The organism is Trinickia sp. Z7 (genome assembly GCF_056498045.1).
In genome coordinates, this window is sequence record NZ_JAUEQW010000001.1 from 1 (window position 1) to 115,343 (window position 115,343).

General features: G+C 63.7%; 98 protein-coding genes and 3 pseudogenes (1 of these 101 running past the window's edge). 51 read left to right on the forward strand and 50 right to left on the reverse strand.

Annotated elements, in window-relative coordinates; translation table 11 throughout:
* The first annotated feature begins 134 nt into the window (after positions 1 to 134).
* Positions 135 to 785 (forward strand): glutathione S-transferase family protein, encoded by a 651-nt coding sequence (locus QQS38_RS00005; protein ID WP_479643333.1) that lies wholly within the window; start codon positions 135 to 137, stop codon positions 783 to 785.
* Between the two features lie 18 nt (positions 786 to 803).
* Here the strand turns inward: QQS38_RS00005 and QQS38_RS00010 are convergent, their stop codons facing one another.
* Positions 804 to 1,541, reverse strand: a complete 738-nt coding sequence (locus tag QQS38_RS00010; RefSeq protein ID WP_479643334.1) for an ArsR/SmtB family transcription factor — start codon at positions 1,539 to 1,541, stop codon at positions 804 to 806.
* A gap of 142 nt (positions 1,542 to 1,683) precedes the next feature.
* Here QQS38_RS00010 and QQS38_RS00015 point away from each other — a divergent pair, with 142 nt between their 5' ends.
* Both QQS38_RS00015 and QQS38_RS00020 read left to right on the forward strand, forming a co-directional pair.
* Positions 1,684 to 3,057, forward strand: coding sequence for an MFS transporter (locus QQS38_RS00015; protein ID WP_479643335.1), 1,374 nt, complete (start codon positions 1,684 to 1,686; stop codon positions 3,055 to 3,057).
* Between the two features lie 93 nt (positions 3,058 to 3,150).
* On the forward strand, positions 3,151 to 3,975 hold the full coding sequence (locus tag QQS38_RS00020) for a SidA/IucD/PvdA family monooxygenase (protein WP_479643336.1): 825 nt from the start codon (positions 3,151 to 3,153) through the stop codon (positions 3,973 to 3,975).
* Positions 3,976 to 4,065: 90 nt separating this feature from the next.
* Here the strand turns inward: QQS38_RS00020 and QQS38_RS00025 are convergent, their stop codons facing one another.
* A complete protein-coding gene (locus QQS38_RS00025; RefSeq protein ID WP_479643337.1) occupies positions 4,066 to 5,127 on the reverse strand; it encodes a DMT family transporter in 1,062 nt (353 codons plus the stop codon).
* A 225-nt stretch (positions 5,128 to 5,352) separates the two neighbouring features.
* Here QQS38_RS00025 and QQS38_RS00030 point away from each other — a divergent pair, with 225 nt between their 5' ends.
* Positions 5,353 to 6,993, forward strand: a complete 1,641-nt coding sequence (locus QQS38_RS00030; protein ID WP_479643338.1) for a carboxylesterase/lipase family protein — start codon at positions 5,353 to 5,355, stop codon at positions 6,991 to 6,993.
* Positions 6,994 to 7,069: 76 nt separating this feature from the next.
* Here the strand turns inward: QQS38_RS00030 and QQS38_RS00035 are convergent, their stop codons facing one another.
* From QQS38_RS00035 to QQS38_RS00050, 4 genes are all read right to left on the reverse strand, one after another.
* A complete protein-coding gene (locus QQS38_RS00035) occupies positions 7,070 to 7,318 on the reverse strand; it encodes a hypothetical protein (RefSeq protein ID WP_479643339.1) in 249 nt (82 codons plus the stop codon).
* Positions 7,319 to 7,407: 89 nt separating this feature from the next.
* On the reverse strand, positions 7,408 to 8,163 hold the full coding sequence (locus QQS38_RS00040) for a PP2C family protein-serine/threonine phosphatase (RefSeq protein WP_479643340.1): 756 nt from the start codon (positions 8,161 to 8,163) through the stop codon (positions 7,408 to 7,410).
* 2 nt (positions 8,164 to 8,165) lie between these two features.
* Positions 8,166 to 9,419, reverse strand: coding sequence for a type VI secretion system-associated FHA domain protein TagH (gene tagH, locus QQS38_RS00045; RefSeq protein ID WP_479643341.1), 1,254 nt, complete (start codon positions 9,417 to 9,419; stop codon positions 8,166 to 8,168).
* Between the two features lie 46 nt (positions 9,420 to 9,465).
* Positions 9,466 to 9,852: a TssQ family T6SS-associated lipoprotein gene (locus QQS38_RS00050; RefSeq protein WP_479643342.1), complete on the reverse strand. Its 387-nt coding sequence runs from the start codon at positions 9,850 to 9,852 to the stop codon at positions 9,466 to 9,468.
* 325 nt (positions 9,853 to 10,177) lie between these two features.
* On the opposite strand from QQS38_RS00050, the gene tssJ reads away from it, so the two are divergent.
* From tssJ to QQS38_RS00135, 17 genes and pseudogenes are all read left to right on the forward strand, one after another.
* Entirely contained in the window at positions 10,178 to 10,714 is a 537-nt protein-coding gene (gene tssJ, locus QQS38_RS00055) for a type VI secretion system lipoprotein TssJ (RefSeq protein ID WP_479643343.1), read from the forward strand.
* A 3-nt stretch (positions 10,715 to 10,717) separates the two neighbouring features.
* Positions 10,718 to 12,088, forward strand: coding sequence for a type VI secretion system baseplate subunit TssK (tssK, locus tag QQS38_RS00060; protein WP_479644060.1), 1,371 nt, complete (start codon positions 10,718 to 10,720; stop codon positions 12,086 to 12,088).
* A gap of 12 nt (positions 12,089 to 12,100) precedes the next feature.
* Complete coding sequence (locus QQS38_RS00065) at positions 12,101 to 13,462, forward strand: DotU family type VI secretion system protein (protein WP_479643344.1); 1,362 nt, start codon at positions 12,101 to 12,103, stop codon at positions 13,460 to 13,462.
* Complete coding sequence (gene tssM / locus QQS38_RS00070) at positions 13,459 to 17,079, forward strand: type VI secretion system membrane subunit TssM (RefSeq protein ID WP_479643345.1); 3,621 nt, start codon at positions 13,459 to 13,461, stop codon at positions 17,077 to 17,079. The genes QQS38_RS00065 and tssM overlap by 4 nt, the downstream gene beginning before the upstream one ends.
* On the forward strand, positions 17,061 to 17,741 hold the full coding sequence (gene tagF / locus QQS38_RS00075; protein WP_479643346.1) for a type VI secretion system-associated protein TagF: 681 nt from the start codon (positions 17,061 to 17,063) through the stop codon (positions 17,739 to 17,741). The genes tssM and tagF overlap by 19 nt, the downstream gene beginning before the upstream one ends.
* Positions 17,742 to 17,786: 45 nt before the next feature.
* Positions 17,787 to 18,749 (forward strand): annotated as a pseudogene (locus QQS38_RS00080) (serine/threonine-protein kinase); the annotation flags it as partial.
* Between the two features lie 961 nt (positions 18,750 to 19,710).
* Positions 19,711 to 20,724, forward strand: coding sequence for a type VI secretion system protein TssA (gene tssA / locus QQS38_RS00085; RefSeq protein ID WP_479643347.1), 1,014 nt, complete (start codon positions 19,711 to 19,713; stop codon positions 20,722 to 20,724).
* A 37-nt stretch (positions 20,725 to 20,761) separates the two neighbouring features.
* Positions 20,762 to 21,322 carry a type VI secretion system contractile sheath small subunit gene (gene tssB, locus QQS38_RS00090; protein ID WP_479643348.1) on the forward strand — a complete coding sequence of 187 codons (561 nt, stop codon included), beginning with the start codon at positions 20,762 to 20,764 and terminating at the stop codon, positions 21,320 to 21,322.
* On the forward strand, positions 21,315 to 22,823 hold the full coding sequence (tssC, locus tag QQS38_RS00095; RefSeq protein ID WP_479643349.1) for a type VI secretion system contractile sheath large subunit: 1,509 nt from the start codon (positions 21,315 to 21,317) through the stop codon (positions 22,821 to 22,823). Before tssB ends, tssC begins: the two co-directional genes overlap by 8 nt.
* Positions 22,824 to 22,852: 29 nt before the next feature.
* Positions 22,853 to 23,344 (forward strand): Hcp family type VI secretion system effector, encoded by a 492-nt coding sequence (locus QQS38_RS00100; protein WP_479643350.1) that lies wholly within the window; start codon positions 22,853 to 22,855, stop codon positions 23,342 to 23,344.
* A gap of 24 nt (positions 23,345 to 23,368) precedes the next feature.
* The gene (tssE, locus tag QQS38_RS00105; protein ID WP_479643351.1) at positions 23,369 to 23,899 is read left to right on the forward strand and encodes a type VI secretion system baseplate subunit TssE; all 531 of its coding nucleotides are present in this window, start codon (positions 23,369 to 23,371) and stop codon (positions 23,897 to 23,899) included.
* A gap of 4 nt (positions 23,900 to 23,903) precedes the next feature.
* Positions 23,904 to 25,772, forward strand: coding sequence for a type VI secretion system baseplate subunit TssF (gene tssF, locus QQS38_RS00110; protein ID WP_479643352.1), 1,869 nt, complete (start codon positions 23,904 to 23,906; stop codon positions 25,770 to 25,772).
* Positions 25,769 to 26,887, forward strand: coding sequence for a type VI secretion system baseplate subunit TssG (tssG, locus tag QQS38_RS00115; protein WP_479643353.1), 1,119 nt, complete (start codon positions 25,769 to 25,771; stop codon positions 26,885 to 26,887). Before tssF ends, tssG begins: the two co-directional genes overlap by 4 nt.
* 9 nt (positions 26,888 to 26,896) lie before the next feature.
* Complete coding sequence (locus tag QQS38_RS00120) at positions 26,897 to 29,170, forward strand: type VI secretion system Vgr family protein (RefSeq protein ID WP_479643354.1); 2,274 nt, start codon at positions 26,897 to 26,899, stop codon at positions 29,168 to 29,170.
* Positions 29,171 to 29,228: 58 nt separating this feature from the next.
* A complete protein-coding gene (locus QQS38_RS00125; RefSeq protein ID WP_479643355.1) occupies positions 29,229 to 29,852 on the forward strand; it encodes a hypothetical protein in 624 nt (207 codons plus the stop codon).
* 16 nt (positions 29,853 to 29,868) lie between these two features.
* Positions 29,869 to 31,146 carry a tetratricopeptide repeat protein gene (locus tag QQS38_RS00130; protein ID WP_479643356.1) on the forward strand — a complete coding sequence of 426 codons (1,278 nt, stop codon included), beginning with the start codon at positions 29,869 to 29,871 and terminating at the stop codon, positions 31,144 to 31,146.
* A gap of 315 nt (positions 31,147 to 31,461) precedes the next feature.
* Positions 31,462 to 36,060, forward strand: coding sequence for an RHS repeat-associated core domain-containing protein (locus QQS38_RS00135; protein WP_479643357.1), 4,599 nt, complete (start codon positions 31,462 to 31,464; stop codon positions 36,058 to 36,060).
* A 185-nt stretch (positions 36,061 to 36,245) separates the two neighbouring features.
* On the opposite strand, the gene QQS38_RS00140 is transcribed toward QQS38_RS00135, so the two are convergent.
* Both QQS38_RS00140 and QQS38_RS00145 read right to left on the reverse strand, forming a co-directional pair.
* Positions 36,246 to 36,563 (reverse strand): chaperone modulator CbpM, encoded by a 318-nt coding sequence (locus QQS38_RS00140; RefSeq protein WP_479643358.1) that lies wholly within the window; start codon positions 36,561 to 36,563, stop codon positions 36,246 to 36,248.
* Positions 36,560 to 37,585 (reverse strand): DnaJ C-terminal domain-containing protein, encoded by a 1,026-nt coding sequence (locus QQS38_RS00145; protein WP_479643359.1) that lies wholly within the window; start codon positions 37,583 to 37,585, stop codon positions 36,560 to 36,562. Before QQS38_RS00145 ends, QQS38_RS00140 begins: the two co-directional genes overlap by 4 nt.
* 323 nt (positions 37,586 to 37,908) lie before the next feature.
* Between QQS38_RS00145 and QQS38_RS00150 the strand changes: the two genes are divergently transcribed.
* Positions 37,909 to 38,124 (forward strand): copper chaperone, encoded by a 216-nt coding sequence (locus QQS38_RS00150; RefSeq protein WP_479643360.1) that lies wholly within the window; start codon positions 37,909 to 37,911, stop codon positions 38,122 to 38,124.
* Between the two features lie 140 nt (positions 38,125 to 38,264).
* Positions 38,265 to 38,804 (forward strand): DUF488 domain-containing protein, encoded by a 540-nt coding sequence (locus QQS38_RS00155; RefSeq protein WP_479643361.1) that lies wholly within the window; start codon positions 38,265 to 38,267, stop codon positions 38,802 to 38,804.
* A gap of 515 nt (positions 38,805 to 39,319) precedes the next feature.
* Here QQS38_RS00155 and QQS38_RS00160 read toward each other — a convergent pair.
* The 5 genes from QQS38_RS00160 to QQS38_RS00180 all read right to left on the reverse strand — a co-directional run bounded on the left by QQS38_RS00160 (position 39,320) and on the right by QQS38_RS00180 (position 44,184).
* Complete coding sequence (locus QQS38_RS00160) at positions 39,320 to 41,473, reverse strand: copper-transporting P-type ATPase (protein WP_479643362.1); 2,154 nt, start codon at positions 41,471 to 41,473, stop codon at positions 39,320 to 39,322.
* Positions 41,474 to 41,568: 95 nt separating this feature from the next.
* Positions 41,569 to 41,928, reverse strand: coding sequence for a cupredoxin domain-containing protein (locus QQS38_RS00165; protein WP_479643363.1), 360 nt, complete (start codon positions 41,926 to 41,928; stop codon positions 41,569 to 41,571).
* A 257-nt stretch (positions 41,929 to 42,185) separates the two neighbouring features.
* Positions 42,186 to 42,683, reverse strand: a complete 498-nt coding sequence (locus tag QQS38_RS00170; RefSeq protein ID WP_479643364.1) for a TPM domain-containing protein — start codon at positions 42,681 to 42,683, stop codon at positions 42,186 to 42,188.
* Positions 42,684 to 42,685: 2 nt separating this feature from the next.
* Positions 42,686 to 43,555 (reverse strand): TPM domain-containing protein, encoded by an 870-nt coding sequence (locus tag QQS38_RS00175; protein WP_479643365.1) that lies wholly within the window; start codon positions 43,553 to 43,555, stop codon positions 42,686 to 42,688.
* Positions 43,556 to 43,557: 2 nt separating this feature from the next.
* Positions 43,558 to 44,184 (reverse strand): LemA family protein, encoded by a 627-nt coding sequence (locus QQS38_RS00180; RefSeq protein ID WP_479643366.1) that lies wholly within the window; start codon positions 44,182 to 44,184, stop codon positions 43,558 to 43,560.
* Positions 44,185 to 44,520: 336 nt separating this feature from the next.
* On the opposite strand from QQS38_RS00180, the gene QQS38_RS00185 reads away from it, so the two are divergent.
* The 4 genes from QQS38_RS00185 (at position 44,521) to QQS38_RS00200 (ending at position 49,823) form a co-directional block, all read left to right on the forward strand.
* Positions 44,521 to 46,329, forward strand: coding sequence for a SulP family inorganic anion transporter (locus tag QQS38_RS00185; RefSeq protein WP_479643367.1), 1,809 nt, complete (start codon positions 44,521 to 44,523; stop codon positions 46,327 to 46,329).
* Between the two features lie 118 nt (positions 46,330 to 46,447).
* Entirely contained in the window at positions 46,448 to 47,470 is a 1,023-nt protein-coding gene (locus QQS38_RS00190) for an Acg family FMN-binding oxidoreductase (RefSeq protein WP_479644061.1), read from the forward strand.
* A 47-nt stretch (positions 47,471 to 47,517) separates the two neighbouring features.
* On the forward strand, positions 47,518 to 48,438 hold the full coding sequence (locus QQS38_RS00195) for an LOG family protein (protein ID WP_479643368.1): 921 nt from the start codon (positions 47,518 to 47,520) through the stop codon (positions 48,436 to 48,438).
* The gene (locus QQS38_RS00200) at positions 48,435 to 49,823 is read left to right on the forward strand and encodes an MBL fold metallo-hydrolase RNA specificity domain-containing protein (protein ID WP_479643369.1); all 1,389 of its coding nucleotides are present in this window, start codon (positions 48,435 to 48,437) and stop codon (positions 49,821 to 49,823) included. The genes QQS38_RS00195 and QQS38_RS00200 overlap by 4 nt, the downstream gene beginning before the upstream one ends.
* Positions 49,824 to 49,890: 67 nt before the next feature.
* Here QQS38_RS00200 and QQS38_RS00205 read toward each other — a convergent pair whose 3' ends face one another.
* The 3 genes from QQS38_RS00205 to QQS38_RS00215 all read right to left on the reverse strand — a co-directional run bounded on the left by QQS38_RS00205 (position 49,891) and on the right by QQS38_RS00215 (position 51,731).
* Complete coding sequence (locus tag QQS38_RS00205; RefSeq protein WP_479643370.1) at positions 49,891 to 50,166, reverse strand: UDP-glucose 4-epimerase; 276 nt, start codon at positions 50,164 to 50,166, stop codon at positions 49,891 to 49,893.
* A 117-nt stretch (positions 50,167 to 50,283) separates the two neighbouring features.
* Positions 50,284 to 50,718 (reverse strand): Hsp20/alpha crystallin family protein, encoded by a 435-nt coding sequence (locus QQS38_RS00210; RefSeq protein ID WP_479643371.1) that lies wholly within the window; start codon positions 50,716 to 50,718, stop codon positions 50,284 to 50,286.
* A 266-nt stretch (positions 50,719 to 50,984) separates the two neighbouring features.
* The gene (locus tag QQS38_RS00215; protein ID WP_479643372.1) at positions 50,985 to 51,731 is read right to left on the reverse strand and encodes a beta-ketoacyl-ACP reductase; all 747 of its coding nucleotides are present in this window, start codon (positions 51,729 to 51,731) and stop codon (positions 50,985 to 50,987) included.
* 304 nt (positions 51,732 to 52,035) lie between these two features.
* On the opposite strand from QQS38_RS00215, the gene QQS38_RS00220 reads away from it, so the two are divergent.
* The 3 genes from QQS38_RS00220 to QQS38_RS00230 all read left to right on the forward strand — a co-directional run bounded on the left by QQS38_RS00220 (position 52,036) and on the right by QQS38_RS00230 (position 54,267).
* On the forward strand, positions 52,036 to 52,875 hold the full coding sequence (locus tag QQS38_RS00220) for a universal stress protein (protein ID WP_479643373.1): 840 nt from the start codon (positions 52,036 to 52,038) through the stop codon (positions 52,873 to 52,875).
* Between the two features lie 61 nt (positions 52,876 to 52,936).
* Positions 52,937 to 53,443 carry a universal stress protein gene (locus QQS38_RS00225; protein WP_479643374.1) on the forward strand — a complete coding sequence of 169 codons (507 nt, stop codon included), beginning with the start codon at positions 52,937 to 52,939 and terminating at the stop codon, positions 53,441 to 53,443.
* Positions 53,440 to 54,267, forward strand: coding sequence for a universal stress protein (locus QQS38_RS00230; protein ID WP_479643375.1), 828 nt, complete (start codon positions 53,440 to 53,442; stop codon positions 54,265 to 54,267). The genes QQS38_RS00225 and QQS38_RS00230 overlap by 4 nt, the downstream gene beginning before the upstream one ends.
* 116 nt (positions 54,268 to 54,383) lie before the next feature.
* On the opposite strand, the gene QQS38_RS00235 is transcribed toward QQS38_RS00230, so the two are convergent.
* Positions 54,384 to 54,659, reverse strand: coding sequence for a DUF1488 family protein (locus tag QQS38_RS00235; protein WP_479643376.1), 276 nt, complete (start codon positions 54,657 to 54,659; stop codon positions 54,384 to 54,386).
* Between the two features lie 104 nt (positions 54,660 to 54,763).
* Here QQS38_RS00235 and QQS38_RS00240 point away from each other — a divergent pair, with 104 nt between their 5' ends.
* Positions 54,764 to 55,081: a c-type cytochrome gene (locus QQS38_RS00240; protein WP_479644062.1), complete on the forward strand. Its 318-nt coding sequence runs from the start codon at positions 54,764 to 54,766 to the stop codon at positions 55,079 to 55,081.
* A 15-nt stretch (positions 55,082 to 55,096) separates the two neighbouring features.
* On the opposite strand, the gene QQS38_RS00245 is transcribed toward QQS38_RS00240, so the two are convergent.
* Positions 55,097 to 55,312: a DUF2964 family protein gene (locus QQS38_RS00245; protein WP_479643377.1), complete on the reverse strand. Its 216-nt coding sequence runs from the start codon at positions 55,310 to 55,312 to the stop codon at positions 55,097 to 55,099.
* 297 nt (positions 55,313 to 55,609) lie between these two features.
* On the opposite strand from QQS38_RS00245, the gene QQS38_RS00250 reads away from it, so the two are divergent.
* The 5 genes and pseudogenes from QQS38_RS00250 (at position 55,610) to QQS38_RS00270 (ending at position 61,324) form a co-directional block, all read left to right on the forward strand.
* On the forward strand, positions 55,610 to 57,373 hold the full coding sequence (locus tag QQS38_RS00250) for a PHA/PHB synthase family protein (RefSeq protein ID WP_479643378.1): 1,764 nt from the start codon (positions 55,610 to 55,612) through the stop codon (positions 57,371 to 57,373).
* Between the two features lie 46 nt (positions 57,374 to 57,419).
* Positions 57,420 to 58,343: pseudogene (locus tag QQS38_RS00255) on the forward strand (bifunctional enoyl-CoA hydratase/phosphate acetyltransferase); the annotation flags it as partial.
* Positions 58,340 to 59,533, forward strand: a complete 1,194-nt coding sequence (locus tag QQS38_RS00260) for an acetate/propionate family kinase (RefSeq protein ID WP_479643379.1) — start codon at positions 58,340 to 58,342, stop codon at positions 59,531 to 59,533. The pseudogene QQS38_RS00255 and the gene QQS38_RS00260, both read left to right, overlap by 4 nt.
* A gap of 306 nt (positions 59,534 to 59,839) precedes the next feature.
* Positions 59,840 to 60,529: a 2OG-Fe(II) oxygenase gene (locus tag QQS38_RS00265; RefSeq protein WP_479644063.1), complete on the forward strand. Its 690-nt coding sequence runs from the start codon at positions 59,840 to 59,842 to the stop codon at positions 60,527 to 60,529.
* A gap of 132 nt (positions 60,530 to 60,661) precedes the next feature.
* Positions 60,662 to 61,324 (forward strand): phosphoribosyltransferase, encoded by a 663-nt coding sequence (locus QQS38_RS00270; RefSeq protein WP_479643380.1) that lies wholly within the window; start codon positions 60,662 to 60,664, stop codon positions 61,322 to 61,324.
* A gap of 100 nt (positions 61,325 to 61,424) precedes the next feature.
* Here QQS38_RS00270 and QQS38_RS00275 read toward each other — a convergent pair whose 3' ends face one another.
* From QQS38_RS00275 to QQS38_RS00320, 10 genes are all read right to left on the reverse strand, one after another.
* Positions 61,425 to 63,125, reverse strand: coding sequence for a SpoVR family protein (locus QQS38_RS00275; protein ID WP_479643381.1), 1,701 nt, complete (start codon positions 63,123 to 63,125; stop codon positions 61,425 to 61,427).
* Positions 63,122 to 64,390: a YeaH/YhbH family protein gene (locus QQS38_RS00280; RefSeq protein WP_479643382.1), complete on the reverse strand. Its 1,269-nt coding sequence runs from the start codon at positions 64,388 to 64,390 to the stop codon at positions 63,122 to 63,124. Before QQS38_RS00280 ends, QQS38_RS00275 begins: the two co-directional genes overlap by 4 nt.
* Before the next feature lie 189 nt (positions 64,391 to 64,579).
* A complete protein-coding gene (locus tag QQS38_RS00285; protein WP_479643383.1) occupies positions 64,580 to 66,502 on the reverse strand; it encodes a PrkA family serine protein kinase in 1,923 nt (640 codons plus the stop codon).
* 907 nt (positions 66,503 to 67,409) lie between these two features.
* A complete protein-coding gene (locus QQS38_RS00290) occupies positions 67,410 to 69,302 on the reverse strand; it encodes a methyl-accepting chemotaxis protein (RefSeq protein WP_479643384.1) in 1,893 nt (630 codons plus the stop codon).
* A 175-nt stretch (positions 69,303 to 69,477) separates the two neighbouring features.
* On the reverse strand, positions 69,478 to 70,422 hold the full coding sequence (gene rbsK, locus QQS38_RS00295; RefSeq protein WP_479643385.1) for a ribokinase: 945 nt from the start codon (positions 70,420 to 70,422) through the stop codon (positions 69,478 to 69,480).
* Between the two features lie 49 nt (positions 70,423 to 70,471).
* A complete protein-coding gene (locus tag QQS38_RS00300) occupies positions 70,472 to 71,500 on the reverse strand; it encodes a LacI family DNA-binding transcriptional regulator (RefSeq protein ID WP_479643386.1) in 1,029 nt (342 codons plus the stop codon).
* 132 nt (positions 71,501 to 71,632) lie between these two features.
* Positions 71,633 to 72,643: an ABC transporter permease gene (locus QQS38_RS00305; protein ID WP_479643387.1), complete on the reverse strand. Its 1,011-nt coding sequence runs from the start codon at positions 72,641 to 72,643 to the stop codon at positions 71,633 to 71,635.
* The gene (locus QQS38_RS00310; RefSeq protein ID WP_479643388.1) at positions 72,640 to 74,223 is read right to left on the reverse strand and encodes a sugar ABC transporter ATP-binding protein; all 1,584 of its coding nucleotides are present in this window, start codon (positions 74,221 to 74,223) and stop codon (positions 72,640 to 72,642) included. Before QQS38_RS00310 ends, QQS38_RS00305 begins: the two co-directional genes overlap by 4 nt.
* A gap of 189 nt (positions 74,224 to 74,412) precedes the next feature.
* Positions 74,413 to 75,384 carry a substrate-binding domain-containing protein gene (locus QQS38_RS00315; RefSeq protein ID WP_479643389.1) on the reverse strand — a complete coding sequence of 324 codons (972 nt, stop codon included), beginning with the start codon at positions 75,382 to 75,384 and terminating at the stop codon, positions 74,413 to 74,415.
* A gap of 301 nt (positions 75,385 to 75,685) precedes the next feature.
* Positions 75,686 to 75,967 (reverse strand): hypothetical protein, encoded by a 282-nt coding sequence (locus tag QQS38_RS00320; RefSeq protein ID WP_479643390.1) that lies wholly within the window; start codon positions 75,965 to 75,967, stop codon positions 75,686 to 75,688.
* Between the two features lie 405 nt (positions 75,968 to 76,372).
* Between QQS38_RS00320 and QQS38_RS00325 the strand changes: the two genes are divergently transcribed.
* Both QQS38_RS00325 and QQS38_RS00330 read left to right on the forward strand, forming a co-directional pair.
* Positions 76,373 to 76,816, forward strand: a complete 444-nt coding sequence (locus tag QQS38_RS00325; RefSeq protein ID WP_479643391.1) for a hypothetical protein — start codon at positions 76,373 to 76,375, stop codon at positions 76,814 to 76,816.
* A 150-nt stretch (positions 76,817 to 76,966) separates the two neighbouring features.
* Positions 76,967 to 77,566 (forward strand): BPSL1445 family SYLF domain-containing lipoprotein, encoded by a 600-nt coding sequence (locus tag QQS38_RS00330; RefSeq protein ID WP_479643392.1) that lies wholly within the window; start codon positions 76,967 to 76,969, stop codon positions 77,564 to 77,566.
* Between the two features lie 176 nt (positions 77,567 to 77,742).
* On the opposite strand, the gene QQS38_RS00335 is transcribed toward QQS38_RS00330, so the two are convergent.
* From QQS38_RS00335 to mltG, 8 genes are all read right to left on the reverse strand, one after another.
* Positions 77,743 to 78,828 carry a glycosyltransferase family 4 protein gene (locus QQS38_RS00335; RefSeq protein WP_479643393.1) on the reverse strand — a complete coding sequence of 362 codons (1,086 nt, stop codon included), beginning with the start codon at positions 78,826 to 78,828 and terminating at the stop codon, positions 77,743 to 77,745.
* Between the two features lie 306 nt (positions 78,829 to 79,134).
* The gene (gene otsA / locus QQS38_RS00340; protein WP_479643394.1) at positions 79,135 to 80,511 is read right to left on the reverse strand and encodes an alpha,alpha-trehalose-phosphate synthase (UDP-forming); all 1,377 of its coding nucleotides are present in this window, start codon (positions 80,509 to 80,511) and stop codon (positions 79,135 to 79,137) included.
* Between the two features lie 22 nt (positions 80,512 to 80,533).
* Entirely contained in the window at positions 80,534 to 80,920 is a 387-nt protein-coding gene (locus QQS38_RS00345; protein WP_479643395.1) for a Rap1a/Tai family immunity protein, read from the reverse strand.
* Between the two features lie 73 nt (positions 80,921 to 80,993).
* Positions 80,994 to 81,731 carry an ankyrin repeat domain-containing protein gene (locus QQS38_RS00350; RefSeq protein ID WP_479644064.1) on the reverse strand — a complete coding sequence of 246 codons (738 nt, stop codon included), beginning with the start codon at positions 81,729 to 81,731 and terminating at the stop codon, positions 80,994 to 80,996.
* Positions 81,732 to 81,790: 59 nt separating this feature from the next.
* Positions 81,791 to 82,582 carry a TatD family hydrolase gene (locus tag QQS38_RS00355; protein ID WP_479643396.1) on the reverse strand — a complete coding sequence of 264 codons (792 nt, stop codon included), beginning with the start codon at positions 82,580 to 82,582 and terminating at the stop codon, positions 81,791 to 81,793.
* 18 nt (positions 82,583 to 82,600) lie between these two features.
* On the reverse strand, positions 82,601 to 83,632 hold the full coding sequence (locus QQS38_RS00360) for a DNA polymerase III subunit delta' (RefSeq protein ID WP_479643397.1): 1,032 nt from the start codon (positions 83,630 to 83,632) through the stop codon (positions 82,601 to 82,603).
* A gap of 51 nt (positions 83,633 to 83,683) precedes the next feature.
* The gene (gene tmk, locus QQS38_RS00365) at positions 83,684 to 84,304 is read right to left on the reverse strand and encodes a dTMP kinase (protein WP_479643398.1); all 621 of its coding nucleotides are present in this window, start codon (positions 84,302 to 84,304) and stop codon (positions 83,684 to 83,686) included.
* The gene (gene mltG, locus QQS38_RS00370; protein WP_479644065.1) at positions 84,305 to 85,417 is read right to left on the reverse strand and encodes an endolytic transglycosylase MltG; all 1,113 of its coding nucleotides are present in this window, start codon (positions 85,415 to 85,417) and stop codon (positions 84,305 to 84,307) included. It lies immediately after the preceding gene.
* 78 nt (positions 85,418 to 85,495) lie between these two features.
* Between mltG and ygfZ the strand changes: the two genes are divergently transcribed.
* Together ygfZ and QQS38_RS00380 are read left to right on the forward strand one after the other, a co-directional pair.
* Positions 85,496 to 86,545: a CAF17-like 4Fe-4S cluster assembly/insertion protein YgfZ gene (gene ygfZ, locus QQS38_RS00375; protein WP_479643399.1), complete on the forward strand. Its 1,050-nt coding sequence runs from the start codon at positions 85,496 to 85,498 to the stop codon at positions 86,543 to 86,545.
* A 33-nt stretch (positions 86,546 to 86,578) separates the two neighbouring features.
* Complete coding sequence (locus tag QQS38_RS00380) at positions 86,579 to 87,400, forward strand: NRDE family protein (protein WP_479643400.1); 822 nt, start codon at positions 86,579 to 86,581, stop codon at positions 87,398 to 87,400.
* 43 nt (positions 87,401 to 87,443) lie between these two features.
* On the opposite strand, the gene QQS38_RS00385 is transcribed toward QQS38_RS00380, so the two are convergent.
* The 10 genes and pseudogenes from QQS38_RS00385 to QQS38_RS00430 form a co-directional block, all read right to left on the reverse strand.
* Positions 87,444 to 87,887 carry a GNAT family N-acetyltransferase gene (locus QQS38_RS00385; protein ID WP_479643401.1) on the reverse strand — a complete coding sequence of 148 codons (444 nt, stop codon included), beginning with the start codon at positions 87,885 to 87,887 and terminating at the stop codon, positions 87,444 to 87,446.
* A 60-nt stretch (positions 87,888 to 87,947) separates the two neighbouring features.
* Positions 87,948 to 88,808 carry an SDR family oxidoreductase gene (locus QQS38_RS00390; protein WP_479643402.1) on the reverse strand — a complete coding sequence of 287 codons (861 nt, stop codon included), beginning with the start codon at positions 88,806 to 88,808 and terminating at the stop codon, positions 87,948 to 87,950.
* 161 nt (positions 88,809 to 88,969) lie between these two features.
* Positions 88,970 to 89,968 (reverse strand): NADP-dependent oxidoreductase, encoded by a 999-nt coding sequence (locus QQS38_RS00395; protein ID WP_479643403.1) that lies wholly within the window; start codon positions 89,966 to 89,968, stop codon positions 88,970 to 88,972.
* A 68-nt stretch (positions 89,969 to 90,036) separates the two neighbouring features.
* Entirely contained in the window at positions 90,037 to 90,498 is a 462-nt protein-coding gene (locus QQS38_RS00400) for a PaaI family thioesterase (RefSeq protein ID WP_479644066.1), read from the reverse strand.
* A 73-nt stretch (positions 90,499 to 90,571) separates the two neighbouring features.
* Entirely contained in the window at positions 90,572 to 90,874 is a 303-nt protein-coding gene (locus tag QQS38_RS00405) for a Dabb family protein (RefSeq protein WP_479643404.1), read from the reverse strand.
* A 117-nt stretch (positions 90,875 to 90,991) separates the two neighbouring features.
* Positions 90,992 to 91,402 carry a TolC family protein gene (locus QQS38_RS00410; RefSeq protein ID WP_479643405.1) on the reverse strand — a complete coding sequence of 137 codons (411 nt, stop codon included), beginning with the start codon at positions 91,400 to 91,402 and terminating at the stop codon, positions 90,992 to 90,994.
* A gap of 30 nt (positions 91,403 to 91,432) precedes the next feature.
* Positions 91,433 to 91,762, reverse strand: a pseudogene (locus QQS38_RS00415) (permuted SH3 domain-containing protein); the annotation flags it as partial.
* A gap of 156 nt (positions 91,763 to 91,918) precedes the next feature.
* Positions 91,919 to 92,521 (reverse strand): hypothetical protein, encoded by a 603-nt coding sequence (locus tag QQS38_RS00420; RefSeq protein WP_479643406.1) that lies wholly within the window; start codon positions 92,519 to 92,521, stop codon positions 91,919 to 91,921.
* A gap of 55 nt (positions 92,522 to 92,576) precedes the next feature.
* The gene (gene pncA / locus QQS38_RS00425) at positions 92,577 to 93,209 is read right to left on the reverse strand and encodes a bifunctional nicotinamidase/pyrazinamidase (RefSeq protein ID WP_479643407.1); all 633 of its coding nucleotides are present in this window, start codon (positions 93,207 to 93,209) and stop codon (positions 92,577 to 92,579) included.
* Positions 93,210 to 93,266: 57 nt separating this feature from the next.
* Positions 93,267 to 94,916, reverse strand: coding sequence for a 3-(methylthio)propionyl-CoA ligase (locus QQS38_RS00430; RefSeq protein ID WP_479643408.1), 1,650 nt, complete (start codon positions 94,914 to 94,916; stop codon positions 93,267 to 93,269).
* Positions 94,917 to 95,074: 158 nt separating this feature from the next.
* Between QQS38_RS00430 and QQS38_RS00435 the strand changes: the two genes are divergently transcribed.
* The 5 genes from QQS38_RS00435 (at position 95,075) to QQS38_RS00455 (ending at position 98,985) form a co-directional block, all read left to right on the forward strand.
* Entirely contained in the window at positions 95,075 to 96,631 is a 1,557-nt protein-coding gene (locus tag QQS38_RS00435) for a protein adenylyltransferase SelO (protein ID WP_479643409.1), read from the forward strand.
* 63 nt (positions 96,632 to 96,694) lie between these two features.
* Positions 96,695 to 97,138 carry a peptide-methionine (R)-S-oxide reductase MsrB gene (gene msrB, locus QQS38_RS00440; protein WP_479643410.1) on the forward strand — a complete coding sequence of 148 codons (444 nt, stop codon included), beginning with the start codon at positions 96,695 to 96,697 and terminating at the stop codon, positions 97,136 to 97,138.
* 102 nt (positions 97,139 to 97,240) lie between these two features.
* Entirely contained in the window at positions 97,241 to 97,777 is a 537-nt protein-coding gene (locus tag QQS38_RS00445) for a septation protein A (protein WP_479643411.1), read from the forward strand.
* A complete protein-coding gene (locus QQS38_RS00450; protein WP_479643412.1) occupies positions 97,774 to 98,091 on the forward strand; it encodes a BolA family protein in 318 nt (105 codons plus the stop codon). Before QQS38_RS00445 ends, QQS38_RS00450 begins: the two co-directional genes overlap by 4 nt.
* 114 nt (positions 98,092 to 98,205) lie before the next feature.
* Complete coding sequence (locus QQS38_RS00455; protein ID WP_479643413.1) at positions 98,206 to 98,985, forward strand: peptidylprolyl isomerase; 780 nt, start codon at positions 98,206 to 98,208, stop codon at positions 98,983 to 98,985.
* Positions 98,986 to 99,090: 105 nt separating this feature from the next.
* On the opposite strand, the gene purL is transcribed toward QQS38_RS00455, so the two are convergent.
* Positions 99,091 to 103,170 (reverse strand): phosphoribosylformylglycinamidine synthase, encoded by a 4,080-nt coding sequence (purL, locus tag QQS38_RS00460; protein ID WP_479643414.1) that lies wholly within the window; start codon positions 103,168 to 103,170, stop codon positions 99,091 to 99,093.
* Between the two features lie 310 nt (positions 103,171 to 103,480).
* Between purL and QQS38_RS00465 the strand changes: the two genes are divergently transcribed.
* Together QQS38_RS00465 and QQS38_RS00470 are read left to right on the forward strand one after the other, a co-directional pair.
* Complete coding sequence (locus tag QQS38_RS00465; RefSeq protein WP_479643415.1) at positions 103,481 to 104,782, forward strand: FAD-dependent oxidoreductase; 1,302 nt, start codon at positions 103,481 to 103,483, stop codon at positions 104,780 to 104,782.
* 102 nt (positions 104,783 to 104,884) lie between these two features.
* Positions 104,885 to 106,486, forward strand: a complete 1,602-nt coding sequence (locus QQS38_RS00470) for an NAD(P)H-hydrate dehydratase (protein ID WP_479643416.1) — start codon at positions 104,885 to 104,887, stop codon at positions 106,484 to 106,486.
* 58 nt (positions 106,487 to 106,544) lie between these two features.
* Here the strand turns inward: QQS38_RS00470 and QQS38_RS00475 are convergent, their stop codons facing one another.
* The gene (locus QQS38_RS00475; RefSeq protein WP_479643417.1) at positions 106,545 to 107,393 is read right to left on the reverse strand and encodes a lysozyme inhibitor LprI family protein; all 849 of its coding nucleotides are present in this window, start codon (positions 107,391 to 107,393) and stop codon (positions 106,545 to 106,547) included.
* Between the two features lie 303 nt (positions 107,394 to 107,696).
* On the opposite strand from QQS38_RS00475, the gene pgi reads away from it, so the two are divergent.
* On the forward strand, positions 107,697 to 109,328 hold the full coding sequence (gene pgi, locus QQS38_RS00480) for a glucose-6-phosphate isomerase (RefSeq protein WP_479643418.1): 1,632 nt from the start codon (positions 107,697 to 107,699) through the stop codon (positions 109,326 to 109,328).
* Between the two features lie 37 nt (positions 109,329 to 109,365).
* Here the strand turns inward: pgi and QQS38_RS00485 are convergent, their stop codons facing one another.
* A complete protein-coding gene (locus QQS38_RS00485; protein WP_479643419.1) occupies positions 109,366 to 110,073 on the reverse strand; it encodes an ABC transporter ATP-binding protein in 708 nt (235 codons plus the stop codon).
* Here QQS38_RS00485 and QQS38_RS00490 point away from each other — a divergent pair.
* The gene (locus QQS38_RS00490; RefSeq protein ID WP_479643420.1) at positions 110,072 to 110,755 is read left to right on the forward strand and encodes an arylesterase; all 684 of its coding nucleotides are present in this window, start codon (positions 110,072 to 110,074) and stop codon (positions 110,753 to 110,755) included. The two genes, QQS38_RS00485 and QQS38_RS00490, sit on opposite strands and share 2 nt — an antisense overlap.
* Positions 110,756 to 110,959: 204 nt before the next feature.
* Here QQS38_RS00490 and QQS38_RS00495 read toward each other — a convergent pair whose 3' ends face one another.
* A complete protein-coding gene (locus tag QQS38_RS00495) occupies positions 110,960 to 112,891 on the reverse strand; it encodes a SurA N-terminal domain-containing protein (protein WP_479643421.1) in 1,932 nt (643 codons plus the stop codon).
* Between the two features lie 271 nt (positions 112,892 to 113,162).
* On the opposite strand from QQS38_RS00495, the gene phaZ reads away from it, so the two are divergent.
* Both phaZ and fnr read left to right on the forward strand, forming a co-directional pair.
* Positions 113,163 to 114,560, forward strand: a complete 1,398-nt coding sequence (gene phaZ, locus QQS38_RS00500) for a polyhydroxyalkanoate depolymerase (protein ID WP_479643422.1) — start codon at positions 113,163 to 113,165, stop codon at positions 114,558 to 114,560.
* Between the two features lie 241 nt (positions 114,561 to 114,801).
* A protein-coding gene (fnr, locus tag QQS38_RS00505; RefSeq protein WP_479643423.1) for a fumarate/nitrate reduction transcriptional regulator Fnr crosses the window boundary here: on the forward strand, positions 114,802 to 115,343 show its 5' portion. Its footprint extends 253 nt past the window's final position; 542 of the gene's 795 nt are visible here — the first part of the coding sequence; its start codon is at positions 114,802 to 114,804; its stop codon lies off the right edge, out of view.

Here is a 115,343-nt window from a genome sequence, read left to right on the forward strand (position 1 = left end):
GATGATCCTGCGCAAGCTGCGGCTTTTTTACGCCCTGATTCTCGTCGCTTTGCTTGGCTTCGAAACCGCTACGCCGTCGGCAGCGTGAACTCATTTGCCGAGCAAAATGAATTGTTCAGGGCCGACTACTGACGGTGATCTCTCACCTGAATTTGCACGTCGAATTCGAATTCGTGAACTTGTTCGTCGGAGAAAATCGCACGCCGGCCTATCTCGCGCTCAGTCCTAGCGGCACGATTCCGGCCTTCGTCGACGGCGACATCGCGTTGTTCGAAGCCTCGGCCATCATGATCTACCTGGCGGAGCGGGCTGGCTCGACGCTTTGGCCGGCGGGCGCTGCGCGTTTCGAGGTGCTCAAGTGGATGTTCTGGGCCGCCGAGCATTTCCGGCGCGGGCCGGCGGTGCTCATCGACGAGCGCTTTATTCATCGGCTCAAGGGGCAACCGGAGAGCCCGGCATTGGTTGCCGATGCGTTGAAATCGATTCATCGCTATGCGGCCGTGCTGGACAGGCATTTACGCGATCGCGCGTTCGTGGCCGGCGACACGCCGACGCTGGCCGACATCGATCTCGCCTCGCCCTTCAGCCACGTGCCGCGCACGCGTGCGCCGTTCGATGCATACCCCAACCTGTGTGCTTGGCACGCGAGATTGGCCGATGCGATACCGGCCTGGCGCGCAACCGGAGACGAATTGGAGCGGCGGATCGCCGAGATCGAAGCATCGTTCGCATGCGGCGACGCCTCACGCTTTGGCTTACCTGCCGCCGCCCTCACACCCGGTTGAGCTGGGGCAGTGCACGGGTCACGCGCTTTCGCGATACTCGTTGAAGCCGGCTCCCGAGTTTCGCAGCGCATCGAGTTCGATGCCGAAATGCTCGCGCAGCGCATTCGAACCGGCCGGCGTAATCGTGACCGCGCGCGTTTCCTGTCCGCGCTTGAGCCATGCCCAAGCGCAGAAAGCGTTCATCAGATGCGCGCCGAGCGGCCCGGCGATATGGTATTGCCGTTCCGTCCAATCGAGGCAACGGTGGGCGTGGCCGGTTTGGTTCGGGAACGGGCCGCCGACGTCCAGCCCGAGCCGCTGCAGCAGCGCATGTCCCACCGGCGTGAGTTCGTATTCGTAGTCGCTGCGCTCGGCGAGATACCCGCGGCCGATCATCGCTTGAGTGACGGCCACGCCGACCTGGCCCGCCAGATGGTCGTAGCAGCAGCGCGCAAAGCGCAGTTCGCGGGCGCAGCGATTGGGCGTCGAACGCCATTCGGGCGTGACCGGGCCGACCGAGGCCAGGCTTTCGAGCACGCGCGGCACATGCGGGCCTGCCAAGCTGTAATAGCGGTGTCGCCCCTTGCTCTCGACACGCAGCAAGCCGCCATCCAGCAGCTTCGATAAGTGGGAACTCGCCGTTTGCGCGGTCACGCCGGCTGCATCGGCGAGCGCACCCGCGGACCGGGCGAAGCCGTCCGCGAGCGTAATGAGGATGATCGCGCGCACCGGTTCAGCGATCAAATGCGCGACGGTGGAAATATTGTGCTGACTCACTGTTGCCCTCAGGTTCAAACAATCTATTTATCTTTTTTTCGTAGATTTTTTAAACATAGCGAAATGCTTCGATACGCTTCGAAGCATTCTCGATGAGTACGCGATTATAGTCAACAGACCATTCCGAACCGGACTCATTGCCGTGAATGAAACGAACGAATATAAGAAAAGCGTGATATTGGCGACGAGTTTGAGCTACGTCGTAGTAATTCTCGATACGACGATCGTCAATATCGCGCTCGCGAAAATCGCCGCCTCGCTGGGAGCGGACGTAGCCGGGTTGCAGTGGGTCGTCAATGCCTACACGCTGACTTTCGCAAGCCTATTGCTGACGGGCGGGCTGCTGGGCGACCGGCTCGGGGCCCGCAACGTCTACTTGACGGGCCTCATCGTCTTCGCGGCGGCGTCCGCGCTGTGCGGATTCGCACCGAGTTTGCCGGTCCTCGTGCTCGCGCGCGTCATGCAGGGCGTGGGCGCCGCGTTGCTCGTGCCCTGTTCGCTGACGCTGATCAGTGCGGCCTATACCGACGCGCAGCAGCGTGGGAGAGCCATCAGCGTCTGGGCCGGGTGCGGCGGCATTGCGATGGCCGCCGGCCCGCTCGTGGGTGGCTTGCTCGTTCACTGGCTCGGATGGCGCAGCATTTTCGTCGTCAACGTGCCGATCGCAGCGTGCGGCGCCGTGCTTACGCTGCGCATTCCGGCCACGCGCCGCGCTCGCGTCGAACACATGGACTTCGCCGGGCAAGCAGCGGCCATCGTCGCGCTTGCATGTTCGGTGGCGGTGTTGATCGAGGGCGCTAAGATAGGGTGGCGCTCCGCGCCCATCGTGGCCGGCATCGTCGCGGCCGTTGCGGGCTGGATCGGATTCGTCTTGATCGAGCGTAGGCGCGCGCGTCCGATGTTGCCACTCGCGCTCTTTCGGCATCCCGTGTTCTCGGCCTCCGTGTTCGTTTCGCTGATCTCGGCGCTCGTCTTTTACGGCCTGCTGTTTTTACTGAGCTTGTACTTTCAGGAAGGTCGCGGCTGGCAATCGTTGCAGACCGGTCTGGCGTTTCTGCCGTTGACGGTGATGGTGACGGCGGGCAGCTTTTCGGCCGGCCGGCTCGGCGCGGCGTACGGCACCGGTCGCGTGGTGATCGGCGGCTTCTTGCTCTATGCGATCGGGTTCGCGGGGTTGCTCGCGCTCGCGCACGATGCGCCGTATTGGCGTATCGCCTTGTGCTTCCCGGCCGTCGGTTTCGGCTCCGGGGTCATCACGCCGGCCGCCACGGCGACGCTGCTCGGCGCCGTCGACAAGACGCGCGCCGGCGTCGCCGCCGGCGTGCTCAACGCGAGCCGGCAGACCGGTTCCGCATTCGGCGTCGCAATCTTCGGCTTGCTGCTCGGCGCAGCGCAGCCGACCGGCTCTGGCCTGCTTGCCGCCGTGAGCCTCGCCATTGCGCTGTCGCTGCTGGCGGCCTTCTCTTGGCGCATCACGCTGTTGCTTGCCGCGCGGGCGCCGGGCGCCGTCGCCTGATTCCCGCTGCGCTTCATCGCGTCCGGGCGCGCCGCGCTCGGACATTTGCATGCCCGCTGTTTCTCTGTCGCTTCGCCCATACGAGGACTTGAAATGCGCTATTCATCAACCGACGGCCCGGTCGACCTGGTGGGAATCGGGATCGGGCCGGCCAACTTGAGCCTTGCCGCATTGCTCAAGCGCCACCCCCGCGTGCGCGCCCGCTTCTTCGAGCGCCGTGCGCAATTTCAATGGCACGCTGGCTTAATGCTGCCCAACGCGTCGTTGCAGGTCCCGTTTCTGAAGGACTTGGTCAGTCTCGTCGATCCGACGAGCGAACTGTCGTCTCTGCAATTCTTGGCGACGCATAAGCGCCTGCTGTGCTTTATCAATGCAAATTTCCCACAAGTGCTCAGGCGGGAATTCAATCAATACTACCGGTGGGCGTGCGAACAATTGGACAGCCTCGAGTTCGGCCGCGAAGTCGAGGCGGTCGAACTCGACGGCGAGACCTTGACCGTACGCGGCAACGGCTGGAGCCAGCCGACCCGCAGCATCGTCCTCGGCACCGGGCTGCAAGCGGCCGTCCCCGACTGCGCGAAGCCATGGCTTGGCGCCACCTTGCTACACGCGTCGCAGTACTTGATCAATAACAATCCGGTGGAAGGCAAGCGCGTCGTCGTGATCGGCGGGATGCCGTCCCCGTCGGCAGCCGCGTGTCCTTCTTCGACCATACCCCCGATGGAAATCCGTTGTTTGGGCCTGACCCGCGCGTGCAGGGCCTATTCGTGGCGGCGGGCCTGTCTGGACATGGCTTCAAGTTCGCCCCGCTGTTCGGTCGTGCGGTCGCTAGCTGGGTCGCGACGGGTACCGTGTGCCGGCGGATGTCCGCGTTCGACGTGGCGCGTGTGTTGGCGTGACGGCTGCGATCAATTTTGATCGAGATGCGCGGCGCAGCGGGCAACGATAGGTGGAGAATCACTGCCGCCATGATGAACCGTTCGGCGAATCGTGAACGGGCCTATGCCATTAATGCCGATGGCGGTGATGGATATCCGGGAAATGCGCATGCGAGTGCGTAATAGGCAAATGCACGTGCGGATGCGTATGCGGTTCGTCGCCCTCGTACGGAAAGGCGTGCGTGTGTTGATGATGCGCGTCGTGGCGGTGCCGGTGCGTGTGCTCGAGCCGGTCGTGCGTATGGGCGTGCTCATGGCGCTCGCGCACATGCAGCCATACTCCGAACGCCATCAATGCCGCGGCGACCCAAAACGTCACCGAAGGCAGTTCGGGCCACAGGACGAGCGACAGGCCGACGCCGAATAGCGGCGCAACGGAAAAGTAGGCGCCGGTGCGCGCGGTCCCTAGATGCCGCAGCGCGATCACGAAAAGAACAAGGCTGATGCCGTAGCCCGCGAGGCCGGTGAGCATGGCGCCGCCCACCGCGCCGATCGGGGGGAAGGTCGCCCCGATCGCAAAGGCGATCGCGAGGTTGACGGGACCGGCAATCAAACCCTTCAGGCAGGCGATCACCATTGCATCGTTGGCGGACACCTTGCGCGTCAGGTTGTTGTCGATCGCCCAGCACAGGCATGCGCCAAAGATCATCAGTGCGCCGACGGGAATGGCCATCTGACCGGGGTGCCACGATAGCAGCACGCCGCCCGCGACTATGGCAAGCATGCCGAGAAATATCTGGCTGTCCACGTTCTCGCGAAAGACGACCCAAGCGATCACCGCGGTCATCACGCTTTCCAGATTCAGCAGCAGCGCGCTAGTGGCTGCAGGTGTGCTCGTCAGGCCGAGCATGAGCAAGGCCGGCCCGGTGACGCCCCCGGCAAGGATCGCGCCGAGCAGCCACGGCCATTCGGCTTTTTGAATGCGATGTTCGTTCGAGGGCTGTGCGCGGGTGCGCTGCAGTCGCCGCGCAACGATCCCGAGGCCCAATCCGAGCCCGCTGCCCAGATAAAAGAGTCCGGCCACGAGAAAAGGCGACATCGAGCCCAACAGCGCTTTGGCAAGCGGCGTGGCCGCGCCGAACAAGGCGGCTGCGGTTAGGGCGGTAAGTATCGCGGTGGGGCGTGAATTCATGGGGTGGGGTGGGGTGGGGTGGGGCGCGGCGAGCGAGCAGCAAGCGACCGAGCGGTGAGCAATGCGCCAATGATCGCATAGCCGCTCATGCCTGCGGCGGCTCATGAAACAACGGCCGGCGATGACTCGGTTCGCAAACATGGGGTTGCGCTTCGCATTGCAACCGGCTGTTCGCGGCATCGGTTGATACATTCGGGTGCGACCTATCGGTCACTGGGGGTACACATGGCATCGCTCGTTCATCGCTTGCTCCGCGCTTCGGCTTCCCTCCGCTTGCGCCATCTCTTCAGCGCTGTCCTCCTGATATTCGCGTGCACCGCAGCAAGCGCATCGCGTGCGGCAGAGCAAAGCGATGATTCGCGAAATCCTGCCCTGGTAGTAAGGATTACTAAAGGATTGATCAAGGGTATTGAAATGAGCGGCGTCCGCGAATTCCTCGGCATCCCGTATGCCGCGCCGCCGGTCGGCCCGCTTCGCTGGCGCCCTCCACAGGAGGCCGCACCGTGGCAGGGAGTGCGGCCAGCCACCCAATTCGGCAATCGGTGTCCGCAGAATGCTCCCGGCGTGTTCGGTTCGCCGAGCACGACGGAAGATTGTCTTTATCTGAACGTGTTCGCCCCGCTCACAGGACATCGTGCTGCATTCCCGCGCCGGCCCGTGATGGTTTGGTTTCCCGGAGGAGGCCTCTTTAGCGGGGAGGGTAGCGATTACGATGGCAGTAAGCTGGTGAAGGACGGCGATACAGTCGTCGTTACGCTCAACTATCGGATCGGCGCATTGGGTTTTTTTTCCCACCCGTCGCTGAAAGCCGAAGGGCATGCTGTTTCGAACTACGGAATCATGGACGAGCAGGCCGCGCTTCGATGGGTGCGCGACAATATCGCCTCGTTCGGTGGCGATCCGGATAACGTGACCATCTTCGGTCAGTCGGCCGGGGCGACGGGCGTGCTCGCGAATCTCGTATCACCCGCATCCGCCGGGCTTTTTCATCGCGCAATCAATCAGAGCGGGACGCGCTACACACCGGTGCCGGCTACTATCGCCGTGACCGAGGCGGAAGAGTTCGCGCAGGCGGCCGGTTGTCCGGATCAGGCCGCGGCATGCCTGCGTTCGCTGTCGGTTGAACAGATCCTAGCAAACCAAGGCGCGCTCATTGCGACGCAGAAAGCCAGCTTTCCGACGATCGATGGGACGATCATCACGGGAGATCCGCTCGCGCTGATCGAGCGCGGCCAATTCAACCGAGTGCCCGTCATGACCGGTCTCGTAGCGGACGAACAGGCGTATTTCCTTCCTGAGGTTACGGGAGGCCCAATTCTCACAGCTAGCAGCTATGAGGCGTTTCTCGATTCCTTTGGCGCCCGGTACGCGGGCGCGCTCGCGGCCTCGTATCCGCTACGAAGCTACGCGAGTCCCAGCCTCGCGGAGATCGCCGCGGCACAGGGGATGAAGGTCTGCGTTGCCCGCGCACTCGACAGCCGGCTCGCGCGCCAGGTGCCGACCTACACATATCAATTCAACGACGAAGCGGCGCCCTCGTATCTGCCGCCGCTGAGCTATCCACCTCGCGCCTACCACACGGCGGAACTGCAATATCTGTTTCCGCTATTTCACGGCGGCCAGGGCACGCCGCACGCGCTCGATCAGCCGCAGTCGCAACTTTCCGACGCAATGGTTCGCATGTGGACGCGCTTTGCCAGAACCGGCAGACCCGGTACGAGCGCGTCGTTCGGCCCCCAGGCCTGGCCGCGCTACGACACCGCGCGCGATAACGTCCAAATTCTCGATATCCATGGCATCAGGACGGCCTACCATTACGGCGTCCAATACGACTGCGCTCTCTGGGACCCGATTCTCGGTTACTAACGCGGTGTAAGGAGTTTCGCACTGGCCAGCGTGGGGCCAAAATCGCCATAGAACGCGCGGATGATGGTCGAGGATCTCACCTCGCGCCGAGCGGCAACTGATGATTGCTGCGCCGACATCGCTTGCGCGATACCAGCCCGGCTGCACCTCGACACCGATAGCGGCTCACCCGCCGCTCCACTTGATGCCGACTGAGCTCGATCCGATCGGCCGAACGCCGCGGCATCAACCGCGCTTCGGCGACCGCTTCGGTCACTTTGGGCCGATCCAGTTCGTGCATGCTCATGCCGATCATCCCGCCATTGGCATTGGCGTTCTTGGCCACGATGGGCTCCCGGCAACGCGCTACGAGGGCGCCATGGCATGCGCCGATCAACCGCAGACTACGACATTGCCGAAGAGCCACGACATTGCCTACGCCAATGCGACCAAGGTCGCATGCTCGGGATGTCCGATCCACACTACGACGGCCGAGTAGTTGTCGGCGCGCGGCGCGATCCTCGCATGACGCGCCGCCTCATGCTCGAGCAGTCGAGCCCAGTCTTCGGCGGAATGCACGATACGCAGCGTGCGTTCGAGCGTGCGCTCCGAGACCAGTTGCCAAAAACCGTCCGTGCAGAGGATGAACGCGTCGCCATCGACGAGCGGTAGGATACCGCTGTCGCTTGTCGAGAGCGGGCCATGCATGCCGAGCGCTCGATGCAGCAGGCTCGGGTTCACGCCATCGACGGCGAATCCGGCGTCGCGCATTTGCTGCGCCACGCTGTGATCGGACGTGCGCTGCGCAAGCGCGCCATGCCTGAACCTGTACAGCCGGCTATCGCCGACATGCAGCCATTGCGCGCGCGCATGAAGTCGATCGATGAACAACGCGACGACGGTCGTGCTCATGTTCGCGTGCGACGGATCGCGCCGCTGCCCGGCGGCGATGGCTTCGCTCGCGGCTTGCACGCATGCGTGCGCCGTTTCTCGTGAGAAGGTATCGGCCTCGCTCCAATGCGCGATGATCGCCGCTACCGCTCGCTCGGCGGCGACATCGCCGCCAGGCATGCCGCCGATGCCGTCACTGACGACGAAGCAAGCCCGTTCGGCGTCGATTCGATATCCGACGACGTCTTGGTTGCTTTGTCTTGCGCCTGCGCACGAGAAGTGCGCGCAGGACACATGCATGCTCAACTGGCGCGGGCGTTTTCACGCCGCGCGTGATAGTTCTTCACTTCCTCGTCGTAGGCGTTCAAGAAGGCCTTGCCGAACACGGCGCCGAAATCGTCTTCCACCGCGAGGGTCATCTCGCGGTGCAGGCGCGTGTAATTGCGCCATAGCGAGGCCGCGCGCAGGACCGGCAGCGCGCGTTCGAGCCGGTTCGGCGCTCCCGCGCGCTGGGCCATCCGCTCAGGGGAAGCTCGGCCCAACAGATCGATGAGTGCCGCTCGCATGCCGGCCACGATCGCGATCTGATGTGCATGCAAGTCGTGGAAAGCGTCCTCTACGGCGCTGGCGGGCGTCATGAATCCTGGGAACGGCAAACCGAACATTTGCTTGAGCGCCGCGCTGCCGTCCGGGAGCAATTTGAGCGGATTGTTCTCGCGATCGAGCAGAATCGTCATATCGGCCTTGACCTCTCGCTTCAGAATGCTGCGCGAGGAAAGGAGTTCCACGGTGCCGTTAGCGAACAGCGACAGCAGTTGGCCCGCCGTTTTCAATTGATCCGTCGACCAATCGCAAGCGACTCTATCGAGCCCAGCACCGTGCAGGAACGCGGCAAGCAGTGCATCGGCTTCGCGCCCGGTTGCTTGAGCTTGCGGCATCGAGGCGTCCGGCGCGGCTACATGCCTTGCATGCGCTGCGTCAGCGCCTTTGCCGTCTGCAGCATGAGCGCAGGGCTGCGTCTGAGCCACGGGCGCGGGGGGTGCCGGCACTTGCGTGGGGGCGTCGAATTGGCCCGGTTCCGGCCCTCGAGCGGGCGTCAGATCGGCACGGTCAGGCGTATGGGCATCCTGCGCTGTCGCCGGCGTGAACAACGCGAGCGGATCGGTGGGGATCGTGCGCGGCGCATCCTCGTTCGCCGCACGAGCGCGCGACGCGCGGGCCGCAGGGTCCTTCTCCCGATGGGGCGAATCCCAATCGGCTCTCAACACGTACGGCCCGATACGGATTGCATCTCCGGGACGAACGACATGCTCTTGTGCGCAATCGAGCGAAACGTCGTTGATCTGCACGAGGGCGACGCTGCTCAGATTCTTCAGTTGGCAATGCGTGCCATCAGTTTGAAGCAGGGCTTGCAAGCGCGATATGCGGCGCGTCTCGTCAGGAAGCACCAGCTGATTGTCGGCGTTGCGGCCGATCGTGCCGCCCGGCGGCAGAAACTCGACGGAAGTCTTCGATTCGGCGGGTTTGCCGGCGTATTCGATGACGGTCAGTTGCATAAGTCGTCCCAAGAACGAAAGGTTCGGGGTGAGGGCGGCCGTTACGTCAGGAGCCTATGCGCTGGCGCGCGGCTTCGAATGCCGGCCCCCAAATCGGGTGTCCCTTTTCGGCATTCGATAGGTCGAATTTCGGATCGAGACGAAGGGCCTTCTCGAACTCCGAGCGACACATCGAGACACGTCCGGTAACGCAGTAGCTGAATGCCAGCAGCTTGTGCGCCGCGACTTGTGTTCGACGGTCCGAGTCCGTCACCGCATCGCTGTTGCGCAAGAGCCGGATCGTGCGCGAGTAGTCGCCCGACGCGAACGAGGCCTGCGCAGCCTGCAGTGTTTCGTCTGCGGCTCGCTGGGTAGGCGACGCACTCGAGCATGCGGCAATTCCGACGAGAAGGCATGCAACGCATATCAGCGCGGAGAGACGCCGCTCATTCACTACGAAATTCTCGTTATGCAGCATGGCGATATTAATCTTTACCTACCAATTTTGGTTGGTCGTATTTGAGGAAAGTTGCATATCTTCGAGTGTTGCTTCGGTTGATGCGAAATTTCAACTGAACTATAGTCTATTCACTTTTTGATCGAGGAAGAAATCAAACGCCGAACGAATTATGTAAGGGGCGGATCACGCTATTTTAGGTAAATACTGAATATGTCGGCGCACGAATGCCTGAAACAGGACATCGTCTCCGTCTGGGGCGCGTTCGTGTTCGCGCAGGGTATGTTGGATCTTCTCACCGCGATCGCAGCCGCGAATCGAAATGACTCAATTATTTGCTTGGAACGGCAAATGCAGGGATTTTGCTCTTTCTTTATTTGCCGTCGTATTGCTTCTATTGAACGGATGCGCCGAAACCGAAAAATCTATTCCGGTTCCATATTCAGTGACGTTCGAAGCGGCCAGCGATGTAAATGTCGATAGCCAGAGAAGACCTTCGCCCGTGGCGTTGCAGTTATTCCGGCTCAGGTCCGGCGATGCATTCGAGCGCGCTGGCTTTTTCTCGTTGCAAAACAAGCCGGCGGATGCGCTCGGCGGCGACCTCGTCGGCGCCGACAGGTTGATTCTGCGCCCCGGCGAATCGCGCACGCTCCGCTATACGGGAGACGAATCGGTGCGCGAGCTGGGGGTGGTCGCCGGTTTCCGCAACCTGGAACAGATGCGTTGGAAGGCGGTCATAGCGCTGCCGTCGCCGCGGCAAACGAACCTCTGGAAGTTTTGGCAACTGCCTCCACGCGAGATGCACTTCGTCGTTCTCCTGCGCAAGGATGGCGTCGACACGCAAACCGGGAATCGATAGATGCTGATGAGCCGAATCGCGAATTCTAGTCTTCTTGCCACCGCGGGAGATCGCGTCGTGTGGTCGGAGGGCATGTTCCTGCGCCCGCAGCACTTTCAGCAGTTGGAGCGTTTCTTCGAGCGTTATGTTCATCTCCGATGCGCACAGGGCCAGCCGTTCTATTGGGGGTTCTCCGCCCTCGAGATCGATCCCGAGGCACTGGCGCACGGCAAGGTCGTGCTCGAAAAAGCCGTCGGGGTCATGCCTGACGGCACGCCGTTCGAGTTTGCTCGCGCAGGCGAGGCGCCCGAACCGCTGGACGTCGGTGCGCAGGCCAAGGGCGCGACGGTCGTGCTCGCGGTGCCGCTTGCACGCGGCGATGGCGTGCAAATCGCGTTCGATGGCGATGGCGCGCACGCCGGAGCCCGCTTCGTGGCACACGAGCGCGAGCTTGCCGATATCAACGAGATCGCCCTCGAACCGGCGCTCGTTCAACTCGGGCGTTTGCAATTGCACTTGATGCTCGATTCCGACTTGGGCCCCAATTGGCACGCGCTCGGCGTACTTCGCGTCATCGAGCGTCGATCCGACCGCCAGCTCGTCGTGGACGACGGCTACATTCCACCGATGCTCGACGCTCATGCGGACGCGGTGCTGAGCGGCTACATACGAGAGTTGCATCGGCTTCTGTTGGCGCGCAGCGAGGCGCTTTCGAGCCGGCTCGCGGCCCCGGGCCGAACGGGCATATCGGAAGTCGCCGATTTTCTCCTGCTGCAGCTCGTCAATCGAGCGCTCGCTTTCGGCGCTCATGCCGAGAGCATGCCCCGCGTGCATCCCGAGCGGTTGTTTAGCGAATGGCTCGAACTTGCCTACGAATTTGCGACCTTCACGAGCGACACGCATCGGCCGCCGGCGTTGCCCGCGTATGAGCACGACGATTTGCGCAAATGTTTCGGCGAACTATTTGCGCAATTGAGGCGATCCCTGGCGACTGTATTGGAGCAACACGCGGTGCAGATCCCGTTGGAGGATCAAGGCAACCGCGTCAGCGTCGCTGTGATCGCCGATGACGACTTGCGCGAGCACGCCGGGTTCGTCCTGGCGGTGCATGCCGATCTGCGCGCCGAAGAGATCCGCCTGCGCGTACCCGCTCAAATCAAACTGGGGCCGGTCGAGCGAATCCGCGATCTCGTCCACTTGCAATTGCCGGGCATCGCGGTGCAGCCGTTGCCGGTGGCGCCGCGCGAGATTCCCTATCACGCGGGCCACGTTTATTTCGAGGTCGACAAGGGCGGCGACCTATGGCGGCAGCTCGAACGATCCGGCGCTTTGGCATTGCATTTGGCGGGCGAATTCCCCGGTCTTGCGATGGAATTTTGGGCCATAAGGGCGTAAGGCAGGCTCGCGATGAACGAATTGCACCCGTTGAACGATCCGTTTGCGGCCGCGCCCAGAGCCGGTCTGGCCCAGCCCGCCGGCAGGGACGCCCACGAGCATGGCGACGATGCGCGGCTCGGCGCCGGCGGGCACGAGGGTGAGCTATCGCCGACGTCGGCGCTAACCGGATTGGCCGATCCACGCAATCCGCTCGTCGGAGCGGCCGGACCGCTGCTCAATCTGGTGCCGCAGATTCGTAGCACCGTACATCATCCCAATCCGCGTTGGCTGCGAGAACATCTCGCTGCGGAGATCCGTGCATTCGAGATTCGCGCGCAGCACGCCGGTATTTTGCCGGAAGAGATCGGCGCCGCTCGCTATTGCCTTTGCACGGCGCTCGACGAAGCAGCCGCATCGACCCCGTGGGGCAGCGCGGCGAATTGGTCGGCCGACAGCCTTCTCGTCGCGTTTCACAACGAAACGTGGGGCGGCGAGAAATTCTTTCAGGTGCTCGAACGCGTGTCGAAACAGCCACGCGAGCACCTGCTTCTGCTCGAGTTGCTCTTTTACTGCTTGGCCTTGGGGTTCGAAGGGCGCTACCGCGTACTCGAGAACGGCCACACGCAGCTCGACGCTTTGCGGCGACAGCTTGCCTCGTCCATCAGAAGCCTACGGGGAGAGTTCGATCCGTCGCTCTCGCCGCATTGGCACGACGCACTCGCTAGCCATGATCCGCGGCGCGCGATCATCCCGCTCTGGGCGTGCTCGGCCCTGGTCGTGTTGCTCGGTTTTGGCATTTTCGTCGCGCTTTCGCTGACGTTGGCGGGCCGCTCCGACCGTGCTTTCTCGATGATCGCCCGGCTGCCGATCCCGAAGGTGCAACCGGTCCTTGCGCAAGCGCCGGCCGCGATCCCTGCGACGGGGCCGCGTCTAGGGGGTTTTCTCGCGCCCGAAGTGCGCGCAGGCCTGGTCGAGGTTCGCGACGAGGCCGATCGCAGCGTCGTCGTCTTGCGTGGCGACGGGCTGTTCGACTCGGGCTCGGCAACGATCATCGATCGCTACCAATCCACGCTCGCTCGCGTCGCCGATGCACTGGATCGAAGCCCGGGCGCAATCGTCGTCGCCGGATATAGCGACAACCAGCCCGTTCGCACCGCAAGATTCCCGTCCAACTGGAACTTGTCGCTGGCGCGCGCCCAAGCCGTCGCCCGGTTCCTGGCCGATCGCATGCGCGACACGGACCGCTTGCGGGCGGTAGGGCGAGCCGATGCCGATCCGATCGCGTCGAACGACACGGCCGCGGGCCGGGCTCGGAACCGTCGTGTGGAGATCACATTGCTCACCGCGCCGGTGTCGGCCGAGCGCGCGGCGTCGGCTGGGGTGTCGCGATGAATTCCTTGAGGGGGGTGTTGCCGAGAATGGCTCACGCATTCGCGAACCGCCGTGTTTGGGTGACGATGGGCCTCGTAGCCGTGGTCGTGGCCCTGTGGTTGGTTGGGCCGCTGATTGCGATCGGAGATTATCGACCGCTCGAGACCGTGTCGGATCGTGTTTGGGCGACGGTATCGATCGTTGCGATATGGGGAGCGCGTCGGGCTTGGCTGCGCTGGCGCGCCGCGCACGTCAATGCCGAGTTGCTGACCCGGCTGCACGAGCAAGCGCCGGCAACGTCGCATGGGAGCGAAGCCGAAGCGGCGCACGTGCGCGAGCTACGCAGCCGCTTCGACGAGGCGGCCGCGCTGCTGAAGTCGGCACGCCTAGGCGATGTCGAGACGCGCTCGAGCATGACCCGCTGGTTCGATTCGATGACGCGTCGCTATCTTTATCAGCTTCCCTGGTATGTGTTCATCGGCGCTCCCGGATCGGGCAAGACTACGGCGCTCGTGAATTCGGGTTTGACATTCCCGTTGGCGGAGCAGTTCGGCAGAGCGGCTATCCGCGGCGTGGGTGGAACGCGTCATTGCGATTGGTGGTTTACGAACGAAGCGGTGCTGATCGATACCGCAGGACGCTATACGACGCACGAAAGCAATCGGGCGCTCGACGAAGCCGAATGGACCGGGTTCGTCGGCCTGCTGAAGAAGTATCGTGGGCGGCAACCGCTCAATGGTGCGTTGCTGACGATCAGCGTGTCGGATTTGCTCGATGCCTCGGAGGTGCAACGCACGCAACATGCAATGGCGCTGCGCAAGCGCTTGCAAGAGCTGCGCGCGCAGCTGGGCATTCAGTTCCCTGTGTACGTGCTCGTCACCAAGGCGGACTTGCTGGCCGGATTCTCCGAGTATTTCTCGAACCTGGGCCGCTCCGAGCGCACGCAAGTCTGGGGATTCACCGTCGCGCTCGATGAATCGCCGCACGCTCCCCTCGATTTGAGAGCCGTTTTCGAACGCGAATACGCGATTTTGCATCAGCGGTTGAACGAAGCGTTGCCGGAGCTGCTGAGCGCCGAAGCCGATCCGTCCCGGCGCCACTTGATCTATTCGCTGCCGCAACAGTTTGCGGGGCTGAAGGACGTTCTCGGTCAATTCGTCGCGCAGGTATTTTCCCCTTCGAAGTTCGACTCGATGCCGCTATTGCGCGGTATTTATCTCACGAGCGGGACGCAGGAAGGGACGGTGTTCGATCGCGTGATGGGAGGGATAAAGCGATTTTTGAGGATCGATCCTGCGCCGCCCGCTGCGCAGGCCGTCGCGTCGGGGCGCAGTTTTTTTCTGAAGGTGCTGCTGCAGGATCTGATCTTCAAGGAAGCATCGCTCGCCGGCACCGATTTGCGTTGGCGCTTGCGTAGAAGGTTGCTGACGGTCGCAGGCTACGCCGCGGTAGCGCTCCTATCGTGCGTGTTGCTCGTTGCGTGGCTCGGCAGCTATTGGCGCAATCGCGCTTACGTCGACGAGGTGGCCGCACGGGTGCCCATAATCGACCGACAACTGCGGGATGCGCCGATCTCCGATCCCAACGATACGCGGCGTGTGGTTGCGGTACTGAATATGTTGCGCAACCTCGCGCTGACCGACGAGGTCGATCCCGAACATCCGGTAGCGCGCTATCGTTGGGGACTATTTCAAGGCCGCAAGCTCGAATCCGCCGCCGATGACGTTTATCACCGCGCGCTCGACGAGCTTCTGCTGCCGCTTGCCGTGCGGCGCATGCAAAGCGCGCTGCGCGATGCTCCCGCGAACGATCCGGCCTATGCCTATGCCGCGCTCAAGGCCTACTTGATGCTGTACGAGAGCGATCACTACGATCCCGTATTCATGCAGGCGGTGCTGGAACTCGAGGAAGCGTCCGCTGGCTCGGTGCCGATGAGCCCGCGTGAGCGCGATGCGCTGCGCCGGCATCTGTCCGCTTTGTTCGACGGCCGGGTCGTGCTCTCGCCCTTGCAGCGCGATGACGCGCTCGTCGCTCATGCGCGAGACGGCTTGCTGAGGCTGACGTTTGCGCAGCGCCTGTACGCACAGCTTGCCCGGACGTTGCGTCCAGCCGCGACCGTCTACGATGTGACCGCTGCGCGCATGGCTGGGCCCTCGGCGGCGCTCGCGTTTAGGCGGCAAAGCGGCGCTCGCTTGAACGAGGGCGTGCCGGGGCTGTATACGTATGGCGGCTACTGGAACGTGTTCGACAAACGCTTGACCGATGCCGTGGATAGATTCGGGCGAGAGGAGACCTGGGTGCTCGGACTCCCGTCGTCCGAAATCGCAACGCCTAGCGTGCGCGACACACAAGCGAGCGAGGTGCGATCGCTTTACTTCGACGATTTCATCAAGACGTGGGACGACTACCTCGGCGATTTGCGCCTGCAGCCGAGCGATTCGGTCGCTCAAACCGCACAGATGGCGCGGCTGCTGTCATCGCCCGATTCGCCGCTCGTGCACATGGCCAACGCCGTGGCAGCCGAGACCTCGCTCTCGCGCAGCGACAATCCGCAGGCGGATCTTGCGTCTCGCGCCGAGGATAAGGTGGATGCGGCGCGCCGATCGCTGTCGCAAATCTTTCAGCCGCAGCCAACGGCTAGCGATCCAGCGCCGGCGAATCGAGCCGAGCCGGAGTCGGTCGTCGACGCTCATTTCACCGATATCCGCGCGCTTCGGGGCGCGGCCGCAGGTGCGGCGCAAAATGCCGCGATGAGCGATACGCTGAAATCGATCGATGCGCTCTACGTCTATCTCGTCGGTGCCGATTCGGCATTGCGTAGCGGCGGCTCGCCGCCGCCATCGAACGCCTCGGCGCAGCTCAAAGCGCAAGCGGGGAGAATGCCGACGCCGTTCAGGCAAATGCTCACTGATCTAAGCGATTCGGCCGATGCCGATCTCGTCAAGGTCGCCGACGCCAACGTGGCGCGCAGCGCGGCATCGGAAGTCGGCGATTTTTGCCGGCAGGCCATTGCAGGGCGCTACCCGCTCGTGCGCGCATCGTCGCGTGACGCGACGCCAGACGACTTCGCGCGCCTGTTTGCCGCCGGTGGCTTGATGGACGCGTTCTTCCAAAAGAACTTGCAGGCCCGGGTCGATACGAGTTCGCATCCGTGGCGCTTGAATGGCGCCGCCAATGCGCCGTTCGTTGCTTCGTTCGAGAACGCCGCCATCATCAGAGATGCGTTCTTCAGCGGCGGAGAGCGGGTGCCGACGATCAAGCTCAACATCACGCCGCTGGATTTGGATCCGTCGATCTCCGAGTGGTCGCTCGATGTCGATGGTCAAGTCGTGCGCTATGCACATGGCCCGCAAGCGCCAATGACCGTGCAATGGCCCGGTCCCAACGGCACCAATCAGGTGCGCGTGCAGATCGTCGATCAATCGGGGGCAAGCGACGGCTTTGTCGCCTCGGGCCCGTGGGCGTTGTTGCGATTGTTCGATCACGCAGCGTTGATGCGCACGGGCACGGCCGAAAAAACGCGCGCTCGGTTCAGCGTCGGCGGCAAATCGTTCGCCGTAGAGGTCACGGCCAGCTCGGTGCACAACCCGCTGAATCTTCCTCAATTGGAGTCGTTCACGTGTCCGACACAAGGCTGAGCGTGGCTTGCTCGAATGCACTGCACTCGCTGCCCGGCTGGTACGGCAAGCTGCCCGGCTCCGGTGATTTCGCCGATCGCCGCATGCCGAGCACACTCGCGCATTCGTGGGAGCGGTGGTTCGCGCGCGGGATGGCATCGATGCGGGAACGCGCAGGGCGGACGTTTTTGGACGGCTATGCCCATGGGCCGATCTGGCGCTTCGCGATTCCGGCTGGCGCCGGCGCCGGGTGGGTGCAGTTCGGTTGCATCGCGCCAAGTTGCGATCGTGTGGGCCGCCGGTACCCGCTGCTCGTCGCCCATGCGCTCGACTTGGATGGGTTTTCGCGCGACTCGGCCGCATGGGCGAGCGCGAGTCTTTCGGCGATCGGCGAGGTGCTGGCCGAGGCGATTCGGTGCGCCCACGCGCCGGAACAGTTCGACTGCGAACTCGCGCAGCGGATGGCTTCGGTGTCGGGCGATGGGCTGGACGAGATGTCGCGCGCGAGCGGCTGGCCGAATTTGCTCGAGTATTTCGACCCCGACGGCATGACGAGCTTTTGGTGGACGAGCGCGGACGAGCGCGGATCGACCAGCACCGAAGCGCATACCGGCGTGCTCGATAGCGCGTTGTATGCGAAGTTGTTCGGCGGCGGCGAACGCTCGCCGCGCGTGAACGGTTGAGGCGCCCGGTTTGACAGCCGGACACGGACGTTGAAGGGGAGGTCTATGACGGAATCTCGATTCGCTGAGGCCGAGGTGAGTGCCGATCGCGGCGCCGGCGCCAAGGTGAAGCCGCTGCCGAGCGGCCACCGGCTTGGCGAGTTCGAGCTCGATTCGGTGCTCGGTGTCGGCGGCTTCGGCATCGTCTATCGTGCATTCGACCGGACACTGCAGCGAACCGTGGCGGTCAAGGAGTACATGCCGACGATGCTGGCGCGGCGAGCGGGCGACTACACGGTGGGCGTGCGCGCGTCGCGTTACGCGCACGCATTCGAAGCAGGGCGCACGGCTTTTCTCAACGAGGCGCGGCTGCTGGCTCAATTCGATCACCCCGGCTTGCTCAAGGTGCTCCACTTCTGGGAGAGCCACGGCACCGCGTACATGGTGATGCCCTTTTACGAAGGGCAAACACTCGCGCAGCGAAAGCGCCGAGTAGAGCGCACGAGCGAGCCGGAACTGCTCGATCTTTTCGGGCCTCTGCTCGGCGCGCTTCATACGCTGCATCGCGCGCAGTGCTTTCATCGCGACATCTCGCTCGAGAACATCCTGGTGCAGCCCGGAGGGCAGCCGGTTCTGCTCGACTTCGGGGCCGCGCGCAAGCTGATCGGCGACCTCGTCGACGAAACGGCGATGATTCTGAAGCCCGGATATGCACCCATCGAGCAATACACGGATGATCCCGCGTTCAAACAGGGTCCATGGACCGACATCTATGCGCTCGGAGCCGTCGCGCACGCGTTGATCGCTGGCGACTTGCCGCCGGCTGCCGTCGTGCGCAGCATCCAGGACCAATATCGTCCGCTCGCCGGCCGGCAGTGGGCCGATGACGGCACACACTACAGCGCGCGACTGTTGGCGGCGATCGACACGGCGCTCGCTTTGCGAATCGAGGATCGGCCCGCATCCGTGCCCGCGTTTGCGCAACGGTTGGGCTTGCGAGAGACGATGCCGGGCGTATTCGTGACGCCCGATCGCGCGGCTTTTACACCGCTTTCCATCGAGACCGAGCCTGCTTGGACCCACGCCGCCGCAAGTGTCGCGGTCGAATCGGAGCCGGGTTCGGCGATACCTGCGCCGGTCCAGAGCGAGGTGAGGGCCGCATCTCCCAGCACATCGACAGCCGATGTTCATGCCGACGACACGCTGGAGCCGACGGCGCTGGATGTGACGGCAGCAACGGGTCGCAATGATCGGCCCAACACTTCGCGTTGGCGTGCGCTAGGCGTACGGCGACATGCGGTGCGGGCACTCGCCCTACTCGTGATTGCGGCGGGCGGCGTGACGCTGCTGCGATTGGCCATGAGGCCGTCGTGGCAGACATCACCGGCGCCTGGCGCGACAACGACGGCGCAGTTAGCCGCGCCGCAAGCGCTTCCAGCGCCGCCGCACAGCGCGCCGCTGGCAACTGCCCAAACGCTCGCGGCTGTGCCTGACGCGCAGCAGAGCCTCTCCGGACCGGCGTTGGCCGCGGTGCAAACGGCGTCTTCCCCGGCAACGGCTGCCCGCGCGCCCGAGGCAAGCCCCTCCGCATCGGGTGACGCAGCGCAGCGCATGGCATCGGCCGCATTGCCGAGCGGAGCATCGAACTCGGCATCCATCGCGATGCAGGCGCCCGCCGCTCGCGACAAAGCCGAAACAGCACCCACGGCCAGTGAGCCCGGTGCGCCGCAGGAGGCAGGCCCGCTCGCGGCGGCAAGAAGCAAAGTGCTTCGGCCGGTTCTCGTGCGGCTCTATGTTTTTCCGTGGGGGGAGGTGTACGTGAATGGCGTGAGGCGAGGCATCAGCCCACCGTTTCGGGCGATGAATCTCACTCCCGGCACCTACCGCATCGAAGTGCGCAACGGCACGCTGCCGCCACTGGTGCGCACGATCACGCTCGACGCCGGCGAATCGCCCGTCGAGATCCGCTACTCGTTCGAGTGAGGCGCCGATGAACGACGCTTTGCTCGCGCCGATCGATGCGGACACGCCGTGCGGCCCCAACCTCGAATACGACGCCGATTTTTTGTTGCTGCAAGAGTATGCGAACGGCAAGTCCGAGCAGCAATACGGCGATACATTGATCGCTGCGCAGCCGCCCGATTGGTCTCGCATCGAGCAACTTGCCGCGTCGCTGCTCGCTCGCACGAAGGATCTGCGCGTGCTCGCACATCTGACGCGCGCCTGGATGCAGGCGGAGGGCCTCTCGGGATTGGCTCGCGGGCTGCACATGGCCGCGGGGCTGCTAGACAGGTATTGGGAAGCGGTGCATCCCGCGCTGACGGTCGATGGTCAGTGCGATCCGCTGCCGCGCGTCAATGTTCTACGCGAAATGACAGGCGACGGCGGCTGTCTGAACGCAATGCGCGATTGGCCGTTGTTCGGGGCCATGAATGTTCGATCGATCGCAAGCGCGCTCGCGCGCCGCGGAGTCGGCGCGCGCGAAGGTCCCGGCGACGCCGAGAGGATCGCAGGCGATCTGCGCGCCGCGCATGGAAGAGGCGAGGCTGCGCTTGCAACCGCACTCGATGCTCTGGATGCCTTGCGCACGCTTCGCGCAACGGTGCGTACGCGCCTCGGCCATGAATGGGCGCTCGATGAAAGCGCACTGGAGCGTGATCTATCGGTCATCGCGCAATGCTTGCGCGCGGCCAAAGGCGATGCGCTCGAGCAGGGGCCCAGCGCGGGGCAAGCACCACGCGAGCCCGAATCGCGACCGTCGTCGGCCATGGTGATCGATACGCGCGCAGACGCCGCCGTATGTTTGGACGCTCTGTGCAGCTATTTCGAGCGACACGAACCAAGTCATCCGGCTCCGTTGCTGCTACGTCGAGTGCAGCGCCTGCTCACCCTCGACTTCTACGAAATCATGCGGGACATCGCGCCGGAGGGGTTGGGCAAGCTCGAGTTGCTGAGCGGGCGCGGCGCCCATAACCGAGCGGACGGCGACAGCACGGGAACGTAACCGCAATCGCACTGAACTTCCGAGGAGAGACACTGCCATGCCAGCTTACAAATCGTCTACGAGCGGACAGAAATTCATTGCTCGCAACCGTGCGCCGCGCGTGCATATCGAATACGACGTCGAGCTATACGGCGCCGAGCGCAAGGTCGAACTGCCGTTCGTGATGGGCGTGCTTGCCGACTTGGCCGGAACGCGCTCAGACGAGCTGCCGGATCTGAGTGAACGCAATTTCGTCGACATCGATATTGATTCCTTCGACGAGCGCATGAAAGCGATCGGACCCGCGTTGTCGCTCGATGTCGCGAACACTTTGACCGGCGAAGGAAGACTGCACGTCGAGATGGCGCTGCAAAGCCTGGACGATTTCTCGCCGGGCGCCATCGCGCAACACGTCGAACCCCTGAGGCACCTTCTTCAAGCGCGTACGGAGCTATCGAATCTGCTTTCGTACATCGATGGCAAACGCGGCGCGGAAATGCTGGTGGCTCGCGCGCTGGCAGATCCCAAGCTGTTGGCTGAGTTGTCCTCGCCCACCACTATAGAACCGTCGCACAGCGATGGTCTCGACGACACCGCCCAGGGAGCCGATCATGCCTAGAGTCGAAATACAAGCGCAACAGGAGCAGCGCCCCCCGCTGGCCGTCATCGAAAGAAGCCAATTTACTGCGCTGCTCGATAAAGAGATCAATCCGAAAACGGAGCAAGCTCGCGTCGCCGTGCAAAACGCGATGCGCACGCTCGCTCATCAAGCGCTCGAGCATTCGCTGACTGTCTCGGACGACGCCTACGACGCGATCCGGCAACTGATTGCCCAACTCGACGCCAAACTGACGGGGCAAATCAACGAGATCTTGCACCACCCCGATTTTCAGCGGCTCGAATCGGCATGGCGAGGCTTGCACTATCTCGTCAGCAACACCGAAAGCGACGAATTGCTCAAGATCCGAGTGCTGCCCGCGACGAAACGCGAGCTGGCCCGCATGCTCAAGCGCCACAAGGGCGTGGGCTGGGATCAAAGCCCGCTGTTCAAGAAAGTGTACGAGCAGGAGTACGGGCAGTTGGGGGGCGAGCCGTTCGGCTGTCTCGTCGCCGACTATTATTTCGACCATAGCCCGCCCGACGTGGAAATGTTGCGCGAGATCTCGAAGATATCGGCAGCCGCGCACGCGCCGTTCATTGCCGGCGTGTCGTCATCCTTGATGCAGATGGACTCGTGGCAAGAGCTATCGAATCCGCGCGATCTCACGAAGATCTTTCAAAACACCGAGTACGCTGCGTGGCGAAACCTGCGGCAATCGGAGGATTCGCGCTATGTCGGGCTTGCCATGCCGCGCTTTCTCGGCCGGGTGCCCTATGGCGCGCGCACGAACCCCGTCGAAGCGTTCGACTTCGAAGAGGATATCGATTCGGCACGGCACGATCGCTACACGTGGGTGAATGCGGCGTTCGCCATGGCGGCGAACATCAACCGCTCGTTCAAGCTATACGGCTGGTGCTCCGCCATTCGGGGCGTCGAATCGGGCGGCGCGGTGGAGAATTTGCCGTGCCACGCGTTTCCCACCGACGACGGTGGCGTCGATTTGAAATGCCCGACGGAAATCGCGATCAGCGATCGTCGCGAAGCCGAGCTCGCAAAAAATGGGTTGATTCCGCTCGTGCATCGCAAGAATTCCGACGTGGCCGCTTTCATCGGCGCCCAATCGCTCTATCAGAGCGGGGAATACCACGACGCCGACGCAACGGCCAATGCACGGCTGTCGGGCCGGTTGCCCTATTTGTTCGCATGTAGCCGCTTCGCGCACTACTTGAAATGCATCGTGCGCGACAAGATAGGCGCCTTTCGCGAACGCAGCGACATGCAGCGCTGGCTGAACGATTGGATCATGAACTACGTCGACGGCGATCCGGCCAATTCGTCGCAAGAGACGAAGGCGCGCAAGCCGCTTGCGGCCGCCGAGGTGGTGGTCGAGGAGATCGAAGACAACCCCGGCTACTACGCGGCCAAGTTCTTTCTGCGGCCGCACTACCAGTTGGAGGGCCTCACCGTTTCGCTGCGACTGGTCACGAAGCTGCCGTCGGTCCGCGCATCGAACGAGTAATCCGATTGTGAATCCAGAGGGAGAACGCGATGGGCATGGCGATGTTCATGAAAGTAGAAGGGGCGACCGGAGAATCGGCGGACGGTCAACACAAAGGGTGGACCGACATTCAAATGTTTTCTTGGGCGGCGGCTCAGCCGGCGGCCATGGCTAGCGGCGGCGGGGGCAATGCGGGCAAGGCGAACTTCAGCGACCTCGTCGTGACCGCGTTCATGGATAAGGCTACGCCCGCCATCTTGAAGTACTGCGCTAGCGGCAAGCATGTGCCCAAGGTCGAGATTTCCGCCTGCAAAACGGGCGGAGACCAGATCGAGTTCTCGCGCCTGACGCTCGAGGAGGTCATCGTCACGCTCGCTCAGATCGCGGGCCCCGACGTCGAGGACGAGCCGAACCGGCTCATGATGCGCTACGGCTTCCAGGCGGCGCGCGTCAAGAAACAATATTGGGAGCAAACGCCCGAGGGTGGCAAAGGTGCGGAAGTCACGATGGGGTGGGACATCAAAAAGAACCAGGAAATGTAGGGGGATCGAATGAATGGAACGATCGTGCATTCGCGGTCAGCCTCAGGGCGAGGCGACTGCCCGCAGCCCACGTTGTTCGATCGGCTCGTCGAGGGCACGCTCGGCGATTTGATCGACCCTATGACGCCTCTCGATCGCGAGCATGGCAGCGACGATTCGGCATTGCGCGAGTGCGTACTGCGCCATATGGGGCGCCTGCTCAACGCAACGCGCCTGCTTGACCCCGACGAGGCGACAGCTTATCCGCAGGTGGCCAGCTCGGTGGTGAACTATGGTGTGCCGCCGTTGGCCGGTGCAATGATCTCCGAGATCGACGTGGGGCAGGTGGAGGAGGCGATTCGGCAGGCGTTGACGCACTACGAGCCACGGCTGCTGCCCGAGTCGATCGAAGTTCGGTATGCGGGCGGCGACGCGCGAGCGGGGAATCGGAACGTACTGCGGTTCGAGATTGCTGCAAAACTTTGGCACGTACCTCGACCCGTTCCCATGCTCGTCTATACCGATCTCGATCTCGAGTCGGGGACTGCATCGGTACGTTCGCTTGCCGAGCGTTGACGCGATGGACGCGCGCTTTCTCGACTACTACAACCGCGAGCTCACGTACATGCGCGAACTCGGGGCCGAGTTCGCGCGGACCCATCCCAAGGCAGCGTCGCGCCTGGGCATGCACGGCATGGAGGTGGCCGATCCCTACGTCGAGCGCTTGCTCGAAGGGTTTTGTTTTCTGACTGCGCGCGTGCAGCTGAAAATGGACGCCGAGTTCCCGCGTTTCTCCGAGCGTCTGCTCGATGTCGTCTTTCCGAACCACCTCGCGCCGATTCCGTCGATGGCGATCGCCAGACTGCATGTCGACCCGCGCGAAAGCAGGTTGATGCAAGGCTATGTCCTGCCGGCCGGTGCGAGTCTGTACCGTCGTGTGGGGGACGCCGGAGCGACCTGCGACTTTCGGACGGCGCACGCCCTGACGTTATGGCCGATCTCGCTCGATGAAGTTCGTATGACGGGCGTCCCATCCGATTTACCCGCAATGGACCAGGCCGTTCGCGCAAATGCGCGCGGCGCGGTTCGCATCGCCATCGGGTCGCAAACGCATGTGCCGCTCGATCAGCTTCCGCTCGATCGGCTCGATCTTCACCTCTGCGCGCCTGATGCTCAGGCCGTGCGCTTGCTGGAGCTGTTGACCATGCACGCGTTGGCCGTTGCATGTCGCGACCCAGGTTCGGGCGAATGCGTCGATTGGCTCGAACCGAACGCCATCGCGCACGAGGGGTTTGCTGCCGCACAGGCGATGCTGCCTTCCAATGCGAGGAGCTTCGAGGGGCATCGACTTCTGCATGAGTATTTCGCATTTCCCGCCCGGTTTCATTTCGTCTCGATTGGCGGGCTGCGGCGAGCGTTGTCGCGAACGCGCAGCCATCGCCTAGAGCTGATCGTGCTTCTCGATCAGGCCGATGGCGCACTCGAACGAACGATCGATGCAAGTCGCCTAGCGCTGCACTGCACGCCCATCGTCAATTTGTTCCCGAGGGTCACCGATCGGATCCCGATCGCGCCGCACAGCGCCGAATACCGGCTCGTTGCGGATCGCACGCGGCCGCTCGACTATGAGATCCACTCGGTTCGGCGCGTGACCGGGCATCGGCTCGGCCACGAGGCGAGCGCAAGCACCGTCTTTCTGCCGTTCTTCGCATCGAATGGCGCCGACCATGACGGCGAAACGTATTTCTCGGCGCGGCGAGAGCCGAGACTGGTCGGTGCACAATCGATGCGCAACGGGGCTCGCACGGGCTACGCCGGCACCGACACTTACGTATCGCTCGTGGATCGAAGGCATGCGCCGTTCGATGAGCGTATCGAATTGCTTTCGGCCGATGCGTTATGCACGAACTGCGATCTGCCTCTGTTGGTTTCGTCAGGCACGCGCTCCGATCTGACCGCGAAAGCATCGTTTCCGATCGACGGCATCGAAATAATTAGGGGTCCTACGCGACCGAGGCCTCCGCTGGCGCGCGACCAAGCGATCTGGCGCATGATCGACCAGCTTGGCATCGTTTATCAGCCGACAGCCGGAGTGGACGACGAAACCGGCGCGCGAGATTTGCGCGAGTGGTTGAGTCTCTATGCCGATCCGAGCGATTCATCGATGCTAAGGCAGGTGTCGGGGATACGCCGTCTTGCGTGTTCGCCGATCGTCGAACGCTTGCCCGAAGCGGGGCCGATCGCGTTCGGACGTGGCGTGCTGGTCGCCATGACGGTCGACGAGCAAGCTTTTTCCGGCGAGAGTCCTTATCTGCTCGGCGCTGTGCTAGAACAGTTTTTTGCGCGCTATGCATCGATCAACTCGTTCACGCGATTCGCGCTCCACTCGCTGCAGCGCGGTGCGCTCGCGACGTGGCGCGGGCGCATCGGCCGCCGACCAACGTTATGAATCCCCTCGATCCAACGCCCGACTATGGCGAGCGATATGCGGCGTATTGGCGGCAGTTGCGTGCGAGGCCGGCCGCGTACGATTTGTTCGGGACGCTGCGCTGGCTCGACGCGATCTGCGCGCAGCATGCACGAATAGGTCGTGCTGCGCATCCGCGCGACGAGCCGTTGCGACTCGGGCAGATCCCCTCGGTGTCGTTCGCGCCGGCGATGGTGGCGCACGCTGTCGACGGCGCCGCCGCGGCAGGAGTTGCGCCACGATTGCTCATTCATGGCTTTGGTTTGTTCGGGCCCAACGGCCCCATGCCGCTGCACGTGACGGAACGGGCGCGCGAGACCGTGCACGATACGAACGGCACTGCGTTGAGCGCGTTCGCCGATCTTTTTCATCATCGATCGATCGCGTTGTTCTATCGCGCGTGGGCCGATGCCCAGCCCGTCGTCGGACATGACCGTCCGGGCGCGGGACCATTCGATCGATATGTCGCCAGCCTCATCGGCCGAGCGCAGCGAGCCGATCGCCGGCACGGCGCGGCGCTGTCATTGAGCGAGATGTGCTTCCACGCGGGCCATTGGGTCCGGCATACACGCAACCCGGAGGGACTCGTTCGGATACTTTCGCACGACTTCCAAGTAGACGTACGTCTCGTCGAACACGTCGTGCGGTGGCTACCGATAGAGGAGGCGCAGCGTACGACCCTTCGGGCCAGGCAGCCCGAGCAGCGCCTCGGCGGCGGAGCCGTGCTCGGCCGTGCGGTGCGCGACGGCCAGTCGTGCTTTCGGCTCGTGTTGGGGCCAATGTCGCTCGAGCACTATCGAACGTTCTTGCCGGACGGCCGCAACGCGACGCGGCTTGCTCAGTGGGTACGCGAGTACATCGGCTCGGAGTTCAGTTGGGCAATGCAACTCGTGCTCGCCGCCGATCAGGTGCCACGTCACACGCTCGGCTCCAGAGAGGGGTTGGGCTATTCGACCTGGCTCGGGCGCCGCATCGACACGGCGGCGGCACCCGAGCTGACGATCGATTGGACGGCACGATCGGGGCGCGCTCGCCTTCCACGGCGGGCGGGTGTGCAAGCCTTGCAGCCCCTGCATGAAGTACCCACGAACGAATGAGGAGCGAGCTTGTCACGCATATTTACACTGAACACGGCCTTGGGCGAGGAGCTCAAGTTCTATCGTTTGGACGGCGAAGAAGCGCTTAGCCGATTGTTCGAAATCCGTATCGAAGCGCTCGCCGACGGATACGCATTGTCATTGCGCGAGCTGCTCGGAAAGTGCGTGTGCGTGCGTGTGCGGGCGCGCGAGGGCACGCAGCGTTACTTGCACGGGCTCGTCGCGCGCGCTTCGCTGGTCGGCCGCCAAGCGCAGCGGCACTATGCATACGAGCTCGTCCTGCGCCCGTGGCTATGGTTGGCCACGCGGCGGTCCGATTGTCGGATATTCCAGAACGAGAGCGTGCCCGAAATCGTCGACGAAGTGCTCGCGCCCTATGGTTTCCCGATGGAGAAGCGGCTCACCGAGCACTATGCGCCACGCGAGTACTGCGTTCAGTACAACGAAACGGATGCCGCGTTCGTGTCGCGGCTGATGGAAAGCGAGGGCATTTACTACTACTTCAAACACGCCGAGCAAGCGCATACGCTCGTGCTATGCGATGCGCACTCCTCGCATACGACCTTGCCGGGCTATGAAACGATCCCCTACATCGGCGCCGACCGCACGGCGATTGCCGATGAAGAGCACATCGATAGGTGGCAGCCTGCGCAGGAGGTCAGCATCGGTGGCTATGAAGCGCGCGATTACGACTATACGAAGCCACGCGCCGATCTCTCGGTCAAGCATGCAGACCCGCGTGGGCATGACCATGATCGATATGCGATGTTCGAATGGCCTGGCGGCTACGATGACGACGTCTTGGGCACGCGCTATGGACGAGTGCGTCTCGAGGCGCTGCAGTCCGAGCACGAGCGTGTCGAGGCGCACACCGACGTTCGAGCGATGGCGCCCGGGTGGTTGTTTACGCTCGAACGCTGTCCCCGATCGGAGCAAAACAGGGCGTACCTGGTCGTGCGCTGCCGCTACCGGTTTCAAGAGAACCCGTACGCGACCGATCGCTCCGACGAGCACGTGACACATGAAACGACGTTTCTCGCGCAGCCGACGCAGTTGCCTTATCGTCCGCCACGCGAGACGCCTACGCCGCGCACGAACGGTCCGCAAACGGCCGTCGTGGTGGGGGCACCCGGCGAGGAAATTTGGACAGACGAATACGGGCGCGTCAAGCTGCAGTTCCAATGGGATCGTTACGGCCAGCGCGACCAAAACGCCTCGTGTTGGGTGCGCGTTTCGAGCCCCTGGGCGGGTGGCGGTTTTGGCGGCGTGCAGATTCCGCGTGTCGGCGATGAAGTCATCGTCGATTTTCTCAATGGCGATCCGGACCGGCCGATCGTCACCGGCCGCGTATACAACGGCGAGCGCATGCCGCCGTGGGATTTGCCGATGAGTGCCACGCAAAGCGGATTGCTGTCGCGTTCGAGTCCGGGTGGAGCGGCATCGCACGCGAACGCCTTGCGCTTCGAGGATCGCAAAGGTGCGGAGCAGTTGTGGCTGCACGCGGAGCGCAATTTCGACGCGGAGACGGAGCTGGATCACTCTCTGTCCGTGGGAAACAACCACACGCATACGGTCGGCAACGACGAGACGATGCAGGTGACGAACAATCGGCAAAGGAGCGTGGGGCAGAACGAGACGGTGAGTATCGGGCGGCATCGGGTCGCGCAGATCGGGGGGAATGAGACGCATGCAGTGACGGGCAATCGCAGCGTGTCGGTCGATGGGGACAGTGCCCATACCGTTGCAAAAGGCAATCACAGCTTGGCGGTGGTGAGCGGCAAGCATGATGTTTTCGTCAAGGGAGACAGCACGCACGTGGTCGAAGCGGGCTCGTATGCGGCGCAAGTCCTCACGGGAAACTACGCGGTCGAGGTTGAGAAGGTCGCGTCGGTGGTTGCCAAGAATCACATCGAGATGGGTTCGGGGCAGAGCGGGATGGCGATCAACAAGGAAAACGTTGGGGTCGCTATTGGCGGAGTTGGCGGCGATCTGGGTGTCGGGGTCGCAGGCTATGGTGGCGGCGTGAGTATCGTCGGATACGACCAAGGCGTGGGAATCGCCGGCTATGCAGAGGGCGTCACGATCTATGGCGAAGACGATCTCAATCTTGCCGGCAAGGCGACGGCGAATCTTCAGGCGCCGACGGTGAACATCGACAACGGTAAGGGCGGCTGCAACGTCAACGTCAATGCGACGAAGATCGTCTTATCGACGGGGGGCGGCACGATCACGCTCGATAGCTCGGGAGTGACGATTCAAGGGACGATCGCTTACATCAATTGATGCGAATGGCGGCTTGATGGTATGGCTCGCGTTCGTCGAAAACATTGGGAGACATTCGATGGAAGATGAATTGGATCGGATGACGGTCGATAACTCGCTTGAAGACGATACCTTAACGGCTTTGCGGCGGCTCTTTGAAAGGGACCCGCCGCTGCATCCTTGCCCGGCGCACGACCGTGGGGATCCGATGACCCTGATCGGCGAGGTGACGGATACGCACCATCCCGATGCAATGGGACGAGTGCGCGTGAAATGGCCGATGCGGGACGCAAGCCCCTGCGAGCGTTGGCTTGAGTGTGTCGATGGCGTCAAGCCCCATATCGGCGATCGCGTGCTGCTGCAGTCGCCGTCGAACTGGCCCGAGTATGTAATCTCGGGCATGCTGCGTCGTGCTGACTGCGGCGAGCCGGTAGAACCCGTCGCCAAGGCCGCCTTCGAACTTGTGCTCGAACCGGACAAATGCGTGCAACTGTCCGATGCGTCAGGTTGCCCGCTGATGCAGGTACGTTCATCGCCGGACGGCCCGGTCGTGACGTTACTGAATCGGAACGTAAACATCGAAGTCCCTGGCAAACTTCGGCTCAGCGCACAGACCATCGAACTCGAAGGGGGCCACGGGGGAGTAGACATTCGGACTGAAGCGGACACCGTAATACGAAGCCGATATGTCCGTTTGAACTGACCCGAAGGCAGTCGCCATGCATCGCGAATTCGCAGCCGTCCAATTGTCGATCGAGACTTTCGTCGAGCAGCCCGACAATCCGACGCTGCTGATCGAAATGAGCAACAACGATGCAGTGCCCGTGCTGAAGATGCTGCAGGCACTCGATCAGCAGCAAGGCGATGCGATATTTTTGATCTTTCCGTTTGCATGCAATGCTGTCGCCACGTATGTGCAAGCGTGCATTGACGCGCTTGGGCATCAGGTCGAGGAGGTGAATCGGGCGCGCGCCAACCACGGCGAAGCGCTCTGGCCGTTGTTGCCGCTGGCATGCAGTGATCCAAGACGCACGCTGCAGGACCGATTACGCGAAGCCGTCATGCACATCCGCGCACTGGTACCGGAGCACGCGAAAGTCGTTTGGGCATGGGTACCGTCGCCGCTCGACGATGCCGCCGGCTTCGCCAACGTAATGATGCAATTGCTGGCACTGAGCGGTTTCGAAGACTGGATGGAGGGGCATCGCTTCTGCATCCGCGACGATCGATATCATCCGATCCTGATTCCCCTAGCGCGGGACAGAAAGGCGGAGCATGTATTGATCCTTGCGGTTGACTTTTCATCCGAAGATGCTGCGCGCAATCTGGTGGGTGTCGCAAACGATGAGGCGCAGCCGATCGCACAACGCATGCAGGCGTTGATGCAGATCGCTGCGATCGATCTTGCCCACGGTAGGCTACCTGATGCGCAGCGTAAGTATCGTGCGCTCTATGCGCTTCATGCCGAGGGACAGGATGCGACGGGCTGCGCGATGGCGTTGCACGGTTTGGGCGACATAGCATTGCGGCATGGATCTCAGCGCGAGGCGAAAGAGTGGTATCTGCGGGCGCTGCAGGCGGGACTAGATGGCCGCAATTTGGTGGTCGTAATCAATTCGCTGATGGCCGTCGGCAACTGCTGCAGCGCGCTCGGTGAACATGCGAGGTCGGCAGTTTATTTCGAACTGGCGAGCTGCGCTGCCGGCAGGTTGATGCTCGTACATACGAAGGTGGAGGCGATGGAGAAGGCTGGCGCCGCACTGCTCGCGTGCGGCAATGTAGCGCAAGCCGCAGAGAGCTGGATCGATGCAAAGGGATTGTGTGAGCAGTTTGGTTGCGAACTGCAGCACGATCGCATCGTCGATCGCCTCGTGTTGCTCTATACGAAGGCCGGTCTTAAAAACGAGGCTAGAGCCTACGAGCAGGATAAGAAACGTTTCAGGACGCCGCGCGAGCGGGATGCGGTGAACCCCGCTCGATACGAGAGCGGGTCATAAAGAGGCGCTGTAATGAGCGATTCTGCAACCCGGCTGACGCACGCATCCGATTCGACGCCGCATGGAGGTGCGAAATCGAACGCGAGCGTGAATACGGCCTGCGATTCGCTCCTCGAAACGGCCAAGTCGACTTACGACCCGTTCAAGCAAACGTTCTCATCCAAGGGGAACGCGATCCATCACGTCAGCGAGGCTGTGAATGCGCTTGTCTCGTTGCAGGGTGCGCCTTCACAGTTGCTCAATAGCGGCATTGCGCAGATACCGCTGCTCGACAAGATGCCAGGAATGCCGGCCGCGGTCATCGGCGCGGCGCATTTGGGCACGCCGCACGCGCACGATCATCCCCCGAGCGACGGCTTTCCGTTGCCGAGTATTGGATCGACGATCGGCAGCGGCTGCTTGAGCGTGTTGATCGGCGGGCTCCCGGCAGCTCGCGTGACCGACATCGGCATTGCGCCGACCTGCGGCGGCATGACGCCGTACTTCGACATCCAAACGGGGTCGAGCAATACATTCGTCGGTGGGATGCGTGCGGCGCGCATGGGCATCGATATGACGCGGCACTGCAATCCGATGGGGCATGCGGGGAAGTCCAACCAAGAAGCGGGAGGGGCTGCGGCGAACGGTAGAGAAATCGCGACCGAGGCGGCAGACGTATCGAACTGGGCGCGCTGGACGGGGCCGGCAGGTAAGGCGTGGAAGGCCGGCAACGTGGCGGTCGGGCCAGGGTCTGGGGTCGCGGGCGCCGCCGACGACCTGTCGCAAGGGGCGAGCGCGGCAGCTGCGATGATGGCTGTACAGACCGCCGCCGACATGGCGATGATGTTGCTTGGCAGTTTGATGGGCAAGGATCCGGGGATCGAGCCGAGCATGGGCATGCTGTTGAATGGCAACGAGACTGTTCTGATCGGTGGATTCCCCACGCCGGATTCGCAAATGATTTGGCATGGAGCGAAGCATGGGCTCGGGAAGAAAATCAAAGGCGGAAGAGCGCCCAGGCAGAAAGCGGCCGCGCCATGCCGAAATGGGCATCCTGTCGATGTCGTCCGAGGCACGGCAGAGAACGAATTCGTCGACTATGCACACGACGTTGCCCCAGTGTTCAGTTGGGAGCGCTATTACTGCAGCGGCTGGCGCGACCAGGACGGTGCCGTTGGCTTCGGCTTTCGCCACAACTTCCAGCACGAATTACATCTGTTTCGCACACGTGCGCTCTACGTCGACCCATTAAACCGCGAGTATCAGTTTCCGCGAAATGAAACCGGCCGCTACGAAGGTTCGTTTTCCGGCTACCGACTGGTGCAAGGGGACGACTGTCATTTCGTGCTGTGGCACGAAGTGGCCGGCAAGTTGGAGTTCCAACGTCGCGGCGAGAAGGACCCGATCGCCCGGCTGGTCCGCCAGCTCAAGGATGAAGTCGAAAGCGAATTCCAATATGACGCGGCGGATGCGCTGAGCGCCATCGTCCAGACAGATGAGCGCAGTTGTCTTCGGCATCGGATTCATTTCGCGTATAACAGTGTCGGGCGCATCGCCGAGGTCCTGATAACGCGCCGCGATGGCACGCGTCATAGCATTGCCCGCTACACCTACACCGATAGGGGGTGCTTAGCCAGATCAACTGACCCACTCAATGCGGCCATGTCCTATGGGTACGACGAGCGGAAAAGGATGATCCGGGAGACGGATCGTAACGGCTTTTCTTTTGGCTATCGGTACGACAGCGAAAACCGCTGTATCGAAACGGCGGCTCAGGACGGGATGTGGCGTGTCACATTTGATTATTGCCCCGGTCGTACGATCGCCACCCACGCGGATGGTGGGACTTGGACGTACTTCTATGACGAGTCGCAAACGGTCAACCGTATCGTCGATCCATACGGCAATGCGCTCGCGCGGGTCATAGGGGAGGACGGTAGCATCTTGATTGAAGTCGACGCCGTCGGCCGCGAACTGCAGTGGGTTTACGACGACAACGGCCGCAGCATAGGCCGCATCGATCGCTGGGGGAACTGCTGGCCACCGAACTCGCAAGCGCCGGTGTCGAGCCGCCCGAACCGACCCGCGTTGCCTGCGACGCCGCTCGAGCAACAATGGGGCAGGGTCGATCGCCACCTATTGTCGAAGTCACTGCTTTTGCCAACCGGCGTTGCGCGGTATGCGGCATCACTCTTCCGGCAGGAAACACCAGCACCGAAGCAGATGGAGGAACGAGATGCGGCCGGCCGGATCGTGGCGCGTAAAGATGCCGCAGGGCGAATCGAGCATCTAGTCCGCGATGCCGAGGGCAATGTGGTCTGCAAACGCGACCGCGAAGGCGGCGAATATCGCTACGCGATCACATCGTGGAATCTGTGCGAAAGCACGCGCGACCCGCTGGGCAATCTTATCCGATACCGCTATACAAACAAGGCGAGCATCTCCGCGATCATCGACCCCGCGGGCAACGAAAGTCGATACGACTACGATTTGAGGGGACGACTCGTTAGCGTCACGCGCCACGGCGTCGTGCGCGAAACCTACCAATACGATGGCGGCGATAGACTCGTCGAGAAGTGCGGCGCTGACGGCGAATGGCTGCTGCGCATCAAGATCGGCGACAACGGGTTGCCGAGCAAACGCGCGTTGAAGAGCGGTGAGACGCATCATTATCAGTACGACGCGCAGGGAAACTTTACAGACGCATCCACCGACCGGTTCCACGTGACACTCGATTGGGACGCGAACGGTCGAATCATTTCCGACAAACGCGATGGCCTAGGCGTCGAGCACCACTACGCAAACAAGAAGCGCTCTAAAACGACGTGGTTCGCGCGCTTCGCCGTCAGCTACGAGCCGAGCGGGCGAGGTGAAACCGTGATTCGCACTCAAGCGGGCGGCACGCACCGGGTCTCGCGCGCGTCGGATGGTAGCGTGCTGGTGCAACTGGGCAATGGCACGAACGTGTTACGTCGGTTCGATCCCGATGGAAGATGCGAAGGGCGCATCGTGTGGCGGGACGATCAGCCCGAAAACATGCAGGCGGCACAGTACATTTACAGCGCAACGGGCGAGTTGCGCGCCATCGCGAGCACGTCGGGCGGTGTGATCGAGTATCGGTACGATGCGGCGCACCGGTTGATCGGGGAGTGGCGGTGCGGGTTCCCGACACGCCAATTCGCCTATGACTGCGCGGGCAATCTGATATCGACGCCGCAATACGCTTCGATCCGCCATCTCGAAGGAAACCGCTTAGCAGTTGCATCGTCGGCGCGGTTTCGTTATGACAATCGCAATCATCTCGCCGAACAGCTCGACGGCGAAGGCCGTCGCACGACTTATTCATACAACAGCATGGGCTTGTTGACCGTTGTCGAGCGAAGCGACCGCGCGGATGTGTGGACCGCTGATTACGACGGGCTCTGCCGGCGAATCCACCAGGCCCTTGGAGCCGCGCGTACGCTTTACTACTGGGACCAAGACCGCCTGGCGGCGGAAATCTACCCGGACGGACGCGTTCGCCTTTATGTCTACGCAGATGAGTCGGCGCTTATTCCGTTCATGTTCATCGACTACGCGTCGATCGATGCGCAACCGCAAGACGGCAACGCGTATTTCGTGGTGACGAATCAAGTGGGCATGCCTGAGTGGATCGAAGGCGCCGATGGGGAAGTCGTATGGCGTGCGCAATGCATTGACCCTTATGGCTGGATCGAAGTTGCGCCCGGCAATACGATTACCTACGATCTGAGGTTTGCGGGCCATCATTTCGATCCGGCGACACAGTTGCATTACAACCGGTTCCGAACCTACTGCCCGGTCTTGCGGCGTTACCTTCAGTCCGACCCGGTGGGGCAATCTGGCGGCATCAATCTCTACGCCTACACCGCAAATCCTCTCGTGCAGGTCGATGTGCTTGGCCTGTCGACGTGTGAATCGACGGCTAGCAATGAGACGGGGGGACCGGAGGGACACGCCGTCGAGTCCGCGGGCGAACCGGAGGTCGTTGAAAAGGGCCCGGACGGAAAATACAGGCCGACGGGTGCACCTTACCCGAAACGTCTCATTCATGTACCGGATGCGGAGCGACCCGCATTCGAACAAGCGCGCGACGACGCAGACCGGATGCGGGTGGACTTCGTGAAAGCACTGAATGGCTTCCACCGAGTGACGGTGCTTCCGTTCGTGTTCAGGAAGAAAGACGGCTCATATCACGTGGGTGTGGCTGCGAGCAAAGACTGGGACGAGATAAAAACTGATCTGCCGAAGGTGGCGGCCGTTGCCGACGCCGCCAATATTCCTGACGGGTACAGGGTTGCCGGTGCGGACCAGATTCCTGCAGACACATCTTATTCCCGCGTTTCCGGCTACAACCACGAAAGGGCAACTGACCACCATGCGGAGCAACGGGCCCTACGCTGGGCGGACGCGCAGCCGGACATCGACGGATGTGCTTATTTGGCGCCGACAGAGCCGGTGTGCGAGGGATGCATGCTAGCCATCTATAACCGGATTCCCGCCGATTCGAATAGGAAAGCCAAGTTCGATCCAGACGAACCCGACACGCGCGTCATTGCGAAACTGGCGCGGGGGAAAGACTTCTACGAAAAGAAAAACCTGCCGCGAGGACGTATCGTGGGCGTTAAGGCCGGGGCCATCGACGATGCCTTTGCGGGGCAATCAGGCGACAAAAAGATGCCGAAAGACGCAAAGCTGCAACAAGTCGCAAGAAGATGGAAGGTCCCGAAGAAGATGGTGACGCGCTGGGTTCAACAGGAGGGGGCTGTCCAGGAGGCGGCCGCGAAACAGCCCGACCCGAACAAGATGCCTAGCGAACAGGCGCTGAAAGATACTGCGAAGAAGTGGGACGTCGAAGAAAAGGACTTGGCCTCATGGGTCAAGAAATTTCTTCGACAACAGAAGAAACAAAAATGACGTCGGTTCGTATCGGTTTGATGACAGCCGCGCTGATCGCGATGTTCGTTTTCATTGGAGCGGCCCGCTTGTCGCGCATCAACCGACTCGTCGGATTAGCCGGTCGGCCAACCGTGTCTTGGCCTTACATCCTGGACCTTGACGTACGGCTCGCCCTCGAGCCGCTGCCGAACGTGAAAATACACTCATCGGCCGGACGAGCGCCTGGAACGCGCCCGCAACGCGTTGATTTCATCGAGCAGATCGAGCGCGAGCGCAATGCCGGGGGCGTTGATCTCGAGATCCTGTGCGAGCCGGCGAGCGGTTCGCACGCGGCGCAATGCGGCGCCGCTGAAGCGCCATTCTCGCGGCGTGTTGCCTTGCGGCTCGACTGCGCCTTCTGCGATCCATAACGTCAGTTGTTCTTCCGACGCGCCGCTTGCCCGGCACAATTGAACGAGCGTGAGCTCGACGTCTTCCTCGACAATCTCCCCTTCCATGAAGACCGTCACTGATTCTTTCATGATCGAGCACCCGTAAAATGCGCGCGCGGATCGAAATGGAACGCCTGCCGCATCGCGTCGTAGGCCGTCCGTGCGCTATCGCTGTCGGCCGGCGGCAGCACGATCGTCAGGATCACATATAGGTCGCCCGGCGTCTTCCCCGGAATCCCCTTGCCCTTGAGCCGCAGCCGCCGACCGCCGGCCGATCCAGGCGGCACGGTCAGCTCGACCGCGCCATTGGGAGTAGGAATGGTTACCTGGGCACCCAGTGCAACCTCCCATGGGGCCACCGGTACATCAAGCGAAACATCGCGTCCGTCGACACGAAAAAGCGGATCCTCCCGGAAAGCGATTTCCAGGTACAGGTCACCGGCTGGTCCGTGTCCCAGTCCGGCGCCGCCCTGGCCGGCAAGACGCAGGTGCTGCCCGTCCCGCACGCCCTTCGGAATGCTGACGTTCAGCGTACGCGGTTGCAGGATGACATGACCATGTGCATCGAGCGCCGGCATTTGCAGTGAAATGGAGCGCTGCGCACCGTGATAGGCGTCCGCCAGATCGATCACGATTTTGGCGTGATGGTCCTGCCCGTGGATCGAGCGTTGCGTCCCACGATAGGCCTCTTCCAAATCGTCCGCTGTCGGGGCGCCACTGTCGGGTGCCGCGCCGTGCCTTTGCGTTTGCCGGGCGTGCCGCCCTGTGTGCGCACCGCCGAACATCGCTTCAAAAAATTCGCTGAAATCGGGACTTGCGCTGCGCTCGTTGCCTGCGCCGCTGAATTCGAAGCCTTCATCCCAATCGGGCGGCGGCTGAAAATCCTGGCCGTTCTGCCACTGGCGGCCCAAACGGTCATAGGCGGCGCGTTTCTCCGTGTCCTTGAGGACCTGGTAGGCCTCGCCCAATTCCTTGAAGCGGTCCTCGCCATCCGCCTGCTGGCTGACATCGGGATGATATTTGCGCGCGAGCTTGCGATACGCGCGCCGGACCTCATCCTGCGTCGCGGTGCGTGGCAGTCCGAGCACCTCGTAGTAATCCCTGTATTTCATGCGAGAGTCCGCCTCGATCCGAGTGGTGCGGCCAGTGCGGATTGCATCGGCCTATTGCCGTTCCTGTTGCGTTTCCCCCAGATCACGGGCCTGCGGCCACCGCGACGGGAACTACCTGCAGTTCGTTGAGGTCGGGGAGGGCGGCACTGTCGCGCATTCAACTGCTCGTTTCATGGTGCTCCTGTCCATCACACTATAGAGCATGTTGTGAGACGATTTAATTCAGTTGAATTGCCGAAGGCCAAGATGTACAAGAGAAGAGTCTAGAGGCCGCCGATAAATAACTGCCGGCAGGCTGAGGATCCGAACCCAAGGAGCACCGCATGGAACTCGAACATTTGGAATTCGAAGTCGAGAAGACTACCGGGGACGTCGACGCACAGACGCTTGCTCAGGCCATCGGCGCGGTCGACCCTGACGCGAAGGTCGCTGTCGATTTTGGTGCCAGAACCGTAAAGGTCGACTCGTGGATGATGGCCGAAGAATTCCTGGTTGCGTTCGAGGATGCGGGCTACAAGGCGAAGATCAGCAAGGGGTGATCCATAGTCGTCACCATCGTACTAGCCAGCCCGGATGAGTTGCGGGGAATCGCCGGCGAACGATGCAAACACCATGATACAGATCTGGAAATGACTGCACGTGGGCACATCCTTGAATTGGCAGCCCGCAAAGGCGAATCGTGACGCCTCCATTCTTTACCATTGGCCATTCGAACCGAACCCTTTCGGAATTTTTCGGGTTATTGAGCGACGCCGACATAGGCGCGCTCATGGACATTAGAAAGATCCCCAAGTCGAGATCGAACCCGCAGTTCAACGAGGAGACGTTCCCTGACGTCCTGGCAGCATTCAAGATTTCGTATGAACATGTGGCAGCACTCGGCGGCCTTCGCGGAAGAGACCGATCGTTGCCTCGTGATGTCAACGGATTCTGGACGAATGAGAGTTTTCACAATTACGCCGATTACGCACTTTCAGACACTTTTCGCGCCGGCCTTGATCACCTCATTAAAGTAGGGCGTGAGCGACGCTGCGTGATCATGTGTTCGGAAGCCGTATGGTGGCGTTGCCATCGACGCATCGTGGCCGACTACCTGATTGCATCGGGGAAAACCGTCGTCCATATCATGGGACGCGGGCGCCAAGAGACAGCGCAGCTTACTTCCGGCGCGGTGATTCGATTCGGCGGAACGGTCGTCTATCCGGAAGCGCATCCATAGGAAATCATGGGGGCAGGCACGGTTTGCGTTTTGTCGTCATCCGTGTAACGAGGGTCGAGATCGTTCCCGCCACGCCGGCGGCCTCATAGCGCAGCACCAGCCGTTCAGCCGCTCGCAACGGCTGGAATGCTCATGGTGATCAGTCCTGAACGCGTCACGGCGATCTCCGGCAGGTCGAAACCTCGCCAGAATGCGCTCAAACAGCTCGGCACTACGACATTTGAACTTTGCCCAGATACGACATTAGAACTTTGCTCCTACAACTGAAACGGTGATAATTCATGTTATGTCAAATTGCATTTAGCCACGCAACGTCGCTGGCTGTGAACGGCCAAGGTACTGCTTACGGGATTCCCTCGACCGGCGGCAAGCTAGCAGGCCTAGCACTTTCAGCCCCGAGCGTCGTTCAGGCTTGCCAACCCCCACGTCGAGTTCGGTCCGCGCTGGACTCGCGATGCCCGAGCCGAAACACAGAGGTTGAAAGCGCTTTCATGCCGAGCATGGCGAGTCGCAGCTCACACCGACACGGTTCTAAGACGCAACGCATTGCCGATCACCGACAACGAACTCAGCGTCATGGCGGCCACCGCGATCATCGGCGATAGTAATAAGCCGAACGGCGGAAACAACACGCCCGCGGCAATCGGAATGCCGAGCACGTTATAGGCGAACGCCCAAACAAGGTTTTCGTGCATGTTGCGCATCGTGGCCACGCTTAAACGCCGCGCACGCACAATGCCGTGCAAGTCGCCTTTCACCAGCGTGACGCCGGCGCTCTCCATTGCGACGTCGGTACCCGTGCCCATCGCAATGCCCACTTGCGCTTGCGCAAGCGCAGGTGCGTCGTTGATGCCATCGCCCGCCATCGCGACGAAACGGCCCTCCGACTGAAGGCGCTTTACGATCTGCGCTTTCTGATCCGGCAACACGCCCGCGACGACCTCATCGATGCCAAGGCGGCCCGCTACAGCCCGCGCCGTCGTCTCGTTGTCGCCAGTCAGCATCACGATGCGCATGCCTGCATCATGCAGTGCCTCGATCGCTGCCGGCGCCGTTTCCTTGATCGGATCGGCAACCGCGATCAGTCCCGCCAGCGCCTCGTCGACTACGACGAACATCACCGTCTTGCCTTCGGCGCGCAGTTTTTCTGTCCATGGCTTGCTGGCGGCGACACTAAGCCCGAGCGCATCCATCTGCGCCTCGTTACCAAGCACGACCCGCTGCGCCCCGACACTTCCCTTCACGCCCTTGCCCGGAGTCGCTTCGAATTGCTCCGCGTCGAACAACGTGACTCCCCTCGCCTCTGCCGCCTTGACAATAGCCGCCGCTAGGGGATGCTCGCTGCCGCGTTCGAGCGATGCCGCCAATTGCAGGATGTGCGCTTGGTCGTGCGCGCTGAAAGAGACGATATCCTGTACGCACGGATGCCCTTCGGTCAGCGTGCCGGTCTTATCGGTGACGAGCGTATCCACTTTGCGCAGCGTCTCGATCGCCTCGGCATTTCTGAACAGCACGCCGAACGTCGCGCCTTTGCCCGAGGCGACCATAATCGACATGGGGGTAGCGAGTCCCAGCGCGCACGGACAAGCGATGATCAACACGCCGATCGCGTTGAGAATCGCATAAGCGAATGCCGGCGCCGGGCCAAAGCGATACCAGACGAGAAACGTTACGACCGCGGCCAGGATCACCGCGGGAACGAACCAAGCCGAAACGGCATCGGCAAGCCGCTGGATCGGCGCCCGGCTGCGGCTCGCGTCGCTCACCATGCGGACGATCTGTGCAAGCAGCGTACTGCTGCCCACTTTGCGCGCCTCCATGATCAACGACCCGGTTCCGTTGACCGTCGCACCGATCACGGATTGCCCCGCAGCTTTCTCGACTGGAATCGGCTCGCCAGTGATCATCGATTCGTCGATGGACGAGTGGCCCTCGGCGACGACGCCGTCGACCGGCACCTTCTCGCCCGGGCGGACTCGCAGCCGGTCGCCCGGCTGGACATCGGCGAGCGGCACATCCACTTCCGAGCCGTCCGCTTCTACGCGACGCGCGGTCTTGGGCGCGAGGGCTAGCAGCGTTCGAATCGCGGCATTGGTCGAACTGCGCGCACGCAACTCGAGCACCTGCCCGAGCAAAACGAGCACCGTGATCACCGCGGCAACCTCGAAATACACAGGGGGCAAGCCGCGATCGCCAAGGAACGCAGGGGGAAAGATGCTAGGGGCAAGCACGGCGACGACGCTGTATGCGTACGCGATCCCGATCCCAAGGCCCGTGAGTGTGAACATGTTAAGGCTGCGCACAACGAGCGAGTTCCACAGGCGCAGGAACACCGGCCAACCGCCCCAAAGCACAGCCGGGGTGCTCAAGACCAACTGGACCCAGGCCGAAGTCGCGGGCGAGGCATAGCTACTCATGCCAAGCACGACTACAGGCACGCTGAAGGCGCCGCTTATGAGGCAGCGCCGGGTCATGTCGGACAGTTCCTCGTCGTCTTGCGCGGCGCCCTCGCCGACTTCGCGCAGTTCGAGCGCCATGCCGCATTTCGGGCAAGCACCTGGCGTCGGGCTCTCCACCTCAGGGTGCATCGGACACGTGTAAATCGCCCCTTTCGCGCGCGCACCCATGGATGCTCTCCTTAACTTGGACCAATTGCCACCCGAGCGCACGCGGTGTGCGCTCGGGCCGATGCCCCTGATCGAAGCGATGCAGACGATATTTGCCCGAGATTTGCCCGAGGCCCGCGTGTCAGTCGCCCGGGTGATTACCGCGGAATCTCATAGCGGCGATACATGCCCGCTTCATAATGGCCCGGCACATAGCAAGCGAAAAGAATGGAGCGAGTGCGCAATCGATCGAATCGCCAGATGAGCGTCTTGGTTTGTCTCGGCTTCAGGCTCACGACATTCGCATCGTCATGTTCCATACCGGCCATCGCCGACATCGGTTGCGCCATCTCTCGCTGATGTTCGAGGCGGAACGCGGAATCCCCAATCGAAAACTCGTGCGGCGCCCGCCCGACGTTCTCGACCACGAACTTCACCACATCGCCACGCTGGATATTCGTCGAGTCGAAGATGAGCCGCATTTGATCGGAAGCCTGGACATGGATGATTTTGGTCACATCCGCCTCAGTCGCCGGCCGGCCAAACGCGAAGGTTTGGTCCATGTCCATCTGCGGCATCCGCGCCCACGCGGCAACGCTCGGCATTAGGCCGGCTAGGCCGGCGCCTATAACGGCATAGAAAAACGCCCTAATCTTCATTTCCCTCTTTTCCTCGTAGTCGATATCGAGAAGCCGTTCGCGGCCAAGCCGATCGAAACGTATCAAGTTGCGAACGAGCCCTGCCGAACGATGCATTTGGTGCGGCAGGGGGCTGTTCAAAGCACCACGGCCGCAGCGGACGGTGGATCCCTGCCGGGTTCGAGCGCAGGATAGTGGCGCCTAAGGTGTTGCGCGACCGCTCGAATACCCGACAAGGCGCCCTCCCGATATGCGCGGCGGCCGAACGCCGCCTCCATCGTCCGGCAAATGGCCTGCCATTCGTCAGTCCCGACCTTCGCATGCACGCCGCGATCGGCGACGATTTCCACCGCGCGGTCGGCCAATAGCACGTAGATCAGCACGCCGTTGTTGTGTTCGGTGTCCCACAGCCGCAGTTGCGAGAACACTTCGATCGCACGCTCGCGCGCGCACTGGCCTCGAAACAGCATGCCGGCGTGCAGCGCCCCCTCTACGGCAAAGCACACCTCTCCTATATGTTCGGCGTTGCAGGCAGCAATCGCGGTTTCGATCTCGAGCAAGGTAGCATGGCCGAACGCCCGCCCGAGCTCCCAGCGCGTGGTACACAAATGCCGAATAGCGCGTGAGGCGTTCATCGTCACCATCTACCCGAGGCGCCGCCGCCTCCAAAAGTCCCACCGCCGCCGCCAAACCCGCCGCGCCCTGCTCCGCCGGAACCGCCGCGCCGTCCGGCGCCGTAGCCCCCGACGTAACCACCCATGCCCGCCCCGACCAGTGTGAAGATAAACACGATCGCGCCGGCGGCCACGACGGCCAGTATCCCGGCGGCCGTCAACCAAGCAATCAGCGCCGCGCCGCCCCCGGCGATCAACGCACCGGGCAAGCGCCCGAACGCGGCTCGCAGCACGCGGCCGAACACGACCGCGAGCATCAGAAGCAGCGGCGCGAGCCGCCAGACACCCGCCGCCCCCTTCTGCTCGCTCGCGTTAGGCGGCGGCAAGGCCTCGCCGTCCGCCACGCGGATCATCTGGTCCACGCCCGCTGCGATACCGCCGTAGAAATCGCCCTGCTGAAACCGCGGCACGATGATCTCGCGAATGATGCGGCTGCTCACGGCGTCGTTGAGCGCGCCTTCTAGGCCATAACCCACTTCGATGCGTAACGCGCGGTCGTCCTTGGCGACGATGAGCAACGCTCCGTCGTCGACGGCCTTGCGCCCCAGCTTCCACGCTTGGACGACGCGCAGCGAATATTGCTCGATGGCCTCCGGCTGTGTCGTGGGCACGATCAGCACGGCGATTTGCGTGCCTTTGCGTTGTTCGAACGCTTGCAGCACCTGTTCCAACGCACTCTTCTGTTCGGCGGTGAGCGTGCCGGTTTCGTCGGTGACGCGCGCCGTCAACGCCGGGACGGCAACGAGCGCATGCGCCGCGAACACGCCAAAAAGCACCGTGAACGCGATCAACGCCATCAACAGGTGCCGTAGCGCTTTCACGTTCTCCCTCATCTTCAGTTCGATGGCGCCGAAGGCGCCTGGGCCCCCGGCGTCGTGCCGAACTCGACACGCGGCGGCTTGGCGATCTCCGTTTCGTTGGCGACCGAGAAGCTCGGCTTCTCTTTGAACCCGAATGCCCGCGCAGTGAGATTGGAGGGGAACGAGCGAACGGTCGTGTTGTAGGCCTGGACGGCCTGGATGTAGCGATTGCGCGCGACGGCGATCCGGTTTTCGGTGCCTTCGAGCTGGGCTTGCAAGTCCCGGAAGTTGGCGTCCGATTTCAGTTGCGGATAGTTCTCGGAGACAATGAGCAGCCGCGACAGCGACGAAGTCAACTGGCCTTGCGCGGCCTGAAATCGAGAGAACGCTTGCGGATTGTCGAGCACGTCGGCGGTGACCTGCACCGAGCCCGCGCGGGCGCGCGCCTCGGTCACTTGCGTGAGCACCTCGCGCTCTTGCTGCGCGTAGCCCTTCACCGTGCTCACGAGGTTCGGCACCAAATCGGCGCGCCGCTGGTACTGATTGACGACCTCTGCCCAACTCGCTTTCACTTGTTCGTCTTCGGTTTGCAGCGTGTTGTAGCCGCATCCCGCCAACAGCAGCGGCACGAGCATCGTTAGGGCAAGCCATATTCGTCGCATCCGGACTCTCCCCTATCGCGTCGACGTCATCGGTCGGCTGTCGCACCCGCGCTGGCCGCAAGATCGAGGTTACTGCGCAAGCCGTGCATCGCCTTTGACGCACCTCAACGAATCGATCTGTCACGGCGGCGTATCGGTGGGGGGGCTCGCCGGGTTCGGGATCCGCGGAGCGGGCACATACTGCACGCAATGCCGAACGAAAAAGGATTCATGCTGCACGCTCTACAAGCGAGCCCGTCCGCGATATGCTGCGAGATAGCTCGAAAGCATCACGCATCGAACGTGCCGACAGGTCGATAGCCGTCATCCGTCCACGAACCACTTCCTCGATCGAGTATGGGTCATCGCGATTCGCCCACGTTGCCGGCTCCTTCCGGCTTGGACCGCTGGCTGCCGCTATGGCCGCTATTGCGCAACTATCAGCGCAAGTGGCTTCTGAAGGACCTGTTCGCGGGGCTCGCGCTTTCAGCGATTCTCGTTCCGGTGGGATTGAGCTATGCCGAAGCGGCTCGCTTGCCGATCATGGTCGGGCTCTACGCGACGGTCGGCGCGCTGGTCGGCTATGCACTCTTCGGCCCGAGCCGCATTCTCGTATTGGGCCCCGACTCCGCGCTAGCCGCGCTGATCGGCGCCACAGTCGCTCCGTTGGCGCACGGCGACGCGGCGCAAACGATCGCGCTCGCATCCACGCTCGCAGTGATGGCCGGAGCCATCTGTGTGATGTTTGGGCTTGCGAAGCTCGGCTTCGTCACCGATCTGCTGTCTCAGCCCATTCGCTACGGCTATTTGAACGGCATCGCCTTGACGCTCATCGCGAGCGAGCTGCCCCGGCTGCTCGGGCTTCCGAACTCCGGCGACACGGCCATCGATAGTCTCTCGCGCATGGCGCGCGGCCTCGCCGCCCACAACATCAACTTCGTGTCGAGCGCCATCGGGCTCGCCTGCATGGCCGCGGTGTTGTCGCTGCGCCGATACGCGCCGCGTGTGCCCGGCGTCTTGATCGCGCTCGTCGGCGCCGGGGTCGCCGGCTGGTGGCTGCACAGTCGACAGATCGCAGTAGGCCCCGCGGTCGAGCCCTTGACGTTAGGATGGATCGCGCCGCATTTGCCCCATCTGTCGCTCGATGGTTTCCGAAGCGTCGCGAGCGGCGCCATCGCGATCGCGCTGATTTCGTTCGCCGATACCAGCATATTGGCGCGCGTTTTCGCGCGCACGCCTGACGAACAAACCGATCGAAACCAAGAGCTCGTCGCGCTCGGCGCCGCGAATTTGTTCTCCGGGTTCCTAAGCGGCTGCCCGGTGAGCAGCAGCGCCTCGCGCACGCCCGTTGCGCAAGCGGCCGGCGCCCAGACGCAAGTCGCGAACCTCATGGCCGCGGCGACGACCGGCCTGCTCTTGTTCGTTGCACCATCGCTGACCACTCACCTGCCCGATGCCGCGCTCGCCGCCGTCGTGATTTGTGCGGCGCTCGCGATCGTGGAGATCCGTCATGTCGCACGGTTGTATCGCATGCATCGCAGCGAGTTCGCGGTCTCGCTGCTGTGCGTCGCCGGCGTCGTGGTGCTGGGCGTGCTCCCCGGTATCTTCGTCGCGGTCGGACTCGCGCTGGCGTCGTTCGTCTGGCGTGCGTGGCATCCCTATGACGCGGTGCTGGGCCGAGTGCCGGGTAGGCGCGGTTATCACGACATCAGCCGGCACCCGGAAGCCCAGCGCTTCGACGGCTTGCTGCTGTATCGCTGGGATGCGCCGCTCTTTTTCGCCAATGCCGAAATCTTCGCCGATCATCTGCGCCGCGCCATGGCTCGAGCGCCTGCGCCCGTGACATCGATCATCATTGCCGCCGAACCGGTGACGGACATCGATGTCACCGCAGCCGACATGCTCGCCAATCTGCACGACGAATTGCGAGCGGCCGGCGTTCGGCTGCACTTCGCCGAGATGAAGGGGCCGGTCAAAGACCGCTTGCGCCGCTACGGCCTGTTCGAATCGTTCGGCGGCGAGAGCTGCTTCTTCGCCACCGTGGGCGAGGCAGTCGACGGTTTTCTCCAACGGCGAGGCCGGCCTATTTCGCACCCCGGCAAGAGCCGCGCCGCGCACTACCGGCCGCGCCGTGGAAGGCGCCGGCCGCCCTCCCAAGCGCACTGACTTCACCCGCCCAGATAAGTCGCCATCGTCTTGATATCGGTCAATTAGGCACGCGCTGCAAAATGCCAATATCGATCGAACGATGCGACATTCGAGGAGATCGTCTGTGAGCGATAACATGCAAGCGGCGGCGAGCGAGCCGCTCCTCCCCTCGCTGGATGCGCAAGCGAGCGTGGCGCAAAAGCTTCGGCATGCAGTCCAATGCGCCGTCCTGGCGCCATCGAGCCACAACTCCCAGCCGTGGCGCTTCATCGTCGCGGACGACGCCATCACGTTATGTGCGGATCGCATGCGCGCTCTGCCAGTCGTCGATCCGTTCGACCGCGAATTGATCATCAGCTGCGGCGCCGCCTTGTTCAACTTACGCACCGCCTTGAATCACCATGGGCTGAGCTATCGGATCTCGTTGTTCCCGTCCGAAGTCGACCCCGATGTGCTCGCTCACGTAGAGGTCCACCCAGCCGGGTTCAAGGACGACAGCCTTGGCCCGCTTTTCAACGCAATTGCTCAGCGCGCGACCATCCGCAAGCCGTTTTCACGCACGCCCGTCTCGGACGCCCTCAAGCACGGCCTGATCGACGCGGGTCAAGCGGAGGGGGCGCGAGTCGTCTGCATCGAAGATGCAGACGGGCGGGCGCGCATTGCCGAGCTAATCGCGCAAGCCGACGCACAGCAATTCGCCGACCCGCGGTTTCGGCGCGAGCTGGCGGCCTGGATTCACCCCAAGCGCAGCGTCGACGGCATGCCGACCGAAGCGGCCGGCGTTGCCGCCCTGCTCGATCTTGCCGTGCCGATCGTCGCTTCGGCTATTCGCACTTTCGATGTCGGCGGCGGCATGGCCGCCATGCATACCGAACTGCTCGAAGGGTCGCCGCTGTTGCTCGTGATCTCCACGGATCGAGACGATCGCGAGGCCTGGCTCGCCGCCGGCCAAGCGTTGGAGCGCGTCTTGCTTTGCGCGGTCAACAACGGATTGAGTGCGTCCTATCTGAATCAACCGATCGAGATCGAAGCGTTGCGAGCGCGCCTGCGCGCAGAGACCGGCATCGAAGCGGCCCCCCAAGTGTTGTTGCGCATCGGGCATGGCCCGCAGGCAGTCGAACGTTCGCCGCGGCGAGCGTTGAGCGATGTGATTTGGTGATGGCCGCCAAGCCGATCGCCGCCTCCCAACCCCGAGGCAATGGACCCATGAGAGCGCATCCGGGCGACGAAACCGAGGCAGACGCGCGCGAGCGCGTGAAGCGGCTCGTCGCGAGCCCCAGTTACAGGCAAGCCGATGAGGACAGGGATTTTCTGCTGCGCCCCGAAATGTGCGGCGTGCGTTTGCAGCTGGACTTTTGGAAGACGGAAGAGATCCTGCTGCTGCACGGGATCAAGCACACGGTGGTGGTCTACGGCAGCACGCGAATCGTCGAGCCGCACGCCGCGCGCGAGCGGTTGCGCGAGGCCGACCGCCTGCTCGCAGGCGATCCGTGCAACCGCGATTACGCTCACGAGGTCGATATCGCGAAGCGGTTGCTCGACAAGAGCCGATACTACGATGTCGCCCGCGAGCTCGGCTACCTCGTAGGCACGTGGCGCGCGACGAATATGCTGCCGCGGCTGGCCATCGTGACGGGCGGGGGCCCCGGCATCATGGAAGCGGCCAATCGCGGCGCTTTCGAATCGGGTGCGCCTAGCATCGGCTTGAACATCTCGCTGCCGCGCGAACAACAGCCCAATCCGTACATCAGCCCCGACCTGTGCTTCAGGCTGCATTACTTCGCGATTCGCAAGATGCATTTGCTAGAACGTGCCAAGGCGGCCGTCTTCTTTCCGGGCGGCTATGGCACTTGCGATGAATTGTTCGAAGTATTGACCTTGCTGCAGACGCGCAAAATCGCGTTGCTCCCTGTCGTGCTCGTCGGCAAACAATATTGGCAGCGCGCCATCGATCTCGATTTTCTCGTCGACGAGGGAATGATTGCGCCGGACGATGCGAAGTTGATCACGTTCGCCGAATCGGCTGACGAAATCTGGGACGCGATTTCCCGTTGGTACGATCGGGAACGATCCCTACATGGCGATCATGCGACGGAGCCCCGCACGAGCGCGGGAGATCTACTATGAAACTCACCTTCCTTGGCGCAACCGAAACCGTCACCGGGTCGAAATACTTGCTCGAAGGCGCTGGCATTCGCGTGTTGATCGATTGCGGCTTGTTCGAAGGCACGAAGAACCTGCGCCTGCGCAATTGGGCGCCGTTGCCCGTGCCCGTCGATACGCTCGATGCGGTCATCTTGACGCACGCGCACATCGATCATTCGGGCTACTTACCGGTGCTCGCGCGCATGGGATATCGCGGCCCGGTCTATGCGACTTCGGGCACCGCCGATCTGTGCGGGATCATGCTGCGCGATAGCGCCAAGCTGCAAGAGGAAGAAGCCGAATTCGCGAATCGGCACGGCTACTCGAAGCACCACCCCGCTTTGCCGCTTTACACGCTGGACGATGCCGAGCGTGTGCTTCAGCAACTCGTGCCGTGCGATTTCAACGAACCGGTGAAGCTCGCGGAGCGTGCATCGTTTCGTCTACTGCCCGCGGGGCATATCCTGGGCGCCGCGAGCGCGGTCTTGTACATGAACGAGAAGTTGATCGTCTTCTCCGGCGACCTCGGCCGCTACGCCGATCCGATCATGCGCGAGCCGATGCCCCCGATGCATGCCGACTACTTGGTCGTCGAATCGACTTACGGCGATCGCCTGCACCCCGCGAGCGACCCGTTGGCCGAGTTGGAGGCGATCTTCACGCGTACGTTCAAGCACGGCGGCGTAGTCGTCATTCCCTCGTTCGCGGTGGGCCGCACACAAGAGATTCTCCATTACATAGCCGTGTTAAAAGAAACGGGCCGTATGGCGAACGTTCCCGTATTTCTCGACAGCCCGATGGCGATTGCCGTGACCGACCTTTACCGGCGTCATCTTCGCGAACATCGGTTGACGATGAGTCAGGCCGCCGCTATCGGCAAGGCCGCTACGATGGTCGGCACGGTCGATCAATCGAAGGAAGTGTCGGCGCGGCGCGGACCGATGGTCGTGATCGCCGGTAGCGGCATGGTGACCGGCGGGCGCGTCTTGCACCATCTCAAAGCGTTCGCGCCGGATGCGCGCAATACGATCGCGTTGGTGGGTTACCAGGCCGCGGGCACGCGCGGGGCAGCGCTCGAAGCGCACGCGCCTGCCATCAAGATTCACGGCGAATACGTGCCGGTGCGCGCGAAGATCGAATCGATTTCGTCGCTATCCGCTCACGCCGACTACGACGAAATTCTGCGGTGGCTATCGTCGATGTCGATGCAGCCTACGCGAACATTCGTGACACATGGCGAACCGGCCGCGGCCGACGCCTTGCGGCGACGCATCGAAGAGACACTCCATTGGCGCTGCGAGGTGCCGACCTATCTCCAAACGGTGGATCTCGCCGAGGCGCCGCTGCAGGCGCAGGCGCATTCCTGACGTGATCCGATACGGCGTGCAAACGACGATGCCACGCCGTGCTGGGACGCCGCACGACGTCGGTTCGCTACCGGCAGAACGATTTGGCCAGCTTGTGCCGGATCCAGGTCGTGCCTTCGCGCAGGCCATCCAGCACCGCTTCTTGTTCGGTCCGGAAAACCTTGAAATGCTTGAACTGGTGTTGGAACTTGCCCTTTTCCTCGCGATGGACCACGTGAATGGTGCAAGCGAACCCCTCCTCCACAGAATGCGTTTGCACCGAAACCGACCAATCTCGGTCGCTGATCTTTCCTGACATCGCCATGATGCATCCTTCTATAAGACCGGACTGCGGCGCCTTCACGCTCGGGCTCGTATGGAGTCGAGATAACGCTCGCTTACACGGGACGGAACCGAAAAAAAGCGGCGCGGCCCGAAACAACCTAGCCGCGCCTAATTACAGCCCAGCCCCTCGAACCGATCAGCTGATCTGCAAACGTTTTTGCGGCGCGTCCTTCTTCTTTTGCAACGTCAGCGACAACACGCCATCCTGGTATTGCGCCGACGAAGCACTTTCGTCGATATCGCTGCCCAGCGAGAACGAGCGGCTGATCGTTCCGGAATAGCGCTCGCTGCGAATGACGCGCTCACCTTCCTTCAGTTCTTTGTTGCGCTCGGCCTTGGCCGTGATCGATACGACGTTGCCGTCGACCTTGACGTCGATGTCCTTTTTGTCGACGCCCGGCAACTCGGCCTTCACCGTATAAGCGGTGTCGCTCTCCGAAACGTCGATCTTGACGTCCGAAAGCGGTGTCTCGCCGTTGAACGCCAGGCCGCGCATGGGTCTGAAGAATCCCTGGAACAAATCTGCCACGGGGTCCAGCGACAATGGGTCAAAACGGGTTAGGTTGCTCATCGCACTCACTCCTGGTTTGCGGTTAACTTTGGATGCACGCGCACGCGCTCGCGCACCCACTCCCAGCCTTCGCCCCGCGTCGGTCGAACCGGCCCTTCGAGCCATGCGGGTTCATGCACAACTCACTGTAGACGGCGCGGCGCGCTACCCGTTGATTTGCGTCAACGGCGTTTCGCATGGCCGCTGGACGGCGACGCGCGGCCGCAGGCGGTCGTCGATGAACTCGAAGGTTCGAGTCACCAAAGACGCTAGCGGCCGATTAATCGTCATTGCATATGCATTCCGCCGTTGACCGCCACATCCGCTCCGGTAACGAACCCCGCGTCGTCCGAACAAAGAAAGGCAACGAGCGCGGCAATCTCGTCGGGACGGCCGAGTCTGCCCACGGGAATCTGCGGCAGGATGCGCGTTTGCATCACCTCCTGCGGCACCGACGCGATCATTGCCGTATCCAGGTAGCCCGGCGATACGGTATTGACGGTTATGCCGCGCTTGGCCACTTCGAGCGCCAACGCCTTGGTGAAACCGTGTAGGCCCGATTTGGCGGCAGCGTAGTTGGTCTGCCCGAAGGCGCCGCGCGATCCGTTCACCGAGCCGATGTTGACGATGCGGCCGAACCCCCGCTCCACCATGCCCGCGATAAAGGGCTTGGTCACATTGAACAGCGCGTCCAGATCCGTATGCATCACCGCATCCCAATCGGCTTTGGTCATCTTCAGGAAGGTCGCGTCGCGCGTGATGCCGGCGTTGTTGACGAGCACGTCCACTGCGCCGTGATCTTCGATCACACGCTTGGCGCAGCGCGCGCAGGAATCGAAATCCTCGACGTTCATCTCGTACGCGTGGAACGTGCGGCCGGCGTCGCGCTCATGCGTGAGCCAAGTCGACACGTGATCGTTGTGTTCGGAATGTGACATCGCGACGGTCATTCCCATGTCGTGCAGACGCCGGCTGATCGCGGCGCCCAACCCTCCCATTCCTCCGGTGACGAATGCGACTCGCTTGGCGGACACGGCGTTCTCCTCATAGGGGCGAGACTGGGTTCGATATGCGACGCGATACGCTCTCGCATTGCGTTACGGCGCGTTTGCTATCGAACAATGTAGACAGTCGCGGCTGCCGCCATTTGACCTCAATCAAGCAGGGGCGCATGCGTTCGGCCGGCCCTAGGCCCCTGCGCGGCTTCGATATCGCGGCAAAGTCCGATTGATGCGATTGGTGCGATTTCGCTTGACTTGCGTCAATCGATAAATCGGCCTAGCTCCTAGACTGAGAATCACGATTCACTGCTGCGATTCGTTCATGGGAGCTATCGCAATGAGTTACAAGAGCATCCTGGTTCACCTCGATACGAGTAAAGCGGTGCATAGCCGGCTCGACCTCGCCCTATCGCTCGCCACGCAGTTCGAGGCCCACCTCACGGGTTTCTTCACGGTGTTCACGCCTGAGCCGGGGTCGTTCTACGTCTTGGCGGGCAATGCCGAGTTTTATGTCGAGCAACGCCAGCGCCGCGCGGAGAAGCAAGGTGCGCTGGAGCGTTTGTTCCGCGCCGAACTGTTACGGGCGAAGGTGCAAGGCGACTGGCAATCGTCTGCCGAATACGCCAATGAGGTCGTGCCGCAGGCGGCACGAATCGCCGATCTCGCCATCGTGGGCCAATACGATCGCGACGACCCCGATGCTTTCGTCGCCGAACAATTCATCGAGAGCACGGTGCTTTCCGCGGGCCGCCCTGTGCTCGTCGTGCCTTACGCCGGCCGGTTCGACGCCATCGGCTCCCATGTGATGATCGCGTGGGACGGCAGCCGCGAAGCTACGCGCGCCCTGCATGACGCGCTGCCGTTTTTGATACGCGCGAAACGCGTCACGGTGCTGACGGTCGATGCGCTGCGCAGCGATCCCGCCGCGAGCCGCATCCCCGGCACCGATATCGCGGCGATCGTCTCGCGCTACGGCGCGAACGTCGTGACCGAGGAAGTCGAAGGCGCCAAGGGCGAGCCGATCGGAGAGCAACTGCTTTCACGGGCCGCCGATCTCGGGGTCGACCTGATCGCGATGGGCTGCTATGGCCATTCGCGCTGGCGCGAGCTGGTTCTGGGCGGCGCTACGCGCTCGATCCTCAAAGCGATGACCGTGCCGGTGTTGATGTCGCATTGAGGCCGGGCGCGCCCCTTCCCCAAGCGATTCGACCAACGCGAACCTAACGAGAGGTCTCATTATGTATCAACGAATCCTCGTGCCGATCGATGGTAGCGAGACTGCGCAACGCGCATTCGATTATGCGATTTCCCTCGCGCGCGAGACCCGTGCGGAATTGATCCCGCTCTATGTGGTCGATATTCCGATGGTGGCGTACGAAGCGCCAGGCTTCGATCCGTCGATCGTGCGCGACGCGCTGTTGCAAACGGGCGAGGAATTGAAGGCACAAGCGATCGCCGTCATGCAGCGCGAGAACGTAAAAGGCGCACCGCGCGTGGTCGAAATCAATTCGGCGGGCGTCGACATCGCCGAGCGCATTCTCGAAGAAGCCCGCGCCGCGCAATGCGATCTCGTCGTCATGGGCACGCATGGCCGGCGCGGCGTACGGCGCCTCGTGCTCGGCAGCGTCGCCGAGCGTTTCGCGCGTATGTCGTGTTGCCCGGTCTTATTGATTCCCGGCAGTGTTGAAAACGTAGCGGCAACGCCGCCCTCCGCCACCCACCGCACCGAAAAGGTCCTGTTATGACTTACAAGACTTTGCTCGTCCATATCGACGACAGCCGTCGCAGCGAAGCGCGCATCGCGTTCGCGCTCGATCTCGCGCTCAAGCACGACGCGCATTTGATCGGTCTGTACGTGGTTTGCCAAGACCTGCTGCGCCCGCTCGTCAAACGCGATGACAGCCTCAATCTCGGCAAGCTCGAGGCTCAAGGCGTGGAACGGATGAACCGTGCTCGCGAACAGTTCACGTCAGCGGCGCAGCGCGCGGGGTGCCCGTTCGAATGGCGCGCTCCGGCGGGCCCCGCGATCGATGTGGCGGTTTTGCACGCGCGCCACGCAGACCTGCTCGTGATGGGCCAGGAAGACCCTGACGACCAAGCGTCGTACGTTGCTCGCAATTTCGTCGAAGAAGTCGCGATGAGCAGCGGGCGTCCCGTGGTGGTCTTGCCGTATGCGGGCCACGTCGCCACGTTCGGCGAGAACGTCGTAGTCGCTTGGGACGGTAGCCGGGAAGCCGCTCGCGCCCTCGCCGACGCTTTGCCGATTCTCAAGCGCGCGCACTTCGTCACCGTTTCGACCGTCCAGAAACATCCCGAGGGCGAGCCTGGCGCCGGCTTCGACGTGTCGGGCTATCTGGAGCGCCATGGCGTGCGCGCGAGCTTCGTATCGGTGCCCCGTGCTCCCGGCATGACAACCGCCGCAACGCTACTCAATCAGATCAGCGATTTGCATGCCGACTTGCTCGTCATGGGCGCATACGGGCACGCGCGCGCGAGAGAGCACGTGCTCGGCGGCGTCACCTACACGATGCTGCAAACCATGACGGCGCCCGTACTCATGTCGCGCTGATTGCGCGGCGTCATCCCCGGCGCGCGGCGCGCGCGTCGGGGTAATCTCGCGCTGCCATGTGCACCGGTTTCCCCGCTTTCAACGGTTTCGACGGTGCGGTTTCTCCCTACTGACCCTCACTCGCAGAACCGAAAATACCCGCTGTGCAACCTTACGGGCGTGCTGCCGAGCTCATGCAAGAGCTTGCGTGCCGCATGTTCGATCTTGTCTCGATGGTGCTTGAACGCGCGCAGCGTATCCTCCTCGCGCGAGGACCGTGCACCGAAATGATCTTCGAGGGCCTCGGCGGTGATCGAACAGGTCACGCGCTCGCCGTCGACGAGCGCCGGAAACGTCAGCACCAACTCCGGTCCGCAATATTGCGGCGGATCGTGCGGAAAGTGGATATGCATGGTCTTCACCTTGATGTGTATCAATCGGACATGAGGGCGTGTCCATACACTGAACGTAACGTCCTTACCGGAGTCAGGCCTTGAATACGCGACCCCATCCATTCATGATCGGTGCGGCATGCATCTTCGCGGCTGCATTGAGCAGGCCGGTATTCGCACAATCGGAGCCCACCGAGCTGATCAATCGGCAGCACTGCATGTTTTGTCATACGGTCGATGCGCCTTTTCTCGCGCCCTCGTTCCACCAGATCGCCGAACGCTATCGGCGCGACCCCTACGCGGCCGATCGCCTTGCCGAGAAGCTGCGCGTCGGCGGAAAGGCGCATTGGGGCGATATGCCAATGCCGCCCGCAGCCGACCGCGGCGGCCCGCTCTCGCCGGACGAGGCCAAAACGCTCGTCGCTTGGGTTCTGCGTCAGTAACGGGGCGAACCGCGCTTATTTCCTTGATTCGACGTGTTCATCGCCGTCGAATCCCGAAGCCGGATTGAGCAGCAGCACGAAAGACGCGACGCCGGCGAATACCGCCGCTACGCCATAGCGCACCGCGCTGTCTTGATCGAACAACAACCCGCGAATCGAGGCGACGATGCCTACGATGGAAACGAAGATCGCAAGCGTGGCGAACGCGATCCGGTACCTGCCTTGCATCATCGAACTCCTTTTTCCGGCAGCATCCGCACGACCGGTATGCTCCATTGCGGTTGGCGACGGGCGATCATCGCGATCATCGGGCGGCTGCGAACCCATGTTCGAACCTATAGCTTCTATCTTCTAGCGTTGCGTGAATTTGTACTTGATATGGGTCAATCGGAGGCAGTACGCGCTTTCCGGCCGCGGCTTTCGTGACGGTCAACGCCGCTTGCGGTCGCACGATTGACGTAAATCAGGGTCGAGCGCTCTTGCCTGTGCAAGAGTGCATCTCAGATCGATTCGAACGGAAGCCACCCAATGGACACGCGCCGGAAACCGGAAAGCGCCGCAAACGATACCGCCGCTACGCCCTCGCCCGAGAGCCCATTTCGCGCGCTCGATCACGCCAAGGACGCATGGATCGCTCGCGCCACGGGCGGCTTGTCGCCCGCCGCGCTCGCACTCGCGCTAGCCGACTGGTCCATACACATGTTTGCGGCGCCGGGCAAACAGTTGGAGTTGGCCGCGCTGGCGGCGAGGCAGGCCGCAGAAGTGGCGGGATGCGCTTTCGGCGCGGGATCGTTCGATCCGCCGCTTGCCGAGGACGACCGGTTTCGGGCGCCTGCGTGGCAGGCAATGCCGTTTCGGTGTTGGCAGCAAGCGTTTCGACTGACCGAGCAGTGGTGGTGCGCGGCAACGCACGGGATTCCCGGCACGACGCGCCATCACGAGGATGTCGTCTCGTTCGCCGCCAGGCAATGGCTCGATCTGTCATCGCCCAACAACTTCGCGTGGACCAATCCCGAAGTGCTGCAGCGCACGGCCGAAACGTTCGGCGCCAATCTCGTGCAGGGTGCATGCAACGCGCTACAGGACGCATGGCGCGCCGCGAGCAGCCAGCCGTCCGCAGAGGCGCAGCAGTTCAAGCCCGGCGTGGATGTGGCGGTCACGCCAGGCGCCGTCGTCTTTCGTAATCATCTGATCGAACTGATTCAATATCGCCCGTCCACGCCGAAGGTCGCGGCCGAGCCGGTGTTGATCGTGCCCGCGTGGATCATGAAGTACTACATCCTGGATCTCTCGCCGCACAATTCGCTCGTGCGGTATTTGGTCGATCGGGGATACACGGTCTTTTGCATTTCGTGGCGCAATCCGGACGCCCAAGACCGCGATCTGAGCTTCGACGATTACCGCCGATTGGGCGTCATGGCCGCTTTGGATGCGATCTCGCGCATCGTGCCCGACGCGAAGACCCATGCGCTCGGCTACTGCCTTGGCGGCACACTGCTCGCCATTGCGGCGGCAGCCATGGCCAATAGCCACGACGAGCGGCTCGCCACCGTGACGCTGCTCGCCGCCCAAACGGATTTCACCGAGCCGGGCGAGTTGCAATTGTTCATCGACGAAAGCCAGGTGTATTTCCTCGAGAGCATGATGTGGCAGCGCGGTTATCTTGAAGGCGCCCAGATGGGCGGGTCGTTCCAGCTGCTGCGATCGAACGACCTCATTTGGTCGCGCGCCGTGCACCACTATTTGCTCGGCGAGCGCGCGCCGATGAACGACTTGACGGCGTGGAACGAGGACAGCACCCGCATGCCGTTTCGTATGCATTCGCAGTACTTGCGCGACCTCTTCTTGAACAACGACCTTGCGTGCGCGCGCTACCGCGTAGACGGCCGGCCCATTGCCCTGCGCAACGTCAGTGCCCCGATGTTCGTGGTCGGGACCGAACGCGATCACATCGCGCCTTGGCGGTCGGTCTACAAAATTCATCATCTGGCCGATACGGACATCACGTTCGTTTTGACGAGCGGCGGGCACAACGCGGGCATCGTCAGCGAACCGGGCCATGCGAATCGGCATTTCCGCATCATGTCCACGGCCGAAGCGGACCTGAGCGTCGGTCCCGACGAGTGGGTCGCGGCGGCCGACTTGCAAGAAGGCTCCTGGTGGCCGGCGTGGACGGCCTGGCTCGATGCGCATTCGCAAGAGGCGCGCGTCGAGCCGCCGCGCATCGGCTTGCCGAATGTGAAAGATCCCGTCCTTGCCGAGGCCCCCGGAGAGTATGTCTTCCAAAAGTAACGAGGATATCGTGGACGATGCCCATTCGAGCACTCGGTTCGCAGAGCATGGCCGCTATGAAGCGTTCATTCGCGCCGCACAGAGCCGGCCTGCGCTGCGCACGGCGATCGTGCATCCCTGCTCGCCCGAAGCGATCGGTGCGGTCGTGCAGGCGCGCGACGAAAATCTGCTCGACCCGTTGCTCATTGGTCCCGAGGCGAAGATCCGCGCGGCGGCGCAAGCCGCTCAGGTGAGCCTTGCAGGCATCGACATCGAGTCCGTCGAGCACAGCCATGCGGCCGCCGCGCGGGCGGTCGAACTCGGCGCGGCGCGCAAGGTCGCCGCCTTGATGAAAGGCAGCTTGCACACCGACGAATTGCTTGCCGCGGTGGTCGCGCCCGATTCCGGTTTGCGCACGGAGCGGCGCATCAGTCACGTCTACGCGATGGACGTGCCCGCGTATCCGAAGCCGCTCGTCGTCACCGATGCCGCGATCAACATTGCGCCGACGCTCGATCAAAAGCGCGACATTTGCCAGAACGCGATCGATTTTCTGCGGTTGATGGGAATCGAACTGCCTCGCGTCGCGGTGCTGGCCGCGGTGGAAACCGTCAATTCCAAAATGCAGTCCACGCTGGATGCGGCCGCGCTGACCGTGATGGCCTCGCGCGGGCAGATCACCGGCGGACTCGTAGACGGTCCCCTCGCATTCGACAACGCGGTCAACTTGGCCGCCGCCAAAACCAAAGGCATCGTCTCGGCCGTGGCGGGGCAAGCAGACATTTTGCTCGTGCCCGACTTGGAAGCCGGCAACATGCTCGTCAAGCAACTGATGCTGTTTGCCGGCGCGGACGGCGCGGGGCTCGTGCTCGGCGCGCGTTTGCCGATCATTCTCACGAGCCGTGCCGATTCGCTGCGCGTGCGCCTGGCCTCCGCCGCCCTCGCCAAGCTCGTGGCCGAACGCACGCTCGATGGAGCCGCCCGCGCATGAGCGATCCGCTGTTGCTCACCTTCAATCCCGGATCGTCGACGATCAAGTTCGGGCTCTTTCGCGTCGACGGCAGCACGCCCGTGCAGGTGGGCAAAGGCGCGATCGATCTGCGCGGCGATCCGCTCGCGCTCGACCTGTCAAGGGGCGGACAATCCGCTCGCATTCAATTGCGTGCGCGTCTCACCGACGATCTGCACGAAGTCATCGACGAAACGCTCGCTTGGTTCTCGACGCATTTCTCGCTGCAGGATTTCGCCTCGGTCGGGCATCGCGTCGTGCACGGCGGCGATCGCTTTGCGGGGCCGGCCGCCATCGACGACGAGACGCTCGCGGCTATCGAGGCCTTCGTACCGCTTGCGCCGCTGCATCAGCCGCGATGTGTGCGGCTGATTCGCGCGATTCGGACGCTGCGGCCGCACCTGGCGCAATGCGCGTCGTTCGACACGGCATTCCATCAACGGCAATCGGACCTGGTGCGCCGTTTCGCCATCGCGCGGCATCTATTCGACGCGGGCATCAAGCGCTACGGATTTCACGGTCTTTCCTATCAGTTCATCGCCTCGCGGCTCGCGAACTCGTTTCCGCAGTTGGCGGCGGGCAAGGTCGTCGTGGCACATCTGGGCAGCGGGGCGAGCCTGTGCGCGCTCGATGCGGGCGTGAGCCGCGACACGAGCATGGGTTTCTCGACGCTGGACGGCATTCCGATGGCAACGCGCTGCGGCGCGCTCGATGCCGGCGTCTTATTGCATCTGCTTGGCGAGCGCGGCTGGACACTTGCCGACGTGGAGCGATTGCTCTATCACGAGTCGGGCTTGCTTGGCGTGTCGGGCGTGAGCGCCGATAGCCGAGCGTTACTCGAAAGCCCGTTGCCGCAGGCGCGCGAAGCAATCGATCTATTCGTTTTCCGCATCGCGGGCGAACTCGCGCGCTTGGCCGCCTCGCTCGGGGGGCTCGACGCGCTCGTGTTCACCGCGGGCATCGGCGAGCATCAGCCGGAAATTCGGGCCGCCATCTGCGAACGCCTGGCGTGGCTGGGCGTCACGCTCGATGCGCAAGCCAATGCCAGCAACGCTCAAATCGTCAGTCACGCTGCGAGCGATGTGGCGGTGCTCGTCATCCCCACCGACGAAGAACAGATCATCGCGCAAGATGCCGTATCGATCCTGCATCGCTCAGCGCCGGCCGACTGAAGCAATCGATTCGTATGCCAAATGAGCTTGCCGTGACCGCGAGCGCTATCCGAGCTCGAACGTGGCGGCTGCTTGCGCCGCCCTGCCCCCTTTCACATGGACGGTGCACCTGCCGCCGTGGCGCGATCGAATGAAAGCGCAAGACTCAGGGTGCGACGATCCCACGATCGGCGCAAGATAAGCGGCATACTCCACACCGGATGCGCCGAATCGATCTTGAGCCCCCTCCTCCAATCACCCCGCGCAACGACTATCGACGATGGCCCGCTCGATGCCCTCGCCCCCGCGCCCCAAGTCGAGCACAAGGTGAAAGCGCTCGACTGGGCTGAGATCGAAGCATCCCTAGATGCGTACGGCTACGCTGTGATTCCCGCCTTGCTCGCTCCCGACACATGCCATGCGCTCGCGCAGCAATACGACTGCGATCGGCTTTATCGCAGCCGCGTCGTCATGGGACGGCACGGCTTCGGCCGGGGCGAATACAAGTACTTCGCGTACCCGCTGCCGAAGCTGATCGCCCGCCTGCGCACGACGATCTATCCGCATGTCGTTCCCGTCGCGCACCGCTGGAACGAGGCGATGGGCATCGGCGTGCGCTATCCCAAGACGCATGCGGCGTTCATCGAGCGCTGCCACGACGCAGGCCAGCAACGTCCGACGCCGCTCATCCTTCGATACGGTGAAGGTGACTACAACTGCCTGCACCAGGATCTTTACGGGGAACATGTCTTCCCGATCCAAGTGGCTATTTTGCTGTCGCAGCCGGGACGCGACTTCACTGGAGGTGAATTCGTGCTGACCGAGCAGCGTCCGCGCATGCAGTCGCGCGCCGAAGTGGTCGCGCTCGCGCAAGGTGACGCCGTCGTCTTCGCGGTCAGTCAGCGTCCTGTGCAGGGCACGCGCGGCCCTTACCGCGTCAATCTGCGCCATGGCGTCAGCCGATTGCGCTCGGGACGGCGCTACACGGTCGGGATCATTTTCCACGATGCCCTGTAGGCCCCGGTTTTGCGCATGCGAATCGCATTGCTCAGGCTACCGCCGCGCAACCGATGACTAGAATGGAACGCAGGCGGACGAGCGAGCCGCTGCCGCCAGCGGGAAATCGTCGCGCGTCTCATAGGGGCGCATATGGATACCATCTTCAAGAACCGCACCGAGGCGGGCCGCATGTTGGCCGAGCGCTTGCGCGGGCAAATCGGCCCCGGCGCTGTCGTGCTGGCGCTGCCGCGCGGCGGCGTCCCGGTAGCGTTCGAAATCGCCCAGGCCTTCGCGGCTGAGCTCGATGTCTTGCCCGTACGAAAAATCGGCGTGCCCGGCCATAAGGAATTGGCCATGGGCGCGATCGCGTCGGGCGATGCCCTTCACGTCGAGCGCGACACGATGCATGCCATGCAGGTTTCGCAAGCGCAGTTCGACGCCGTGCTGGCGCAAGAGCGCGCCGAACTCGCGCGGCGTGAAACGCTATATCGAGGGAATCGTCCCCCCGCGCAAATCGAGGGACGCACGGTCGTGCTGGTCGACGACGGCATTGCCACGGGGGCCACGATGAAAGCGGCCGTGCTCGCGCTGCGCGGCCGGAAACCGGCCCGCCTCATCGCCGCGCTGCCCGTTGCCCCGCCGCACATCGAAGATGAGTTCTCCGGCCTCGTCGATGCATTCGTTTGCATCGCCCAGCCGTTCCCCTTCTTCAGCGTCGGGCAGCATTACGACGATTTCGGAGAAACGAGCGACGACGACGTGCGCGCTCTGCTGCTTCGCGGCTGGGACCGCAATCAAAGCGGGCCGCAATAAGCGGCCCGGCGACTACGGAAGCAAAAAAAACAGCGCACGAACCGGCCCTCAAATCGCGCCTTAGGTGGCGCTGGGCCCGATAGCCCCGGCTGGCCCCGGCTTACAAGCGCACGGCCGGCGGCACGTAACGGCAGTCGTACCGTTTCCTGACCGTGCCGTTCTCGTCTACGCTCTCGAGATACACGTCGAACTGCCACAGCCGAGCCATGTGCTTGAGCACTTCTTCGCTATCGCCCGCGAGGTGGCGGTTATCGCTCATGAAGTGCCGCAACGTCAGACTGCGGTCGCCGCGAGTATTGACCGACCACACCTGGATGTTGGGTTCCCGGTGATGCATGTCGTACTGGCGCGACAGCGATTGGCGCACATGCTGGTAACCGCTGTCGTCATGGATCGCCGACACCTCCAGCGCATCGCGCGTATCGTCGTCGAGCACCGAAAACAAGCGCATATCGCGAATCAGTTGCGGCGAGAGGTACTGCGCGATGAAGCTCTCGTCCTTGAAGTTGCGCATCGCGTAGTGCATTGTTTGCAGCCACGGCGTGCCTGCGATGTCGGGGAACCAGCGGCGATCCTCTTCCGTCGGCGTTTCGCAGATCCGACGAATGTCGCTCATCATCGAAAAACCGAGCGCGTACGGATTGATGCCGTTGTAATAGGCTTTGGTCACGGGCGGCTGATAGATGACGTTGCTGTGCGAGTGCAGAAACTCCATCATGAAGCCGTCTTCCAGCAGGCCCTTGTTGTAGAGCGTGTTCAGCAGCGTGTAGTGCCAGAACGTGGCCCATCCTTCGTTCATGACCTGTGTCTGCCGCTGCGGGTAGAAGTACTGCCCGATCTTGCGCACGATCCGAATGACCTCGCGCTCCCACGGTTCCAGCAGCGGCGCGTTCTTTTCGGCGAAATAAAGCAAGTTCTCCTGCGGCTCGGGCGGATAGCGCTCTTCCTCTTCCTCCGCGAGCGGCGCGTTGTGCGACGGCAGCGTGCGCCATAGTTCGTTCACCTGCGATTGCAGATACGCTTCGCGTTCACGGCGCAGCGCGGCTTCCTTGGCGAGCGAAATTTTCTGCGGGCGCTTGTAGCGATCCACGCCGTAATTCATCAGCGCGTGGCAAGAATCGAGCAGTTCCTCGACGCGATCCATGCCGTAGCGTTCTTCGCATTCGGCGATGTAGTTCTTGCCGTAAACCAGATAGTCGATGATCGCGTGCGCGTCGGTCCAAAGGCGGAACAGGTAGTTGCCTTTGAAGAACGAGTTGTGGCCATAGGCCGCGTGCGCGATCACGAGCGCCTGCATCGTCATCGTGTTCTCTTCCATCAGATACGCGATGCAGGGGTTCGAATTGATGACGATCTCGTAGGCGAGTCCCATCTGGCCGCGCCGGTAGCTCTTTTCCGTCGCCAGAAAGTGCTTGCCGAACGACCAATGCCGGTAGTTGACCGGCATGCCGACGGACGCATACGCGTCCATCATCTGCTCGGCGCTGATGAGTTCGAGCTGGATTGGATACACGTCCAGTTCGTATTGCTCGGCGGCTGCCGCGATGTGGGTGTCGTACTCTTCGATCAATTCGAAGGTCCAATCGGACGGCCACGGCAATGGTCTGCGGTCGGCGACGTTCATACGGGGTTCCCTTTGCGCCACAACGGGTGCAGGTGCTTCGGTCGAGCCTGGCGCGCCGGGCTCTGCCGACGCCTGCTTCGCAGGCTGCTCGCCCGGTGTTTGCGGCTCTTGCGCGCGCTTACGGCCCCGCTCCGGCTGATAACCGCGCGATTCGTTATGCAAATGCTTAGTCGTCATGAAGACGCCACCTGCTTCTCGAACAGTTCCCGGAAAACCGGGTAGATATCGGCCGCGGCGTCGACCTTCTTCATTGCCAGATGAGGCTCCGTCAGCGCAAGCTGCGCGTACTCGAGCCACAGATTTTGCTCCTCGGGCGCGACTTGAATATAGGCGAAGTACCGCGCCTTCGTCAGGATGTCCTCTTGCAAGATCCGCCGGCACTTGGGCGAGTCGTCGGTCCAGTTGTCTCCGTCCGACGCCTGCGCTCCGTAAATGTTCCATTCAGTCGGGGAATAACGCTCGTTCTGGATTTTGCGCATGAGTTCGAGCGCGCTCGATACGACCGTCCCGCCGCTTTCCGTCGAATGAAAGAACGTTTCTTCGTCGACTTCCTCTGCCCGCGTATGGTGGCGGATGAACACGACTTCGATCTTTTCGTAGTTACGTTTGAGGAACAGGTACAGCAAAATGAAGAACCGCTTGGCCAAGTCCTTGCGCTGCTCGTCCATCGAACCGGATACGTCCATCAGGCAGAACATCACCGCCTGGCTCGAGGGCTGCGGTTGCTTGACGCGATTGACGTAGCGCAGGTCGAACGGATCGATGAACGGAATGCGCCAGATGCGCCCGCGTAAATGGTGCAGTTCTTCCTCGAGGCGCTTGAGCTCTTCCCCGTGATCGCCGGGCTCGTTCGCGAGCAATTCGTACCGACGTTCGAGCTCGTGCAATTGATTGACGAGCGGGGCGCCGAGCGCGATGCGCCGGCCCAACGCGCTGCGCAACGAACGGACGACATCGATGTTGTTCGGCGTGCCTTCGGCCGCCCAGCCCGCGCGAATGTTCTTCCACGTGGGCACGGCGAGCAGATGCGTCTTCACGAGCCGAGGCAGTTCGAGATCGTCGAAGAAGTACTGCATGAATTCGTCGCGGCTCAATTCGAAGACGAAATCGTCCTCGCCTTCGCCCTCGTTGCTCGCCTGACTGCCGCCGCCGCCGGCCCCGCCGTTGGGCCGAGGAATCTTGTCGCCGCGCACGTAGTCGGAATTGCCGGGGTGAACGATCTCCCGCTTGCCGCCCGCGCCATGACGAAACTGGGGCTCGGCGATATCCTTGCGCGGAATGGTGATGCTTTGCGTGCTTTGAATGTCCTTGATGCTGCGATCGCGCACCGCCTCCGACACAGCGCGCCGAATATAGCTCTTTACCCGGCGCAAAAAGCGCTCGCGATTCGCAATGCTCTTGTTCTTACCTGCCAACCTGCGGTCGATGATTTGATGAAGCACATCCAGTCTCCCGCTTCCAATTGCCGAAAGCGACACGACGAGCCCTGGTGCAGGCAATGTGCCCGCACCTCGCGCGCCGCTTGCGCATGAAGCGCTTGGTTGGCGCTCGCGGGCGGCGAACCCGCGAGCGCGTCGCGCCCACTACTACCGCCACTACCGCTACTGCTGCTGCCTAGAACCACGCTACCGCTACGACGACTTGCGCACGCGCAGATACCAGTCGCACAGCAGGCGCACCTGCTTCGGCGTGTAGCCCTTCGCGACCATGCGATTGACGAAGTCTTCGTGCTTGCGTTGCTCTTCGGCCGAGCCTTTCGCGTTGAACGAAATGACGGGCAGCAATTCCTCCGTGTTCGAGAACATCTTCTTCTCGATCACGACGCGCAGCTTCTCGTAGCTGATCCAAGCCGGATTCTTTCCGCCGTTGGCGGCACGGGCGCGCAACACGAAGTTCACGATTTCGTTGCGGAAATCCTTCGGGTTGCTGATGCCGGCCGGCTTCTCGATCTTTTCGAGCTCGGCGTTCAACGCGGCGCGGTCGAAGCTTTCGCCCGTGTCGTGATCGCGGAACTCTTGATCTTGAATCCAGAAATCGGCATACGTGACGTAGCGATCGAAAATGTTCTGGCCGTACTCCGAATACGATTCGAGGTACGCGGTTTGGATCTCCTTGCCGATGAATTCGGCGTAGCGCGAAGCGAGCAGATCCTTCACGAACGACAGGTACTTCTGCTCGGTTTCCGGTGGGAACTGCTCGCGTTCGATCTGCTGCTCGAGCACGTACATCAAATGCACGGGGTTGGCCGCCACTTCGGCCGTATCGAAGTTGAACACGCGCGACAAGATCTTGAACGCGAACCGCGTCGATACGCCCGTCATGCCTTCGTCGACGCCGGCGTAATCGCGGTACTCCTGGTACGACTTCGCTTTCGGATCGGTGTCCTTCAGATTTTCGCCGTCGTACACCTGCATCTTCGAGAACAGATTCGAGTTCTCCGGCTCTTGCAGGCGCGTGAGCACCGAAAATTGCGCCATCATCTTCAACGTCCCGGGGGCGCAGACGGCGGCGCCGAGCGAAGAGTTGCGGATCAGCTTCTCGTAGATCCGGATCTCTTCCGACACCCGCAGGCAATACGGCACCTTGACCACGAAAATGCGGTCGAGCAGCGCTTCGTTATTGCGGTTGTTGCGGAACGCCTTCCATTCCGATTCGTTCGAGTGGGCGAGAATGACGCCTTCGAACGGTATCGCGCCGAACCCTTCCGTACCCTTGAAATTGCCTTCCTGCGTGGCGGTCAATAGCGGGTGCAGCACTTTGATCGGCGCCTTGAACATTTCGACGAATTCGAGCAGGCCCTGATTGGCGAGACACAGGCCGCCCGAATAGCTGTACGCGTCGGCATCGTCTTGCGCGTACTGCTCGAGCTTGCGGATATCGACCTTGCCGACGAGCGAGGAGATGTCTTGATTGTTCTCGTCGCCCGGCTCGGTTTTGGCGATACCGATCTGCCGCAGAATCGACGGATAGCGCCGCACTACGCGGAACTTGCGGATGTCGCCGTTGAACTCGTGCAAGCGCTTGACGGCCCAGGGGCTCAGGATGCTTTTCAGATAGCGGCGAGGGATGCCGTATTGCTCTTCGAGAATGGGGCCGTCTTCGTCGTAGTCGAACAGCCCGAGCGGCGATTCGTTGACGGGCGAGCCCTTGATCGCGTAGAAAGGCACGCGCTCCATGAGTTGCTTGAGCCGTTCCGCTATCGACGATTTGCCGCCGCCCACGGGGCCGAGCAGATAAAGGATTTGTTTCTTTTCCTCGAGCCCCTGCGCCGCGTGCCTGAAGTACGCGACCACCTGCTCGATCACGTCTTCCATGCCGTAGAACTCGCGGAACGCGGGATACACTTTGATCACCTTGTTCGCGAAGATCCGCGACAAACGTGGCTCGTGGCGTGTGTCGATTTGCTCTGGTTCCCCGATCGCAGTCAACATGCGTTCGCCGGCCGTCGCGTATGCGGCGGGATTGTTCTTGCAGAGCGCGAGATACTCTTCGAGCGAGAATTCCTCCTCCCGGGTTTTCTCGAAGCGTTCCGCGAAGCTGCTGTATATATCCATGCTACCTCCTCGCCCAAGTCTGCGGACGATGTCGTCTCCTGGGTGGCAATACCGAAACGACCTCGCTCGAATTCATCCTAAACCCTTTTAAATTATTTTTCACTGCCTCCGTTGCCCTACGTCATCCACGTGTGCCCTAACTTGGAGATGCGCGGCTCGTCGCCTACAATCTTTGTCCTGCATCTCGCGCGTTTTGCACGCTCGTGCGTCCTCGCTCTCGCATGCATCGCCTGCACACCCGCCTTCGTCGATCGTCGCATTCGAGTATGGATGATCGAGCGCACGACGCGCGTTTCTCGCTCGTCGCCGGGTGCTCTCGCATCGCAATCCCTGTCCTTTTCTCATATAACGGCATTCGTGTCGTAACGCTGAAATCGCGCCTGTCACTCGCTCGCTGCGCGAGGACGATACCGCTCGCGCCGCACGGTCCCATCGCCCCAGTGCACACGCAATGCCTGCTCGCGGTTCGACCTTCGCAAGCACCGTATCCGATCGCTTCAACGGCACGCGGCTTCAGTCGATCGCCCTTCGCGTTCCTTCGTCCGTGCTTTCCCCGTATACGCGCCAGGCGGCGTTTCGGACGACACGCGTGCGCATCCGTTACAACTTTCGCGAAGTGCGGTTCGTGGGGAAATGGAGGCGCTTTTCACGCGCATCGGCACGCTCGCCTGTGCACAGGCGAGCCGATGGCGCGGCAAAGCGCGAAGCGCGTGCACCGCTACGCCGACAGCCCGGCGTGGCGTTTGGCGCGCGTGAATGTTTTTGGGGGCAGATGAGGCGCTCGCTCGCGCGTCAGCGGCGCGAGCTTAACGGCAATGTGCCGTGGTGAAGTCGAGCAAGCATGCGCAGGAGGCAGCACGGCGCGATCGGTTCGCGCCGGCATCGCCGCCCTGGCCGTTCGGTGCGGTCAGAAGGTTTCCCAATCGTCGTCGGACGAGGCCGCCTTCGGCGCAGCCGTCGACGCGAGCGCTTTCGGGGCCGGGGCCGCCGCGCGTGTGGGGCCGCTCGCCGGTGCAGGCGCGGCTCCCTTGGGAGACGGCGCGGTAGGCGCTAGCGCCTGATCCCGCGTGGCCGCCGCGCGTTTGGGCTGCGGTGCTGCCAGCGCGGCGACGGTGCGCTTGGGGGCTTGCGGGCGCGAACTCGTTTGGACCGGGGAGCCGTTGCGGCCGTGCGCGCCTACTGCCGGCTTCGCTAGCGGTTTGTGGGCGGGATGGCCGGCAGCGGGCGCCGGGGGGGCGCGCCAACCGCTCCCGTCGTCGGCGAGCTGAAATACGCTTACGGCCGTGCGCAGACGGTCGGCTTGCTCTTGCAACGATTGCGCGGCGGCCGATGCCTGCTCGACCAGCGCGGCGTTCTGCTGTGTGACCTCGTCCATCTGAGAAACGGCGCGCGCCACCTCGCCTATGCCACCGCTCTGCTCTTCCGAGGCCGCTGCGATTTCGCCCATGATGTCCGTCACGCGCTGCACGGCCGCAATGATCTCTTCCATCGTGCGGCCGGCCTCGCCCACGAGCGCCGATCCCGAGCGCACTCGTTCGACCGAGGTGTCGATGAGGGTCTTGATTTCCTTGGCCGCCCCCGACGAGCGCTGCGCCAGCGCGCGCACTTCGCCTGCCACGACCGCGAACCCGCGCCCCTGCTCGCCTGCGCGCGCCGCTTCCACGGCCGCATTGAGCGCGAGGATGTTCGTCTGAAACGCGATCCCTTCGATGATCGTGATGATGTCGGCGATCTTGGCCGAACTCTCGTTGATATCGCCCATCGTCCCGACGACTTGGCCGACCACTTCGCTTCCCTTGTTGGCGATCTCGGAGGCGTTCGCGGCGAGCGCGCTGGCTTGCCTGGCATTCTCGGCGTTCTGCCGCACCGTGCCCGTCAGTTGGTCCATGCTCGACGTGGTCTCTTGCAGCGACGCCGCTTGCTGCTCGGTGCGCGCCGACAAATCCAGGTTGCCGGCGGCGATTTCCTTGGTCGCGGATGCAATCGATTCGCTGCCGCTGCGCACTGTGCGCACGGTCTCGGTCAGGCTGCGCTGCATTTTGGCGAGCCCGTCGAGCATGAGCCCCATCTCGTCGTGCGTGCGCACGACGATCGGCGTGCGCAGATCGCCCGCGGCGATTGCGTCGAAATTGGACAGCGCGTCGGCGAGCGGGCGCGCGATCGCCCGACGCAAGTTCAAATACGCCACGAGCGCGGCCGTGAGCGCCGCCACGAGCAGCGCGATCGTTACGGTTCGCAATGTCTCGTTGCTCGACTGCGCGGCATCGAACTCGGCCTTCGACTGCGCGAACTGGTATTTGCTCAGCGCGTCGTCACTTTTGGACAGCGCAACGAATGCGCCTTGGAGCTCGTCGGCGGTAGAGAGGATCTTGTCGTGGTCGTTCGCTTTGATCGCATCCTTGTAAGCGGAAACTACCCCTTGCAGCGCCTCGCGCTTGGCCGTTGCCTCTCGGGCGAGCGTGTCCTCCTGCGCATCGCGCGGCAGCGCGAGGTACTTTTTCCACCAATCTTCCGAGACAGCGTGCAGCACGGCAGCCCGATCGAAATTCTTTTGGGCGCTATCCGCTTCTGCGGCATGCATTGCCGCGCGATCCAACGCAAGGCGCTCGCGCGCCGCGTAGCTCTCCGCCATCCCGATCGCGACGGCGCTTGGCATCTGATTCTCGTAAATGTCGCGTGTGGCATGGCTCGCGCGGCCCATGCCCGACAAGCCCAATCCTCCAAGGCCAAGCACCAGGGCTGACAGGAAGGCCATCGTCAAGCCGAGGCGCGTTTTTATCGTCAGACCTTTCGTCAACATGCAAAGTCCCTCGCTTCTGAACCGAAATGGGCCGGCGCCCGATGGCGCGAGCCCGAATACAAACGTTTGCTCTGAACGTTGTTTACGGCGCGCCGATAGAAGGACTTGAGGAAAGCGATAGATAAGACAAATGGGGGCCAAGGAGCCAGATGGCGAGCGGCGGCTCGCCGCTCTCTCACCGCATTGCGTCGAGCTCGGCCAGGGTGGGAATGGAGGGCTGCGCGCCCGCTCGCGTCACCGAGAGCGCGGCCGCGCGCTGAGCGAAGCGCAGCGCAGCGTCCACGGGCGTCGCGCCCGCGAGTTGCGCCGCGAATGCACCGATGAACGTGTCGCCCGCGGCCGTGGTGTCGACGGCGACGACGCGCGGCGCCTCGAAGTGCGCCGTCCCTGTCTCGAGCGCCGCCAGCACCCCCGATGCACCGAGCGTAATCAAGACGTTGCGAGCGCCGCGACCGCGCAGCGCTCGAGCGGCCTTGGCCGCTTGCTGCGGCGAACCGACCGGCATGCCGGTCAGCGCCGCCGCCTCCACTTCGTTCGGGATCAGATAATCGATGAGCGGCAGCCACGCGTCGGGCAACGGACCGACGGCGGGCGCGGGGTTGAGGATCACGGTTTTGTCGAGCCGGCGGCCGGTCTCGAGCGCCGCTTGCACCGTGGCGGGCGGCGTTTCGAGCTGGCACACGAGCACGCTTGCCCGGCCGAGCACCGCCTCATGGCGCGCGATATCGCCGGGCGTGAGTTCGCCGTTGCTCCCGGCAACGATCACGATGGTATTGCGCCCGGCGTCGTCGACGGAAATCAGCGCGACGCCCGTGGGGGCGCCCTCGCTAGTCGCAAGCGCGCCGCAGTCGATCGCTTCGGCTTCGAGCCCGGCCCTGAGCGCCGCGCCGTTGCCGTCCGCGCCGACGCGCCCGATCATCGCCACACGCGCGCCAAGCCGCGCCGCCGCGACTGCTTGGTTGCCGCCTTTGCCGCCCGGCACTTGCGCGAACGTGTGGCCGGCTAGGGTCTCGCCGGCCACGGGCAGCCGCGGCACGCGTACGACCAGATCCATGTTCAAGCTGCCGACGACCGCCACGGCCCCTTCCCCGGCGGCATGCCGCGTATTCGTTTGCGTCATCGTGTGCAATTCCTCCGTCTTGCGTCGATCCGAGCCGGCCCCGGGGCGCTCACGCGCACAAGGCGGCGTCCATCGGGCCCGCGAACACCGCTGTCGATTCGCGCAAGATCAGGCGCGGCGTGATCACACGGCGCCGCGGCGGGCCGCTCACGGCCCCGCCGATCCGCTCGATCAGCATGTGGGCGGCCGCTTCGCCGAGCGCCCGCACCGATTGCCCGACGGTCGACAGCGCGGGGTAGGTATAGCTGCCGAGCTCGATATCGTCAAATCCGATGATCGAGCAGTGCTGCGGGACGCGGATGCCGCGTTCGGCGGCCACGCGCAATGCGCCGATGCCCATCATGTCGTTACAGGCGAAGATCGCCGTGGGCCGCACGGTATCGAACAACCTCCCGGCCGCCTCCTGACCTCCCGCGCCCGTAAAATCGCCTTCCGCGATGGCGCTCGGCTCGATTTCGATGCCGCGCTCGGCCATCGCGCGAATGAAGCCGTGCACGCGCATCGCGCTCACGGCCGTCGTCACGGACCCGGCGATGCAACCGATCCGCACGTGCCCGAGCTCGAGCAGGTGCTTGGTGGCGAGATACGCGCCGCGCTCGTGGTCGATCTGCACCAGGTCGGCCGACAGCCCCTCGATGTTGCGATCGACGATGACGAGCGGCTCGCGCGTATCGGCCAAGCTCGCGGCCAGCACCGCATCGTCGCCGGCGGAAGCCACGATGAGGCCGTCGGTGCGCTTTTCCTGCAAGGTGCGCAAATAGTTTCGCTGCTTGGTGGGGTCGTCGTCGGAGTTGCAAAAGAACATGCAATAGCCTTCCCGGGCGCACCCGTCCTCCACGCCGCGCGCGAGTTCGGCGAAATAGGGATTCGTGCTGTTGGGCACGACGAGCCCGATCGTCGCCGTCGAGCGCGCCTTGAGCGAGCGCGCGACCGCCGAAGGCACGTAGTTGAGCTGATTGATCGCGCGCTCGACCTTTGCGCGCACGTCGGCCGACACCGGCCGGGTATTGTTGACCACGTGCGACACGGTGGTGAACGACACGCCGGCCATGGCCGCCACATCCTTGATCGTCGCCATTACCGATACTCTCTCGCTTGTTTTTCTCTTGCCGGCTCGCCGAGCCGGGCACTTGCCCTGTTGATGCTACTCCGATGCGGTTTCGCCGCGTTTCCCCGCGCGACGAGACGTCCCGGTCTGCGAACCGGACGCTCAATTTCGTCTGCGCCGGCTCCGATAGGTGTCCAGCACCACCGCAACGACGATGACCGCGCCCGTGATGATTCGCTTGGTCGGCTCGTTCGCGCCGATTTGCGCAAGACCCGCCGCCAACACCGAAATGATCAAGACGCCGAAGAACGTGCTGATGACCGAGCCGCGCCCGCCCATGAGGCTCGTGCCGCCGATGACGACGGCCGCGATGACTTGCAGTTCCAGGCCGACGCCCGCGTTCGGATCCGCCGCTTCGAGGCGCGAGATTTGGAACAGCGCGGCAAGGCCCGAGAGCGCCCCCATCAGTGCGAACACGGCGACCTTGTAGGGCCGCGGGTCGACGCCCGCCAGCCGCACGGCTTCCTCGTTCGTGCCGATCCCAACCAGATGCCGCCCGAACACGGTGCGCGTGAGCACGAGTTGCGCAGCGATCATCACCACGACGGCGATCACGAACGATGGCGAGATGCCGACCGCTATCGGATTCGACAGAAAATCGAACGCGTCGCCGATGTACGACGTGCGCGAGTTCGTCAACTGGTAGGCCACGCCCCGCGCCGCTTCGAGGACGCCGAGCGAGACGATGAACGAGGGAATGCGCCAGCCTACGGTGACGGCGCCGGTGATGGTGCCTGTCACGGCGGCGGCCGCCATGCCGACGAGCGCGGCCGGCACCGGGCCCCAGCCCCACTTGAGCGCCGCCACGCTGACGACGGACGCCGCCAACGCGAGCACGGAGCCCACCGACAGATCGATGCCCGCGATGATCAGCACGAAAGTCATGCCGACCGACATCACGACGAGGTCCGGGATCTGATTGGCGATCGTGCTGAACGTTTCGTACGTCAGAAAATGCGAACTGAGCGCGGAAAACAGACCCACCATGGCGGCCAGCGCCCCGGCCAGGCCGAGATAATTCGAAAAACCGAGCCGGGTGCCGGCGGCTCGAGCACCCGGCGCATCGCCGATGATGGCGGGCCCGCCATCGGGGCGCGCGGTGGGATCGGTCATGACGGACTCCGTGCGTCTTGAGTGTGAGAGAGCGTGGCCGAGCGCGAGCCGTTCATATGGCCCGCGAACGCCGCGGCGAGCAGCGCATCTTGCGTCCACTCGTCCCGATTGAAAATGCCCGTCATTCGCCCGGCGGACATCACGCCGATGCGATCGCAAATGAGCATCAGCTCGCGCAGATCGCTCGATACGACGACGAGCGCACGACCTTCCCTGGCCAGCGCGCCAAGCAGCATGTAGATATCGAATTTCGCGCCGACGTCGATCCCGCGCGTCGGTTCGTCAAAGAGCAGCACGTCGGCATCGCGCGCCAACCACCGGCCGATGACGACCTTCTGCTGGTTGCCGCCCGAGAGCTCGGCCACGCTCTGGGCACTGCTATGCGCCCGCACGCTCAGCGCTTGCATTTGCTTGCGCGCCAGCGCGTGCTCGCGCTGGCTCTGCACCAACCCCCAGCGCGAAACGCTGTCCATATTGCCGAGCGAGACATTGGCGGCGATCGAGTGCGGCAGCAAGAGTCCTTCGCCTTTGCGATCTTCGGTGATCAACGCGATGCCGTGGCGCACGGCGTCGGCCGGCGAGCCGATTCGCACGGGCGCCGGCGGCCGCCCGATCGACACGACGCCATGCTCGGCCGTGTCCGCGCCGTAGATGAGCCGCATCAACTCGGTGCGCCCGGCGCCGATCAAGCCGCTCACACCGAAGATCTCGCCCTCGCGCACCTCGAACGATACGTCGCGCACGGCCGTGCCTCGCGTGAGCCCTTCGACCTTGAGCAACGGTGCGCCGATGCGGCGTTCCCCGAGATCGATGCGCTCGCCGAGCTCGCGCCCCACCATCAGCGCAACCAGCCGTTCGCTCGTCACGTTGGCCATGCTGTCGACGGTCACGAGGCGTCCATCGCGCAGCACGGCGACGCGCTCGGCGACACGCGCGAGTTCCTCGAGGCGATGCGAGATGTAGACGATCGCGACGCCGCTGGCTTTGAGCCGATCGATTTGCGCGAACAGCAGGTCGACTTCGCGCGCCGTGAGCATGGCTGTCGGCTCGTCGAAAATCAGCACGCGCGTGTCGTCGATCAAATTGCGCGCGATTTCGACCATCTGCTGATGGCCGATGCCGAGCGCGCCGACTGGCGTATCGGGGTCTATCGCGTCGAGGCCGACGCGAGCCATGGCCACGCGGGCATCCTCGCGCAAGCGGGCTCGGTCGATCCAACCGAGGGCGCGCGGGCCGCGGCGCGGCAACCGGTCGAAGAAGAGATTTTCGGCGACGGTCAGCGTAGGCAGCAGATTCAACTCCTGCATGACCATGCGCACGCCAAGCGCTTCCGCCTCATGCCGGCTCTTGGGCGAATAGTCCGCGCCCATGAGTCGCATCGTGCCGCCGCTCGGCGCGACCAGCCCGCCGACGATCTTGGACAGGGTGCTCTTGCCGGCGCCGTTTTCGCCGGTCAACGCGAGCGCCTCACCCGGATAGAGCGAGAGCGTGACGTCGGCAAGCACAGGTTCGCTATAGACCTTGCCGATGCCGGTCACGCTGAGCACTGCGTTCGATTCGTCGTGGTCGGTCAAATCCATCGGGTTTCCGTTCTCGGGCCGGCCGCGGCGACGGCCCTTTCGCGCCGGCCAGCCGCCATGACGCTTATGTCGGAGGATAACGGCAGAATCGCGCCCTTTCTTGAGCGCGCGGCGACTGCCCGCGCGGCCATGCGTGCGCACCGCGCCGGGGGCGCCGCACGCCGCATGGACATCGATGGTTACGACCCGTTACTTGCCGGCCTTGGTGACCAGGTCGACGGGCGTCTCGACCACTTCCGACAACTCGGATTGCTTTTTGTGCTCGCCGATGGCTTTGAGCGCCGTATCGATCCCGAACACCGCTTGCTTGGCGGCGTATTGGTCGGCTGTGGCGAGCACGCGGCCGTCCTTGAGCATCGGCTTGATCGCGCCGATGTTGTCGTAACCCACGACATAGACCTTGCCTTGCTTGCCGGCGGCGCGCACGGCCGACACGGCGCCGATGGCCATGTTGTCGTTGCCGCACAGCAGCGCCTTCAGGTTCGGGTACTGGTTCAGCATGGCCGAAGCGATCGCGTTGCCTTTGTCGATTTCCCATTCGCCGGACTGGACCGAATCGATCTTCGCGCCGACTTTTTGCATCGCGTCCTTGAACCCGGCCGTGCGTTGCTGTGCATTGGTCGTCGTCGAGACGCCCTCGACGATGCCCACTTCGTCGCCCGCCTTCAATTTCTTGGCCAAGTAATCACCGACCTTCTCCGCGCCCTTGCGGTTGTCGGGGCCGACGAACGGCACGTTCAAATCTTTCGACTTGAGCACGTCCGGGTCGAGCCGGTTGTCGATGTTGACGACGATGATGCCTGCGTCGACGGCCTTCTTCACGACGGGAACGAGCGCCTTCGAATCGGCCGGTGCAAGCACGATCGCATCGACGTGGCTGTTGATCATCTGCTCGACGATGTTGATCTGCGCCGCCGTATCGGTTTCGTTCTTGATCCCGTTGGTGATGAGGTCGAACCTGCCGGCGTTGTGCTTCTGGTAATCCTTCGCACCGTTTTCCATCGTCAGAAAGAACTCGTTCGCGAGCGACTTCATGACTAGGGCGACCTTGGGTTTCTTGGCAGTCTGCGCAAGCGCATCGGTTGCGCCGAGCGGCGCTAGAGCGCCGCAGGCAAGAGCGGCGACGGCAACGAGCAAACGGCGACGGGTGCGGTGAAGCATACGGTTCTCCTTTCTTATTCGGCTCGCGGCGAGCCGTGATTTTTCGACTGGAACACTCGGAATTGCCGCATCGCATCATCGCTTGGCACGCCGACGCGAAGCGCTCCCCGGCATATGCCGGGGAGCGCCTATGCTGGACCCTTCTGCGGGTGCGCGCAAGGATGGCGCGCGCGAACTTCGGGTTTGTGCTGATACGAAACGAGCCGAAACCGCGGAGAGCCGCACGCCGCGTGCGTTTGCGTCGGCTTGGGCGCTTCCCTTCTTGCAACGACGCCGCAGCCGGGCGAGCGCAACCGAGCTGCTATAGATGTTCGACGGAAGATCCGTCGATCTTGCCATCGATGATGTCGCGCGCGTATTGCACGCCGATCCTGTGCGCCTCGATCTGGTCGCCTAGCGGGGCCTGCTCCGGCACGCCGAACATCTCCGCTTTGGCCCGCTCCCCGCTCGCTTTGCGCGAGATCGTCACCACGATATCGAAGTGGCGAGGCGCGTCATCGCCCTGGTGAGGTTCCTTTGCCCGCCGCAATGCCTGCACACCGATCGCAAACCCTTTGTACTGCTCGGAAAACGGTACGGACATGGCTGACGCTCCATCGGAATGAACGCCGCACCCGAAGTGCGGCAGCAGATTCGGCGCGCGCGTGCGCGACCGGCTTGCTGCGCGAAGAGCGGCGCGCACGCGAAAGCGTGCAACGGCAACTTGCATGCGATGACATGCAAGAGGCGTTCCGGCGCCGCGGCGAGAGGCCGCATCGGCCGCGACTGGCTCGTTGCGCAACAAAGGGGGTGAAATGCCGGAAGGATTGAAGAAATTACCGGTCTCGCCTGGCGAGTCGGAAACGACGAAGGCAGTGCTACGCGTTCGAGGCGCGACGATTCGTCGCATTTCTTCTATGATGGCGCCAGGACGGCTCGCAGACATAAGACATCAAGCCATCGAGCCGCCGTCTCGTCGTAGATGCGCAATGCATTGCGGAGGCATTCAATGGCATGGAGACACAACCGCTGGGTAAGACGCTGGCTCGTCCTCGTCGTCTTCTGGGCGGTTCCCGTGGCGATCGTCGCTGTGCGCGAGATCCAGGAAGAGATGTCCTACAACGTAGTCGACCTCGATCGAGCGCTCACGACATGGCAGCTCACCGACGCGCAGCGCGCCGCGGGCGACACCGCGCGCTGCCGCGGCAAGCCCGACGAGGCGCGCGCCCTGGGTTGCCCGGCCGACGTGCTCGTCGCCAATGCGCCGCGCCAGCAGGAGGCGATCGCCGAATACGCATTGCGGCGCCGCACGTTGTTTCTTTATCTATGGCATGCGTTCGTCGGCTATTGGATCGTGCCGGCCGCCTTCGTCTTCTCCGTCGGACTCCTCGTGGCGGGCATCCGGCGGGCGCTGCGGCGTCCGCCCGTCGTCAAGCGCACGGTCCAGCACTGAAAGCGCCCTCGCGCGGCGCGCCGGCCAGGCAAATTCGGGCCGGGCCCTGGCATGGGTCGTGCTCCCCTTCTTTTGCGTTGTGTGAGATCACGCTTCGTCCGAACCAGCCGTCGAGCGGTTTGACCGACGGAAACATAACGGAGAAAGTCCATGCAAAAACAAGCCTTGATGCTCAAAGCCGCAGCCGCCGTCGTAGTCGGGGCGGTCGCGCTGGCCGGCTGCACCACGACCACCAACAATGGCAATCCCGTCGGCTCGACCCCGGGCAGCAATGTGACCAAGCGTCAGGAAATCAATTCGGGCGTCGATGCAACGCTGTCGCGTCTCTATGCGCAGGTGCCCGGCTCACGCGAGCTGGTGCAAAAAGCCCATGGCGTGCTCGTGTTCCCGAAGGTCCTGCAAGCGGGCTTCGTCGTGGGCGGCCAATACGGCGAAGGCGCCTTGCGCGTAGGCGGCCAGACGGTCGGGTACTACAACACCGTGTCGGGCTCGTTCGGTCTGCAAGCGGGCGCGCAATCGAAGGCTGTGATTTTTCTCTTCATGACCGACGACTCGCTGAACTCGTTCCGCTCGCGTGAAGGCTGGTCGGTCGGCGGCGATGCGTCGGTGGCCGTGCTGAAAATGGGCGCAAACGGCGCCATCGATACGACGACAGCGACCAAGCCCGTTGAAGTCATCATCATGACGAACGCGGGCCTCATGGGCGACCTCTCCCTCCAAGGCACGAAAATCACCCGGCTCAATATCTAGCGGCGGCAGCGATCCGGAACCGGCCCCCGAGGCCGGTTCCGGACTCATCCATGACTGCAGGTTCGGTAGCAGAATCGATACTGCAGCAGGGAAGACTCAGGCACTCCGTCTAGGCGCGCTCACCGCGCGCCCCCTTTCGATATTCCTGCCTCGCCGCCAATGATCCCCGGCGCCGATCAAGCCTGCGATGCCCCTTCGCCCGAAAGCGAATCGATGACCTTGAAGCGCGAACGCTTTTGCGCGCGAATCACGGCCTGATAAGCCGCCACGTACTGCCGCGCCATGTGGTGCGACGTAAACCGTTCCTCGAAGCGCTGCCGCACACGCGAACGCGGCAACGTGTGCAACCGGTTGACGGCTGCGACCGCACTGATTTCGTCTTCCACGATGAAGCCGGAGAACCCTTCGTCGATCACCTCAGGCACCGAGCCGCGGTTGAAAGCGATCACGGGCGTGCCGCATGCCATCGCTTCGATCATGACGAGCCCGAACGGCTCGGGCCAATCGACGGGGAACAGCAAGGCATGGGCTCCCGACAGGAACTCGGCCTTTTGGTCGTCGGCGATCTCTCCGATGAATTCGACATGCGGCAGATCGAAGAGCGGTTTGATCTCGCGCTCGAAATACTCGCGATCGGCCGCATCGATCTTCGCGGCAACGCGGATCGGCAGGCCGCAATGCGCGGCGATGCGAATCGCCGTGTCGACGCGCTTCTCCGGTGAGATACGGCCGAGGAAAGCGAGGTACTTCTGCTCCACCGGCTGAGGCGTATAAAGCGCCTCCGGCAGACCGTGATAGACCGTGGAAAGCCATTTGGCCTGCGGCATGGGGTGGCGCTGCGCATTCGAAATCGAGATCACGGGCGCGGTATTGAACGTGTCGAATACCGGCTGTTGCTCGGGCAGATCCAGCCGGCCATGGAGCGTCGTGACGAACGGCGTCTCTTGGCGCTTGAACAGCGAGAACGAGTAATAGTCCATATGAAAGTGCAGGACGTCGAACTCCTCGGCACGCCGGCGCACGAGTTCCATGAGCAACATATGCGGCGCGATACGATCGCGAATGGCCGGGTCGAGGCGTAGCGCTCGAGGCCAAACGGCCTCGAGCTTTGCGCTCGTTTTCGAGTCGCCGCTCGCGAACAGCGTCACGTCATGGCCCAGATCGACGAGCGCTTCGGTGATGTACGAGACGACGCGCTCCGTGCCGCCGTACAGCTTGGGCGGCACCGATTCGGTCAGCGGCGCGATTTGGGCAATTCTCATTCGATCGACTCCTGCGGAAGGACCTGGGCGCTCTCTTTGCGAGCGGGGCCGGCGGGTTGCTTGGCCGCGCTGAGGCAGCGTTCCATGCGGAACGCACCCGACGCGGCATCCTTGGCTTCAATTATTCGGTACGGCGCGGCCATCGTCCCGCGTCTTTTCATTTACTGCGAGCTGTTACAGTCGAGAAACAGGCGCCAGGCGGGTGCCGAGCATGTCGCGAACCGACGCGCAACCGCCATGTCGCCGGGCCCGGGCGAGCGCCGCAGGCCGGAGCGTCATGCCCGCCGCCCGTGGCCACCCCACAACTCAAGGGCCCCGCAGATCGGCCAGGAACGTGTCGCGCCACACGCCGAGATCGTTTCGCCTCAGCACGGCCATATTGACCTCGTGGCGGTGCTTACGTTCCGCAAGGGGCATCGATAGCGCACGCTCGAGCGCCTCGGACATGCCGGCGATGTCGTGCGGATTGACGATGAGCGCCGCGCAAAGCTCGGCGGCAGCGCCCGCAAACTCGGACAACACCAGCACGCCGGGATCGTCGGGATTTTGCGCGGCAATGTACTCTTTTGCGACCAGATTCATCCCGTCGCGAAGCGGCGTGACGAAACCGACCTGCGACTCGCGGCACATCGACATCAATTGCGAGCGCGCGAAGCGCTGGTTCAGATAACGGATCGGCGTGTAGTTTAACCCCGAGTAGCGGCCATTGATGCGTCCGGCCTCGTATTCGAGGTTGTGGCGGATGCGCTGATAGCTTTCCACGTCGGCTCTCGTGGGCGGAGCTACTTGGACGAAGGTGACGTTCTCGCGCCACTGCGGAGCGCGCTCGAGCAGTTGCTCGAAGGCGCGGAATCGTTCGATCAATCCCTTCGAATAATCGAGGCGATCGACGCTCATCACGAGCTTTCGGCCTTCGAGGCTATGCTTGAGCTCCAGCACTTGCTGGCGGCTCTCGTTGCGAGCCGCTTCCTGCTGAATTTCGTCCGGAAACACGCCGATCCGATACACGCCGCTGCGCAGACGGCGCCCGTAGGCCTGCACTATGCCTTCGTCGCTGACCGTGCCCCCCGCATAACGGACGATGTAGTCGTGGAACGCCACGCGATCGGTGTCGGTTTGAAAGCCGACCAAGTCGTAACAGCAAAGCGACTTGACGAGTTCCTGGTGCGGCGGCACGTTCAGCAGTATCTGGGGCGACGGAAACGGCGTATGCAGGAAAAAGCCGATGCGGTTGCGCAGGCCTTCGTGCCGCAATGCCTCGGCAAACGGGATCAAATGGTAATCGTGGACCCAGACGATATCGTCAGGCTCGATCAGCTTGACGAGTTTGTGCGCTAACCAGGCGTTGACGCGGCGGTATCCTGCGTATTCCTCGCGCTCGTAGGCGGCGAGATCGTTGCGGTAGTGGAACACCGGCCACAGCGTCGCATTCGAAAAACCGCGGTAATACTGGTCGTAATCGCGTCGGGTCAGCCCGACGGTGGCGAACGTCACCGAGCCTTCGTCCTTGAGCGTGGGCCCCGCGTTGGCGACGGCCTCGCTCACCACGTCGCCGCTCCAGCCGAACCATACGCCGCCCATGTCCTTGAGCGCGCTGAAGACGCCGACGGCGAGCCCCCCCGCCGAGCCCTTGGTCTCGGTGGGCGTTGCCACGCGGTTCGACACGGCGATCAGTCGGCCCATGGTTCCTTGAGTGCGCAGCAGGCTAGTCGCCCTTGCACGGGAAGCTTTTCTCGAGCCCGAGCGAGACGGCAGTGCTTGCGTTATAGCCGGCCGCATCGGGATTGTCGGCGACGTACCGGCGGACCGCGTCCACCAGCCGTTGCGGCTCGATCCGATCCGGCAGGCAGAAATACTGGCCCACGCGGGGGCCGGTCGTGCCGCCGATGGCGTCGATCGTATTGAATACGCCGTCGGCAGCGCCCTTGATATAGGACACGCAAGCCGCCCGCGAGATCGCGTCGGTTTGGCTGCACAGCTTGTGTAAATCGCCGGCCGTGAACTTGCCCCCCCCGAGCGTGGCCGTCGTCGGCGCCGCGATCGCGGCAATCGGCATCGCCAACGTGCCCACGCATATCAAAGCCCGCAACATAATCTTCCTTTTCTCCGAGCGGTGAACGGGTACTGCGCGTTGCCCCGGCGAACCGTGCCGAAGCGAAAAGTATTTATTTTGCACCGTTTTGAGCCGGAATAGAGGTTCCGGATGTAGCGGAAGCGGCCGCCGCCTCGCGCGCGTACATGTCCCGCAGCCCGTCGGCCACGTCCTTGGCGTGGTAACGCGTGGCGAAATCGAGCGCCGTCAAACCGAGTTGATTCTTCACGCGCGAATCGGCGCCCGCATCGAGCAGCACCTTGACGGTCGAAAGATGATTGCCGCGCGCGGCCATCATCAAAGGCGTCGTGCCGTTCGGCGAGCCGGCGTCGATATAGGCCGAGTTATCGAGCAGCAGTTGGACGACGTCGTCATGGCCGTTCGCGGCTGCGTAATGAAGCGGCGCCCACCCCTTCTTGTTCACCTCCGCCCCCTTCTCGATCAGCGCTTTGACGAGGTCGGCATCGCCGTTGAGCGCTGCGAGCATCATCGCGTTTTCGCCCGCTGCATCTAGCTTTTCCACGTCCGTCTTCGAATCGGCCATGAGCGCCTTGGCGACTTTATCCGATTTCTCGCGCGCGGCCAGCACGATGAGCGGCATGCCCTGCTTGTCGGTCGCGTTCGGATCGGCGCCGTGCGCCAGCGCCTTTTGCACTGCATTCACGTCGTCGAATTTGACGGCCTTCACGAGCGAATCTATGTCTGCTGCATGCGCGGCGACGGCCAGCGAAGCGAGCGCGCCCGCGCAAGCGAGGGCCGAGCGGTGCAGGATGCGGCGAAGAACGAGCGGCAGCGACGAGTGCGTGAACATGGTCAAGTTGGGTTTACCTTTTTTTGTCATAGCTAGGGATCGGTTCGCCTGAACGCCGCTCAAACGCCACGCGGCGCCGGAATGCGGAACAAGCGGAAAAAGTTTTGCGTCGTTGCGGCACCGAGTTCCGAATCGAGCATGCCGCGCGCCTGAGCTATGTAACGTCCGACATAACTGACGTACGCAGGTTCATTGGATTTGCCTCGATACGGCACGGGCGCCAAATACGGGGAATCCGTTTCGATCAGAAGCCGTTCGATGGGCACCCGGCGGGCAACGTCTTGCACGTCGGTCGCGCTCTTGAAGGTAACGATACCCGAAAGCGAAATGTAAAAATTCTGGGCCAACGCGCGCTCGGCCACCGCCCATGGTTCCGTGAAGCAATGCATGACCCCGCCGGGCACGTGCGCCCCTTCTTCGTCCATGATGCGCAGCGTGTCGTCCGCCGATGCGCGCGTATGAACGATAAGCGGCTTCATGGTCGTCTTTGCAGCGCGAATATGCGTGCGAAAGCGCTCGCGCTGCCATTCGAGGTCAGCGATCGATCTTCCTTCGAGGCGGTAATAGTCCAAGCCGGTCTCGCCGATGGCAACCACCTTCGGATGAGCGGCAAGCTCGATCAGTTCCGCAACGGTCGGCTCGCGCGCCTCCTCGTGGTCGGGATGCACGCCCACGGATGCATAAACGTTCTCATACGCCTGCGCCACCGCCAACACGCTCGGCAGGGTTTCGACGTCGACGCTGACGCACAGCGCGTGCGTCACGTCATGAGCGCGCATGTTTTCGAGCACCTGCGGCAGGCGCTCGGCCAGCCCTTCGAAATTGATGTGGCAATGCGAATCGACAAACATCGTAAATCCTATCGAACCTCAAACGAACAAGTCGCGGTAGCCCAGAAACAGCGCTTCGAACACGAGCCGCGCATTGAGCGGGTGATTTTCCACTGCACGCTCGCGCGTGACCGTCTTCATGAACCGCGCAAAGGCATTGGCGTCGATGCGCGCGGCGCATCGTGCCAGCTCGCGTTGAGCCGCTGGAAAGTACCGGGGCCGCTGCGCCGCCCGCTCGGCCACCAGATCGTACAGCCAACGCTGCAGCCAGCCGAGCACCACGGCAACCGGCAGCTTTTGCAATGCCTCGCCGCAAGCGAACGCGTCGCAAGCAGGCCCCGCGGCCAATTGCTTGAGCGTGAAGTCGCGCAGCCCGCGGTTTTCGTCGGCGGCCAGCGCGAGCGCCGCGAGCGGCGCGCCACCGGCCTCGGCCAGCAACGCGGGCGCATCGGCCACGCCTTGCTCGGCGAGCCAAGCGCGCGCTTGCTGCGCCGAGGGCGTCGACATCGGCCATTGCCGACAGCGGCTGACGATCGTCGGCAGCAAACGATCGACGCGCGCCGACACGAGCAGGAACACCACCCCGGCCGGCGGCTCTTCCAGCGTCTTGAGCAGCGCGTTGGCCGAGGCGGCGTTGAGCGCGTCTGCCGGATAGACCAGCACGACGCGCGCGCCGCCGCGGTGCGCCCCGATGCCGCAAAAATCGAGCAACGCACGCACTTGCTCGATCTTGATCTCCTTGCTGAGCGCGCGCGTTTTCTTGCCCTCTTCGCCCTCGGCCTTGTCATCGGCGCCGCCCGAAGCCGCGCCTATCGCTTCGCCTGCCAGCGCCTCGGGCAGCAAGGCCCGATAGTCGGGATGGTTGCCCTGCACGAACCAATTGCACGCGACGCATTGGCCGCAAGGCTCACCGGCGGCGGTCGGCGCTTCGCAGAGCATGCCCTGCGCCAGATGTTGCGCGAAGCGCAACTTGCCGATACCCGCCTGACCGTAGAGAAGCAAGGCGTGCGGCCATTGAGCGCGCAGGCGCTGCAGGCGGTTCCAATCGTCGTGCTGCCACGGATAGATCATCGTCGAACCTTCATACGGTTGGATGCGCTCGCTTCACGCTGCGCGGTGCGTTCAAAGCGCATCGATGAGCTCGCCGAGCACTGCTCGGATGCGCTCGATGCTTTCCGAGGCATCGACGATCGCAAAGCGGTAGGGCGCCTCTTGCGCCCGGCGCAGATATTCCGCGCGCGTGCGGGCGAAAAACGCCTCCGTTTCGCTCTCGAACTTATCGGGCGAGCGCGCCGCGCCGCGCCGGGCGCTAGCCGTTTCGGGCGGCAAGTCGAACAGAACGGTCAGATCGGGCTCGAATCCGCCTTGCACCCAGCGCTCGAGCGTCTCGAGCTTGTCGCGCGGCAAGCCGCGGCCGCCGCCTTGATAAGCGAAGGTGGCATCGGTGAAACGATCGGAAAGCACCCAGTCGCCGCGCGTGAGCGCGGGTTCGATGACCTGGGCCAAGTGCTCGCGTCGCGCGGCGAACATGAGCAAGGCTTCGGTCTCGAGATCCATCCGCTCGTGCAGCAAGAGTTCGCGCAGCGACTCGCCAAGGGGCGTGCCGCCCGGCTCGCGCGTGGTGACGACCGCGCGCCCGAGGGCCGACACCTTCCGTTCGAGGCGCTCGCGAAACCAGGACAAGTGCGTCGTCTTGCCGGCGCCGTCGATACCCTCGAACGTGATGAATTTGCCACGCGCCATTTATTGCTGTCCTCGAATGTATTTGTCGACCGCCCGGTTGTGATCGCCGAGCGTTTCGGAAAAGACGCTGCTGCCGTCGCCGCGCGACACGAAATAAAGCGCGCTGGTCTGCGCGGGGTTCATCGCTGCCTGGAGCGACGCGATGCCCGGCAGGGCGATCGGCGTGGGCGGCAGCCCGCGCCGCGTGTAGGTGTTGTATGGCGTGTCGCTTTGCAAGTCGCGCTTGCGCAAATGGCCATCGTAGCTCGCGCCTAAACCGTAAATCACCGCCGGGTCGGTTTGCAGCGGCATGCCGATGCGTAGCCGGTTCGCGAAGACGGCGGAAACGAGCGGCCGATCGCCCGCCTTGCCCGTCTCCTTCTCGATCAGCGACGCCATGGTGAGCGCCTCGTACGGCGAACGATACGGCAAGCCGGGCGCACGTGCCGCCCATGCGGCGTTCAACCGTTGCTGCATCAGGCGGTACGCCCGCCGATAGACATTCAAATCGCTCGTTCCCTTGTCGAACAAATAAGTATCGGGGAAGAACAATCCTTCCGCGTTGGCGTTGGCGTTGGCGTTGGCGCCCTGCGCGTTGCTGGCTGCGGCAGGTGCGTCAGCTCCGGTGGCCGTGGCCCCGCTACCCCCGATGATCGCGGCGGGCCCCGCCGGCGCTCCGGCGCCGATGGCAGCCAGCAGAGCCGCGTCGCTCATGCCGGCCGTATCGTGCTGGAGCGCCGGGTTGGCGTCGAACTCGGCCCGCATGCGCTTGAATGTCCAGCCCTCGATCACCGTCACCACCGACTCGTTGACGTCCCCGAGCGCGAGCTTTTGCAGCACCTCGTAGGGGGTGACCCCGCTTTTGAACTCGTAGTTGCCTGATTTCAGCCGGCTTTCCAAGCCCAACAAGCGCGTCATGAGGACGAACGGATCGGCCTGAACCGGCACGCCGCCGCGCCTCAGTTGTGCGGCGACGCCGCGCACGGTACTGCGCGGTTGGATGGTCACATCGAGCGTCGGGGCGGCCAACGCGAGCGGGCGCGTGGCCCAAAAATAGCCGCCCGCGGCGGCCAACGCGGCTAGCAGGACGACGAACGCTACCCCGAAGGCGAGGCATTTCTTCAGCAGGGACATGCGCAACAAGGCTGGGATGGACCCCATATAATACTTGTTCGCCTAAGCCCAAGTCAGGATTGACTCGACACGAATTCCATGAACCAACTAAATGCTGCCGTTTCCCCCTCCTCGGCGCCGTCGCGCCCCGCTCCCGCCCAGTTCGAAGCGGTTCTCGCGGGCGGCGCATTTGCGCCGCTCGACCAATTCGGCGTCATCGAGGCGCTCGGCGACGATGCGGCGAGATTCCTGCACGGACAACTCACGAACGACATCGAGCATTTGGATGCCGCCAGCGCTCGCTTGACCGGTTACTGCTCGCCCAAGGGGCGGCTGCTCGCGTCCATGCTGGCGTGGCGAGAGCAAGGCGGGGTGCGCTTGCTCGTATCGAAAGATTTGACCGCGTCGGTGCAAAAGCGGCTCTCGATGTTCGTGCTGCGGGCAAAGGTAAAGTTGGCCGACGTGACCGATTCGGTCGGCGTCGTCGGCTTCGCGGGTGACGTGCGTGGGGCGCTCTCGGGTCTCTTCGATGCCCTGCCCGACGGCGTGCACGTGCATGTGGCGGGGCCGGCCGGATCGCTGATCCGCGTCCCCGATGCGCAGGCGCGCGCCCGCTATCTGTGGATCGGACCGAAAGCGCTCGTCGACGCGCGTGTGGCGGCGTTCGAAGGCGAACTCGCGCGCGTCGCTCCGGCCGTATGGGACTGGCTCGATATCCGTGCGGGCGAGCCGCGCATCACCGCGGGGGTGCTCGAGCAGTTCGTGCCGCAGATGGTCAACTTCGACGTGATCGGCGCCGTCAATTTCCGCAAGGGTTGCTATCCGGGGCAAGAGGTCGTCGCACGCAGCCAGTATCGTGGCACGATCAAGCGGCGCACGGCGCTAGCCCATGTCGACAGCGCCGCGCCCCCCGCTGCGGACGCACTCGGGCAGCCGGTCGCGCCCGGCGTCGAATTGTTTCATGCCGCAGACCCGGGCCAGCCATGCGGCATGGTGGTGAATGCGGCTCCCGCGCCGAACGGCGGCTTCGATTTGCTGGCGGAGATCAAACTGACGGCGCTCGAGGGGGCAAGCGTTCATCTCGGCGCCGCCGAAGGGCCGCAACTCGTGTTTCAGCCGCTGCCTTACGCGTTGCCGAGCGAGGGTTGAAGCGCCGTTTTCCGGGCCTTCCTGCTACCTCATATGTGCCTAATCGTATTCGACTGGCGGCCGGCTGCCGACGATGGCGCCCTGCTCACGCTCGCCGCCAACCGCGATGAGTATTTTTCGCGTCTGAGCGCGCCGCTCGATTGGTGGCCCGACCAACCCAACGTGCTCGCGGGGCGCGATCTCGTCGGCGGCGGCACCTGGCTCGGCCTCTCGCGCGACGGACGCTTCGCGGCGTTGACGAACTACCGCGCTCCGCATGCCATGCGCGCCAATGCCCCGACCCGAGGAACGCTCGTCGCCGGTTATTTGACCGGGCCGGCAATGGCGCCGCTCGATTATTTGAACGCCTTGGTCGATCGCGCAGCGCTCTATAACGGCTTCAATCTGATCGTCGGCGATTTGTTCCGGCGCGAACTCGCTTGGTATTGCAACCGGGCGGATCGCGCGCCGGCCTCACTGCCGCCGGGCGTTCACGGCATCTCGAATGCCGTTCTCGATACCCCTTGGCCTAAACTCGTGCGCAAGCGAGCGGAACTGAGCGCGCTCGTCGAAGGCGCTCGAATTGCCTCTCTCGGCGCGCTGGTCGAACTGATGCGCGACCCCTGCGTGGCCGCCGACGAGGCGCTTCCTTCGACCGGTATTGCACTCGAGCGCGAGCGTGCGCTGTCGGCCGCATTCATCGAGACGCCCGACTACGGCACGCGCGGCACGACGGCACTACGGGCCGCCCTGCGCGATGCGACGATCGAGCTCGACATCGTCGAGCGCAGCGACGACGACGGTTCGCACCGGCTGACGCGCCCCGGCAGTCATGAGCGCCGGTATGCGTTCAACGCCAAGTCATCGCCTTGCTAAGGCACCGCGATGAATCGCCGCCGCTAGCCGGGACCTCGCTCCGCTAACGGCGTTCATCGCCAGGAACAAGCGGCCGTGCCATTTCGATATGCTCGACGCCGCCCTCGTAGAACGGCTCACCGACGCTCGCAAATCCATGCCGTAGGTAGAACGATACGGCGTCCCTTTGCGCGTAAAGCCTGACACGGGCATCGCCGCGCCGCGCCGCATGCTCGATCAGCGTGCGCAACAACCGTGAGCCGATGCCCTCGCGCCGCGCGCAAGGCAGCACGGCGAGCCGACCGATCGCGCCGTCCGGCAGTAGCCGTGCGGCCGCGATCGGTTCGCCCTGCCGATAGGCAACGACATGCACTGCCCCGTTATCGGCTTCGTCAGACACGAGCGGCGCATCGACTCCGAGTTCACGGATGAACACCGCCTCGCGTACGCGCGAGGCGTCGGCCCCGATGCTGCTCCACTTGCCGGATGCAATCGTGACTTCCCGCATCGGTATCTCCCTGTTCTATTTGCCAAGCGCGGGCCGCGAAGGCGCAATCCGCGCAGCGGCTCAACCCTGCTCGGGGGACGGGGGCAACGGATCGGTGGGTGCGCGCATTTGCTCGATGTCTTCGTGGCGAGCGTGCACGCTGGGCATGATGGCCGGATGCGTGAGGACGTAGAAGCGATCGGTGCGAACCGCATCGTAGGCCGCCGCCGCAATATCGGATGCGCTGAGCTTGCCGGAGCGCACCGCGCGACGGAGCTCCCGCCCGGCCAACAACTGCGACGCGGTTGGCGGCGATTCGTTGCGCCAGTGCGCAGGCCGGGAGCGTTCGGCTTCGGCGATCCCCGTTGGAACGAACGCAGGACACAGCACGGAGCAGCCGACAGGCGCAATCACACGACGCAGGTCGTGATAGAGCGTTTCGGTGAGCGAGACGACGGCATGCTTGGACGCGTTGTAGACGCCCATCGCAGGGGGCGAAATCAGACCCGCCACCGACGCGGTGTTGACGATGTGCGCGGGCTCGTTTTGCCGAAGCATGATCGGCGTGAATACGCGCACGCCGTGCGCCACGCCCATCACGTTGACGCCGAACACCCACGACCAATCGTTCGCGCTCATTTCCCAGAGCAGCCCGCTCGCGCCCACCCCTGCATTGTTGAACAGCAGATGCACTTTGCCGTATGCATCCAACGCGCGGCGCGCCAGTGCCTCGACCTGCGCGGCGTCCGATACGTCCGTGGGCAAACCGATCACATCGGCGCCCGTCGCGGCCAGCGATTCGACGACGTCGCTCAAGGCGTCGCCGTCGATATCGGCAAGCACGAGTTTCATGCCGAGCTGTGCGCCCTTTTGCGCGAAGGCGCGGCCCAAGCCACTGGCAGCGCCCGTGATGACGGCGACCTTGTCCTGGAAATCGTCCATTCAGTCTCCCTTTTTGCGCTCGGTGTGACCCGATATCGCCGCTTGTTTCGGTGGCCGCGGGCTGAGCCCTTCCGGCGCAGGTGCGCTTTGCAGGGCGAGCCGGAACGGGGCGCAGGCCGCGGCCGCCGAAACGAGCGGCTCAGCCGCCCGGCCAGCGATCGTCAAGCGATTTTGACGAGCTGCTTGCCGAAGTTCTTGCCGTGAAGCAGCCCGATCAACGCCTCGGGCGCACGTTCGAGCCCTTCGAGGATGCTTTCGCGATAGCGCAGCTTTTTTTGCACGACGAGCGACGCGAGCGTCGCCAGCGCCTCGGGCCACACGTCCAGATGTTCCGTGACGATGAAGCCTTGCACCAGCAGGCGCATCGTCAAGATGATCGATGGCTGCTTGAGCGGCACCGGCTGGCCGTCATATCCCGCGATCATGCCGCAGACCGCAATGCGGCCGAACGGGTTCATTCTCGAAAGCGTCGCATCGAGGACTTCCCCGCCCACGTTTTCGAAATAACCGTCGACGCCGTCGGGCGTAGCGGCCTTCAAATCGCGGTGGAGGTTGCCGGCTTTGTAATCGACGCAGGCATCGAATCCGAGATCTTCCACGACGTAGCGGCACTTGTCCGCACCGCCGGCTATGCCGACTGCGCGGCAACCCGCCAGCTTGGCCAACTGGCCGACCACGCTGCCCACGGCGCCGCTCGCCGCGCTCACGACGATCGTTTGCCCCTCGCGCGGCGCAATGATTTTGTTCAGACCGTACCAGGCGGTCACGCCGGGCATCCCGGCGACGCCCAGATAGGCGGAGAGGGGCACTAGCGCCCCCTCGAGTTTGCGCACGCCCGCGCCGTCGGAATCGCAGTATCGCTGCCACCCGAACATGCCGGTGACCTTGTCGCCGACGGTGAACCCGGGGTGCTTCGTCTCCACGACTTCACCTACGGCGCCGCCTACCATCACTTCGTCGAGGGGCTGTGGTTCGACGTACGACTTCGCCTCGTTCATGCGCCCGCGCATGTACGGATCGATCGACAGATACAGGTTGCGAACGCGAAAGGACCCTTGCGCCAACTCGGCGAGCGGGACCTCTTCCAGCCGAAAGTTGTCGGCGCGGACCTCGCCTTGCGGGCGCGAAGCTAGGACGATGCGGCGATTCATCTGAGTCATGGCAGTTCCTCTTTCCGATTCGCTGGTGACGGGAATGCGGCGATGGCGGCGCTCAAGGCGCGTTGTCATCAGCCGTCGCTGGGACCGGGCTGCGTTGCGGGAGCACCCCGCCTCTTTTGATCGACGATCTGGCGGCCTACCGCGAGCCGCCGCATATATTTGAACGTGCCGAGCGCCTTGGCGACGAAGTGGCCGCCGCTGTCGCGCACCTCTCCCTCGCAGTAGGCCATCGTGCTCGAGCGATGCAGCACCCGGCCGAAGGCGCGCAGTTCGCCCTGTCCCGGCTGCATGAAGTTGACTTTCATCTCGACCGTCACGACGCCGACGCCATCGTCGGCCAAACTGCGCGCCGCGGTGGCGAGCGCGACATCCGCCAGCGTCATCGTCACGCCGCCATGGGCGACGTGCCACGTGTTCATCTGCTCGTCGGTCAAGGTCAGCGCGACTTCGCTTTCGCCGTTCGCCGCGCCGATCAGCCGCACGCCGAGATGATCGACGAACGGGCTTTCGATCGTGCGCTCACGCGCCATCGCGCGTGAAACCGCGGGCGACGCCGATTGAGCCGGGGTGGGTTGGCGTTCGGATGTCATACGCTGGCACGCGTCAAACTTCGTAATCGACGCACTGGCGCGATTCGCGCACGGCCGTGACGAACTGCTTCAATGCTTCGTGCTTCGGATGAACTTGATAGGCGTCGAGCGCGGCTTTATCGGCAAAATCGGAGACGAGCACGACATCGTAAGTCGATTCGAGCCCGGGCGCGGCGATGCCGACTTCGAGGTGCAAGATGCCCGGCACGATGTCGCGACAATCTTCGAGCCGCGCCTTCAGGGCGAGCGCATTCTCTGCCCGGCCCGCGCCTTCTGCCGTCTCTTTCAATTTCCACATGACGATGTGACGAATCACGATTTCAGCTCCTTCGCGCTGCTGTTGCCGCAAGTTCGGCGATAGCGACGGATGATACTCGCTTCGCTGGGCCTCGACAGCCTGTCGAACGGCCAACGGCGGCCGCTTTCCGCTCTGTCACGGCCCTGCCGGCGATCGCTCGCCACCGCCGAGCGCAAGGAACAGACCCAGCTTCGCCGCTAGCCTAGCCTCGGTGAGCGCGCTATCGCGCTGGGCCGCTTGCGCCGTGAGTTGGGCTTGACCCGATAACGCGTCTTCGACCTCGGCTAGCGCGCGGTACAGCGCTTGCCGGAATTCGAGCGTGGTGCGCTCGAGGTCGCTTTGCGCGATGGCTGCATTCAGTCGAACCGTGTTCCATTGGACAAATGGCAGCACCAATGCGACGCTGAGCGACGCGATGGGGTTTTGCAGCGTGCGCACGAGCGTGTCGCTGCTCGTGCCCAATTCGCCCGTCAGTGCAAAGCTCGGATAAAGACTGGCGCGACACGGCCGTGCGTTTTTCGCCCGTTTGATAGCAAAGCGTGACACCGGCCAGTTCGAGCAATGGTTCGGCCATCGTCACCCCTGCGTCCCGGCATGGCCCGCCCCATCCTCGGGCTGCGATTGGCCCACGACGACCCGCTCGCCTTGGCGCAGGCCGTCCAATACTTGAGCCTTGACTTGATTGTTCAAACCCACGCGGACCTGGCGCGCCTGCACCCGGCCGTCGTCGGTCAACACGCGAACCGCGAACGAACCGTCCGCGGACTTTTCCCCGAGGGCCGACGCGGGAACCACTAGCGCTTGCTTGGCCGTGCCTTGCACGATGGAGACTTGCGCCGTCATCGAAATGCGCAATCGGTGCCCGGGATTGGGCACTTCGAACAAGGCGTTGTAAAAGACCGCCGTCTCGAAATCGGTTCGGACGATTCGGTTGTTACCGAATGTTAATGAGATGAGGGCCTACGCATAGGCGCGCAGCTTCCATGGGGTGCGGGACGACGTCATGAGCGGCTTGCCAGGGCCCGTACGGGCGATTCACGCCTCGCGCAGGCGGCTACCGCCCTAGCCCGCGATATGGTCTTCGGCGAACTTGAAGAAAAACCACTTGCGCTGCGTATTGCCGTTGGCGTCCTTGCCGTAGACGGCGAGCGCGCCGTCTTGGCGCGTGCGCGTGACGTTCAGATGCGTTTCGTGGATGCCTTTGCCGTTCGGGCCGCCGTCGTCGAAGACCAAACCGTAGATGGCAACGAACGTCGATTGCGCGAAGGAGGCCTCGAGTTGTTGCTGGATGCGCACCGCGCTGACGGGACTGAACATCGCGTCGGCCAGCCCGATGCCGGCGTAGCTCAGCGCCGCGGCGGGAAACACGCCGTACTGCGGCGAGCCGAATGGCTCGTCGGGCGTGACGCCGACAGGATCGAGGTTTTCCGCGCCGATATACATCTCGATCGGCTGGCCGTCGCTGGATTGAATGTTGACGTCGACCTGATAGCGCACGCCGTTGCCGATGTCGACGTAGAACTGCAGATGCTCGCCGTTGCGGCCGATGATCTCGTGTTCCGTCGACGTCACCACGGTGCCGACGATGGCGGCGAAGCGTTCGGGCGTGGCCGCGGGCGTCAGCCGGCGCGGCTCGACGTAGGTGTGCTCGGTGAAATAATTCATGCGCATCGTTCCTGTGGTTGCCATCGAAGGCCGCGCCGCGCTCAGCGGTGCCGCGCTATGCCGGCGCCATCGCCTGCTGCACGCTCATCCGCACCACCCCGGCCTCGTGCAACTGTCGCAATGCGCGTTCCAGCGATCCGTCCAGATCGATCGCGCGGCAGGCATCTTCGATCAGCACGACGTCGAAGCCCGACGCGCGCGCATCGAGCGCCGACCAAGCGACGCAGTAGTCGGTCGCGAGCCCGCAACACCATACACGCTTGACCCCGACTTCTCGTAGATAGCCGGCCAGCCCCGTTGGCGTGCGCCGATCCGCTTCGACGAACGCGGAGTAGCTGTCGATTGCGCGCCGGTACCCCTTGCGAATCACGAGCCGAGCATGCGCGGCGTCGAGCTGCGCGTGAAACGCCGCGCCCGGTGTGCCCTGCACGCAGTGAACGGGCCACAGCACTTGTTCGCCATAGGCGAGCGCGATCGTCTCGAACGGCCGGCGGCCGTCGTGATTGGCGGCAAACGAGACGTGCTCGCGCGGGTGCCAATCCTGGGTCAGCACCACATGCTCGAAACCGGTTGCAAGGCGATTGGCGAGCGGCACGATTTCGTCGCCCCGGGGCACCGCCAATGCGCCGCCCGGCATGAAATCGTTTTGCACGTCGACGACTAGCAATACGTCTTCCTGTCCCTTCATGGATGGCTGCCTCGCTTGGATCCGCGGCCTCACTGCCGCCCGTCTACCATCGGCATGTTAACTGGCCGCTCCCTGGCCTGCACTCGGCAACACATGATCGCGGAACATCTCGCGAAGCTTCAGCTTCAACAGCTTGCCCGTGGCGGTATGCGGCAGTTGATCGACGAAGACGACATCGTCCGGAATGCACCATTTCGCAACCTTGCCCTCGTAGGACGCTAGCAGCGCCTCCCGCGTGAGCGTCGCCCCCGGCCGTTTGACGACGACCAGCAAGGGCCGCTCGTCCCATTTCGGATGACGACAAGCGATACAGGCCGCCTCAGCCACGTCGGGGTGCGCGACGGCGATATTCTCGAGCGCGCTCGAACTGATCCACTCGCCCCCCGATTTGATGACGTCCTTGCTGCGGTCGGTGATTTCGAGAAAACCATCGGGGTCGATGGTCGCAACGTCCCCGGTGGGGAACCAGCCGTCGACGAGCGGCGATTCCTCGGTCGAAAAATAGCGGTCGATCACCCATGGGCCCCGCACGTGCAGATCACCGAACGCCACGCCGTCGCGCGGCAATTCGCGCCCGTCCTGGCCGACGATCTTCATGTCGATGCCGCATATGACCGTGCCCTGCTTTTGCAGCAGCCGGCGGCGTTCGGCCAGCGGTCGCTGCGATTGCTCCCAGTTCAGCCGCGCGAGCGTGCCGAGCGGCGACATCTCCGTCATCCCCCACGCGTGGATCACGCGCACGCCGTATTCATCCTCGAACGATTCGAGCATCGAGGGCGGACAGCACGAGCCGCCGATCACCGTTCGCTCGAGCGATGAAAATTGCGCGCCGATCGATTTCACGTGCGACAGCAAGCTCATCCAGACCGTCGGCACGCCGGCGGAAAAGGTCACGCGCTCGGCCTGCATCAACTCGAACAACGATTTGCCATCCAAATCCTTGCCCGGCAGAACGAGCTTCGCACCCGCGAGCGGTGCGGCGTGCGGGATGCCCCACGCATTCACATGGAACATCGGCACGACCGGCAGCACCGAGTCGTGCGCCGAAAACCCCATGGCGTCGGGCAACGCGGCGCCCATGGCGTGCAAGTAGACCGAGCGATGCGAGTAGAGCGCGCCTTTCGGATGGCCCGTCGTGCCCGAGGTATAGCAAAGGTAGGAGGCGAGGCGTTCGTCGAGCACGGGCCAATCGAAGTCGCCGTCTTGCGCTTGGACGAGCGCCTCGTAGCCGAGCACCGGTGCGTCCAGCGCCGGGATGTCCGCATCGGCTGCCAGCGCGATCCATGCCTTCACGTTCGGGCAGCGCGGCGCGAGCGTGGCCACGAGCGGCGCGAAGGTCGTGTCGAACAACACGTAGCGGTCGTCGGCGTGGTTGACGATGTAGGCGATCTGCTCGGGAAAGAGCCGCGGGTTGATGGTGTGGCACACGGCGCCGAAACCGGTCGTGCCGTAGTACGCCTCGAGATGGCGGTATCCATTCCACGCGAGCGTGCCGACGCGATCGCCCTGCTCGACGCCAAGCCGGATCAAAGCTTGTGCGAGCTGCTTCGCACGCCGTTCGCAATCGCGGTAGGTGTAGCGATGAATGTCGCCCTCGATGCGGCGCGACACGATTTCGGTCGTGGCGGCGTATCGGGCGGCGTGCGCGAGCAGCGTCGATACGTTCAGCGGCACATCCATCATCTGGCCCAGCAACGGCGTTGGCATATCGGCGGTCTCCTCGCGCGGGTGGACGGTCATGCATGTCTGTGGATTCGTTGGAACCTGCTACGGCCCCGCGCAACGGGCGTTCACGCGACTCGATCCGCGCTCAGCGCGCCGCGGGGCGGCGACTTACAATATCGGGTAACCCAGAGGCCCTCAATATGTCGTTTTCCCCAAGCATCGCCGAGTCGTCGACGAACCTATCGTCGCTCATCGAAGCCCTGTTCGCCCAGCGTCGAGATGCGTTTGCGAGCTTGGGCAGCGCGTTTTACACGCGCCTGCCCGCGTCGCCGCTGCCCGCGCCGTACGTCGTCGGCTTTTCCGCCGACGCGGCGCGCATGCTGGGCCTCGATCCGGCGATCGCCGCCGATCCGGGCTTCGCCGAACTCTTCACGGGCAATGCCACGCGCGAATGGCAGCACGCGGCCCTGCCCTATGCTTCGGTGTACTCGGGGCATCAGTTCGGCGTATGGGCCGGGCAACTCGGCGACGGCCGCGCGCTCTCGCTCGGCGAACTCGATCACGCGGGCAAGCGCTACGAGCTGCAACTGAAAGGCAGCGGCCGCACGCCCTACTCGCGCATGGGAGACGGCCGCGCCGTGCTGCGCTCGTCGATTCGCGAGTTCTTGTGCTCCGAGGCGATGCACCATCTGGGCATTCCGACCACGCGAGCGCTCTGCGTGATCGGCTCCGACCAGCCAGTGCGCCGGGAAGAGATCGAAACGGCCGCGGTCGTCACGCGCGTCTCGCCAAGCTTCGTGCGCTTCGGCCACTTCGAGCACTTCTATGCCGCGGACCGCACGGACGAACTGCGCGCGCTGGCCGACCACGTGATCGACCGGTTCCACCCTGCCTGCCGCGAGGCGGACGATCCTTATCTCGCGCTGCTCGATCGCGTCGTCGCGACGACAGCGGAACTTGTCGCGCAGTGGCAAGCCGTGGGCTTCTGCCACGGCGTCATGAACACGGACAACATGTCGATCTTGGGCTTGACGATCGATTACGGCCCCTTCGGTTTCGTCGACGGCTTCGACGCAGGCTACATCTGCAATCATTCCGACACGCAAGGCCGCTATGCTTACCGCATGCAGCCGCAAATCGCCTATTGGAACTGCTTTTGCCTCGCGCAATCGCTGATGCCGCTGCTCGGCGAGCGCTACGATGAAGCCGTGCGTTCAGACCGCTCGGTCGCCGATGCGCAAGCGACGCTCGACGGCTTCAAGGGGCATTTCGGCCCGGCGCTCGAGCGCCGCTTCCACGCGAAGCTGGGCCTCGATGAGACACATGAAGGCGACGCCGCGCTGGCCGATCGCTTGCTCGGACTCATGCATGCGAGCCGCGCCGACTTCACGCTGACGTTCCGGCGTCTGTCGCAGGTGTCCAAGCGCGATGCGAGCGGCGACGCTGCCGTGCGCGACATGTTTCTCGATCTGGCCGGCATCGACGCCTGGCTCGCCGATTATCGGGCGCGGCTCGCGCTCGATCCGCGCGACGACGCTGCGCGGCGCGAGGCGATGAATCGCGTCAACCCGAAGTTCGTGCTGCGCAACCACCTGGCCGAAACGGCGATACGGCGCGCCAAGGAAAAGGATTTCTCGGAGCTCGAACGGCTTGCGGCCGTGCTGCGCCGGCCGTTCGACGAGCAGCCCGAAAATGAAGCTTACGCGGCGCTCCCGCCCGACTGGGCGAGCACCCTCGAAGTGAGCTGTTCGTCGTGAACCGCGAAAGCCCGCTCAACCCGGCGCGCCAAAAGCCGCGCCGTACAACGGAGACACATCGATATGAATGAACGTCCTACCGCTATGCCCCATTCGTCCGACGCAACGCGCGAAACGTACGAGGTGAGCAAACCCGACGAGGCTTGGCGCGAACAATTGTCCGAGACGGAGTACGAGGTGACGCGCCACGCCGCGACCGAGCGGCCGTTTACGGGGCGTTACTGGGACCATTGGGAAGGCGGCGTCTATGACTGCGTCTGCTGCGGCACGCCGCTGTTCGAATCGTCGACGAAGTTCGACGCCGGCTGCGGCTGGCCCAGCTATTTCAAGCCGATCAACGGCGAAGTCATCGAAGAGCGCACCGATCGCTCGCACGGGATGCTGCGCATCGAAGTGCGCTGCAAGCAATGCGGCGCGCATCTCGGTCACGTCTTCGAGGACGGCCCTGCGCCGACCGGCCTACGTTACTGCATCAATTCGGCTGCGCTACAATTCGAGCCCAAGTAGGTAGGCGGCGAGGCGTCGTCTTGCCGCCTAGCGGCCGTGCGCACCGCATAGGGCGCCGCGCACGGCCCCCGTCCAACGACGCTTTGGGACTCTTGGGCCTTCATGAAATTTCTCTTCGATCTGTTCCCGATCATCCTTTTTTTCGTCGCGTTCAAGCTGTGGGGCATCTTCACGGCCACCGCCGTGGCGATCGCCGCAACGCTCGTGCAGGTCGCATGGGTCGCCTTTCGCCACCGCAAAGTCGATCCGATGCTGTGGGTCAGCCTAGCCGTGATCGTCGTGTTCGGCGGCGCCACGCTCGTGTTGCACAATCAGAAATTCATCCAGTGGAAGCCGACGGCGCTCTACTGGCTGTTTGCCGTCGGCCTCACCGTGGCTCGGTACGGGTTCCGCAAGAACCTGATCGAAACGATGATGGGCAAGCAACTGACGCTGCCCAGCGCCATCTGGGACAAATTGAATCTGGCCTGGGCGTTTTTCTTCGTCGCGCTCGGTGTCGTCAATCTCTATGTGGTCGGCAACTTCACCGAGGCGCAGTGGGTCAACTTCAAGCTGTTCGGCACGACCGGCGCGATGTTCGTGTTCATCGTCGCGCAAAGCCTGTGGCTTGCCAAATACATGAAGGAGGAAGAGCAATGACCGATGCCTTCGCCTTCCTCGCCGCATCGCCCGACGCGCGCGTCGCGTTCATCGAGCAGCGCCTTTTTGCCGCGCTCGGGCCGCAATCGGTCGCCGTGCGCGACGACAGCGCGAAACATGCGGGACACGCGGGCGCCTCGGCCGGCGGGCACTATTCGGTGACGATCGTCGCCGGCGCGTTCGCGGGCAAGCCCCGCGTGGCCAGGCACCGCCTAGTGTATGATGCGCTGGCCGACGTCATGCAACGCGGGATTCACGCGCTCGCCATCACGGCCTATACGCCGGAAGAATTTTCTCGGCTGCCCGACGCGTGATCCGCACCGTCGTTGCTTGATCCTCGAGCGCCCCCGTCCCCCTTCGACTGGGCGGCAAGCCGGGGGCGCGCTCCCTCCACCGATTCTTTTCGACAGGAACGCTAGGAATTCCCGATGATCCATAAAAAGACCCGTCTCTGCGTGTTGGTCGCCGCGTTCGCGGCTGCTCCGGCGTTCGCGCAGAACGTCGCCGTCGTCAACGGTACCGCCATTCCCAAGTCGCGTGCCGACGCGCTGATCACCCAACTCGTGAAGCAAGGTCAGCAGGACACGCCGCAATTACACCAAGCCGTGCGCGACGAACTCGTCAATCGCGAAATTCTCATGCAAGAAGCGGTGCGCGAAGGCATCCCGGCGCGCGCCGATGTGAAGGCGCAGGTTGCCGTGGCCCAGCAAACGGTCGTGCTGCGCGCGATGATCGAAGACTACGTCACGAAGAACAAGCCGAGCGATGCCGAAGTCAAGGCGCGTTACGACGAGTTGATCAAGCAGGCTGGCGGCAATGAATACCACTTGCATCACATCCTCGTCGATAACGAGCAGCAAGCGAAGGATTTGATCGCCAAGATCAAGGGCGGCGCCAAGTTCGAAGATCTCGCCAAGCAGTTCTCGAAGGACCCGGGTTCGGGCAAGAACGGCGGCGATCTCGATTGGGCCAATCCCAAGACTTACGTCCCGGAATTCGCGGCTGCGGCGGAGAAACTGCAAAAAGGCCAGATGACCGATACGCCGGTGCATACGCAGTTCGGCTGGCATATCATCCGCGTCGACGATATTCGCGCCGTCAAACCGCCCCCGCTCGACCAGGTCAAGGGCCAAATCGTCCAGCAGATGCAGCAGGAAAAGCTGCAGGCATTCGAACAGAACCTGCGCGCCAAGGCGAAGGTCGAGTAAAGCGATCGCCACCGGCTACACGACTTGCCTTTGCCGTGACACCTATGACAATGCCGCCCTCGGGCGGCATTTGTCTTTCTGCGGCGATCCTACGACGCTCGCGATTTAGCCCAACCAGCGCCGAGCGTTGCGGAACACGCGCATCCACGGGCTCGCTTCGCCCCAGCCCTCCGGGTGCCAGCTCATTTGCACCGTACGATGGACGCGCTCCATATGCGGCATGAGCACCGTGAACCGGCCATCCGGCGTCGTGACCGACGTAATCCCTTCGGGGGAACCGTTCGGATTGAACGGGTAACGCTCGGTCGCCTCACCGTGATGATCGACGAAGCGCATCGCCACGGCGGCGCGTGCCGGGTCGCCCTGCTGCGAAAAATCGGCGAAGCCTTCGCCGTGCGCGATCGCCACGGGAATTCGCGAGCCTTCCATCCCCGCAAAGAAGATCGACGGCGACGATTCGACACGCACCAACGAGAAGCGCGCCTCGAATTTTTCGGACTTGTTACGCGTGAATTTCGGCCAGGCATCGGCGCCGGGAATCATCGAGGCCAAGCTGCTCATCATCTGGCAGCCGTTGCAAATGCCGAGCGCAAAGGTATCGGCCCGATCGAAGAAGGCCGCGAACATATCGGCAAGCTGAGGATTGAAGCGAATCGTCTTCGCCCAGCCCTCACCCGCGCCCAGCACGTCGCCATATGAAAAGCCGCCGCATGCCACCGCGCCGGCGAAATCGCCCAGCGACGCGCGGCCGGACAGCAAATCGCTCATATGCACGTCGTAGGCATCGAAACCGGCGCGATCGAACGCATAGGCCGTTTCCAAATGCGAGTTGACGCCCTGCTCGCGCAGGATCGCAACGCGCGGACGTGCGCCCGATTGCACGAACGGCGCCGCGATATCTTCGCTTGGATCGAACGAGAGATGCGGTGAGAGGCCCGGGTCGCTCGCATCGAGCAGCATGTCGTGCTCGGCATCGGCGCAGGCGGGATTGTCGCGCAGGCGGGCAATGCGCCAGCTCACCTCGGACCAGGCGCGTTGCAGCTCGGCGCGCGGTGCCTCGTAGATCTTCTTCGCGTCGCGATACACCTCGATCACATCGCGTTCGTTGAGCTTGCCGATCACATGCGAGCACGCGCTCAAGCCCTGCTCACGCAGTGCGGCGAGCACCGCATCGCGATCGGCCGCGCGCACCTGCACCACCGCGCCGAGTTCCTCGGAGAACAGCGCGCGCAACGTCAAATCGTCGCGCCGGCCGCTCGTCTGCTTCGCCCAATCCTTGGCATCGCCGTAGTCGAACTCGTGGGCCGCGCCGAGCGTGAGCATATCGACGTTGAGCGACACGCCGACATGGCCCGCAAACGCCATTTCGCACACCGTGGCCCACAGGCCGCCGTCCGACCGATCGTGATAGGCCAGCAAGCGATCGCTCGCATTGAGTGATTGGATCGCCACGAAAAAGCGCTTCAAGTCTTGCGCGTCGTCGACGTCGGGCACGCTGTCGCCCACTTGTTGCGTGACCTGCGCGAGAATGCTGCCGCCCAGGCGGTGTTTGCCGCGGCCCAGGTCGATCGCAATCAGGACCGAATCGCCCACTTCGTCGTGACGGCGCAATTGCGGCGTCAAATGGCGGCGCACGTCTTCCACGGGCGCGAAGGCCGAAATGATCAGCGACACCGGCGCGACGACTTCCTTCGCCAAGCCTGGCTCATCCCATTTTGTTTTCATCGACAACGAGTCCTTGCCGACCGGGATGCTGATGCCGAGCGCGGGACACAGCTCCATGCCGATCGCCTTGACCGTGTCGAACAACGCGGCGTCTTCGCCCGGCACGCCGCAGGCGGCCATCCAGTTCGCGGACAGCTTGAGCTTGTCGAGCGATGCGATCGGCGCGCTGGCGATGTTCGTGATGGCTTCGCCGACGGCCATGCGGCCCGAAGCCGGCGCATCGATCACGGCCAGCGGCGTGCGCTCGGCCATGGTCATCGCTTCACCGCGATAGCCGCTGTAGTCGGCGGCGGTGATCGCGCAGTCGGCAACCGGAACCTGCCACGGTCCTACGAGTTGATCGCGCACGCTCGTTGCGCCGACCGAGCGATCGCCGATCGTGATGAGGAACGATTTGCTCGCGACCGTGGGATGCTTGAGCACCGACACGGCGAGATCGGCCAGAGCAAGGCCTGTCACGTCGACCGGCGCGCGTTCGGCGCTCACGCGCTGCACGTCGCGGTGCATGCGCGGCGGCTTGCCGAGCAACACGTCCATCGGCATGTCGACCGGATAGGCGGCTTCGCCCTCCGCGTGCGCATCGATCAACTGCAGTTGCCGCTCTTGCGTCGCAACGCCGACGACGGCCACGGGGCAGCGCTCGCGCGCGCAGATCGCTTCGAACAACGGCAGATCGGCCGGGGCAATGGCCAAGACGTATCGTTCCTGCGCTTCGTTCGACCAGATTTCGCGCGGCGAGAGGCCCGTTTCTTCGAGTTGCACTTGGCGCAGTTCGAAGCGCGCGCCTTTGTCGGCGCCGTCGACGAGCTCGGGGAATGCGTTCGAGAGCCCGCCCGCGCCCACGTCGTGGATGCTCAGGATGGGGTTGTTCGCGCCGAGTTGCCAGCACGCGTTGATCACTTCCTGCGCGCGCCGCTCGATCTCGGGGTTGCCGCGCTGCACCGAATCGAAATCGAGCTCGGCCGTGTTCGCGCCCGTCGCCATCGAGCTGGCCGCGCCCCCGCCCATGCCGATGCGCATGCCGGGGCCGCCGATCTGCAAGAGCAGCGAGCCGGCCGGCAGATCGTGCTTGTGCGTATGCGCGTCCGAAATATTGCCGATGCCCCCGGCGATCATGATCGGCTTGTGATAGCCGCGCACTTGGCCGCCGACGTTTTGCTCGTAGACGCGGAAGTAGCCGCCCAGGTTGGGACGGCCGAATTCGTTGTTGAAGGCGGCGCCGCCGAGCGGGCCGTCGATCATGATTTGCAGCGGGGAAGCGATGCGGTCGGGACGGCCGTAGGCCGCGTGAGCCTCGTTCGGGTTGCGCGTGGCGAGCGGTTGCGCGCAGTCGCGCGCGTTTTCCCACGGCTCGACCGCGCCGGGCAACTCGAGGTTCGAGACCGTGAAACCCGTGAGGCCCGCTTTGGGCCGCGCGCCGCGCCCGGTCGCACCTTCATCGCGGATTTCCCCGCCCGCCCCCGTCGCCGCGCCGGCGAATGGAGAGATCGCCGTCGGGTGGTTGTGGGTTTCGACCTTCATGAGCGTATGGGTCAGCTCGACGTGGCGCTCGTAGCGCTCGTCGAGCGCCACGCCTTCGCCGGCCTTCGCGCGCCGCGGGAACCAGCGCTCGGCCGGACCGCCTTCCATGATGGCCGAGTTGTCCGAATAGGCGACGATCGTCCCCTGCGGGTTCAGCTTCTCGGTGTTCTTGATCATCTGGAACAGCGAAACGTCCTGCGGCTGCCCGTCGATCGTCCATTGCGCATTGAAAATCTTGTGGCGGCAGTGCTCGCTGTTCGCCTGGGCGAACATCATCAGTTCGACGTCGGTCGGATTGCGGCCCAGCTTGCCGAACGCATCGACGAGGTAGTCGATTTCGTCGTCCGCTAGTGCGAGCCCGAGTTCGCCGTTGGCGCGCTCGAGCGCGGCGCGCCCCTCGGCGCGCACATCCACCGTGGCGAGCGGCTTGGCCGGCAGTTCGTCGAACAGATGCAGCGCGTCCTCGCGCGAAGCGACGACGCTTTCGGTCATCCGATCGTGCAGCGCCGCGGCCACCGCCGCGCGCGCTTCGTCGCCAAGCGATTTCTTCCCGCCCAGCAGGAGCGCGAGCCCGGACTTCAGCGTGACAGTGAACTCGATGCCGCGCTCGATGCGCCGCAGGTGGGCGAGCCCGCAGTGATGCGCGATGTCGGTCGCCTTGCTCGCCCAGGGCGAGACCGTGCCGATGCGCGGCACGACCAGGAAGATTTCTTGCGCCCCGCGGCCCTCGTCGGCTTGGGCAGGCTCGCCGTAATGGAGCAGCGCCTCGATGCGTTGCTCGTCCTCGGCCGACAGCGGCGTCAGAGCGTTGACGAAGTGCAGATATCGTCCGCTCACGCCGATGATATTGGCGTCGATGCGAGCGAGCGTTTCGAGCAGACGGGTTTGACGGAAGTCGGAAAGCGCCGAAGCACCGGGGAAGCACGAAAAGTGGGCCATGGAAGGACGTAGGCGTCGATGAGTCGCGCATCGCGCGGTTCGCGCGCGCATGCCACGACGTGAGGCGAAAGGAAGACCAAGATTATACCCGGAACTCGTTTCCCGATAGGCGCTACCAGGGCGCTCGCGCCGTCCGGACCGTGGTTCGGGCACCGCTTTTGCACGGTGCAGGCGCCATCGCAGCCCGTTTTGGCGCTATCATGCGCGGTTTGCCTCACCCGCGTCTCGCTCGTCGCCCCCGTTTCGCTTACGGCACGGCGCGTGCCCGTCTCGCGACGCGGCTGTCCGTGCGCACCGAACCCAGTCATTCATGGATGTCATCGTCATTGGCGGCGGAATCGTCGGCGTCGCCACCGCCTACCAACTCCGCGCGGCCGGCCACCGCGTGTGCGTGCTCGAGCGCCACGCGACGGTAGCCCAAGGCGCCACCTACGGCCACGGCGGCATCGTGCTGCCGACGCCGCTCGACGCATGGTTCGGCCCCGCGTTCCTCGACGCGCGCCGCGGTGCGCGCAGCGGCATCGTCTACCGGCCCGGGCTCAATTCGAGCGCGCGCCGCTTCGCGCGCCAACTCGCGCTCGCGCGCACGCCCGAGGCGTTTCGCGCGCAATGGCTGCGGCTGCGCCCGCTCGTCGATCTCTCACGCGAGGCGATCGCCTCGATCGAAGCAGGGTTCCATTTGGAATTCGAGCAGCGAGAAGGCATCTTGCAGGTCATGCGCGATCAGCGCGAATGGGACCAAGCGCAAAGCGCGCTCGAGTTGCTGCGCGAATTCGAAATGCATCATCACGTGCTGTCGGCCGGCCAATGCGCCGAAATCGAGCACTCCATTCCGGCCGAGCCGTCCTTTGCGGGCGGCGTGCTGTTCGAACACGAGCGCACCGCCAACTGTCCGCTGTTCACGAAACTCGTCAAACAGGTGCTCGACGAGCAAGGCGACGTGCAGTTCCTGTTCGGGCGCGCAGCCGACGCAATTCGCTTGGAAGACCACCGCGCGGCCGTCGAACTTGCGCCGGCCGAGGGCGAACGGGCCCGCACACGCGAGGTCGACGTGATGTCCTGCGACGCGATCGTGGTCGCGGCAGGCACGGGCAGCGTGGCGCTGCTCGAACATCTCGGGCTCCCGCTGCCGTTGCACGCGGTGCGGATGCTTTCGCTGACGGCGCCGATCGCTTACGAGGAATGCGCGCCGCACCTGACCGTCGTCGATGCGGTGCGGCGCGTGTCGATGACGCGCATGAACCAACGCATCCGCGTAGCCGGCGCGGCCGTGCTGCAACCCGAGCGCGAAATGGCCAAGCCGTTGCCGGAACCGGTGGCCGAGGCCGGCACGGCCCTGCTCGCGCAGGCCACCCACGATTGGATCCCGGGGGCGGCAAAGATTTCGGCCGCCCACGCCTGGGAAGGGCTGAGACTGCTCTCCCCCGATGGCTTGCCGGTGGTCGGGGCCACCCCGCACCCGCGGCTATTCGTCAACTTCGGACATGGCCCTGCGGGTTGGGGCCTTGCGTGCGGGTCTGCTAAAGTGGTCGCAGATTTGATTTCGGGCGCGGCGCCGCTGGTGCCGCCCGAAACGCTGGCCGCCTTGCGGGTCGATCGCTTCGCGAGCTGACGCGGGCGCGCGCCACCGGCGTCGCGTTGTATCGCGTTGCCGGCGCGAAACGCCATCCCGGCTTTCCTCGTCCGGCAAAGCGTGTCCGAAAAGGCGCACCTCATGACAAACGCCCCCGTCTCGCCCGACCATCCGCCGCAATTGCTCTCGCCGAGCGATCGGCCGCTACCGTTGTTCACCGTCGCACAACTGCGCGAGCTCGAAGCGCGGGGAGCACATGGCTTGCCCGCCCATACGCTGATGGCTCGGGCGGGCGCCGCGGGCGCGCATTATCTGCTCGAGCGCGCGGCGCACGACGGCTCGCTTGCCGCCGAGCGCCCTGTCTGGATCGCGGCGGGCCCGGGCAACAACGGCGGCGATGCGCTCGTGCTCGCGGCGCGCCTGCGGCAAGCGGGCATAGCGGCCGAGGTCTGGATGCCCATCGAAGTGAGAACCGACGATGCGCGCTGGGCGCTCGACGAAGCGCGCGCCGCCGGTGTGCCCGTCTTTCATGCGCCACCGGCCTCGCTCGATGCGTTCGGTTGGGTGGTCGACGGGCTGTTCGGCATCGGCCTGGCTCGCCCGCTCGACGGCGTCTTCGCCGAGTTGGCCTCGCGCATCGCGGTCCGCGCCGGCACGCACGGGCGTGTGCTGGCGCTGGACGTGCCGAGCGGGCTCGACAGCGACACGGGCAACGTCGTGGGTGGGGGCATCGCCGTACGCGCGACCGAAACCATCACGTTTCTCGGCGCCAAACCGGGCCTGTATATGACACATGGTTGCGACTTGGCGGGCGCGGTGACCATTGCGCCGCTCGGGGTGGATTTGCCCGCTCCAGCCGACGCGGCTCGCTTGAACGCACCGGCGCTTTTCGCCTCGCAGTTCCCGGCGCGCACATTCGCCTCGCATAAGGGCACGTTCGGCAGCCTTGCCGTGGTGGGGGGCGACACGGGCATGTGCGGGGCGCCGATCCTAGCCGCGCGCGCCGCCCTGCACACGGGCGCGGGAAAGGTCCACGTCGCCTTGATCGGCGAAGGCGCGCCGCCCTACGATCCGCCCTATCCGGAACTCATGCTCCACCCTCCCGGCACGCTCGCCTTCGACACAATGGATGCGCTTGCCGTCGGCTGCGGCATGGGGCATGGTCAGCGCGCGGCCACGGCGCTCGCGAAGGCGCTTGCCAGCGACGCGGCGCTCCTGATCGATGCCGATGGCCTGAACTTGACCGCTTCGGATTCCACCTTGGCCGATGCCGTGGCCGCCCGCTGCGCCCGCGATGCGCGAGGCGGCGCGCCGCGTTGCGTATTGACCCCGCATCCCCTCGAAGCCGCGCGGCTGCTCGGCTGCGATGTCGCCCAAATCCAAAACGACCGGCTCGGCTCGGCGCGCGCGCTGGCCGCGCGCTTCGCCGCCACCGTGGTGCTCAAGGGGGCGGGTACCGTCGTCGCCTCGCCTGACGGCCGCAGCGCCGTGAATCCGACAGGCAGCGCCGCGTTGGCCTCCGGCGGGACCGGCGACGTGCTCGGCGGCATCATCGGGGCTTTGCTGGCGCAACGCTTGCCGAGCTACGAGGCGGCGCTGGCGGGAGTCTACCTGCACGGATGGGCCGCCGATACGCTCACGGCCGGCGGCAACGGACCGGCCGGCTTGACGGCCGGCGAGTTGGCGCCGACGGTGCGCCGGTTGCTCAATCGGCTCGTCTATCCGGCGCGCGCCGGAGCGTGAGCGCGATAGCGAACGACACTACGCTGCGCGCCGTCGGCTCATCAATGGCGCCGCGCCCTTAGTTGCCGGCAGCCTGCGCGGCGGGCCGCTCTACGATTTGCTCGTTCATGTAGGCGAAATGACGCTCGCGCGGCACAGTGGGCGGCACCACCATAGGCTCGTCCTGTTTGCGATCGAGATAGCTGACGACGAGGTCGTCGCCGTTGATCGCGATGCCGACCGGCTGGATCCGATCGCCGATCTGAAACGTGGTGCCGCGCCCGTCGGCGAATACCACCGCGGCGTAATAGAACGTTCCGCTACCCCCGCCTTCTTCCGAAAGAAACACGGCGACGGCTGGCCGCCCGCCGAGCTTGCCGCCCGCGTGCTCGGGCGGCTCGATAACGCGGGTCACGTCTTGCGCGGCCGAATCGGGCGCGGCCGGGGCCGTGTGCTGGCCGCCGAGCAGCGTCACATCTTGCGTGCCGATGCGATAGGTCGCGTCCCTATAATCAATCAACGGGCCTGCCGGCTTCTGCGTGTGCGCAGCGGCCGCCGAGGCGGTCAGCGCGAGGTGTTCGCTCGCGCTTGCCCGCAGTTCGTCGACGTGCTGCTGGTAGGCGCCCAAGAGGCACGAGGCTTGCGTGCCGCAGGCGTCGCGCGTCTCTTGGCGCCACTTCTGCTCGTCGGCCCGAAGGCTCTCGCGAAACTCGCGGTAGGGCGCGCTTTCGGCGGCGGGCTTCGCTTCGAGCAGCATCGAGTAGTAGGCGCCGGCGCGCGCATCGAGCGCGCGCAACGCGCCATTCGCGCAGATCGCGCGCTCGATCGGCTGGTGCGGCTTTGCGCAGTCGACGCCGGCCGTTTGAGCGAACGCGTTGATAGACGTGAGGAGCGCCGCGACGGCGACGCAGTGGCCCATTTTTTTCATTTTGTCGGTTGAAACGCAAGGGTTGGAAAAACGCCAGATGATAGCGCGCATCGCGCTGCCTCGGCCGTGCTTCGCGTGCGCCGTCGGCCAATCGTCGGCTCGCTGTCGGCTCAACGTCGGGTGGGCAATTCCTGCCCTGGGGGCGAGCCTCGGTTTGGTCGCGAAGCGGCCATTCCCGCTTGAGAAAGGGACGCTTCGATGTAGCGCGCAACGCCGCTATACTGACCGACCCCGGCGCAACGCAATGCAAGCGCCCGACCAAGCCCGGCTCCCGTACCGAGCCCTCTTCGTTAGACGAACGCCATGACGCTCAAGACGCTCAATTCGCTTCCCTCTTGGTCCGCCCTCACCGCCCACTACGAGCACATCCGCGACGAGCGGCTACGCGACTGGTTCGCCGCCGATACGGCGCACCCCACGCGCGCCGAGCGCTTGACGATCGAAGGCGGCGGCCTCGTAGCCGACTTTTCGAAGAATCGCATCACCGACGAAACGCTGCGCCTGCTCACCGCCCTGGCCGATGAAGCCGGCGTTGCCGCGCGTCGCGATGCGATGTTCGCCGGTGAAGTGGTCAACCCGACCGAAGGCCGCGCGGCGCTGCATACGGCCCTTCGCGCGACGCAGGCCGACGCGCCGTTTCACGCGCAGATCGCCGCGGAGCGCGCCAAAATGGCCGATTTCGCCGAACGTGTGCGCAGTGGCGCTTGGACCGGCTATACGGGCAAGCGCATTCGCCATGTCGTGAACATCGGCATCGGCGGTTCGGACCTGGGGCCGAAGATGGTCGTCCATGCGCTCGATCATTTGGCGCACCCCGAGATTTCTTCGTATTTCGTCTCCAACGTGGACGGCGCCGACTTGGCGCGCGTGCTCGCCCGCATCGACCCGGAAGAGACGCTTGCGATCATCGTCTCCAAGACGTTCACGACGCTCGAAACCATGACCAACGCGCGCTCGCTGCGCGATTGGTTCGTGCAAAGGGGTTGTCCGGAAAGCGCGCTCGCGAAGCACTTCGTCGGCGTATCGGCCGATCCGGCCGAGGTCGTCAAGTTCGGCATCGCCCAAGAAAACGTGTTCGAGATGTGGGATTGGGTTGGCGGGCGCTACTCGTCGTGGTCCGCCGTGGGCCTGTCGATCATGATCTCGATCGGCGCCGCGAACTTCGATGCCTTATTGGCCGGTGCGCACGAAATGGACGGCCATTTCCGCGAAGCGCCGCTCGCGCGCAACCTGCCCGTGCTGCTCGGCCTCATCGGCATTTGGTATCGCAACTTCTTCGGCCTGCAGAGCTACCTGGTCGCCCCCTACTCCGAAGCGCTGCACTACTTGCCCTCGTATTTGCAGCAACTCGAAATGGAAAGCAACGGTAAATCGGCACGCCTGGACGGGGCCTACGTCGACTACGCCACCTCGGCGGTCACCTGGGGCGAGCCGGGCACCAACGGTCAGCACGCATTCTTCCAGATGCTGCATCAAGGGCCGACGATCGTGCCGATCGATTTCATCGCCGTGCTCACGCCCGAACATGCACTGACGAGCCACCATCCCAAGCTGCTCGCCAATTGCTTCGCCCAGAGCGAAGCGCTCATGCTCGGCCGCACCGAAGAAGAAGCGCGCAAAGTCGCCGGCCCGGACAAGCCCGAACTCGTGCCGCATCTCGTCTTCCCGGGCAACCGCCCTTCGACCACGCTGATGCTCGATGCGCTCACGCCCCGCTCGCTCGGCGCCTTGATCGCGCTGTACGAACACAAGGTGCTCGTGCAGGCCGCCATTTGGAACATCAACCCATTCGACCAATGGGGCGTCGAGTTGGGCAAGATACTCGGCAAGGTGGTCGAAGCCGATCTCACGGCAGCCGCGTTCGACGCCAGCCGGCACGACTCGTCCACCTCCGCGTTGATCGAACGGGCACGCAAGGCGGCCAAGCGCGGCTGATCGCCAAGCGAAGGTTAGGGTCGCCGTACGGAGGACCCTAACTGCCAAGGCAGGCGTGCCGCACCACTCGGCCCGCCTCGATCGTCACGGTGTGTGCGCAGCGGCGCGCCAACTCCGCGTCGTGCGTGACGAGGATCAACGTCGCGCCCTGAGCAGCGTTCAATTCGAACATCAGATCGATCACCGCGGCTCCCGTGGCGGCGTCGAGGCTGCCCGTCGGCTCGTCGGCGAACAAAATGGCCGGACGGGTGACGAACGCTCGAGCCAGTGCAACGCGCTGTTGCTCGCCGCCCGAAAGCAGCTTCGGATAGTGCCGCGTGCGCTTGCCCAGCCCGACTTTTTCCAGCAATGCCTTGGCGCGCGCCGTAGCCTCCCGCGCGTCGATGCCGCCTTGCAGTTCGAGCGGCAAACGCACGTTCTCGAGCGCGGTCAAATGCGGCATCAATTGAAACGACTGGAAGACGAAGCCGATGGCGCCGTTCCTCAGGCGCGCTCGCTCGTCTTCCGATAGCATGGCCAGGTCGTGGCCGAGCAATCGAACCGAACCCGAGGTGGGATTGTCCAAGCCCGCGAGTAGACCCAAGAGCGTCGACTTGCCCGATCCCGATGCGCCCACGATCGCGACGCTCGTCCCAGCGGCGACATCCAGATCGACATCGTCGAGTATCGTCAATTCGCCCGTTGCATCCTTGACCCGCTTGCTTAAACTGCGCACTTCGATAATGGCATTCGTGTTTTCTGGCATGAACAAGCGTCGCTGGATTGTCGGCACGGCGTGTGCCGCCGCGTTCGTGGCTTTCGCCCTCATCGCATCGGTCGCGGCATCGCCGTTCGCCGCCGCGCCGGCCCATGGTGCCGAAGCGCAGAGGCCCACGATCGTCGTGCTAGGCGATAGCCTTTCCGCGGAGTACGGCTTGCCGCGCGATACGGGTTGGGTCGCGCTCTTGCGTAAGCGGCTGGCCGATGAGCGCATCGATTATAGCGTTGCGAACGCAAGCATCAGCGGCGACACGACGAGCGGCGGACGCGCGCGGATGCCCGAATTGATGGCGCGGCTCAAACCGTCCATCGTCATCGTCGAGCTGGGGGCGAACGATGCGTTGCGCGGCGTGCCGCTATCGACGACGCAAGACAACCTGCGCACGATCGTCGAGCAGGCGCAGCAGGGGCATGCGAAGGTCGTGCTCGTGGGCATGTACGTGCCGGCCAACTACGGCCAAGGTTATACGCAACGATTCCATGGGCTTTACGGCGATCTGGCCCGCGACATGAACGTCAAGCTCGTGCCCTTCTTGCTCGCCGGCATCGAAAACCGGCAGGACATGTTCCAGTCCGATCAAATGCATCCGACTCAGCAAGCACAGCCTTTCTTGCTCGATAACGTCTGGCCCGTGCTCGCACCGCTGCTGCGCGCACACGCCCGTTGATCGCCACGATAGCGGGAAGGTTTCGAAGGGGCGGCGGCCGGCCCATTCAGGCACACAGGCATCAAATGAAAAGCGCACCGCGAGGTGCGCTTTTCGGTGCCGGGCGTGTTGCAACCGCAGTCCTAAAACCCCGCAGCTAACGGGCGACACGCCGGCGCCATGCGCCGATCAGCCTTCGCCGCGGGCTACGTGATCGCTTCTCGCCTACTGCGAATCGGACGCGGACGCGCCGAGCGAGCCGTACGTCTTCACGCTCGAGCGCTTGCGCAGCGACGCTACATACGCCTCCAACTGCGCCTGCGCGTCGATCTGAGCGAGTTGGTGCTGGGCCGCGGCCAGGCGGTTGGAATCGATCGGCGCCGGCGGCAAGACGGCGTTGATACGGTAGATCGCATAGCCGTCGCTGCCGAGATCGACGCCGACATAGCCGGGCAGCTTCGTTTCGTCGGCCTTGAAGATCGCGCTGAGCGCGAGCGGCGAGATGCCTTGCGCATCGCTGCGCGAGACCTTTTGTTCGGCGCCGAAGCCGGCCGTCGATTTCGACTTTTGCAGATCGGCGAGCTTGGCCGCGCCATCCTTGCGCGCCAATTCGGCAGCCTGCTCCGCCACGTACTTCGCCTTCACCGCGTCTTTGATCGAAGCGAGCGGCGGCGTGGCAGCGCCCTTGTAGTCGTTCACATGCGCCGCAATCAAGGTGTTGCTGCCGACGTCGATCGCTTGCGTGTTGTTGTGGTTCTTCACGGAATCGTCGGAGAACACGGCCGCGAGGAACTTCGGATTGTTGAGCGGACTGTCGGGCGGCAACGCCGGATTGGGCTTGGGCGTGACCGTCGCCGTTTGAACCGTCAGCTTGTATTTATCGGCTGCCGGCTTCAGGCTCTTCGCCTGCTCATAGACAGTCGACGTGAAGCCATCGGCATCGTCGCTGTATGCCTTCGTGGCCAGTTGCGTCTTCAAATCCTTGAGGATCGCGTCCTTGACCTCGTCGAACGGCTTGGTCGCCGCCGGTTTGACGTCGGTGGCTTTGACGATGTGATAGCCGAACGCCGAATGCACGACATTGCCCACTTCGTCCTTGTTCAACGCCATTGCCGCCGTATCGAACGCCTTTTCGCCGGTCAGGACGCCGCTCGTGGACCAGCCCAGGTCGCCGCCCTTTGCCGCGGACCCCGGATCTTGCGATTGTTTTTCAGCGATCTGCGCGAACTGATCCGGGTGCGCCTTGACCTCGGCCAGCACCGACTCGGCTTTGGCCTTCGCCTTGGCGTCGTCGGCCGGGCTTGCCGATTTGGGCGAAGCGATCAGAATTTGGCTCACGCGCACCTCGCGCGGTGTCGTGTAATGCGCGATGTTTTCGTCGTAATACTTCTTCGCATCGGCCTCGCTCGGCGAGACCGCGGCGGCGAGCGTCGCGGGCGACAAGACGAGGTAATCGATTTTCGCCGTGGCAGGCGTCGCGAAATCGGCGCGATGCGCGTCGTAGTAGGCCGAGAGCTGCGCATCGGTGGGCTGCACCTTCGATGCGTAATCGCTCGCATGGAGCACGAGCGCTTGCACCGTGCGCTGCGCTTGCGCAAGCTGCGCGACGTGCTCGGCGAGCGACTTCGGCGTGAACGCGCTCGCTTCGATGCTTTCCGGAATTTGCTGCAAGGCCAACCCGTAGCGCACGCGCTCGTCGTACTGCTCCGGCGTCATGCCTTGCATCGCGAGCAGTTGCTTGTAGCGATCGATGTCGATCGAGCCGTCCGGCTTGCGCAGCGACGAGATGACGGGATCGGAGAGCAGTGCGCGGCGCACGGCGTCGTCCGAGGCCGTGAGATGCTCGCGCTGCGCTTCGTCGGCCAAGGCGCGTTGCTGAATCAGGTTGTCGAGCAATTCACTGCGGCGCGCGGGCGTATCGAGCACCTTCGCATCGAACTGCGCGCCGAGAAACTGGCGCGCCTGGTCGAGCTGCTGGCGCATGGCGCTGTCGAATTCGGCACGGGTGATCTTGTGCCCGTTCACGCTCGCGACGTTCGCGCTTTCGTCGAAGAAGTTGCGAAAGCCTTGAATACCGACGAAACCCAGCCCCGGCACGATGACGAGGACGAGCATGAGCATCATCAGGCGCTTGTGGTTGCGAAAGAAATCGAGCATGCGTGACTGGTTACGTTGGACAAAAACGCACAATAGTACAACAGGTGCGATGGTCAACGGCAATTTAGACCGAACGCCGTGCCATCGGGCCGCCTCGGCCGCGTCGAACGGCGGGGTTGCCAGCGGCCTTCGAGCGTCCGCACAATAGCTCACGCGGCGAGCTTGCGCCGCTCGAGCGTCGCCGCGGGGCGGCGCCCTTCTCGATCCGGCGCTTCGGCGGCGCAGTAGCGCCGGACGCCGCACACGGTGCGGCCCACCGGCGGAGGCGACCATGTTCTATCAGTGGCTCGAATCGCAACGCGCGCTGATGCGCTCGGTCGACGCATGGGCCTCGCTCGTCGCCGCACCCTGGGGCGGCTTCGCGGCGGTTACCGGCAATGCGCACCCGGCCGCGCAGAACGAAGACGCGGCGCGGCTCGCGCGCGTCGGGCCGCCCGGCTGCGATTGGCTCTACCGTCTATTGCAGGCGACGCCGGAACCGCCGCCGTTCGGGATCGCATCGGTGCAGATCGGCGGCCAGACCGTTTCGGTGAGCGAGACGGTCGTCGATCGCACGCCTTTTTGCGCGCTGCGCGCATTCGAGCGAGAAGGCGCCCCCTCGCCCGCGCATGATCCGCACCAACGACGCACCACGCGTGAACGAGCGGCGCATGCAAACGCCGCCGAGCCGGCCCGCGGCCGCCGTGCCGACACAACCGCACACGCGGCCGAGCCGCGCGCGCGCGCCTGCGTCCTGCTCGTGACGCCGCTTGCCGGACATCACGCCGTGATGCTGCGCGAGACGGTCGAAACGGTGCTCGAAGACGCCGATGTGTTCGTCACCGATTGGGCCAACGCACGCGACGTGCCGCTCGCGCAAGGTAAATTCGGCCTCGACGATTACGCGCTCACCGTCGAACGCTTCTTACGCCTTCTTGCGAACCGGGGCGTCCACGTGATGGCGGTTTGCCAAGCCGCGCCGCCCGCGCTTGCGGCGTCGGCGCTCGTCGCCGGTTCAGGGGAGCATCGGGCCCCGCTGTCCGTCACGCTCATGGGCGGGCCGATCGACTCGCGCCTGAGCCCAACGATGATCGACCGGCTCGCAACCACCCACGACATCGAATGGTTCCGCCGCACGCTCATCGATACCGTTCCGAACGGGTACGCGGGCGTCGGACGCCGCATCTACCCCGGATATCTCCAGCACGCCGCGATCGTCGCGGCGCATCCGCATCGACAGTTGGCCCTCGAATCGCGCTATTGGACGAGCCGGCTGTCGGGCGGCCCGCAAGCCATCGCCTCGGCGCTGCGCTCGCTCAACGAGTATTGCGCCGTGCTGGACATGGACGAGGACTACTTCCTCGACACGCTGCGCATCGTCTTTCAGGAGCAGCGCTTGGCGCGCGGCACATGGTCGGTCGGTGCGAGGCACGTGAGACCCGCGGCGCTGCATGCGACGGCGCTTTGCACCGTGGAGGGCGATCGCGACGACATCACCGGCGCCGGTCAGACCCATGCGGCGCACGCACTCTGCACGGGCGTGCCCGACGAAAAGCGCATGCGTCTGACCATTGACGACTGCGATCACTACGACCTGTTCACCGGGCCGCGGTGGCATCAGGCGATTCATCCGGTATTGCGGCGGTTTTGGGCGAGTAATACCCCAGCGGGCGGCGAGTCGCGCGAATGATTGTGCGCGCAACCATCGGCCCTTCTCGCGCAATCGATCGCGCCGGTCCCCGGGTGGGCGGGCCCGGCTTTCCCATTTCTCCTCGAACGCCTGTAGGAAAATCCTTACGACGCTTCGTCAACACTTACCGCAGTTTCATACAGCGCCGATTTTTTTCAAACACCTTACCGCCGATACTGGGATGGTGAATCAGGAACCAGCGCGCGCCACTTGGCGATGCGTCCCTTTCGACGGAGGTCGTATGCTGAACGAAGCAGTTTTCGCCGACGGCGTCGCGGTACCTGCTACGGCAAGCGCCCCGGCATGCGCGGCGCGCGCCTGCGCTGCCCCACGCTCCATCAAGGCCGCACGCCCCGCGCAGCACTGCGCCACCTGTTCGATGCGCTCGGCTTGCGTGCCGTGCACGTTGGATGCCGAGGAACTCGTGCGCTTCGATTCGATCGTCAGCGCCACGCGCCATATCAAGCGCGGGGACACGCTCTACCGTGCGAACGATCCGTTCCAGAGCATTTATGCCATTCGCGCCGGCTCTTTTAAAACGGTCGTCATGCATCGAGACGGTCGCGAGCAAGTCACCGGCTTTCATTTGGCCGGCGAAGTGTTGGGTCTCGACGGCCTCGGCACCGAGTCGCACAGCAGCGACGCGATCGCCCTGGAAGACGGCAGCGTCTGCATCATTCCGTATGCGCCGCTCGAAGCGATGTGCGCCGAATCGCGCCCGCTTCAGCAGCAAGTGCTGCGCATGATGAGCGGCGAAATCGTGCGCGAATCGTCGCTGATGAT

Excerpts from the sequence above, each read along its gene's own strand:
- QQS38_RS00380 (WP_479643400.1), top strand. The coding sequence starts at position 86,579 with ATGTGCCTAATCGTATTCGACTGGCGGCCGGCTGCCGACGATGGCGCC.
- tssB (WP_479643348.1), top strand. The coding sequence starts at position 20,762 with ATGCCAGCTTACAAATCGTCTACGAGCGGACAGAAATTCATTGCTCGC.
- QQS38_RS00140 (WP_479643358.1), bottom strand. The coding sequence starts at position 36,563 with ATGAAAGAATCAGTGACGGTCTTCATGGAAGGGGAGATTGTCGAGGAA.
- QQS38_RS00130 (WP_479643356.1), top strand. The coding sequence starts at position 29,869 with ATGCATCGCGAATTCGCAGCCGTCCAATTGTCGATCGAGACTTTCGTC.
- QQS38_RS00230 (WP_479643375.1), top strand. The coding sequence starts at position 53,440 with ATGACTTACAAGACTTTGCTCGTCCATATCGACGACAGCCGTCGCAGC.
- tmk (WP_479643398.1), bottom strand. The coding sequence starts at position 84,304 with ATGGCGCGTGGCAAATTCATCACGTTCGAGGGTATCGACGGCGCCGGC.
- QQS38_RS00495 (WP_479643421.1), bottom strand. The coding sequence starts at position 112,891 with ATGCTCGATTTCTTTCGCAACCACAAGCGCCTGATGATGCTCATGCTC.
- QQS38_RS00450 (WP_479643412.1), top strand. The coding sequence starts at position 97,774 with ATGACCGATGCCTTCGCCTTCCTCGCCGCATCGCCCGACGCGCGCGTC.
- QQS38_RS00290 (WP_479643384.1), bottom strand. The coding sequence starts at position 69,302 with ATGTTGACGAAAGGTCTGACGATAAAAACGCGCCTCGGCTTGACGATG.
- QQS38_RS00225 (WP_479643374.1), top strand. The coding sequence starts at position 52,937 with ATGTATCAACGAATCCTCGTGCCGATCGATGGTAGCGAGACTGCGCAA.
- QQS38_RS00065 (WP_479643344.1), top strand. The coding sequence starts at position 12,101 with ATGAACGAATTGCACCCGTTGAACGATCCGTTTGCGGCCGCGCCCAGA.
- QQS38_RS00385 (WP_479643401.1), bottom strand. The coding sequence starts at position 87,887 with ATGCGGGAAGTCACGATTGCATCCGGCAAGTGGAGCAGCATCGGGGCC.
- tssG (WP_479643353.1), top strand. The coding sequence starts at position 25,769 with ATGAATCCCCTCGATCCAACGCCCGACTATGGCGAGCGATATGCGGCG.
- QQS38_RS00180 (WP_479643366.1), bottom strand. The coding sequence starts at position 44,184 with ATGCGACGAATATGGCTTGCCCTAACGATGCTCGTGCCGCTGCTGTTG.
- QQS38_RS00200 (WP_479643369.1), top strand. The coding sequence starts at position 48,435 with ATGAAACTCACCTTCCTTGGCGCAACCGAAACCGTCACCGGGTCGAAA.
- QQS38_RS00475 (WP_479643417.1), bottom strand. The coding sequence starts at position 107,393 with ATGAAAAAAATGGGCCACTGCGTCGCCGTCGCGGCGCTCCTCACGTCT.
- QQS38_RS00490 (WP_479643420.1), top strand. The coding sequence starts at position 110,072 with ATGAACAAGCGTCGCTGGATTGTCGGCACGGCGTGTGCCGCCGCGTTC.
- msrB (WP_479643410.1), top strand. The coding sequence starts at position 96,695 with ATGAATGAACGTCCTACCGCTATGCCCCATTCGTCCGACGCAACGCGC.
- QQS38_RS00360 (WP_479643397.1), bottom strand. The coding sequence starts at position 83,632 with ATGATCTATCCGTGGCAGCACGACGATTGGAACCGCCTGCAGCGCCTG.
- QQS38_RS00485 (WP_479643419.1), bottom strand. The coding sequence starts at position 110,073 with ATGCCAGAAAACACGAATGCCATTATCGAAGTGCGCAGTTTAAGCAAG.
- QQS38_RS00390 (WP_479643402.1), bottom strand. The coding sequence starts at position 88,808 with ATGGACGATTTCCAGGACAAGGTCGCCGTCATCACGGGCGCTGCCAGT.
- QQS38_RS00335 (WP_479643393.1), bottom strand. The coding sequence starts at position 78,828 with ATGAGAATTGCCCAAATCGCGCCGCTGACCGAATCGGTGCCGCCCAAG.
- rbsK (WP_479643385.1), bottom strand. The coding sequence starts at position 70,422 with ATGACGCAAACGAATACGCGGCATGCCGCCGGGGAAGGGGCCGTGGCG.
- tssJ (WP_479643343.1), top strand. The coding sequence starts at position 10,178 with ATGACTCAATTATTTGCTTGGAACGGCAAATGCAGGGATTTTGCTCTT.
- tssC (WP_479643349.1), top strand. The coding sequence starts at position 21,315 with ATGCCTAGAGTCGAAATACAAGCGCAACAGGAGCAGCGCCCCCCGCTG.
- QQS38_RS00355 (WP_479643396.1), bottom strand. The coding sequence starts at position 82,582 with ATGTTTGTCGATTCGCATTGCCACATCAATTTCGAAGGGCTGGCCGAG.
- QQS38_RS00030 (WP_479643338.1), top strand. The coding sequence starts at position 5,353 with ATGGCATCGCTCGTTCATCGCTTGCTCCGCGCTTCGGCTTCCCTCCGC.
- QQS38_RS00350 (WP_479644064.1), bottom strand. The coding sequence starts at position 81,731 with ATGTTCACGCACTCGTCGCTGCCGCTCGTTCTTCGCCGCATCCTGCAC.
- tssF (WP_479643352.1), top strand. The coding sequence starts at position 23,904 with ATGGACGCGCGCTTTCTCGACTACTACAACCGCGAGCTCACGTACATG.
- QQS38_RS00175 (WP_479643365.1), bottom strand. The coding sequence starts at position 43,555 with ATGAGGGAGAACGTGAAAGCGCTACGGCACCTGTTGATGGCGTTGATC.
- QQS38_RS00400 (WP_479644066.1), bottom strand. The coding sequence starts at position 90,498 with ATGGCGCGTGAGCGCACGATCGAAAGCCCGTTCGTCGATCATCTCGGC.
- tssM (WP_479643345.1), top strand. The coding sequence starts at position 13,459 with ATGAATTCCTTGAGGGGGGTGTTGCCGAGAATGGCTCACGCATTCGCG.
- QQS38_RS00320 (WP_479643390.1), bottom strand. The coding sequence starts at position 75,967 with ATGTCCGTACCGTTTTCCGAGCAGTACAAAGGGTTTGCGATCGGTGTG.
- QQS38_RS00195 (WP_479643368.1), top strand. The coding sequence starts at position 47,518 with ATGAGAGCGCATCCGGGCGACGAAACCGAGGCAGACGCGCGCGAGCGC.
- QQS38_RS00235 (WP_479643376.1), bottom strand. The coding sequence starts at position 54,659 with ATGCATATCCACTTTCCGCACGATCCGCCGCAATATTGCGGACCGGAG.
- QQS38_RS00465 (WP_479643415.1), top strand. The coding sequence starts at position 103,481 with ATGGATGTCATCGTCATTGGCGGCGGAATCGTCGGCGTCGCCACCGCC.
- tssA (WP_479643347.1), top strand. The coding sequence starts at position 19,711 with ATGAACGACGCTTTGCTCGCGCCGATCGATGCGGACACGCCGTGCGGC.
- QQS38_RS00220 (WP_479643373.1), top strand. The coding sequence starts at position 52,036 with ATGAGTTACAAGAGCATCCTGGTTCACCTCGATACGAGTAAAGCGGTG.
- QQS38_RS00310 (WP_479643388.1), bottom strand. The coding sequence starts at position 74,223 with ATGGATTTGACCGACCACGACGAATCGAACGCAGTGCTCAGCGTGACC.
- QQS38_RS00395 (WP_479643403.1), bottom strand. The coding sequence starts at position 89,968 with ATGACTCAGATGAATCGCCGCATCGTCCTAGCTTCGCGCCCGCAAGGC.
- QQS38_RS00210 (WP_479643371.1), bottom strand. The coding sequence starts at position 50,718 with ATGAGCAACCTAACCCGTTTTGACCCATTGTCGCTGGACCCCGTGGCA.
- QQS38_RS00345 (WP_479643395.1), bottom strand. The coding sequence starts at position 80,920 with ATGTTGCGGGCTTTGATATGCGTGGGCACGTTGGCGATGCCGATTGCC.
- pncA (WP_479643407.1), bottom strand. The coding sequence starts at position 93,209 with ATGAAGGGACAGGAAGACGTATTGCTAGTCGTCGACGTGCAAAACGAT.
- QQS38_RS00245 (WP_479643377.1), bottom strand. The coding sequence starts at position 55,312 with ATGATGCAAGGCAGGTACCGGATCGCGTTCGCCACGCTTGCGATCTTC.
- QQS38_RS00445 (WP_479643411.1), top strand. The coding sequence starts at position 97,241 with ATGAAATTTCTCTTCGATCTGTTCCCGATCATCCTTTTTTTCGTCGCG.
- QQS38_RS00430 (WP_479643408.1), bottom strand. The coding sequence starts at position 94,916 with ATGCCAACGCCGTTGCTGGGCCAGATGATGGATGTGCCGCTGAACGTA.
- ygfZ (WP_479643399.1), top strand. The coding sequence starts at position 85,496 with ATGAACCAACTAAATGCTGCCGTTTCCCCCTCCTCGGCGCCGTCGCGC.
- QQS38_RS00145 (WP_479643359.1), bottom strand. The coding sequence starts at position 37,585 with ATGAAATACAGGGATTACTACGAGGTGCTCGGACTGCCACGCACCGCG.
- purL (WP_479643414.1), bottom strand. The coding sequence starts at position 103,170 with ATGGCCCACTTTTCGTGCTTCCCCGGTGCTTCGGCGCTTTCCGACTTC.
- QQS38_RS00125 (WP_479643355.1), top strand. The coding sequence starts at position 29,229 with ATGGAAGATGAATTGGATCGGATGACGGTCGATAACTCGCTTGAAGAC.
- QQS38_RS00300 (WP_479643386.1), bottom strand. The coding sequence starts at position 71,500 with ATGGCGACGATCAAGGATGTGGCGGCCATGGCCGGCGTGTCGTTCACC.
- otsA (WP_479643394.1), bottom strand. The coding sequence starts at position 80,511 with ATGGGCCGACTGATCGCCGTGTCGAACCGCGTGGCAACGCCCACCGAG.
- QQS38_RS00260 (WP_479643379.1), top strand. The coding sequence starts at position 58,340 with ATGAGCGATCCGCTGTTGCTCACCTTCAATCCCGGATCGTCGACGATC.
- QQS38_RS00305 (WP_479643387.1), bottom strand. The coding sequence starts at position 72,643 with ATGACCGATCCCACCGCGCGCCCCGATGGCGGGCCCGCCATCATCGGC.
- QQS38_RS00315 (WP_479643389.1), bottom strand. The coding sequence starts at position 75,384 with ATGCTTCACCGCACCCGTCGCCGTTTGCTCGTTGCCGTCGCCGCTCTT.
- QQS38_RS00150 (WP_479643360.1), top strand. The coding sequence starts at position 37,909 with ATGGAACTCGAACATTTGGAATTCGAAGTCGAGAAGACTACCGGGGAC.
- QQS38_RS00100 (WP_479643350.1), top strand. The coding sequence starts at position 22,853 with ATGGGCATGGCGATGTTCATGAAAGTAGAAGGGGCGACCGGAGAATCG.
- QQS38_RS00470 (WP_479643416.1), top strand. The coding sequence starts at position 104,885 with ATGACAAACGCCCCCGTCTCGCCCGACCATCCGCCGCAATTGCTCTCG.
- phaZ (WP_479643422.1), top strand. The coding sequence starts at position 113,163 with ATGTTCTATCAGTGGCTCGAATCGCAACGCGCGCTGATGCGCTCGGTC.
- QQS38_RS00435 (WP_479643409.1), top strand. The coding sequence starts at position 95,075 with ATGTCGTTTTCCCCAAGCATCGCCGAGTCGTCGACGAACCTATCGTCG.
- QQS38_RS00420 (WP_479643406.1), bottom strand. The coding sequence starts at position 92,521 with ATGAATTATTTCACCGAGCACACCTACGTCGAGCCGCGCCGGCTGACG.
- QQS38_RS00040 (WP_479643340.1), bottom strand. The coding sequence starts at position 8,163 with ATGCATGTGTCCTGCGCGCACTTCTCGTGCGCAGGCGCAAGACAAAGC.
- QQS38_RS00455 (WP_479643413.1), top strand. The coding sequence starts at position 98,206 with ATGATCCATAAAAAGACCCGTCTCTGCGTGTTGGTCGCCGCGTTCGCG.
- QQS38_RS00325 (WP_479643391.1), top strand. The coding sequence starts at position 76,373 with ATGGCATGGAGACACAACCGCTGGGTAAGACGCTGGCTCGTCCTCGTC.
- QQS38_RS00270 (WP_479643380.1), top strand. The coding sequence starts at position 60,662 with ATGGATACCATCTTCAAGAACCGCACCGAGGCGGGCCGCATGTTGGCC.
- QQS38_RS00020 (WP_479643336.1), top strand. The coding sequence starts at position 3,151 with ATGCGCTATTCATCAACCGACGGCCCGGTCGACCTGGTGGGAATCGGG.
- QQS38_RS00250 (WP_479643378.1), top strand. The coding sequence starts at position 55,610 with ATGGACACGCGCCGGAAACCGGAAAGCGCCGCAAACGATACCGCCGCT.
- QQS38_RS00275 (WP_479643381.1), bottom strand. The coding sequence starts at position 63,125 with ATGACGACTAAGCATTTGCATAACGAATCGCGCGGTTATCAGCCGGAG.
- QQS38_RS00170 (WP_479643364.1), bottom strand. The coding sequence starts at position 42,683 with ATGAACGCCTCACGCGCTATTCGGCATTTGTGTACCACGCGCTGGGAG.
- tagH (WP_479643341.1), bottom strand. The coding sequence starts at position 9,419 with ATGCAACTGACCGTCATCGAATACGCCGGCAAACCCGCCGAATCGAAG.
- QQS38_RS00240 (WP_479644062.1), top strand. The coding sequence starts at position 54,764 with ATGATCGGTGCGGCATGCATCTTCGCGGCTGCATTGAGCAGGCCGGTA.
- QQS38_RS00285 (WP_479643383.1), bottom strand. The coding sequence starts at position 66,502 with ATGGATATATACAGCAGCTTCGCGGAACGCTTCGAGAAAACCCGGGAG.
- mltG (WP_479644065.1), bottom strand. The coding sequence starts at position 85,417 with ATGTCCCTGCTGAAGAAATGCCTCGCCTTCGGGGTAGCGTTCGTCGTC.
- QQS38_RS00190 (WP_479644061.1), top strand. The coding sequence starts at position 46,448 with ATGCAAGCGGCGGCGAGCGAGCCGCTCCTCCCCTCGCTGGATGCGCAA.
- QQS38_RS00330 (WP_479643392.1), top strand. The coding sequence starts at position 76,967 with ATGCAAAAACAAGCCTTGATGCTCAAAGCCGCAGCCGCCGTCGTAGTC.
- QQS38_RS00185 (WP_479643367.1), top strand. The coding sequence starts at position 44,521 with ATGGGTCATCGCGATTCGCCCACGTTGCCGGCTCCTTCCGGCTTGGAC.
- pgi (WP_479643418.1), top strand. The coding sequence starts at position 107,697 with ATGACGCTCAAGACGCTCAATTCGCTTCCCTCTTGGTCCGCCCTCACC.
- QQS38_RS00025 (WP_479643337.1), bottom strand. The coding sequence starts at position 5,127 with ATGAATTCACGCCCCACCGCGATACTTACCGCCCTAACCGCAGCCGCC.